72 protein-coding genes (1 of these 72 only partly in view) are annotated in these 86,762 nt (G+C 49.8%); 35 read left to right on the forward strand and 37 right to left on the reverse strand.

Features of this window, described 5'->3' with window-relative positions; translation table 11 throughout:
• A protein-coding gene (locus H6G00_RS16175; protein WP_199318529.1) for a PhnD/SsuA/transferrin family substrate-binding protein crosses the window boundary here: on the reverse strand, positions 1 to 699 show its 5' portion. The gene continues 117 nt to the left of window position 1, outside the view; 699 of the gene's 816 nt are visible here — the first part of the coding sequence; the start codon lies at positions 697 to 699; its stop codon lies off the left edge, out of view.
• Between the two features lie 116 nt (positions 700 to 815).
• On the opposite strand from H6G00_RS16175, the gene H6G00_RS16180 reads away from it, so the two are divergent.
• Positions 816 to 3,983 carry an AAA family ATPase gene (locus H6G00_RS16180; protein ID WP_190797537.1) on the forward strand — a complete coding sequence of 1,056 codons (3,168 nt, stop codon included), beginning with the start codon at positions 816 to 818 and terminating at the stop codon, positions 3,981 to 3,983.
• A gap of 69 nt (positions 3,984 to 4,052) precedes the next feature.
• On the opposite strand, the gene H6G00_RS16185 is transcribed toward H6G00_RS16180, so the two are convergent.
• Entirely contained in the window at positions 4,053 to 4,484 is a 432-nt protein-coding gene (locus H6G00_RS16185; protein ID WP_190797538.1) for a hypothetical protein, read from the reverse strand.
• 155 nt (positions 4,485 to 4,639) lie between these two features.
• Between H6G00_RS16185 and H6G00_RS16190 the strand changes: the two genes are divergently transcribed.
• On the forward strand, positions 4,640 to 4,936 hold the full coding sequence (locus tag H6G00_RS16190) for a nucleotidyltransferase domain-containing protein (protein ID WP_190797539.1): 297 nt from the start codon (positions 4,640 to 4,642) through the stop codon (positions 4,934 to 4,936).
• Positions 4,937 to 5,123: 187 nt separating this feature from the next.
• On the opposite strand, the gene H6G00_RS16195 is transcribed toward H6G00_RS16190, so the two are convergent.
• Together H6G00_RS16195 and H6G00_RS16200 are read right to left on the reverse strand one after the other, a co-directional pair.
• Complete coding sequence (locus H6G00_RS16195) at positions 5,124 to 6,881, reverse strand: LeoA/HP0731 family dynamin-like GTPase (RefSeq protein WP_190797540.1); 1,758 nt, start codon at positions 6,879 to 6,881, stop codon at positions 5,124 to 5,126.
• 9 nt (positions 6,882 to 6,890) lie between these two features.
• Positions 6,891 to 9,410, reverse strand: coding sequence for a GTPase (locus tag H6G00_RS16200; RefSeq protein ID WP_190797541.1), 2,520 nt, complete (start codon positions 9,408 to 9,410; stop codon positions 6,891 to 6,893).
• A gap of 929 nt (positions 9,411 to 10,339) precedes the next feature.
• On the opposite strand from H6G00_RS16200, the gene H6G00_RS16205 reads away from it, so the two are divergent.
• Together H6G00_RS16205 and H6G00_RS16210 are read left to right on the forward strand one after the other, a co-directional pair.
• Positions 10,340 to 10,582 (forward strand): hypothetical protein, encoded by a 243-nt coding sequence (locus H6G00_RS16205; RefSeq protein ID WP_190797542.1) that lies wholly within the window; start codon positions 10,340 to 10,342, stop codon positions 10,580 to 10,582.
• 262 nt (positions 10,583 to 10,844) lie between these two features.
• On the forward strand, positions 10,845 to 11,303 hold the full coding sequence (locus H6G00_RS16210; protein WP_190797543.1) for a hypothetical protein: 459 nt from the start codon (positions 10,845 to 10,847) through the stop codon (positions 11,301 to 11,303).
• Here the strand turns inward: H6G00_RS16210 and H6G00_RS16215 are convergent.
• On the reverse strand, positions 11,281 to 11,862 hold the full coding sequence (locus tag H6G00_RS16215; RefSeq protein WP_190643582.1) for a TIGR04376 family protein: 582 nt from the start codon (positions 11,860 to 11,862) through the stop codon (positions 11,281 to 11,283). The genes H6G00_RS16210 and H6G00_RS16215 overlap by 23 nt on opposite strands.
• Positions 11,863 to 12,202: 340 nt before the next feature.
• Here H6G00_RS16215 and H6G00_RS16220 point away from each other — a divergent pair, with 340 nt between their 5' ends.
• Together H6G00_RS16220 and H6G00_RS16225 are read left to right on the forward strand one after the other, a co-directional pair.
• A complete protein-coding gene (locus H6G00_RS16220) occupies positions 12,203 to 13,657 on the forward strand; it encodes an ammonium transporter (RefSeq protein ID WP_190797544.1) in 1,455 nt (484 codons plus the stop codon).
• A 12-nt stretch (positions 13,658 to 13,669) separates the two neighbouring features.
• Positions 13,670 to 14,086, forward strand: a complete 417-nt coding sequence (locus tag H6G00_RS16225) for a hypothetical protein (RefSeq protein ID WP_190797545.1) — start codon at positions 13,670 to 13,672, stop codon at positions 14,084 to 14,086.
• A 186-nt stretch (positions 14,087 to 14,272) separates the two neighbouring features.
• Here the strand turns inward: H6G00_RS16225 and H6G00_RS16230 are convergent, their stop codons facing one another.
• Both H6G00_RS16230 and H6G00_RS16235 read right to left on the reverse strand, forming a co-directional pair.
• Positions 14,273 to 17,158, reverse strand: coding sequence for a family 10 glycosylhydrolase (locus H6G00_RS16230; RefSeq protein ID WP_199318530.1), 2,886 nt, complete (start codon positions 17,156 to 17,158; stop codon positions 14,273 to 14,275).
• A 750-nt stretch (positions 17,159 to 17,908) separates the two neighbouring features.
• Positions 17,909 to 20,557: a DEAD/DEAH box helicase gene (locus H6G00_RS16235; RefSeq protein WP_190797546.1), complete on the reverse strand. Its 2,649-nt coding sequence runs from the start codon at positions 20,555 to 20,557 to the stop codon at positions 17,909 to 17,911.
• A 233-nt stretch (positions 20,558 to 20,790) separates the two neighbouring features.
• On the opposite strand from H6G00_RS16235, the gene H6G00_RS16240 reads away from it, so the two are divergent.
• A complete protein-coding gene (locus tag H6G00_RS16240) occupies positions 20,791 to 21,591 on the forward strand; it encodes an Rpn family recombination-promoting nuclease/putative transposase (protein WP_190797547.1) in 801 nt (266 codons plus the stop codon).
• Positions 21,592 to 21,632: 41 nt separating this feature from the next.
• Here the strand turns inward: H6G00_RS16240 and H6G00_RS34775 are convergent, their stop codons facing one another.
• From H6G00_RS34775 to H6G00_RS16255, 3 genes are all read right to left on the reverse strand, one after another.
• Positions 21,633 to 22,292, reverse strand: coding sequence for a hypothetical protein (locus H6G00_RS34775; RefSeq protein WP_199318531.1), 660 nt, complete (start codon positions 22,290 to 22,292; stop codon positions 21,633 to 21,635).
• A gap of 118 nt (positions 22,293 to 22,410) precedes the next feature.
• The gene (gene ppc, locus H6G00_RS16250; protein ID WP_190797548.1) at positions 22,411 to 25,521 is read right to left on the reverse strand and encodes a phosphoenolpyruvate carboxylase; all 3,111 of its coding nucleotides are present in this window, start codon (positions 25,519 to 25,521) and stop codon (positions 22,411 to 22,413) included.
• Positions 25,522 to 25,743: 222 nt separating this feature from the next.
• The gene (locus H6G00_RS16255) at positions 25,744 to 25,950 is read right to left on the reverse strand and encodes a hypothetical protein (RefSeq protein ID WP_190643587.1); all 207 of its coding nucleotides are present in this window, start codon (positions 25,948 to 25,950) and stop codon (positions 25,744 to 25,746) included.
• Positions 25,951 to 26,477: 527 nt separating this feature from the next.
• Between H6G00_RS16255 and H6G00_RS16260 the strand changes: the two genes are divergently transcribed.
• Together H6G00_RS16260 and H6G00_RS16265 are read left to right on the forward strand one after the other, a co-directional pair.
• Positions 26,478 to 29,861, forward strand: a complete 3,384-nt coding sequence (locus H6G00_RS16260) for a DUF1574 domain-containing protein (RefSeq protein WP_190797549.1) — start codon at positions 26,478 to 26,480, stop codon at positions 29,859 to 29,861.
• Between the two features lie 181 nt (positions 29,862 to 30,042).
• Positions 30,043 to 32,565 (forward strand): PAS domain-containing hybrid sensor histidine kinase/response regulator, encoded by a 2,523-nt coding sequence (locus tag H6G00_RS16265; RefSeq protein WP_190797550.1) that lies wholly within the window; start codon positions 30,043 to 30,045, stop codon positions 32,563 to 32,565.
• A 44-nt stretch (positions 32,566 to 32,609) separates the two neighbouring features.
• On the opposite strand, the gene H6G00_RS16270 is transcribed toward H6G00_RS16265, so the two are convergent.
• Complete coding sequence (locus H6G00_RS16270; protein WP_190797551.1) at positions 32,610 to 33,458, reverse strand: carbohydrate ABC transporter permease; 849 nt, start codon at positions 33,456 to 33,458, stop codon at positions 32,610 to 32,612.
• A gap of 213 nt (positions 33,459 to 33,671) precedes the next feature.
• Between H6G00_RS16270 and H6G00_RS16275 the strand changes: the two genes are divergently transcribed.
• A complete protein-coding gene (locus tag H6G00_RS16275; protein WP_190643591.1) occupies positions 33,672 to 34,367 on the forward strand; it encodes an aldehyde oxygenase (deformylating) in 696 nt (231 codons plus the stop codon).
• 85 nt (positions 34,368 to 34,452) lie between these two features.
• Here H6G00_RS16275 and fetB read toward each other — a convergent pair whose 3' ends face one another.
• Positions 34,453 to 35,232 carry an iron export ABC transporter permease subunit FetB gene (gene fetB, locus H6G00_RS16280; protein ID WP_190797552.1) on the reverse strand — a complete coding sequence of 260 codons (780 nt, stop codon included), beginning with the start codon at positions 35,230 to 35,232 and terminating at the stop codon, positions 34,453 to 34,455.
• 370 nt (positions 35,233 to 35,602) lie between these two features.
• Here fetB and H6G00_RS16285 point away from each other — a divergent pair, with 370 nt between their 5' ends.
• Entirely contained in the window at positions 35,603 to 36,700 is a 1,098-nt protein-coding gene (locus tag H6G00_RS16285) for a DegT/DnrJ/EryC1/StrS family aminotransferase (protein WP_190797598.1), read from the forward strand.
• 164 nt (positions 36,701 to 36,864) lie between these two features.
• On the opposite strand, the gene H6G00_RS16290 is transcribed toward H6G00_RS16285, so the two are convergent.
• The 3 genes from H6G00_RS16290 to H6G00_RS16300 form a co-directional block, all read right to left on the reverse strand.
• Positions 36,865 to 38,490 (reverse strand): hypothetical protein, encoded by a 1,626-nt coding sequence (locus H6G00_RS16290; RefSeq protein WP_190797553.1) that lies wholly within the window; start codon positions 38,488 to 38,490, stop codon positions 36,865 to 36,867.
• A 247-nt stretch (positions 38,491 to 38,737) separates the two neighbouring features.
• Positions 38,738 to 39,028: a hypothetical protein gene (locus tag H6G00_RS16295; RefSeq protein WP_190797554.1), complete on the reverse strand. Its 291-nt coding sequence runs from the start codon at positions 39,026 to 39,028 to the stop codon at positions 38,738 to 38,740.
• A gap of 42 nt (positions 39,029 to 39,070) precedes the next feature.
• On the reverse strand, positions 39,071 to 40,930 hold the full coding sequence (locus tag H6G00_RS16300) for an EamA family transporter (RefSeq protein ID WP_190797555.1): 1,860 nt from the start codon (positions 40,928 to 40,930) through the stop codon (positions 39,071 to 39,073).
• A gap of 409 nt (positions 40,931 to 41,339) precedes the next feature.
• Between H6G00_RS16300 and H6G00_RS16305 the strand changes: the two genes are divergently transcribed.
• Entirely contained in the window at positions 41,340 to 41,579 is a 240-nt protein-coding gene (locus H6G00_RS16305) for a hypothetical protein (RefSeq protein WP_199318532.1), read from the forward strand.
• Positions 41,580 to 41,678: 99 nt separating this feature from the next.
• On the opposite strand, the gene H6G00_RS16310 is transcribed toward H6G00_RS16305, so the two are convergent.
• Genes H6G00_RS16310 through H6G00_RS16325 form a run of 4 tightly spaced genes read right to left on the reverse strand, consistent with a single transcriptional unit; the run spans position 41,679 to position 46,026 of the window.
• Positions 41,679 to 42,473: an ATP-binding cassette domain-containing protein gene (locus H6G00_RS16310; protein ID WP_190797557.1), complete on the reverse strand. Its 795-nt coding sequence runs from the start codon at positions 42,471 to 42,473 to the stop codon at positions 41,679 to 41,681.
• On the reverse strand, positions 42,473 to 43,642 hold the full coding sequence (devC, locus tag H6G00_RS16315) for an ABC transporter permease DevC (protein ID WP_190680292.1): 1,170 nt from the start codon (positions 43,640 to 43,642) through the stop codon (positions 42,473 to 42,475). Before devC (H6G00_RS16315) ends, H6G00_RS16310 begins: the two co-directional genes overlap by 1 nt.
• Positions 43,639 to 44,784 carry an ABC transporter permease DevC gene (devC, locus tag H6G00_RS16320; RefSeq protein WP_190797558.1) on the reverse strand — a complete coding sequence of 382 codons (1,146 nt, stop codon included), beginning with the start codon at positions 44,782 to 44,784 and terminating at the stop codon, positions 43,639 to 43,641. Before devC (H6G00_RS16320) ends, devC (H6G00_RS16315) begins: the two co-directional genes overlap by 4 nt.
• Positions 44,785 to 44,796: 12 nt before the next feature.
• Positions 44,797 to 46,026 carry an HlyD family efflux transporter periplasmic adaptor subunit gene (locus H6G00_RS16325; RefSeq protein WP_190797559.1) on the reverse strand — a complete coding sequence of 410 codons (1,230 nt, stop codon included), beginning with the start codon at positions 46,024 to 46,026 and terminating at the stop codon, positions 44,797 to 44,799.
• A 401-nt stretch (positions 46,027 to 46,427) separates the two neighbouring features.
• Between H6G00_RS16325 and H6G00_RS16330 the strand changes: the two genes are divergently transcribed.
• From H6G00_RS16330 to H6G00_RS16345, 4 genes are all read left to right on the forward strand, one after another.
• Positions 46,428 to 47,051 carry a TetR/AcrR family transcriptional regulator gene (locus tag H6G00_RS16330; protein WP_190797560.1) on the forward strand — a complete coding sequence of 208 codons (624 nt, stop codon included), beginning with the start codon at positions 46,428 to 46,430 and terminating at the stop codon, positions 47,049 to 47,051.
• A 78-nt stretch (positions 47,052 to 47,129) separates the two neighbouring features.
• Positions 47,130 to 47,510 carry a DUF2834 domain-containing protein gene (locus H6G00_RS16335; RefSeq protein WP_190797561.1) on the forward strand — a complete coding sequence of 127 codons (381 nt, stop codon included), beginning with the start codon at positions 47,130 to 47,132 and terminating at the stop codon, positions 47,508 to 47,510.
• 296 nt (positions 47,511 to 47,806) lie between these two features.
• Complete coding sequence (locus tag H6G00_RS16340; protein ID WP_190643603.1) at positions 47,807 to 48,169, forward strand: VOC family protein; 363 nt, start codon at positions 47,807 to 47,809, stop codon at positions 48,167 to 48,169.
• On the forward strand, positions 48,166 to 48,558 hold the full coding sequence (locus tag H6G00_RS16345; RefSeq protein ID WP_190797562.1) for a WxcM-like domain-containing protein: 393 nt from the start codon (positions 48,166 to 48,168) through the stop codon (positions 48,556 to 48,558). Before H6G00_RS16340 ends, H6G00_RS16345 begins: the two co-directional genes overlap by 4 nt.
• Here the strand turns inward: H6G00_RS16345 and H6G00_RS16350 are convergent.
• Positions 48,527 to 49,234, reverse strand: coding sequence for a LuxR C-terminal-related transcriptional regulator (locus H6G00_RS16350; protein ID WP_190797563.1), 708 nt, complete (start codon positions 49,232 to 49,234; stop codon positions 48,527 to 48,529). The two genes, H6G00_RS16345 and H6G00_RS16350, sit on opposite strands and share 32 nt — an antisense overlap.
• Positions 49,235 to 49,328: 94 nt before the next feature.
• Between H6G00_RS16350 and H6G00_RS16355 the strand changes: the two genes are divergently transcribed.
• Complete coding sequence (locus H6G00_RS16355) at positions 49,329 to 49,781, forward strand: MAPEG family protein (RefSeq protein WP_190797564.1); 453 nt, start codon at positions 49,329 to 49,331, stop codon at positions 49,779 to 49,781.
• A gap of 83 nt (positions 49,782 to 49,864) precedes the next feature.
• Here H6G00_RS16355 and H6G00_RS16360 read toward each other — a convergent pair whose 3' ends face one another.
• The gene (locus H6G00_RS16360; protein ID WP_190646495.1) at positions 49,865 to 50,485 is read right to left on the reverse strand and encodes an FMN-dependent NADH-azoreductase; all 621 of its coding nucleotides are present in this window, start codon (positions 50,483 to 50,485) and stop codon (positions 49,865 to 49,867) included.
• A gap of 161 nt (positions 50,486 to 50,646) precedes the next feature.
• Between H6G00_RS16360 and H6G00_RS16365 the strand changes: the two genes are divergently transcribed.
• On the forward strand, positions 50,647 to 50,862 hold the full coding sequence (locus H6G00_RS16365) for a hypothetical protein (protein ID WP_190646494.1): 216 nt from the start codon (positions 50,647 to 50,649) through the stop codon (positions 50,860 to 50,862).
• 112 nt (positions 50,863 to 50,974) lie between these two features.
• A complete protein-coding gene (ppk1, locus tag H6G00_RS16370) occupies positions 50,975 to 53,131 on the forward strand; it encodes a polyphosphate kinase 1 (protein ID WP_190646493.1) in 2,157 nt (718 codons plus the stop codon).
• Between the two features lie 280 nt (positions 53,132 to 53,411).
• On the opposite strand, the gene H6G00_RS16375 is transcribed toward ppk1, so the two are convergent.
• The 3 genes from H6G00_RS16375 to H6G00_RS16385 all read right to left on the reverse strand — a co-directional run bounded on the left by H6G00_RS16375 (position 53,412) and on the right by H6G00_RS16385 (position 56,683).
• Complete coding sequence (locus H6G00_RS16375) at positions 53,412 to 54,593, reverse strand: citrate synthase (protein WP_190646492.1); 1,182 nt, start codon at positions 54,591 to 54,593, stop codon at positions 53,412 to 53,414.
• Between the two features lie 315 nt (positions 54,594 to 54,908).
• Positions 54,909 to 55,484 (reverse strand): hypothetical protein, encoded by a 576-nt coding sequence (locus tag H6G00_RS16380; RefSeq protein WP_190797565.1) that lies wholly within the window; start codon positions 55,482 to 55,484, stop codon positions 54,909 to 54,911.
• Positions 55,485 to 55,702: 218 nt separating this feature from the next.
• Entirely contained in the window at positions 55,703 to 56,683 is a 981-nt protein-coding gene (locus H6G00_RS16385) for an alpha/beta fold hydrolase (RefSeq protein ID WP_190797566.1), read from the reverse strand.
• An 85-nt stretch (positions 56,684 to 56,768) separates the two neighbouring features.
• Between H6G00_RS16385 and H6G00_RS16390 the strand changes: the two genes are divergently transcribed.
• Positions 56,769 to 58,298, forward strand: coding sequence for a hypothetical protein (locus H6G00_RS16390; RefSeq protein WP_190797567.1), 1,530 nt, complete (start codon positions 56,769 to 56,771; stop codon positions 58,296 to 58,298).
• Between the two features lie 216 nt (positions 58,299 to 58,514).
• Here the strand turns inward: H6G00_RS16390 and H6G00_RS16395 are convergent, their stop codons facing one another.
• From H6G00_RS16395 to H6G00_RS16415, 5 genes are all read right to left on the reverse strand, one after another.
• Positions 58,515 to 59,183, reverse strand: a complete 669-nt coding sequence (locus H6G00_RS16395) for a GvpL/GvpF family gas vesicle protein (protein WP_190797568.1) — start codon at positions 59,181 to 59,183, stop codon at positions 58,515 to 58,517.
• A 79-nt stretch (positions 59,184 to 59,262) separates the two neighbouring features.
• A complete protein-coding gene (locus H6G00_RS16400; RefSeq protein WP_190797569.1) occupies positions 59,263 to 60,129 on the reverse strand; it encodes a glycosyl hydrolase 108 family protein in 867 nt (288 codons plus the stop codon).
• A 215-nt stretch (positions 60,130 to 60,344) separates the two neighbouring features.
• Positions 60,345 to 61,586: a bifunctional ornithine acetyltransferase/N-acetylglutamate synthase gene (gene argJ / locus H6G00_RS16405; protein ID WP_190797570.1), complete on the reverse strand. Its 1,242-nt coding sequence runs from the start codon at positions 61,584 to 61,586 to the stop codon at positions 60,345 to 60,347.
• Positions 61,587 to 61,679: 93 nt separating this feature from the next.
• Complete coding sequence (locus H6G00_RS16410; RefSeq protein ID WP_190797571.1) at positions 61,680 to 62,099, reverse strand: peptidylprolyl isomerase; 420 nt, start codon at positions 62,097 to 62,099, stop codon at positions 61,680 to 61,682.
• A gap of 250 nt (positions 62,100 to 62,349) precedes the next feature.
• Positions 62,350 to 62,550, reverse strand: coding sequence for a hypothetical protein (locus tag H6G00_RS16415; RefSeq protein WP_190797572.1), 201 nt, complete (start codon positions 62,548 to 62,550; stop codon positions 62,350 to 62,352).
• Between the two features lie 260 nt (positions 62,551 to 62,810).
• On the opposite strand from H6G00_RS16415, the gene H6G00_RS16420 reads away from it, so the two are divergent.
• The 4 genes from H6G00_RS16420 to H6G00_RS16435 all read left to right on the forward strand — a co-directional run bounded on the left by H6G00_RS16420 (position 62,811) and on the right by H6G00_RS16435 (position 66,222).
• On the forward strand, positions 62,811 to 63,662 hold the full coding sequence (locus tag H6G00_RS16420) for an alpha/beta fold hydrolase (protein ID WP_190797573.1): 852 nt from the start codon (positions 62,811 to 62,813) through the stop codon (positions 63,660 to 63,662).
• A 250-nt stretch (positions 63,663 to 63,912) separates the two neighbouring features.
• The gene (gene psbQ, locus H6G00_RS16425) at positions 63,913 to 64,407 is read left to right on the forward strand and encodes a photosystem II protein PsbQ (protein WP_190797574.1); all 495 of its coding nucleotides are present in this window, start codon (positions 63,913 to 63,915) and stop codon (positions 64,405 to 64,407) included.
• Positions 64,404 to 65,492 carry an FAD-dependent oxidoreductase gene (locus H6G00_RS16430; RefSeq protein WP_190797575.1) on the forward strand — a complete coding sequence of 363 codons (1,089 nt, stop codon included), beginning with the start codon at positions 64,404 to 64,406 and terminating at the stop codon, positions 65,490 to 65,492. Before psbQ ends, H6G00_RS16430 begins: the two co-directional genes overlap by 4 nt.
• A 16-nt stretch (positions 65,493 to 65,508) precedes the next feature.
• Positions 65,509 to 66,222, forward strand: coding sequence for a sulfite exporter TauE/SafE family protein (locus tag H6G00_RS16435; RefSeq protein ID WP_190797576.1), 714 nt, complete (start codon positions 65,509 to 65,511; stop codon positions 66,220 to 66,222).
• A gap of 26 nt (positions 66,223 to 66,248) precedes the next feature.
• Here the strand turns inward: H6G00_RS16435 and H6G00_RS16440 are convergent, their stop codons facing one another.
• The 5 genes from H6G00_RS16440 to H6G00_RS16460 all read right to left on the reverse strand — a co-directional run bounded on the left by H6G00_RS16440 (position 66,249) and on the right by H6G00_RS16460 (position 69,276).
• Entirely contained in the window at positions 66,249 to 66,458 is a 210-nt protein-coding gene (locus tag H6G00_RS16440) for a hypothetical protein (protein ID WP_190797577.1), read from the reverse strand.
• 213 nt (positions 66,459 to 66,671) lie between these two features.
• A complete protein-coding gene (locus H6G00_RS16445) occupies positions 66,672 to 67,520 on the reverse strand; it encodes a DUF4388 domain-containing protein (RefSeq protein ID WP_190797578.1) in 849 nt (282 codons plus the stop codon).
• A gap of 153 nt (positions 67,521 to 67,673) precedes the next feature.
• Positions 67,674 to 68,213: an ATP/GTP-binding protein gene (locus tag H6G00_RS16450; RefSeq protein WP_190797579.1), complete on the reverse strand. Its 540-nt coding sequence runs from the start codon at positions 68,211 to 68,213 to the stop codon at positions 67,674 to 67,676.
• 50 nt (positions 68,214 to 68,263) lie between these two features.
• Positions 68,264 to 68,635 (reverse strand): roadblock/LC7 domain-containing protein, encoded by a 372-nt coding sequence (locus tag H6G00_RS16455; RefSeq protein ID WP_190797580.1) that lies wholly within the window; start codon positions 68,633 to 68,635, stop codon positions 68,264 to 68,266.
• Between the two features lie 86 nt (positions 68,636 to 68,721).
• Complete coding sequence (locus H6G00_RS16460; protein WP_190679529.1) at positions 68,722 to 69,276, reverse strand: protoglobin domain-containing protein; 555 nt, start codon at positions 69,274 to 69,276, stop codon at positions 68,722 to 68,724.
• A gap of 282 nt (positions 69,277 to 69,558) precedes the next feature.
• On the opposite strand from H6G00_RS16460, the gene H6G00_RS36150 reads away from it, so the two are divergent.
• The 6 genes from H6G00_RS36150 (at position 69,559) to H6G00_RS16485 (ending at position 76,530) form a co-directional block, all read left to right on the forward strand.
• Entirely contained in the window at positions 69,559 to 69,690 is a 132-nt protein-coding gene (locus H6G00_RS36150; RefSeq protein ID WP_277881898.1) for a hypothetical protein, read from the forward strand.
• 556 nt (positions 69,691 to 70,246) lie between these two features.
• Positions 70,247 to 71,578 (forward strand): cytochrome P450, encoded by a 1,332-nt coding sequence (locus H6G00_RS16465; RefSeq protein ID WP_190797581.1) that lies wholly within the window; start codon positions 70,247 to 70,249, stop codon positions 71,576 to 71,578.
• Positions 71,579 to 71,651: 73 nt separating this feature from the next.
• Positions 71,652 to 71,912, forward strand: coding sequence for a hypothetical protein (locus H6G00_RS16470; RefSeq protein ID WP_190797582.1), 261 nt, complete (start codon positions 71,652 to 71,654; stop codon positions 71,910 to 71,912).
• A 30-nt stretch (positions 71,913 to 71,942) separates the two neighbouring features.
• Positions 71,943 to 74,426, forward strand: a complete 2,484-nt coding sequence (locus tag H6G00_RS16475) for an ATP-dependent Clp protease ATP-binding subunit (protein ID WP_190797583.1) — start codon at positions 71,943 to 71,945, stop codon at positions 74,424 to 74,426.
• Between the two features lie 360 nt (positions 74,427 to 74,786).
• On the forward strand, positions 74,787 to 75,827 hold the full coding sequence (locus tag H6G00_RS16480; protein ID WP_190679550.1) for an aspartate carbamoyltransferase catalytic subunit: 1,041 nt from the start codon (positions 74,787 to 74,789) through the stop codon (positions 75,825 to 75,827).
• A gap of 187 nt (positions 75,828 to 76,014) precedes the next feature.
• Positions 76,015 to 76,530, forward strand: coding sequence for a hypothetical protein (locus H6G00_RS16485; RefSeq protein WP_190679524.1), 516 nt, complete (start codon positions 76,015 to 76,017; stop codon positions 76,528 to 76,530).
• 30 nt (positions 76,531 to 76,560) lie between these two features.
• Here H6G00_RS16485 and H6G00_RS16490 read toward each other — a convergent pair whose 3' ends face one another.
• A complete protein-coding gene (locus tag H6G00_RS16490; RefSeq protein ID WP_190797584.1) occupies positions 76,561 to 78,579 on the reverse strand; it encodes a hypothetical protein in 2,019 nt (672 codons plus the stop codon).
• A 128-nt stretch (positions 78,580 to 78,707) separates the two neighbouring features.
• Entirely contained in the window at positions 78,708 to 79,352 is a 645-nt protein-coding gene (locus H6G00_RS16495; protein ID WP_190797585.1) for a cytochrome b N-terminal domain-containing protein, read from the reverse strand.
• A gap of 231 nt (positions 79,353 to 79,583) precedes the next feature.
• On the opposite strand from H6G00_RS16495, the gene H6G00_RS16500 reads away from it, so the two are divergent.
• From H6G00_RS16500 to glyS, 3 genes are all read left to right on the forward strand, one after another.
• The gene (locus tag H6G00_RS16500) at positions 79,584 to 80,510 is read left to right on the forward strand and encodes a glycine betaine ABC transporter substrate-binding protein (RefSeq protein WP_190797586.1); all 927 of its coding nucleotides are present in this window, start codon (positions 79,584 to 79,586) and stop codon (positions 80,508 to 80,510) included.
• Positions 80,511 to 80,588: 78 nt separating this feature from the next.
• A complete protein-coding gene (locus tag H6G00_RS16505; protein ID WP_190797587.1) occupies positions 80,589 to 81,554 on the forward strand; it encodes an ATP-binding cassette domain-containing protein in 966 nt (321 codons plus the stop codon).
• A gap of 199 nt (positions 81,555 to 81,753) precedes the next feature.
• Positions 81,754 to 83,895, forward strand: a complete 2,142-nt coding sequence (gene glyS, locus H6G00_RS16510) for a glycine--tRNA ligase subunit beta (RefSeq protein ID WP_190797588.1) — start codon at positions 81,754 to 81,756, stop codon at positions 83,893 to 83,895.
• A gap of 140 nt (positions 83,896 to 84,035) precedes the next feature.
• Here the strand turns inward: glyS and H6G00_RS16515 are convergent, their stop codons facing one another.
• Entirely contained in the window at positions 84,036 to 84,497 is a 462-nt protein-coding gene (locus tag H6G00_RS16515; protein WP_190797589.1) for a DUF29 domain-containing protein, read from the reverse strand.
• 78 nt (positions 84,498 to 84,575) lie between these two features.
• Between H6G00_RS16515 and murD the strand changes: the two genes are divergently transcribed.
• Both murD and H6G00_RS16525 read left to right on the forward strand, forming a co-directional pair.
• Positions 84,576 to 85,958 carry a UDP-N-acetylmuramoyl-L-alanine--D-glutamate ligase gene (murD, locus tag H6G00_RS16520; RefSeq protein ID WP_190797590.1) on the forward strand — a complete coding sequence of 461 codons (1,383 nt, stop codon included), beginning with the start codon at positions 84,576 to 84,578 and terminating at the stop codon, positions 85,956 to 85,958.
• Positions 85,959 to 86,153: 195 nt separating this feature from the next.
• Entirely contained in the window at positions 86,154 to 86,369 is a 216-nt protein-coding gene (locus tag H6G00_RS16525; RefSeq protein ID WP_190797591.1) for a hypothetical protein, read from the forward strand.
• Positions 86,370 to 86,762 lie beyond the last annotated feature (393 nt).

Below are 86,762 nucleotides of genomic sequence, written 5' to 3' on the forward strand. Positions count from 1 at the left end.
CATGTGAGATTGTAACTCCGCATCAGGATTTAATAGAACAGATTGGAGTTGGTCAAGAAAAGTGTTACCAAGTCGTTGGGCGGCAACAAGGGGTGGCATTGGGCATGGGCCAATCGACTCGATAATGCGTAGTTGGAGCGATCGCTCCGGTGAATTCCGAAATTCTTGCTCCAACACGGTGCTATCGATCGCGGCACAATCCACTTTCCCTTCGGCAACCCAGGCAATCGAGTGTTGATGAGAACCGGACTGAATTACTTTGCCGAAAAAGTGAGAAGGATATCCCGATTGCATCAGGCGATCGCGCAACAAGTTATAACCACTATTAGAGCCAGGATCGTTATAGCAGAAGATTTTTCCCGCCAATTGATCAAGCAAAGTGAGTTCACTAGTAGCACTCACAATCACATCAGAGAAATAAACAGGACGATTTTGATAACGCTCTGCTTGCATCACTGGAGCAGCGATCGCCACAAATTGATCAGGCATCACTTGAGTGTGTCTGGCAAACGGCAAGCCACAAACGAAAGCTAAATCGATCTGGTCGTGCAGTAATTTTGGGTCTTCGAGGGGGTCAAACTCACTTTGCCAAATCTGTGTCTTCACCTTCAATGCCCGTTCCAGATATTGCCCTACCGCTGCATAAAGACTCATCAAATTGGGAGCCAGATAGGAAGCAATTTGCAGTGAATGGGGCATCGAGTTTGACATGATTTGCAGAAAACGATGGGAAAAAGTGCGAATGTACTGAAGTTCAGAGGTACTAAAGTGCGAGCGTACTGTTAATTTAAGATCAAGCAACGCACTTGACCGGCATGATTCCGCAACAACTGACGCTGAGAAACTTTTTGAGCTATCGGGAGGCGACCCTGGATTTTCGGGGTCTGCATGTTGCCTGTATCTGTGGCGCGAATGGAGCCGGAAAGTCTTCGCTGCTGGAGGCGATCGCTTGGGCAATTTGGGGGCAAAGCCGCGCCATTGCTGAGGATGACATGATTCACTTGGGCACTCAAGAGGCGCAGGTGGATTTTGTGTTTCACTGTCAGCAGCAGATCTATCGCATCATTCGCACGCGCTATCGGGGGCAAACGACAGCCCTAGAGTTTCAGGTGCAGACTCCAGAAGGCTTTCGAGCGCTGACCTGCAAGGGGGTTCGGGCAACGCAGCAGTTGATTTTGCAGCATGTGAAGCTGGACTACGAAACCTTCGTCAATTCTGCCTATTTGCGGCAGGGGCGAGCCGATGAATTTATGTTAAAACGTCCAGGAGAGCGCAAGCAAATTTTGGCAGACTTGCTCAAGCTAGACCAGTATGATGACCTGGCAGAGCAGGCAAAGGAGCGATCGCGCCAAATCAAAGCCGAGTTAGGGCTATTAGAACAAAGCCTGGAGAGAATTGAAACGCAGCTTCAAACTGGAGAATGGCTGGCGGTCGAGCAAGCCAACCTCGAAGCGACCTTGTCTCAAATGCAGCAGCAGCAGGAAGTCGATGCAAACAGTTTGCAGCATTACACAAACCAGCAGCAGCAGCGCCAAACCTGGCAACAGCAACTCACCTTGCAGCAGCAGCAGCAGCGCCATCTAACCCAAGACTGCCAGCGATTGCAGAAGGATTTGACGACCTTACAGCAGCAGCAACAGCAGCTTGAACTGGTGCTAACAGAAGGAGAGGCGATCGCCGCCGGATACACTCAATTTCAGGCACTTCAGGCAGAAGAAGAGCGACAAACCGCCAAATTTCAAGCGCACCAGGCAGCCCAATCCCAGCGGCAGAAGCTTCAGCAGCAGCAAGCCGAGGCTTTAAATGTACTTAAAGATCAGTTGCGTCAGGTGCAGGCAAAATTGGAAGCCCTGCAACAGCAGGAGCAGGAAATTCAGCACACCTTGAGCAAAGCCGATGATGTCAAAGCCGCTGTAGAGCAGCTAAACCAGGCACGGTTAAGGTTAAGCGAACTCGACCAGCTTCAGGTCAAAGTTGCCCCCTTGTTACAGCGGCGGCAGCAGGTTCAGAGCCAGCTTGACCGCATCCAAACCCGCCTAAGTGCCCGACTGGAAGAACTGCACTCTCTCTCACGCCAACTCGAAACCCAACAGCAGCGACAGCCCCAACTTCAGCAGTCTGTTATCGCCGTTGCCGAAAGAATCGAGCATCTAGAAAGACGGCGCACCTACCAGCAGCGCGTGCGCGAAAAAGGACTGGAGCGACGCAGCTTCCTGGAACGCCTCCAGGAACGCCAGCGCGACTGCGAACTACAGCTAGCAGAACTGGATCACAAGATTCAAATGCTGAGGCGAGAAGGAGTAGGACAGTTAAGAGGTGAGGGAGTAGCAGAGATAGAAGAACTCAGCTTCCTGGAAGAATTAGACCGGAGAAATGGTCATACGACTCCCACCGCTCCTTCCCTTCTCCTCTCCCAATCCCCACCCAATCCCCAATCTCCCTTCCCCCCCTGCCCCCTTTGCGATCGCCCTCTGGATGAACACCACCTTCAACTCGTTCTGGAGCGACATCTGGCAGAGCAAAAGGAAGTGCGCGACCAGCTTTGGGTGGTGCGGGAGCAGTTGGCAGTTTCCGAGCGGGAAATTCAGGTATTGCGGCAGGAATATCGCGATTTAGATCAGGAGTTAGCAGGCTATGGGACGGCGCTAGAGCGGCGAGGGCAGTTGCAGGAACAGCTCAGCATTAGTGCCGATAGCCAAATTCGGCTACAGCAGGTGATGGAAGAAAAGCAAAAGATCGAGCGATCGCTCCACACCGACGATTACGCTACTGAATTGCAAGAAGAACTGCGGCTGCTCGACCAGAGCGTGCAGCAGCTTCACTATGACGACAAAGATCATGCTCTGGCACGGGGGCAGGTCGATCGCTGGCGTTGGGCAGAAATCAAACAGGCAGAAATCAAGCAGGCACAACGACGACAGCTACAGCTTGCTCAACGAAAACCAGAACTCGAAGCCAAAATTGCCGCGCTGGAGGGTGAAATTCAAGCAATTCCCAAATCGCCCCTTCAGCAGCAAATTAATCGTCTCGATCGCCACATTGCAGAAATTGCTTACGATTTAGAACAACACACCGCCCTGCGAAAGGCTCTGCGACAGGCGCAAACCTGGCAACTGCGCTATCAGGAATGGGGGCAGGCACAACAGCACTATCCCCAGGTGCAACAGCGTATTGGTGAACTGATAGCGACATTGCAGAGCAGAATGCAGGCGTTAGAAGCGATCGCCACTCAAACCAACACCCTGAACTCACACCTCACCCAAATTCCTGATTGCACCGCCGCAATGCAGTCTCTCGAAGCTCAAATGCAGCATCGACGAGCCCAGTTAGATTCACACCTGGCGCACCTGGGACGCTTAGAACAGCAACAGCAGCAGCTCACCCTACTGAAACAGCAGCAGCAGGAACAGCAACAGCAGTGCAAAACCCTTCAGCGGCAATATCGCGTTTACCAGGAACTTGCTCAAGCCTTTGGCAAAAACGGCATTCAGGCACTCATGATCGAAAACGTGCTGCCTCAGCTTGAAGCCGAAGCCAACCGCATCTTAGGAAGACTCAGCGCCAATCAGCTTCACGTCCAGTTTGTCACGCAGCGGGCAGGACGACGTAAAAGTACCAGCCGCAACCCATCGAAGCTGATCGATACGCTAGATATTCTGATTGGTGACGTGCAGGGCACTCGCCCCTACGAAACCTATTCTGGCGGGGAAGCCTTTCGCGTCAATTTTGCAATTCGGCTAGCGCTGGCGCGACTGTTGGCTCAACGCTCTGGCACTGCCCTGCAAATGCTCATCATCGACGAGGGATTTGGCACTCAGGATGAGGCAGGATGCGATCGCCTCATTAGTTCTATCCAAGCGATCGCCCCTGACTTTGCCTGCATTCTCACCGTTACCCACATGCCCCACTTTAAAGAGGCATTCCAAACCCGCATTGAGGTTTGCAAAACGCAACAGGGGTCACAGGTAAGCCTGTTGGCTTAGTGAGAAGGTTGATTTTTCGTGCGCTTCGGGCACGAAAAATCAACCTTGAGAGAAGCGCTTAGCCTTTCCCTAAAACCTACTGCTAGTCGTGCGAATAAAGTACTCAGACGTATTCTCACTTGGGGTACGAAATAGAACAAGTTCGTAGCCATTGTCTAGCGAATAAACTCGATAAACTGCCTCTGAGGGAGTTAACTGCTGGTTGCGGGGAATTCCAGCATTCTCAGGGAAATATCCGCCACGATTCACAATCGTGTAGCCGTCGAGAATAGCGGCAGCAGTATTCACCATAGACTGAAAGTCACCCGTAAAGTTTGGGTCAACCTGAAGGTCAGCCAGGGTACCGTATGACAAAGTGTTTGTGCCTTGTTGAGCAAATTCTCTGAGCTGCACAAGCTGCACAACACCACTCCGCAATTCTGTTTGGGCGATCGCCGTTTGCCCCAAAATCGTTAGAGAAGCGACTGCACCTACTAACCCAACTATCATCCGATTTATCATGCCTAGCTCCTAGTCATCTATAAAACCAAATTACCTTGAAGCACCACTTAAACCAGAGGTGAACTACAACATCGATAACTCTTATAGATGTAAATTTGACTCAATTAGTTTCCGTAATACTGAGAAAATGGGCTTAGGCGTTAAAGAACTACTGGATGAGCAGCGATTACCCAAAGGGGAACTGCTTCGCACCGCAAATTCTCGCGATCGCCGAGAAACATGGAGCTTACAACGTGCGGGTATTTGGCTCAGTTGCACGGGGAGAAGCAACAGAAAATAGCGATATTGATTTCCTGCTTGACTATGACCTGGAGAAGATTACTCCCTGGTTTCCAGGTGGGCTGTTGCTTGATTTAGAACAACTCCTTAATCGCAAAGTTGATATTGCGACCGTAGATATGTTGAAAGAACGTAATTGCGATCGCATTTTGCGTGAGGCTGTATCGCTGTGAGGCGTGAGGCAGAACGCTTGTAATACGGAATCCGTTGCATAGAGGAGTTTGGTGCACGGGCGAAGCATTCAGCAAAAGAATTGTGCTTCAGTGGCAAGGATTGTAACCGAACGCTTCGCCCCTACCGATACCGCTACTCTACAGACAGATTTGGTATAAGATGTCTCATGCGAAATGCAATGATGATTTAGAGTATTGCTGGTGTCGCTGCTCTTTGAACTTCTAGAATTATTGCTTCCAATTCTCTCCGAATAGCTGCAAGTTGCCCCAATTCTGAATGAGAAGCAGCCATTGCTGTTTCAGTGTTTTGTCGAGCTTCAGCAATGTTCTTCTCAATCTGTCCGTAAACTTGAGATTCAAACTCACGCAATTGCGCTTCTATTTGCTGCTCAAGGTCAACAGCGATCGCCTTGAACTGACTAACAATATCACGACGAATATCTGCCATCTGCCGCTCCTGCTCCCGCTCTCGATGCATCGCGTGTAAATCCATTCCTACGGAGACAACGGCTAGAGCTGGGCCTAAAAACATGGCAGCATTACCAATATTTTTGGCAATTCCTACTGCTTGCCAGGGCTTGAACTTAAAGCCAATTAACTCCCCAACCTTAAGAACGCCCTGATGTAGACTACTTCTTGCAACATCCGCCGACCGTAAAAACGTTTGCCCTGTTTGTGCTGTTTTTAGGGTTTCTCTGGTTGCTGTTTTTACTATTTTTGCGCCTACCCCTTGTCCAATCTTTTGCAGCCATTCAACTTGTCCTTGCACCTGCTGCTGTTTCAATTTGATAGTGGCATTTTTAGCTGATACGTCGCCATTGAAGTTGAGTTGAGCAACAAAAGCTTGAGTTAAGTTGCTTTGCAGTTCTGCTTCAACCTCGTGCTGAATGGATTGGATTGCTCTCTCAATCTCATTCTCAAAGGCTTTTCCTGTTTTCTCGTAATGATTGCGAATGTTAATTTCTGATTGTTTGTTCAAGTCCTCAAACGTTGCTTCACCAACTGCTGAGGCAAGATGGCTTCCTTCATTGGCGATCGCCGCTAACATATCCAAGGTAATGCTCTTGATCCGGGTGCGAAGTCGTTCTCGTTCCTGATTGATACGCCGAGAAATCCGAGAGAGAACTTCTAGAAACGCGGTATCCTCATTGGAGTTTCGGGCAAAACCAATTTGAGCGTCATCAATGCAGCCTAAGACAATTCGCACAGGGGTATCAAAACTGGCAAGGGATGCTCGACGTTCAACAAAGTGATTGAGTTCAGTAATAAAGCTGTGAAAACGGCTAACTTCTACCAAGAAATCATCGTTCTCATCGACTCCATCACAATAATCCTTAGCATCAATGAAACTAGTGGGAAATTCATTCAGGGCATAGGGTTTCAAAGCCTGTGCAAGACTATGACGATAGCTGGCAACTTTCTGATCTTCGTCGCCTGCTGCTGCTGACATCTTATTGATGACCAGCATCATTTTCCAGCGATAGCCTTTGTCATAGGCAAGCTTCTTAAAGTTTTCGACGGTGAGTGTATCAAACAGCATATAGGTCAGGCAAAACACCAGCAAATCGGCTTTGGCGATCGCTTCATAAGTGATGTCATCGTGATCGTGGCGATCGGTGAAAAGCCCCGGTGTATCAATGACCCTAATGCCGTTCCAATCGTAAGGAGCTGTTTTATCGGTTGCGATATCCGTGTCAATGTGAATGTCGCGTCGCCCTGTGAGTGCCGAGATGACTGTCGATTTACCTGCACTGTATTGCCCGATAAAAGCAACCGTCAACGCGCCCTGCTGCTTGTATTCCTTCATTCCATCACGTAACTTGTGCCGAATCTTGGTTAGCTCCGGAGAGTTTGTGGATGCCAGCAGATTGTCAAACTGGATGCAAGCCGCTTTGAACCGCTGACCAATATCAGCCGCTTTAAACGTCTGGTTGCTGTGAGACATAAATATTCCCTAGAGTTTTGTGCTTGTCGGTTGGATGGATACACGCTCTTGAAGAATCCTGCAAATCTCTTCCTGAGACTTAGCGAGCGGTAGAGCAGTAGTAGTCTGAATTTGAAAACTGCGTCCAAAGACACGATTCACTTTACGAATTCTCTTGCTAATCGAAATATCTGTTAGTGGCTCGTACTGATCAGTTGCCCAATCCAGAATTCGCTTAGCGTAGGCTCGGTTGAGATAGTTGGAAGAATCTAACAATTTCGCTTGAGCAAATTGGAGCTGATTGGCGATCGCCTCAACTCCTTGAATCAATTCCTCGAAATAAGCATCAGCGGCAGTAACAACCGATCGGCAATATGGATCAAAATTCTCCTTTACCTGCTTAAGCACCTGCTCTCGCTGTGTTTCAAGTTGTTTGTTCAAAGCTGCTGAGATATTCTCAACTGCCTCATGACGTTTCTGATCTCGTGATTTGAATTGTCCTGAGAGCCAACTTGCAATTCCACCTGCAATTCCAAGCAAGCCCAGTGGCGGAAAAACGAAGGCTAGGATTGCACCTGCGGCAACCAGCACCATACCGCTAATCCGAACAAAATCTTTGTCGAAGAAATTAGAGTCTTGCTCTGTAAAGGTAAAGCTATTGCTTTGCAGTTGGCTAATGAGTTTTAGCTCATTCCCAATTTCTTCAATGGCTTCCTGAACGCTGCGCTGAAAATGTTGACTTGCCTGTTCAGGAGCAATTTTTAATCGTGCTTCAAATTTTAGTGACTTTAGCCTTTCCTTCCAGCCGCTGTTCATCTGGTTTTCATTAGATTCCCAATGGCTTTCTGCGAAAGGTCTTACTTGGTTAAAAGCGGACTGGAATATCTCCTTGATGTTCTGCTGCAACTGCTCCAAGCTATCTCGCTTGGCAGCGCGAATTTGCCGCTTGAGATCTTGTTGCTTTCCTTGAAGTTGCTTTGCTAGATCGTTGTAAGCGATCGCTTGCTGAGCAATCCATTGGTAGGGAGCGTCAATAGAGCCAACCGTTGAACCCAGTAAAGTTTGCGATCGCCGAATTGCTCCATAATCGATCAGCGATGCTCGAATCGAGTTGAGAAAGTTTTGGATTCGACTTGCCTGAAACAGCTTCTTGGATTGTTTTTCATGCTCTGGCTCCCGCGAAAGTTGTGCTGCTAGCAGCATTGCCGGAATCACGTCTAGATAATCGTTGGCATAATGTTGCTTTGCATATCGATGAATTCGATTCAGGTGTCCACCAATGCCGCTTTTCCCTTCTAAGGCAAACCATCGGTCTGGGTCTTTTAAGAAGTGTTCCAATCGGCGAGAGTCGCGCAGATTGTAATGGATGTTTAGTAGAACAATCAGAGGTTTGGTCTTCTCCTTAAGAACTTCGAGAAACGCAAACTCAGATTCTTGAATGCTGTCATCAGTGACGACATAACAGATTACATCTGCCTCTTCAATCACGCTGCGGGCAATCTCTTCGTCCGTTTTGCCGCCTGGTGCGCCGATTCCCGGAGTGTCAATAATTCGAATGTTTTTCCACTCATACACTCGGTTATAGCGAGTCGTCCGCTGTTTACCAACGCCAATCGCCTCCCATCCTTCACCCGTGATCACAGCATGGAGCGTACTTTTTCCAGCTTTCGTCCTGCCCATGAAAGCGATACTGAAATGATTGAGCGCTCGCTGCTTCGCCCGAAAAGCTTCACGAACTGCTTCTAAATCGCGCAAAATTTCAATTGAGAGATGCTGACGAGTTTGTTCAAGCTGTTCAGCGACTCCTTTTGCAGTTTGATATTCTCCTGATCCACTCGTCTTCTGTTTAATGCCGTCAATGACTTGCTGAACGCCATTTCCTAGCTCTTTCAGCACAGTGTGCGTTTGCCTCAATGCCTGATCAGAATACTTGAAGTCCTCACGAGCAATTTTGGAACATTGCTGAATTGCATCGTCATACTCTGGCCCAGACAGTAGAACTTCTCGCTGAAGCTGCTCAATGCGTTGTCCAATATTTTCTGGAGCAAGCTCAGCCAATTTAGTGATCAGCGATCGTGACAAGATCGACTCAGCTCCCTTCAGTAGCCGCGCTCCAACTGATAGCTGGTCATCCTCGTTGTCGGTATGCGTTTGCCAATTTTTAAAGCCTTGCGCTTCCTCCAGCATTTTCTCAATTTCACGCTGCGAGATGCCCCAAAGTTGAGCAAGTTGATTAACCACCTCTCGTTCAAGCGGTGAAAAGTAGCCGTCAATGTAGGCGATCGCTAACACCTGACGGAAGGCTTCGCTCTGCTGACCGACCGGAATCTTTTGAACTACTGCCTCAAAAGAAATTTGAGTGTCATCTTGCTCCAAGATTTTCTCCATCTCTTGGAGCGTCGCCTGATTAACCTTTGCCTGATCTGCCAAACTTCTGAGGGCGCGTGATTCGTGACTGTGGATTTGCTGATCAGCACAGATGACATGTGTGAGCAGGAGGAAAGCATAATCTAACGCTACGTGTTGATGAGGAAGTGCAGTAGCTACCATCTATAAGTTCCTGCAAAAATACTTAATTTACTCAGCGGTCTCCTCCAAGAATTCCCGGATTTTGAGGCAACATACCGTCGAGATCTTCATCGATTATTCATCTTCTAACTGTTTATTTACTTAAATATTGCTAGCGATCGCCCCAAATATTCCTACAGGCTCTAACGTCAGTAGAACCCGTAGGACAAGCTAGAGCTTTACACAGAAATAGAAGTGGAGAGAACTCGTGTAATGTGCAATCAGTACGATACAGACACCCGTGAACCCAATCGTATATGAACCGTTTTCTATTTTCTGTCGTAATTGAAGACAGAATAGCGAATGATAAGGGATAAGAGAGCAAGCTTTAAAACCCGTAAATCTAATTTTGAGTTCGTAAATCAGGTTTCAAACTCAAAAACTTGCTTTCAAACTCGTAAACCTTGTTTTGCAGTTTAAAAATCAGGTTTTAAACTTGTAAACCTTGTTTTCAAACTCAAAAACCTGATTTCAAACCCGTAAACCTTGTTTTGCAATTTAAAAAACAGGTTTTAAACTCTTAAACCTGTTTTTGTTTACAATTTCGAGCAAAAATACCTGCGCGAAAGGCAATCGCCACTCTCCTCTCCTCAAAAACTCTGTAACTTTCCACCTTGACGAGATACCGTCTGCTCAGATATGCTGTCACGCTAAGGTTGTCTTTTTATACGCAAACAACCCCACTACGCCCAAAAATCTAGCGCCGCTCAAAGCTGTTAGCGCAGCGATGAGCGACTGACCCCCAAACTGATACCAGCAGTCTGGCGGCTAACGGAGAATTTTAACACTCCCCTAGCCACCCCGACTTGTGATGTCAAAAAAGCGTTGCTAATGAGAATTAGCAGTATTAAAAGTGTGGGGTGGCTAGGTTTTTGGGGTTTCCTTGCAAACCCTAAACGGAGTCACAACTGATGCTTGAATGTTTTCTAGATCTCAACTCACCAACCGTTGAGAATACATCCCCTGCTCAATTTTCTGAACGCGAACGCCTACGGGTTCTCATCATTGGCTCTCGCGATGGTGTAATCGCAACCATTCACGATTTACATGGACGCGGCTTTGCCGAAGCGGGAGCGTGGAGTCCTCTGTTGCCCGCTCCCAGTTCTGGTGAAGTGATGAGTATCTTAACTCGCGATCGCAGACCAGAAAGGTAAAAAAAGGAAGGGCGATCGCCTCACTAAAACAACAGCTTATAGCGGCAGGTTCATCAAAAAGGTAGAACCTTAACTCACTGCACTAGTGAAACTGATTAACCTCCCTTGAGCTTCAGTGATTTATTTGGCGATCGCCAGTCCTAGTTCAAAACTGTTGGACAAAAATTGTCTAGTAGGGTGAGAAACTCTGTCCACCTAGGCGATGTTAAACCAAAGTAAACATTTGTAAACTAAGAATATAATCTCTGCACCTCATACCCTTATGGCAATCTCGTTTGTCAATCACGCCCAAGAGTTGACCTACAATCGCACCTTAGACTACCTCAAGTCCAGCATGTTCAAGGACTCAATGCATGTCCTGGAAGACGAACCTAAGTTTAATCTGCTCTACAAAGAGACGACGCTGATTGAGGTAGAGGTGCTGCCCTGGGAGATTCATCCCTGGGAAGACTCGGAGGTGGCGATCGTCAGAGCCTCTAGCCACATCACCGTTGGCAGCACCGTAGATGCTGATTTGATTCAGTTTTTGCTATCTGAAAATCGCAAAATGCGGTTCGGTGCATTCCAGCTTGACGAAGCAGGACAAATTCTATTTGTCCACAGCATTTTGGGTGGTGAAAACATGGATTTGCTGGAGTTAGAAAGCTGTCTGCTGTCAGTGGCGGCGATCGCCACCCGCTACGACGACATCATCACCACTACATCCCCATATTCCGCTTAAGCTGCTGCAATTCCTCTTCGGTTTCCCACTGTTGAAAACTTTTTTCCAGAGGATCGTACGCCGTAGAAGTACTGCTGAAGCTGTAATCTTGATTCCATCCAGCGGTCTGCCAGCGCTGCTCAGCTTGCTGGGTGGCGCGGGTTGCCTGTGCTTCTGCTACCTTCGTCTGCACTTCCTTGCGCCGCAGCTGAATTTGCCGCTGTAGCTCGATTGTTTGCTTACTGCGATCTTTGAGCACTTCCATTTGTCCCCAAAGCTGGTTTCCTTGACTGAGTAGAGCCGCTTCCCTTTCTTCCGCAGGTTTTACTAAGTCAGTTCTTCCGGCATTTTTCGCCTTTTCAATCCGAATATGCCAGCGCTGCACTTCCTGAGCCGTTTCTAGAATTTGGTCTTGTAAACGTTTTTCGCGCGATCGCAAATCTGCCAGCAGCCGCACCGTTTCTTCTTCCTGCTCCCGCAATTTCTCTTCTAACGCTTGCAGTTCCAAATGCGGATTGTTGCGTAGAAACTCCTCCAGCCGAGTTTCTAAAAACCGACTGAAATCCTCAAATACGCTCATTATCAGGAATCCCTTGCTAGCAAAACTGCCTCTTCATCCTAGCAAGCTCCCCCTACTGAAACATAATTCCAATGGAGCAGAATAAACATCCATTCCTGCATCCGAGAGTGCAATTTTTTCTCTGGGTTCGGTAGTAGCAGCTACAAACTTGTTATAACAATGGCGGCAAACTAATCCTCAAACTTACTCACCGTAACTTTTAAATCCTCTATCTGGAGTTGCAATTTCGCTCACTTCGGAAATGTTTTGGTGTTGGAGTACCGGTTCTCCATCCGCGAAGACATATCCAAATGAGGCAATCCCAGACCAGCCAATATTTCTTGAAGGAGCGAAACCGCTGATGTTTTCTGATGCATTGCTTCTGGCACAAGTTGCCATTGAGGATTTGCCAAAATCAACTCAATTTCTAGAAACGTTTGTTGCAGAATCCTACTACTACTGGGCTTCTGTATTCATGCTGATTATCCATGCAGGTTTCCTTGCCTATGAAGGGGGAGCCTCCAGAACCAAAAACGTTTTGGCAACGATGGTCAAAAACTTGATCACGCTATCAAGCGTAGGTTTAGCGTTTTTCTTCTTCGGCTGGTGGGTTTACAATGCCTTTCCCCTATTTCCAGTCAGTGGCGGAGTCTTAGGTCCGTGGACAAATCCAGAAGCTAGTGAAACCATTGCCGCAGCAATGGTCTACGTGGAAGCTTCCTACCCCTGGTCGCCAGCCCTTGGGCCCAACACAGCCGACCATCTCACAGGAGTATTCTGGTTTGCTTTTGCGTTATTTGCCATGACTACTGCTTCTATCCTGTCGGGTGCCCTAATTGAGCGGGTCAAGATTGGCGCATACGTCATCATGTCAATTGTCTTAGGAGGCTTCACCTGGGTTGTAGGAGCCGCTTGGGGTTGGAATTACTTTGGCTGGTTGTTTAACTCCTTTGGCTATCACGACTTTGGCTGCGCTGCCGTGGTACATGGAATCGCAGGTTTCTTCACGCTAGGCGTGTTGATCAACCTCGGACCAAGAATTGGAAAATATGATGCTCAAGGAAATCCTCGACCCATTCTGCCGCACAACTTACCGCTAACAATGGTGGGGCTGTTACTCATCTTTGTAGGTTTCTATGCATTCCTCGCAGCTTGCTTAATTTTCTTACCCGGCTACTCTGCGGAGACAACCATTTATGGCACACCAATGACACTGGCATCAATTGGTGTGAATACCACTTTGGCACTAGCAGCAGGAATTATAGCTGCCTACATCTCCTCTAAAGCAGATCCGTTTTTCACCATTTCAGGCGGCTTAGCTGGCATCATTTCGGCAGGTGGCGGGATGGATCTCTACCATCCAGCTCTGGTTATTATCATTGCTTTCATCGGTGCCTTCATCATGCCGAAAGTGGCTATTTTCGTTGAGAAGATTGGCATTGATGACGCAGTAGGGGCCGTTGGTGTACACGGTTGGTGTGGACTATTTGGCTCTGTGGTTGTCGGCATTGCAGCGGCAGGCTTCCCCCAAGGAGAGTCAGTTCCAGCAATCAACTTGGGTGGACAAATTCTGGGTGCGTTTATCTGCACAGTTCTGCTAGGTTTCATCCCAGGATACGGCACAAGTTGGATTCTAAAGAAGCTAAATCTACTGCGGGTCTCCCGGCAAGAAGAAATCGAGGGGTTAGATCTGTCGGATCTAGGCGCTGAGGGCTATCCAGAGTACGCCATGATGTCTTATGTGACGCAGCAAATACCTGCTCCAACTGCCGCAGGACGACCAGTTTCCGGTTCTACAGAGCTAGCGCCTGAGTAAGGAGGAATGAAAATGATTAGTCCCTTTGAGACTTTTGAAGAGTTTTCTGCAGCAGAAGGTCCAATTTACACGTTTGCTAATAGTCCGGCTGTCATTGGTGTTTTGCTGGTCATTTGTTTATTAATTTCGCTCTACTTTGTCTATGCTTCTTTTGTGATCAAGAAAGGAGTATTGACTGGACACAATCCCATGTTTTTGGGAATTGTCATTGCAACAGGCGCACTTTCACTGGCGGATCAGGTGTATGCCAATCATATGAGGGAGGGCAACCGCCCAACTGCCAGTATCACCCAGCCTGAAAAACCTCATACAAGCCGCAACTTTCAACCGCTTGCCCTATTGGGGTTAGTGAGTGGCGGAGCAGCAACCCGTCGCCGCAAAAATCGTCCTCACCCTTCTGCTGCTATTCGTAAGCGTAGAATTCGCTAATTCTGTTCTGATTTAAGCGTTGCTGAATGCGGGTATGATTCACGGATTTCAATCCCCTTTGTAGGGTCATGGCAATGCCATGACCCTACGAAATTCATACATCAAATCAACAACACCCTGATTTGTATAGCTGTTACCACAGTTAAAAAGAAGGAGGAAAGCTTTGCTTTCCTCCTTCTTTTTAGGTCAGGGAGTTGAAGTAGCCTGAGTCGTTGAGGAATTTCTTTGCTCAATCACCACCCTTTCCCCATAGTTCAGCAACGTATCTAAAACGGCTAGTCGGTTTTCCCAAGTGCTAATCCGGTAGCTGTGGTTTAGCGATTGCAAATACATCCACCGATTGAAATTAGAACGGAAGCTGTTTAACTGCAACCTAGCCCGTTCTAACTTTTGTCGGGAGGGCTGATCCGCTAGCTCGTTGAGCGCCAGTTCCAGAGCTTCTGCCTCGGTGCGCCATTCCTCAAGCTGCTGGTCGCGCATCCAAAGCTGCCCGTTTTCTAGTAAATAGCTCCACTCTCGCTGCAAGGCGTTATATCGGGTTACTGCTGTGGCAAACGGCTGACGATAGGGAATGGGAGTATCAGTTTCGCCCTGAGTCCGGCTGAAAATGCCTTGCAGATTCTCGTTCAGATTCTCAACCGCAAATAGCGAATAGCCCCCGGCCGGTAGGTCACGCAAGGCCTGAATCTGGTCAAGGGCGGCCGACTCGGGCAGATTAAGCAGGCGAATTGCTGGCAATACCAGGATGGAACCTAGATCTGCGTCTGTATCTAGCCAGGGACCAGCCAGCCTTTGTAGACGGTTGGTGTCCATTGCATAACTCATCGGCACGATCAGATCAACGTCGCCACGCCGCGCCCAAACTTCCCAGTTTTGCTGAATCTTTTGCACCCGCTCATGTTCTGACATGGAAAAGACGGCAGCCGATAAAACCAGGTCAGGGTTGCGTTGCCTCAGTTGGCGGGCAGTATCTGCAACAAATGAGTTAATCTGCTCGGTGCGAAAGTCTGTCCACTGCTGCCAAAGCTGGCGATCGCTGGGTGAAATCTCAACGGGGTCAACCCCTGTCAACCGCTGAAACTGCTGACGAGCAGCCAGTCCATAGCCATAGCTGCGACCAGCGCTAGGGTCTTGAAAGGGATAGCGAATGTAGTCAAGCTGCAAGCCATCCACGTCATAGCGCGTCACGATTTCGTCATACAGGCGCAGCAAATATCGCCGCACCGCAGGGTTAGCAGGATCTAAAAAGGGTTTGCCCTGCCCCGGCGGAAACATACTGCCCCGGTTGTCATAATTTGCCCAATCGGGATGCGCTGAAATTACTGGACCGGGATAGTCTGCGGGTTGGTTGAGTAACGTGTTGTGCGGACGATTGCCTGCTGCAAACGCCCATACCCAAGCGTGTAGCTCAATGTCGCGTTCGTGCGCCAGATCAACCGCTTCTGCCAGGGGATCCCAATGACGGGTAAGTGGGTTTTGCTCAGGCGCAACGTCGCTGGGGTAAATGGGATAGCCCGCATTCACCGTTTCAAAGAAGACAGTATTAATTCCAGCGGCAGCGAGGCGATCAAAAATTTGCTCTAGTCCACGTCGCGAACCCGCTCGTACAATCGTGCCCCGGTCAAGCCACATAGCGCGAATTTCGGGCTGTGCTGAGGGGCGATCGGTGGGGAAGTTTTGCCACAAGATTTCTCTAGCTCGAAGCCACTGCCGTCGTGCAGTTGCATAGTCTCGTGCCGCAACAAGCTGAGGAAACTCTTCTAGAATTTGCTGCGCTTCACGCACCGTTTCATTGACCGATTCACCATTGCTAGACCGTCTCTCCGCAAGAACAGTACCATCAGCGCTGGCGGTCAGCACAGGATTACTTCCAGCGCTATTCGTAGCAGCATCAACGTCTCTCAGACTGACGCTGCTGTTGGCTGAATTTGCTGACAGCAAAGCGCTTTCAAATCGACCAATCAGATTTTCTAGCTCCTGACGCATGGCGATCGCCTCCAGCGTCGTAATCGGCAAAGCGCTCATTTCAACCGGCACGCCTGCTGGGGCAACCTGCTCAGCTGGGTCTAAAGAGTTAGGAGTGACCGGACTGGAGGAAGGCGATCGCCCTGGGCGTGTGGGGTTGGGAGCCATCTCAGCAACAGGGGCAGCTGGAGCCTCTGTGCGAGATGAAAACTCGGCTGGAAAGTTAGCCTGATCAGGTTGATTAACGGCTGATGGAGCAGGAAGCGCTTCATCAGACATTGAGGCGACATCGCCATGACGACCCAGTGCCGCCCGCAACCAGGTGCTATCCAACGCAACTGAGCCGGAGCTATCTCCGCCCCAGTGCCAGCCTAGAAAGGTGGTTCGCTCTGTAATCACCACCGCTGGAACCGTATCTCTGCCGCCCGTTGATTGGGAATGCTCAAACCAACCATTACCCGCAACATTCTTCCAGGTGGCGACCGTCTGACTCGACAACCCATCGGGAATAACGGCTGCTCCCAGGACAGAGCTTGATGTTTCCGCTTCATTCACCCATGCCTGGTTTGCGTCAGAAGTTGGCTCCAGCGCAGCAGGCTGCTCAAGCTGAAAGCCCCAGTAGGCTCCCAGGAGCGATCGCAATGCCTGCTGTACCCCATAAGACGAAGAGCTACCTACCGGACCGCTGACGATCAGCCTGCCGCCCCGATTCATCCAGGACTCTAAGGCCAAAAGCTGCGCCGACGTAATCGTCTGCACGTTTGGCAAGAAAATTACCGTAAAGCCTTCCAGGTCAGCAGCTCGTTGCACCTGCTGCAAATCGATCACCTGATAGGGCAGTTCTGCGGCTTGCAGCCGAGTTGTCACTTGATTCCACTGGAATGCATTGTCTTGACTGCGAACAACGCCCAGCGTGAGGGGCTGCGACCGCCGTGCCTGTGCTACACGAGAACTGGGTGCCGTCCCAGCCTGAACGTTCAACAATAGAGTGGGAGCGTACAACAGAGTTCCAGATAAGGTTCCGGCTAAAACTCTCTTCCATCTGGCAGTACGATGGTTGCGCCGCGCTTGGGTTTGACGGAGCGGCTGACTAAAGCGATGAATCAATGAAACTTACTCCTCACGTCCAAATGCGGTCAACACCTTGCAGAAGCATGGCTAAATTCGCTGGCTTCCTGCGCTCGGAATCCATCTAAAACTCAATTGGGCTTTTGAATGATTGAGTTTTGGGATGGTGATCTGCAGGGCACGAATAGGGTCTTAGGCTTCAGTTAACTGATTGAACCAAATATGAAGTTGCTTAAAGGATGATCTCATATTTAGGCAACCGGTCTATCTGCTAAAAATACTGGATGATGAACTAGTCCATACAAAGCCAGCCACAATCAGTGAAATTTGTGAGTAGCTTGGTGGCAGAGAAGTTATTTCAGGAAAGTGATAGTTGGATATGTCCCTGATACAAAATTTTACTGAGGTAGAAAGTTTAATCAGGAAGCTAAGCGCTTCATTGCAGCAAAGTGAATAATTCTTTTGATTGTTCCCATTGCAGCAGAGTAAATAAGCCTTGAGCTTGTCGTCACTTATCCTATCGTTTCCGCTTTGTGCTGAAAACCCTGCAACCTGTCGTTACATATAATCTTCACTTAGAGTAATCTTCACCTACCGCGCTTTGCGCTTGAGCAGGTTTAGTTTTTTGCTGTGTACCTTGCTAAGCGCAGCACACAGCAAGAAATTTGTAGCTTAGGCAATTAAAAAATCCTATGAAGGAATCAGTTCTGCCTTAAGCAAGAGGAATGGAGTAAAGCTTTGCGACTAGGGGTACAAAGCAAAGCCTGGTCATCCGGCATCACCACAAACTTACTCAATTCCCTCATTCACAGGGAATCGATCGATTAGCTGAATCGCTCGGTTAGCGTTGGCTCTCAGCGCACTGGGAAGGTGGGGAACGTGGGGAATTTGGGAAAGAAAATCGAGGGTACGGCGGAAAATTCGAACGATGTCGCCTTCGTCCAGACTCGTGTTGGTGCAAAGCTCTGCCCACTCTACACCCAATGCCCACTGCTCAACCAAAGCAATCCATTCCAGCTCTAGCCAGACGGGTAGCGCAATCTGATAGCGTCGCTGAAGCTGAAAAAGCTGACGACGAATGCCTCGCAGTCCGCTGAGTGCCTCTTCAACGGTTGGCGAGAGATCATAGCGAATCCAATTGTCAGGACGCGATACCTCTGTGACTAAGGCAGCACAGGCAGTGGCCAGATGGTGAGGGTCCAAGTCGTCGAGTTCGCCGGATGCTAGAGCAAGCCCTAGCCACAGTTCGTTGTCTCCCCGAATAGCAGCGGCGACCTGCCCCATCGGAGTTGGGGTAACTTCTTCGACACAGCCAAAGTGTCGCAAAATTTCTAGCAAGCTGAGAAATTCTTGCCAGTAACGCTGGGATTGTTTGCCGAGCTTGCCTTGGCGATCGCCAATTTCATCCTGTATTCGCTCAATTCGGTGCTGCCGTTTGAGCAGTGCCGTTGGGTTGCCCCATTCCTGTGCCGGATGACTTTGAATCTGAGCCTCAACCATTTGAACTCGCTCTAGCTGTGCCTGGATTTCGGGGGCAACGTCAAGCATAGAGGGGGGTTGGGGAATTTTGGTGGCGATCGCCTCCGTTTCCTCATTGCCACTGCGGCTCTGCCCCGGTTTAGGCGGCATTTCAGCGGGTGGGTTGAGGTGGTCTACGCCTGCCAATCGGGGAAATTCACCGTGCAGCCCGACCACATCAGCAACCGTAACCACATACCAGCGATTGTCTTTACCCAGACAAACCAGGTAGGGAAACTGACCTGCCCCAGGCGCTTTGGTGACTAGCACCGCAGGCAAGGGAGACGACACTGGGACGTGTTTTCCCTTGAGGCTGAGAACCGTTCCGGCGATCGCAAAGGATAGCGCTGTGCCAAGTTCACTTGCCTGCACTTCCTGCGCCTGCTGCTGCAAAATTTTGAGCAAACGGCGTTCTTCTTTTAGCCGTTCCTGAAGTTTTTCGTAGTTGGCAAGCAGAGTGCTATCAAAGGCGGCTAGCTGAGCCTGATGGTGTTCTAGCTCAGCGAAAAGGTCAGCGATCGCCTGCTGCTGGGGCTTCAGGTGTAGCGTTGCCAAATATTGCCCAAAACTGCGCTCGATCAGGTCTTTTGCTTCTCCTAGGGTGTGTGTTTGCAGCAGATTTAGCACCATGCCATAGCTGGGCGTAAATTGGCTAATTAGCGGGTCTGCCCCTGATGTCGCCAGATAAGCCGCTTCAGATGCGCCTTCAAAACGGGTTTGCACCGTCACCACATGACCCAATTCATCCATGCCGCGTCGTCCTGCCCGTCCTGCCATTTGCAGAAACTCGGAAGCGTTGAGCAGACGATGACCACGATCGGTACGTTTTGACAGGCTAGAAATAACCGTGGTGCGGGCAGGCATGTTAATTCCGGCAGCCAATGTCTCGGTGGCAAACACAACCTTGATTAGCCCTTGCTGAAACAGTTCTTCAACTAAACCTTTCCAGGCTGGCAAAATTCCGGCGTGGTGAGCTGCGATTCCGCGATATAGCGGCTCGATCTGCCCGCTACGACCGGCTTCTGGGTTGCGATGCAGGAAGTTATCAATTTGGGTTTTGAGCGCCTGTACCTCTGCCTCATTCACCAGCGACATTTGCTGTAGCTCGTTGACGGCAGCATCGCATCCCTTGCGGCTAAAGATAAAGTAAATAGCAGGCAGCATATCTCGCTGCTGAAGCTGGCTGACAACATACGCCAAACTAGGAGTATCCTGCCGTCCTCGTTGTTTGCCTCTGTGCTTAAGGTTGGGGTTAATGCTCTTCTGGTTGCGATTGAGCAGCGGAAACAGCCCTTTGGGGTTGCAGAAGTGAAACTGCAACGGAACTGGGCGGAAGTCTGAATAAATTAGCTCGGTTGGTCCGTGAACGCGATCGATCCAGTCGGTGAGCTGATCGCTGTTGGCAACGGTGGCAGACAGGGCGACAAGCTGGACTTCGGGCGGACAGTAGATTACAGATTCTTCCCAGACCGTCCCGCGTTGGCGGTCGTTCATGTAGTGGCATTCGTCCAGCACGACTGCTTCTACATGGGTGAGGGAAACGCCGACTTCACCAATTGGCGTACCATAAAGCATGTTGCGGAAGATTTCGGTGGTCATCACCACAATGGGGGCATCCCGGTTGACGGAGACATCTCCAGTCAGCAGCCCGACTTGTTCCGCACCAAAGCGATCGCGAAAGTCTCGCAATTTCTGATTTGACAAGGCTTTGAGTGGCGTAGTGTAAAACACTCGCTTACCCTGCTCTAGCGCCCGATGAATCGCATATTCACCAATTAACGTTTTCCCAGAACCCGTAGGCGCACACACAACAACCGATCGCCCCTCGTTTAGGGCGACGATCGCTTGCTTCTGAAAGTCATCCAGCTCAAACGGAAATAATGTTTCTAGATCAAGTTCAACAGAGTTTTGAAGATTCACTGGCTCAAGTTCCGGCACAGTATGGCAAAGAAATAAGGTGGGGCGATCGCAAAATTGCGTTCTTAACTTATATCAATTCATCTCAATGATGACATTCTCTAGAGCCTTCCTCCAAAAGTGCATACTTAAACATAAGCAATTTTCAGTTGAGCACAGTTTTATTTGGGCTGTTTGTCATTTGTGGAATTACTGGAAACAACCAATGACCAACAACGCATGATCACTCGCTCTTGATGTACGACAACGTTTGCAAATATTTAGCAGAGACTTTCACATCGGATCTAGCAAGCTGGCTGTTGGGTCCATCTTCATCTGATCGGCTTCGACCGCTGAAGACGGAGCTTTCCAATGAGCAAATTCGGACTGATTCGCTAATTCTGCTGGAATCTAGCAATCTGGTTCTGCATATTGAGTTTCAAACTGAACCCGACCCAAAGATTCCCTATCGGATGACGGACTACCGCCTGCGGGTCTACCGCAGTTTCCCGAATCGAGACATGCATCAAGTGGTGATTTATTTGAAGCCCAGCACCTCGCCCTTAGTACAGCAAAATTGCTTTAGCCTGCCTAAAACCCGACATGAGTTTGAGGTAATTCGCCTCTGGGAGCAGCCCACAAATCTATTTCTCAATGCTCCCGGGCTGTTACCCTTTGCACCCCTTAGCTGTACCACCGATCCAGTTTCCGTGCTAGATCAGGTTGCTCAAAAAATTCAGGCTCTTCCCGAACGTCAAACCAAGAGTAACGTAGCAGGATGCACCGCGATTCTATCGGGTTTAGTATTAAATCAAGAGCTAATTCACAGAATTCTGCGGCAAGACAGTATGAAAGAATCTGTAATTTACCAAGAGATCCTGCAGGAAGGCATTCATCAAGGGATTCAGCAGGGCATTCAGCAGGGCATTCAGAGAGGCGTTGCTCAAGTTGCTCTGAATTTACTGAAAACTGGTATGAACGTTGTACAGGTAGCAGAACTAACGGAATTGTCAGTTGAGCAGGTACAGAGACTACAAGATTCGATTCAACAAAACTGAATCGACGGAGACTAATGGATTCAGAGCAATGAGTCTTTGCCCTAACTTCCCACCTGCACAATTCGCCACGCCTGCTCGATCGCCCTCTCTGAGAAGCCCAGTTCGACCAAAAGCTGTTTTGCCTGAGACAGTGTGATGTTTTGAGTTGCTAGGGGATGCGATCGCGCCGTCACTTTAGCCCATTCCTGCAGTTCGGGGGAAAGGATCTGCGCGTGAGCGGAGCTACTAGACGGCAGTTTTGGAAGGTTTTGGTGATCGGAAGTTGCTGCCAGCAGAATCAGAAGGCACTGAAGCACCTCTCTTTGCATTTGAGTCAGCTTCAGATCTGAGGAAAGCGGAACTTCTACACCTGTGTTTCCCAGAGTTGTCGTGTCAGGTTCATTAGCCTGCAAAGCAGATTCATTAGCCTGGACAGAAGGATTTGCAGCATCCACAGGCATTTCTTGTTGCGGCTTGCGAGTTGCCAACCCACCTGCAAAGCCACCTAAAACCATACCCGTCCAGAGTCCGGTAAAGCTGCCTTGCCACGCGGCTCCGGGAGTGACCCAGGCTTCACAGACATTTCGCAAGCCCCAGGGTTGAGTTTGACAGCGCTGGGTCTGAACGTTGACACTCATCTGTCCACCGATCAAAAAGCCAAACGCTCCCGATGCCAAAGCCACAAAGGTACAGATCAAGGTTCGCTGAGTGGGCAGGGGCACCTTCTCTCCTGATGACGCTGGATTGATTTTAGCGGTTCTATCTTAAGCCATCTCATCGCCATATCAGCCGTGCGATGCACGACTGACATAGCACACATCCATTTTGCGTTTATCTGAATCAGCCTGTGTTTCTCATGCCAGCGGCAATCCCGTTGATGGTGAGTAGTGCGCCGCGCAGCAGTTCGCCCCGACTATAGCGAGAGCGAATCACACCGGAAGCTGCATGGGTTTTGTGCTGCCGCAGACGCTTGAGCAGAGAGACTTGCAGGAAGCCTAACGGTACGATGGTGCCATTGCGAAGCTGGACCGATCGCTGAAGCTCAGGGTCGCCATCTAGCAGACGCTTATGTCCGGTGATAGTCAGAACCAAATCGCGGGTGAGGTGAAACTCAGTAGCGATTTGCTCAAACACCTGTTGGAAGCGATCGCGATCTTCAGGATGAGTCAACTCTCGCACATAGTGACTGGCGATTTGCAAATCCACCTTAGAGAGGGTCATCTCACACTTAGAGATCACCATTTTGAAGAAGGGCCACTTGTAGTAGAAGTAGCGCAATAGCTTCAGGTTTTCCTCAGGTTCTTCTGCTAAAAAGGACTGAATTGCCGTGCCTACGCCGTACCAGGAAGGCAGCAAAAAGCGAGTCTGCGTCCAGCTAAATACCCAGGGGATTGCCCGTAGGCTAGACAAATCCTTTTTGCCGCCACGCCTTGCCGGGCGAGAACTGATTTGCAGTTGGCTAATTTCTTCGATCGGGGTGACCTGATGAAAGAAGTCAATAAAATCGGGCTGTTCGTAGATTAAATTGCGGTAGTGAGAACGCGATCGCGCCGCGATTTCTTCCATAATTTCGTGCCAGGGCTGAATATCATCAAAGCCGTTTCGCAGCACGCTAGCCTGAATCACGGCAGTGGCGATCGTTTCCAGGTTATACAGCGCCAGTTCTGGCAGATTGTACTTAGAGGCCAGCACTTCGCCTTGCTCAGTGATCTTGATTCGCCCATCAATACTGCGTCCGGGCTGCGCCAAAATCGCTTCATAGGCTGGACCGCCACCCCGACCTACAGAACCGCCCCGTCCATGAAAGATGCGTAAGGAGATGTCATAACGCTCAGCCACTCGCTGTAATGCTTGCTGCGCCTTGTGAATTTCCCAGTTGCTGCTAAGAAAACCAGAATCCTTGTTGCTGTCAGAGTAGCCCAACATCACTTCTTGGAGCGACAGCGGCTGGGTTGCCAGAGCTGAGCTTTCTTCTCCTTCTTCATTCTGCTTGTAGCCCCCCGACAGATAGGATCGGTAGAGCGGCAACTCAAACAGATGTTGCATTACACCTGGGGCTCGCTGCAAGTCTTCAACTGTCTCAAATAGCGGCACGACCTGAAGACTACCCGATCCGGTTGAGGGATCGTAAAGTCCAGCTTCTTTAGCAAGCAGCAGCACTTCCAGCAGGTCGCTAACGTTGTGGCTCATGCTGATGACGTAAGTTTGGCAAATTTCTGCTCCAAACTCTTGATGCAGCTTTCGCACCATGCGGAAGGTTTTAATCGTTTCGCAAGTCTTTTCAGAAAAGGGCAGTTCCGTTGGAATGAGGGGGCGACGGGTTTGCAGTTCGGTCGCTAGCCAGAGCGATCGCTCCTCCTCCGACAACTCGTTGTAAGCGCGAGGCAAAATCTGTAGATAGTTGCCGATTTCATCCAACGCATCCGAGTGGCGTGAGCTTTCCTGACGAATATCTAGATAAGCCAGGTTAAAACCGTAAATTTCCACCTGACAGATTAAATTTTCCAGATCCTTGCAACTTAGCCCCGTCTCCTCCAGGTTGCGCTGGATCAGCCGCAGTTCTGCCAGAAAATCTGTACCAAAGCGGTAAATTGCAGCCGGGTTGATTTCTGGAATTTCATCCTGGAAACAGTCGCCTTTATAAAGCTGAAGGCTGCGATCGCGCGTATTCTCCAAGCGTTTTTGAATGTAAGCCAGCTTTAGCCGATAGGGTTCCTGCCGATAGCGAATTGCCAGCTCATCGTACACCTCTGGCATCTGCATCTGGTCTTGCTCCAGCGACTCCAGCAGATCTGGCAAAACATCACTCCAATGCAGCGACAGACTCAACAAATTCGTTAGTTGCTTAATCGACTGAACATACTTCTCCAGCACCAGATTACGCTGATAGCAAGCTGTCTTCCAGGTGATTTGTGGGGTAACAGAAGGATTTCCATCTCGGTCAGAGCCAACCCAGGAGCCAAACTTGCAGAAGTTATAGCTAGGCGGCCGTAACCGTGGAAAAGTAGTGTGCAGCGCATGGCGAAACCGCCGATAGAGCTGGGGAATCGCATCAAACAGCACTTCCTGGAAATAGTGCAGCGTGTAGTCTACTTCATCCAGGACCGTTGGCTTAAACTGGTGCAACTCATCTGTGCGCCACCACAGGCGAATTTCCTCGGTCAACTGTTCACGTAGGGTCATCGCTTCCCACGAAGACGCTACCCCAAATGCCTGTAGACCCTCTTCTGCCTGGTCAAGCTGCCGCAAAATTTTAGCAATGCGTCGCTGTTTGTCACGAATGGTGTGACGCACAATTTCGGTCGGGTGAGCCGTGAAAACGAGCCGAATATCCAGATTGTCAATCAGCCGCTGGATCTGCTGGGGCGGCACATTGAGCTGCCGCAATTTTGGGAATAGCCCCTGGAGACTGGCAGATTCTCGCCGTGAGGAAATTTCTTGCAGACTCTTCTCTAACAGGTCTGCCTGGGGTCCACCACTTTTCGTTTCATCGGCTTGTGGCAAAAGAGAGGATTCGGCAGCAAAACCCGGAATCGTCTCTCTAGCGCCATTGGCATTTTCATAAGCGGCTCGATATTGCTGTTGCTGTCCGCGCTGCTCATAGTGTTGCTCAACGATGTTGATTAACTGAAAGTAGAGCGCAAAGGCCCGAGCAGCCCGAATTGCTTCATTCAAATCAAGCTTTTCGACGACCTTTAAAGCTTCAGATTCGACGGACTCGGGAGCTTGTCCTTCGGGGGAGCACATGTCCCGCAGCTGGCGCAGCAGATCGACAAGCTGCTGACCGCATTCTTGCAAGAGAACAGCCTCCCACAAATCTTCTACGACCTTGAGGCGATGACGTAGAAACAGATCTGAAGTAGAGGTCAGCGCAACGGGCTGTTCTGCCTTTGATTCTGTTGCTGTGCCGGAACTAAAAGCATCATCAGATGAGTGGAGTGTTGAACTCATAGTCTGTCCTGGCAAGAATACTCGATAATTCTATGGGTTTTAGCGGGATAAATTCTAGTTTTTCAGCATAAGAAACGGTATACGCCATTTTCCGAAATAAGTTAATCCTGAATTCGGAGGATTGAACTCAACAGCTTGTTGCATCAAAAGCTAATCCAAGCCTGATAGCAGATTCTTCAGGCTTGGCAATCCCAACTGTGTCAATACTGACCGATCGCAGATTTAGACTTCTGTTACATCTACGTCAGATTTATCTGCAGTAGTAGAAAAGTCAAGCACAGGCAATCGATCGCCCCGAAACACCTCTTCGCTTGCCTGTCCTAGATCTTGCATCAACTCAGCCAGTGCTTTACCTGCTAATAGACCGACTAGTAAAGGTGCTGTAGCTAACCCAAGCAAAAGTTCTGAAGAAATTTTAAGGTTCAACATATTATTATCTAAGCCAACTGTTTATCAGAGGAAGAATGGTCAAGGAAAGATTTGTGGGCGATCGCAAGTTAGTCTACGAAATAGTCAACGAAGTTGATCGACTGGAGTTAATCTGCTGAGTTTACAAAAATTGCATTCTCAATTGCATTCTCCAAGATTCTGAAGCGTGATCGATAAGATCAGACTAGATAGCAAAGCAAAACTTCTATTCAAGGCTTGGGAATCGGACTGTAGAAAACTCAAGGAGAGAAGAGTTGGTGCTCAAGCGACTGGAACTACAAGGTGTAGTTAAACCTATGCTAGAACATTGCCAAAAGTTGAGATTACTGAATGGAGCACAGCTTCACAACAATTCTGCAACAGACCAGGCTTCACGGGGGTTTAGCGGTACTAGAGCGGTACAGATTTCGTGGCTCGGTCAGTTGAGAACTGTTGAATTGACCTGCGTGAGAGTATGCTATCCCTGAGAGCAAGATTATTAGAAGTTTTGAATCGGTTAAGACTAGTAAGACTAACGTAACGTTCTGATGGCACATCCAGTAGACGCATCTCGTTCAAAAGGGCGATCGCCCCTGGCTCAGTGGTTTCATCAGACGATTGAGATCCCAGTTCGGACTCAGTTTCGGCTGCGGGGCAACAGTCTCTATATTCTCTGTGAAGGACTGCCTCAGACCGAACGAATAGACACCCTAATTCGCCTGGTCAAATCGCTCAAGCACACCGACCTGAACAAGCTGGTTCCAGCTGATCAGCCGCAAATTTACCAAATCTCACTGGATGGTCGAGTTGCAGGGCAAAATCGCCCTGAATGGACGTTTACGATTCATCTCAACCAGCTTGACCAGCACCTTGAAGCGCTACTGGCAGAAAAGTATCCCCCTACCCCAGAAAGCCCTCCCGAAGAGCAGCATCCCTCTCAACCCGTCCCCCTAGAACCTGCTCCTGTTGTTCCTGAATTTTCGACGCTGCCCAGCAAGCTGGCTGAGCCAGTTCGCAAGTCCTCCGCTGCCAAATCTAGCCCAGACTCAGGCTCAGGAATATCAGGGCGAACTTCGACGGTCTTGAAGCCACCCGTTTCTGCTGCAAAGCGTTCGGCGATCGCCATTTCAAATCGCAGTCTAGCTAAGCAAGGACAACCTGATGCGATCGCCCGCTATTTAAGCGAAACCCTCAGTGCTCAGGGGGTTGCAGTCAAAGTTCACGTTAAAGCTAGCCCTTACTCCAGCCGTGCCGCCACTTCCATTCCTGCTGCAGTGACGGCAATTCCGGCTCACCCTGCCCAGCGACTCTGGATTACCTGTGAAGCGGCTTACAGTCCTTCTCCTTCCCTCATTGCCGAACCAATCGCCAAACTACTGCGAGACTTGCAGCTAGAAGGATATCGAGATGCGCTGACCAGCATTCAGGTGCAGGGAGAAGCAAAGCCAGATTGGGTCTTGCGCGTAGACCTGACTCCGCCCGAAGAAATGCTGCGAGAGTGGGCGCGCTGGGGAGACGTCGAGGCGATAACCCGACTGGTTAATCGGGCGCTGGTAGAGTCAAACATTCACGTTGCGACGGCTTCGCTAAAAGAGGCAACGCTGCATCTGTCTTTCAGCTATTCTGAGAAGTCTCAGGCGGCAGTTGGCGAAACGGCTCCCAGCCAGGAAGCGATTAATGCGACTGTTGGACCCCTGTTAGCGACTCTTGCCCCTCAAGGCATTCACGCTGCGACAGTTTATGGTCAGGTGCCAGGACAGGAGGCTCCTGCCTGGGTCAATTGGCTGAATTTGCCTGCAGCGGAGCATCCTGCCCTGGCTGAATCAACGCTTGATCTGGCTAAGCAAGGCGATCGCCCCGCAATTGCATTTTTGCTCAGCCGCTTGCTCAACCCCGATTTAGACCAACAGCTCGCGACAGGCGGCATTCGGCTCCAGGTTTTGCTCAAGCAAGATCTGCTGCACATCATGAGCGATGCCCCCGTTTGCCCACAGCAGCAACAGGTCGGCTCAGCGATCGCCCGCTTCCTGCGTCCGTTGGAAATTTCCGGCATCACCGGAGTGCGTGTCTATGGACGGCGATCGGGACAAAAGCGCCCGCGCTGGAGCTACGGGGCTGACTTTAACTTGCGCGATCGGCTGGTGCCCGAAGCGGCTCCGGAGTTTGCTGCAACTGATGCGTATGTAGGCGACCTGATTACCCGTTCTGATGAGCTGATTATCCGTCCAGATCTGACCCCGACGGATATTCAAACCGCCTGGACGAAGCTACGTCAGGAAGCTGTTCATGCCGTTCAACAGACGTTTCTGCGCTCTCAGTTTTTTATCCCTCAAGAGGGTGCAGAGTTGCATGATGCCTGCCCAACTCGGCAAGTTGGCATTGCCCTAGTTTGGGGAGCGGTTGGCTTGCTGTTGATGGTGCAGGCAGACTGGATGCTGGGTCGAGTCCTGCAATCGGCTCCTGCCTCTGTCGTAGAAGCGCGATCGCCCGAATTACTTGAAACTCCAACCCTTCCTGTTACCCCACCCGTTGCGCCCTCTCCTGATGCTGTTCCTCCTGTATCTGATCTGCCACCTGTTGCTGTTGACGCACAGGCAGATGCAGCAAAACCTTCACCTGAAGCGGGTCAAGATGCTCAAAATATTTTTGATACGTCCAGCTTTGTCAGTGCAGCAGCCCAAGCTAACCCTGACTCAGCCGAGCCAAACGGTCTACCCAGGAATCAACCAGCTGACCTACCCAGCAGCGATCCAGCCCCATTAATTAGCCCAGACATGGCGCTAACCTTTGCGGATGGCTCACCCTACCCCACCTTTAATAGTCAGCAGTTTGATCAAAAGATTGCGCTTTATCATCAGCGGTTGGTCGAGTCTGGACCACCTGATGTTTTGGTGATTGGCAGCTCCAGGGCATTGCGCGGAGTTGATCCGGAGGCGCTGCGGCGATCGCTTGCAGAACTCGGCTACTCCGACATCGAAATATTTAATTTTGGCGTAAATGGCGCAACTGCTCAGGTGGTCAACCTGATTCTTCAACAAGTGCTGACCCCAGACCAATTGCCCAAACTGCTGTTGTGGGCCGATGGCGCTCGTGCCTTTAATAGCGGTGGCGTTGATGTCACCTACGACGGAATTACTGCCTCAGAAGGCTATCGCCAAATGATCAGTGGCGCTTTGCCCAGCCCGACCTCTAGCAGCTATCGATTTGCAGGTAACGGCATTGGAACCGCACCGCAGGCAGGTGGCATTGCTGCAACCCTGACCGCAAACTATCAGGCATTCGATCGTTGGCTGAGCCAGCGGGTTGGAACCGTCTCAACGGTTTATCAGGAACGCGATCGCCTCAAATCCCTCTTTCAACAGCAGGTCAGCACCCTCCTGCCAGAAACCGAACCCATTACAGCCATTGGGGTGATGACCGAAACAGAACCCTTGGGAGGGGAGCAGCAAAACAGCCCTCAAACCGCAAATGCCGATTCTCAAGGGCTGATGGATTTTGATGGTTTCTTACCCCTTTCCATTCAATTTAATCCAGCCACTTACTACCAGGAATACGCCAGAGTTCCTGGAGACTATGACAACGATTACGAATCCTTTAGAATTGCGGGCAATCAGGCAGAAGCACTGCAATCCCTACTGCAATTCACCCAATCGCGCAGTATTCCGATTGTTTTTGTCAATTTGCCCTTATCTCAGGAGTATCTTGACCCAGTTCGGGCAGGCTACGAGCAAGAATTTAAGCAGTACATGCTAGAGCTATCTGTGTCTCAACCCGGATTCATCTTCAGAGATCTGGGACAACTCTGGCTAGAGCAACATGCTTACTTTTCTGACCCCAGCCACCTCAACCGCTATGGAGCTTACGAAGTCTCTAAGCGACTTGCCCAAGACCCACTCATTCCCTGGGCAAACCCTGCACAAGCCTTAGAGTAAAAAATTGGCGTTGCTTAATCCAGGTATGAATTTTAGTGGAAGTGCCGTGCGGCATTCTCACTAAAAATTCGTACTTCAAAATCAGCAGTACTCGCGAAGCCAACACATTTGCTGGCGCAATTCACTCTACACCGATGCTTTTGGGTCAGTTTGTGGAACCCTAAGCAGTGAGGTAGTCAGCATGAATGGTATGAGTGAAATTCAGCGGACTGAGCAAGCATGGCAACAGCCAGAGGCAAAAACTCAAGAAGAGGGGCGCTACCCCAACACCCTTCATGAAACAGCATTGCGTCAGGAAGCCAGATTTCGATCGCTCATTGCGAATATTCCAGGGGCTGTCTTTCGCTGTTTGCAGAATCCAACTTGGAAGACAGAATTCATCAGCGATGTAATCGAGGAAATTTCTGGTTATCCGGCTTCTGATTTTGTCGATGATCGGGTGCGATCGTTTGCCAGCATCGAACACGCCGAAGACACGCCTCGCATCAGTCAACTGGTGCAGCAGAGCTTGCAGCAACGACAGCCCTACGAAGTGGAATACCGCATCATTCGACCAGACGGTAGCATTCGTTGGGTTTATGAAAAGGGGCAGGGAGCCTGGGATGAAGCGGGCAACCTGATGTGGTTAGACGGAATTATCTTCGACATCACTCAGCGAAAACAGGCAGAAGCAGAACTGATCCTGAAAAATGCAGCGTTAGAACAGGCGCGATGGGAAGCCGAAACCGCAAACCGGGCAAAGAGTGATTTCCTTGCCACGATGAGCCATGAGATCCGTACACCCATGAATGCGGTGATCGGCATGACTGAACTGCTGCTGGATACCAACCCAACCCCTCAGCAACAAGATTTTATCGCCACCATTCGCAACAGTGGTGAAGCGCTATTGGGCATTATTAATGACATTCTCGATTTCTCTAAAATTGAGTCCGCTAAGCTCGACCTGGAGGAAAATCCGTTTGATTTGAGGACTTGCGTTGAGAGTGCGCTAAATCTGCTGGCCCCTAAAGCGAACGAAAAAGGGCTGGAGCTAGCCTACCTGATTGACCCACAGGTGCCTGAAGTAATCGTGAGCGACGTGACGCGACTGCGTCAAATTCTGGTGAACCTATTGGGCAATGCCGTCAAGTTTACGGAAAAGGGAGAGGTGACAGTCTCGGTGGTTGCTCGTCCGCTACCTAACACGTCCTCGTCAGACAGCGATCCATCTCTGACAACCTATGCTCTCCGTTTTGCAGTCAAGGATACGGGCATTGGTATTCCTTCAGATCGGTTGCCTCGCCTGTTTAAGCCCTTCAGCCAAGTTGACTCTTCGATTAGCCGCACGCATGGGGGAACGGGCTTAGGGTTGACGATCAGTCAGCGCTTGAGCGAGATGATGGGCGGCAGAATTTGGGTAGATAGTGTGTTGGGCAGCGGTTCTACATTCTATTGCGCGGTTCGAGTCAAGGCGATCGCCCCCAACCCGGCTCAGTCACCCTCCCCTACGCCTCTCGCTCAAAAGCGGTTGCTAATTGTAGAAGACAATTCAACCAACCGGCAAAACCTGACCCTTCAGGCAAGAGCTTGGGGCATGAGTGTTTGTGCAGTTGCGTCAGGGTTAGAGGCTCTGGCTTTGCTCAATCAGGGAAGGCAGTTTGACGTGGCAATTTTAGACAGTCAGTTGCCAGAGATCGATGGCTGGGCTCTTGCGGGTGTGATGCAACAGCAGTTTCAGAATCAGTTGCCGCTGCTGTTGATGACGACAAGCAAGCCAATGGAGGGATGGGAAACAACGGTCGAGTTCGCCACGACATTGAACAAGCCGATTCAACAGGCTCAGCTTTATCAAGCGTTAGTCAACGTTTTCACTGCGACAGATGAGTCGGCTCGGATCGGCAAAGCGGTTCTATTAGAGCCGATTCAGCGATCGCCTCAACATTCACTCCGAGTCTTGGTGGCAGAGGACAATCTGGTCAACCAAAAAGTGATTTTGCATTTGCTAAAGCGGTTGGGATATCAGGCAGATATTGCCAACAACGGACTCGAAGTCTTAGATGCGCTATCTCGGCAACTCTACGATCTTGTGTTGATGGATGTGCAGATGCCAGAGATGGATGGGCTGATGACCACAGAGCAAATTCGCCAGCGCTGGTCAGCGGCGCAGCAACCTTACATCATTGCGATTACGGCTAATGCTATGCAGGGCGATCGCGAAGCTTGTTTGACCGCAGGCATGAATGATTACATCAGTAAACCTATTCGGAATGAGCAGCTAGTTCAGGCTTTGCAGCAGTGCCATCTCTATTTTGAGGCGATCGCCCCCATTTCCCTTGCCTCTGAGCAATCCACCCACCTTCCGACTTCGCTTAAGCTGTCTACAACAATTGATGAACCTGCTCTAGAAGCTTTGTGTAGCGAAGCAGGCGATCCAGACTTACTGGTAGAGCTAGTGAATTGCTATTTGATAGAAGCTCCTAAACTGTTGGAGAAGATCCAGAAGGCGATCGCCCAAAAAGATGCGATTGTGCTCCGTCATGCCAGTCACACACTTAAGTCTAGTAGTGCGACCCTGGGTGCAATTCGGCTGCCCAAGCTGTGTGCAGAATTAGAGAAACTTGCTCGTCAGGGTACCACAGAAAACACAGAAGCTCAGCTTGTACAGCTCATCTCTGAGTACAGAAGAGTCTCAATTGCGCTCCAGTTAAAGACCCGAGAGGATTGATGCTCAGCTTCTATATGAAGCTGAGCATCAATACAGTACAAGCCCTAATTCTTAATTCCCGTTGCGGCAATGCCACGAATGAATTGACGCTGACCAACTAAGAACAGCACCACAACTGGAACCGTCGCAATCACCACTGCTGCCATCAACAGCGCCCATTCATTAGTGAACTGCTCCTGAAATTCTGCCAGCGCTAACTGCACGGTTCGCAGTTCAGGTCGGGTCGTAAATACAAGTGGCTTAAATAAGTCATTCCACTCGCCGATGAAGGTAAACAAAAATAGCGTCACCAGTGCCGGACGAGCCAGCGGCAAAATTACCTGCCAAAGAATTTGTAGCCGATTTGCCCCATCTAGCGCTGCCGCTTCCTCTAGCTCCACCGGAATAGTTTGAAAATATTGGCGTAGCAAAAAAATCCCAAACCCATTTGCTGCAGTCGGCAAAATCAGCGATCCATAGGTGTTGATTAAATTTCCCCAGCGCAGCACCAAAAAAATTGGTACGACTAAAATCTGGAACGGCAGCACCAGCGTTGCTAGCACAATCAGCAAAACTGCCCTTCGTCCCCAGAATTGGAGCCGCGCCAGCGCATAACCCGCCAGAGCTGATGTGAAAATCTGAAAGGCGGTCACTGCCAATGCTACCAGCGTAGAGTTTGCAAACGCCAGTAAGAAATTGCCGCGTCTCCAGGCTTCCTGGTAATTTGCCCAAGTCCACTCACTTTGAGCCCAATCTACGCCTGCAACGCTGCCTGGTGGCGTTAGCGAGGTGAGAAACACAACCAGCAGCGGAGCCAGTACCACTCCTGCCCCAACGAGCAGCAGCAGCGGATTTAACCAAGACAGCCAATCATTCAAACTGGGTTTAGCTTCCTTTGGGGTTGAATCTAGCATGGGTGATAGAATTAGGCACTGATAACAAGCATCCCCTAAAATTCTGTCCAAAGATGGAATGTTCCTATTCTTGGGGGCGATCGCTTGTAAATTCCTATTTGAAAACAGTAGGGTGTAGATTAGAAGTTACCAAGTCGTGTGTGCCCTCACGACTTGATTGAGGTCGATAAATTATGATCGACTCATCCACAGCAGCGAGGAGATGACCGACTTATGCAGCAGCTTGAAGTCAGCCCAGAACTTGATTTTCGTAGTGAAACCTATAAAGACGCATACAGCCGAATTAATGCAATTGTAATTGAAGGCGAGGAAGAAGCCTACGCTAACTACCAGCGGCTTGCTGAAATGCTGCCTGAGCTAAAAGATCAGCTTTTAAGCTTGGCAAAGATGGAGAACCGCCACAAGAAAGGCTTTCAGGCTTGCGGTCGCAATTTAGCCGTAACTGCTGATATGGAGTTTGGGCAGCAGTTCTTTGCTGAACTGCATGGCAACTTCCAGAAGGCCGCAGCGGCAGGGCGAGTTGTCACCTGTTTGTTGATTCAGTCCTTGATTATTGAGTGCTTTGCAATTTCGGCTTACAACATCTACATTCCGGTTGCAGATGACTTTGCCCGCAAAATCACTGAGGGTGTGGTGAAGGATGAATATCTGCACCTAAACTTCGGAGAAGAGTGGCTTAAGGCAAATTTTGAAACTGCTAGAGCTGAACTGGAAGAAGCGAATCGGCAAAACCTGCCTCTAGTTTGGCGAATGCTGAGCCAGGTTGAAGACGACGCTCATGTACTCGGTATGGAGAAAGAAGCGTTAGTCGAAGACTTCATGATCAGCTATGGCGAAGCCCTAAGCAATATTGGCTTTACTACCCGCGACATTATGAGAATGTCTGCTTATGGTTTGGCAGCAGCTTAGATTGAATTGACTTTCGTTAATCATATTCTTGTGAAGAAGCAGTGCAAATTTGATTTGTACTGCTTCTTTTTTCATCCTGCCGCCATTAATGCAGCACGAGTTGAGCCGCTTGGTTGAAAAACTGTCGGTATATTCCTTGAATGGTTAGCAGCGTTGTGATCAGGGTAGCGATCGCCAACATAAACATGATCAAGATCTGGTAAAGCGCCGCATCAAAAGGACTCACCCCACTCAAAATCTGTCCAGTAATGATGCCCGGTAGCGTCACCACACCGACAACCATCATGGAGTTAATCGTAGGAATTAAGCCTGCTTTGATTGCGTCTCGGCGGTATTGGGCGATCGCCTGCGAGGGTTTTGCACCCAAACTCAGATGCGTTTCGATTTCAAGCTGGCTGTTGTTGAGCGTGCTGACAAACCGTTCTCCGGCAACAGCCGCCGCATTCATTGCGTTGCCCAAAAGAATTCCCGCTAGGGGAATCACGTACTGCGGTTCGTACCAAGTTTCAGGGCGAATCACGACCAGGTTAGTGTAAGCCAGGGTTAGCGCTGCCCCAACGAAAATTGAGCCGCCCACCATTGGCAGCAGATTGGGCACCTTTTTGCTGATGCGGTTACGGGCAACGACAGCAGCAATCGTCAGCATCACCAGCACCACTGCCAGCACCGACCAGGGATCGCGCAGTTCAAAGACAAAAGAGAGAACGTAACCCACCGCTAGAAGCTGAACCACCGTGCGAAAGGTGGCGATCGCCAAACTGCCTTCCAAACCCAGCTTTTGCCATGCTGACAGACCAATTGCGACCGCCATCATTCCTAACGCCCAGCTGAGTTGAACTAAATCCAGTTGAATGAGTGAATTCACAGTTAAAGCTCTATAAAGTGACAACGCACAACTAGCAAGGCTTTGGTAAGAGCAAACTGCCGTTCCCCCTACAAACGTTCAACCTTGCTTGAGAACTCTCCAATATCTAGGAGTCGGATACGTGGGAGGCATTGCCCACCTACCTCTCTTCATCCTCTAGGTCAGATTTTCACCTGAAACAACGACAGGGCTTCATCAATCTTAGGAGTTGAGGGAAGATGATATTCAAGTCTTTTCTAAATAGACTTAGATTTTGTCTAATTTCTGGCTGTAGGGGCAGCTAAACCTCGCCTCTACGTAAAATTCTTGGATTTTCTGGTGTAAGCGAGTGACCCACATTCCCCCTTTTGATTTAACGCAGCAGTACAAAATGCTTCAAGCTGAAGCCAGTACAGCGGTTTCGGACGTGCTGGCTTCTGGGCAGTACATCAATGGCCCGGCGGTCAAAGAATTTGAGCAGCAGTTTGCCAATTACATTGGTGCCGTGGATTGCATAGCCTGCAATTCTGGTACAGATGCACTTTACCTGGCGCTGCGATCGCTCGACATTGGCGCGGGCGATGAAGTCATTACTACGCCATTCACATTCATCGCAACGGCTGAAATGATCAGCGCAGCCGGAGCAAAATCGGTTTTTGTCGATATTGATCCACACACATTCAACCTAGATTTAGATCAGGTTGAGGCAGCAATCACCGATCGCACCAAAGCGATTATGCCGGTTCACTTGTTTGGTCAGCCTGTAGACATGACTCGGCTAATGGCGATCGCCCAGTCCCACAATCTGTTTGTGATTGAAGACTGTGCCCAGTCCACCGGAACCGAATGGCAAGGCGTGAAGACTGGCAGTATTGGGCATATTGGCTGTTTTAGCTTTTACCCCACCAAAAACCTGGGAGCCTGTGGGGATGGTGGAGCCGTGACAACCAATGATGCAGCGATCGCCCAGAAAATTCGTATCCTACGCGATCACGGACAGCGGCAGCGCTATGTCTCCGAGGAGATTGGCGTAAACAGCCGTTTGGATGCGGTGCAAGCAGCCATATTGCTGCTGAAGCTGCGTTATTTAGACGAGTGGAATGAAAAGCGACGGGCGATCGCCAACCGTTACACCGAACTGCTTAAACACCTGCCAGGAATTATTACGCCCCAACCGCTCGCAGGTGGGCAGCACGTCTGGAATCAGTACACGATCCAGCTAACCCAAGATTCAGCTACTAGTTCAGAGTTGCTTTATCGAGATCAGGTGCGTCAAAAGCTTCAGCAGCAGGGCATTGGCTCGATGATTTACTATCCTGTACCGCTGCACCTGCAACCCGTTTTTGCCAGGTTAAACGACCAGGCTGGAAAATTTCCGATTGTAGAGCAGATGGCGCAGCAAGTCCTCTCGCTGCCCATGTTCCCAGAGCTTTCCAGTGAGCAGCAGGATCGCGTTGTCTACGCACTCAAAGACTGCCTGATTGATTAACGCCTGCTCCACAACTGACCAGATCAAGATCCTCAACTTCTTAAAAGACTTCCTGCACGAATCCTGTTTTAAAAGCATGAATCGTTGCGCGGCGGAGCCGCGCAACGATTCATGCAGGAGGTTATAAGAACTCGCAGATCTCGGCAGTCCTCAACGGATCAGAATCAACCCTTAATTACACCTCTAGCAACCAGAGCACCAACTGTCTCCAAACGGAAGCCCCAGCCCTTGGGCATGGTTTCATCGCCATCCCGTTGACCCAAATCAACGTAGATGCGAGGGGGCACGAAGTAGGCGCGATCGCCCGCTCCCACCAACATCTCATCCGCTTTAGCCAACAGCCCGTTGATTTGCTGGTCAAATTCCTCACGGTTAGAGGCTGGCTGGGACAGAGTTTGCACCACGATGTCAAGAAACTGGCGCACTGCGACCAACTCAGGCGCGCTGGGCGGCAGGTTTTCCAGCCCAAGCTGCTGAATAATGGCTGGCTCCATTGATTTAAACAGTTTTGCCCGTGCTTCGGCCAGCTTCCGGTCGTTGTTGACCTCTTCGGGCTTGAGCAATACGCGGAAAGCACGGCGAATCAGTTGCGACACTTTGAAAGGCGGCACGGGAATCGTGTCTGGCTTAACGTTTTGCCCATTTGCTGCCAGCAGTTCATCTAGAGGCAGCAGATCTTCTGGCACAACGGGCATTTGAATGTGGAACTTCTTGAATTCTGGATTGCCCGTTTGACGGCTTAGAACGGTTGACTGTCCTCTATTGTGCTGATCGCGCAGTTCTAAGATCTTGGCTGCTTTTGCTTCGTCTCCATTCAACAGTTTTGCCAAACCGCGTTTGTTGAAGGGATAGACCGGCGTGTTCAGGTTGACAAATATGAACTCAGCGCAATAGGTCAGGTTGGCAGGATTTTTGAAGAAGGCGATCGCCCCTGCATCTCCCAACGCTGCCAGCAGACCATTCTTTAAAATTTCAGTCAGTGCTGCCCGATTAGAAACGCGAGTCGGGTCACCGCCGTTGTAATTGCTAGGAAACTGGGTAAAGGGATTTAACAGCCCCATCCAGCAAACGATCGAATCCGTGTAACCGCGTGCCTGTTTGGGTGTGACAAATTCAGGAAACACTAGCCGCTGAGCCACCGCAACATAGCCATCACTGCCATATAGCCCACCGTGATAGCTGTCCGGCTCATTGTACGTCGCGTAGGACTTGGTCAAGTTGCCGCTCTGGTCTTTGCGCTGAGCAGGTACCACTGCGCCAGAGTGGTGTCCCTCATTCTTGATGAACGCTTCGGTAAAAATGTCTTGGGCTAAGGGCTGACGCAAATCTAGCGGCACACCATACCGTTCTTTATGCCACTGGTAGGTGCAGATGTACAGCCCATCTCGATCTAAGAACTTGGCAATATCTTCATGCCCGGAGACGGTTTGTCCATTGGCATTTTGTACTTGTAAATCATCTGTAATGCCGATGAATCCAGGCACTTTAATCGTTTCAGAGTTGACGGTTGTTTGATCATCCAAGAGGACCTGCTTGGTGAACAGCCGCTTCAAATCATCGACGGGTTTTCCAGCCCAATCGCCAACCAGTTGGTTAAACTTCTGTAGGTCAATCTCTGCTGCAGATCGTAACGGCACTGAAGCAGTGGTGTGGGGGGCAGCCACTTCCGAATCGGGCGATGCTGGCGCTGAGGGGTTGTCGGCAGATGAACCAGTCTGGGGCGGTGGGGCAGGAGTCCCAGGTGTGATAGGCGGTTCAAAAGCAGACAACTTATCATTGAATGAAGTCATGGATGTTCCTCTAACAGTAAGAACGTTCGGACTGAGGACGATTGACATTTGCGGTAGTTTGCACCAATCCCATCAGCCGCATCTTTTTGATCTAACAGAGGCTACGACTTCGCGCTGTAATTCTCCGGATTTGTTTGCTAAATTTAGCACTTCAACTCGGTGAATTTCGGGATGACACCAACTCCCCCTTCGATTATTAGAAATTTGCAAGGCGATCGCAGCACAACTTTACAGAAGCGGTCGAGCGCTAGGCATCCTTGTCTAGTCCATCTTCCCCAACCCTTTCAATTTGAGGGATCTCTTCTTCATCCTCATCTGCTTCGTCCTCACTTTCCTGATCCGCTTGCTGCTCTGCTTCACCTATCTCATCTGCTTCGGTAACATCCTCAAGCTCTTCGTCTTCGTTTTGAAAGAACCGTTCACTCAGCTTTGTAGAAATTTGAGCAACTAGAATACCGCTACCGATAATGAAGCCCCAGAACATGAGCGTATCGGCTGTAGGTAAAGGGGCTGAATTAAAGTCAGGAGAAAAATTCATTGAGGTGCGAATGGGGTCAGGTTTCGCTTAATTTGCAGCAATCTAGCCTTTGACAGGTCTTACAGATTTGGCTTGAGCCGTAGACATTCTCTCAAAACTCAGCGCAATTACCCCAAAGGTCACCACGATAATTCCTAGCCATTGCACAACTTGAAGTTGGGTGAAGGGTCCAGGGGTAAGCAGAAAAGCCAGAAGCGCAGTCAGCACTGGACCTGTCGAGGCAATAATCGAAGTGCGGGCTGCTCCCAAAAACCGCACCCCAAAGTTGTTTGAAAGATAGCCAACCAGAGTTAAAACACCCAGAAAAATGCCGCCAATGGCAAAGCCCAACGGTTGGTCGATGCTCACTTGGGCAGACCAGCGATCGGGCAACGGTAGAGCGGGCAGAAAAATCAGACTGACGGCTGCTAGAAAGCCAATGGTCAAAAATTGGGCCAGGCTGACAGGCACAGGATGCAGCTTTCTAAAGCAAATCTGCATGGAAATCAGGTAGCAGGCAAAGGCAATCCCTGACCCAACGGCGATCGCCACTCCTGCTCCAGACACGCTACTGGTTTGAGTAATTCGGGGTAGCGCAGCCAGAACAATACCGATGGAGATGACCAGCATCACGACCCATCGCAACAGGGTAGGGCGATCGCCAAAGAACAACCAGGCTAGCGGCACCGTGATCAGCGGATACATGAATAGGATTGTCACGGCAACACCAGGACCAATTTCGGCGATTGCAATATAGATCAGCACTTGCGACAAAAACAAACAGCCACCACTGCCAATCACCGTCATCAGCAAGCGGCGATCGTTAGAGGTTAGAAAATTCTTAATGTCCTGCCACACAGACGGATAGAGCCTCTGCGCCATCCAGATCATCAGTGGCACAACGATCATCATCCGCAACAGCAAAATCAGCAGTGCATTGCCCAAGCCTAGCTTTAGAAATCCGCCAAGCTCAAAGCTTCCCAGTACGCTAGTTGGATTGCCGATTACACCAACGACGACATTGTGGAGGGAAAGGGCGATCGTCGAGAGCAAAATCAACGCCAGCCCAACTTGAAACTGAGACAGACCCATCGGACTCGTCAGACGCATCGGGGCAATCGCCGGATCAGGTGCAGTTGATGGCGCAACTGGCAAAACTGACGGTGGGCGCTGCCGAGGAGGCTGCATGACTTCAGAGGGTAGGCGCGAATTAGCGTGAGGATAGCCCGTTGCACTAGTCCCATTTCCTTGAGTCCCATTTCCTTGAGCAAACTGCTCACCGAAAGGCGGTCTATGGTCTCCGTTTGATCCCACTCCTCCAGGAGGCGGTTGAAATCCTCCCGTTTGTTCCCTGATAATTTCTGCCTGAAGCTGCTGACTGAGGCGACTGACCAGCGCTTCTAAAATTGCTTCTCCCTGCTGCTCCAGATTATGCATCCGGCTGATTTGCTGGGATAGGGAGCTTTGGTAGCTCGTCAGGTCTTGCCGCAGTGAGGTCAGGGTGCGGTTTAGCGTTGCGTCTAGAGAAGCCAACAGCCGATAAGCATTTTCATGATGACTATTGGAGGCTGGAGCGGCAGGCAAATTCGTCCCAACGCGCTGGGGTAAGTTGGTTTGCTCCATTCGCTGCACCAGTGCCCCCTGGAGGTGTTGGGCTAGTGCTTGCGCCAGTTGCTTGGCCCAAAGCTGCTGTTGGGCACGTTGCTGCTGCGATAGGGCCACTTGCTGTTGAGATTGCAAGCTGTCGATGTCGCCCTGGAGCCGCGCTTTTTCAGCCTGAAGCCGCTGCACGTCCTGATGCAATTGAGAAACTAACTCCTGCTGAAGCTGACGCAAATCTTGTGTCACCGTGTTCAGGATGTCCTGCGCTGCATTCGGATCAGCCGCGCCAGAATTTTCGGGTAGATTGTCCAGCCGCCCCATCAGTTGCAACCTCTAGCGTATTGACCAAAAACCGCGTTGGGTAAATCTTACAAACCCTGCTATCGCTTTGCCCAGCTATTTTGCCACTTTGCTAAAACCTTTTACACCCATTTTCTTCAAGGTTCCAAAATATGAAGCTTTATATAGAAGCGGGAGCAATTGCTCGATGCAATTCTTGTCTGTAATGGTTTTCATACCAGATTTGAAGTGATGATATCTCTGATTTGTGAATTCTGCTCGTCCAAATTCTAGTTATGGGATTTAGTTAATAGTTTTAAACAGCTACAATCCGCAATCTATCAACTTTTGCAGCAACTCCTAAAGGATTTTAGCCGATTTAGTCCCTTGTACCTGGAGGTTTGGAAAATTGACGGTTCCTCAAGATCATTTTCATCAGCTGGAGGAAATTATGCAGCGGCACGCAGCGGCACTGGAGGCAGAAGTGCGATCGCTTCAGTCCACTGATCGCACGTCCGACTGGTCACCGACTTTAAAGCAGGCTTACAACTGGCACTTTGCCCAGTGTTTTGCTCGCCAAAAAATCTTTCGCAACTGGGCTGCTGATGCCGCCGCTTGGGGACTGCTGCCAGAACGCACCTACCCAACCCGAGGAAATCGTCAAGTTGATCTCACCGATCTGGATGCGTAAGCAACACGGTAGGGGTGGGTTTAGCAGACAAAACCTGAATGAAGCGGAGATTAAACGCCAAAACCCACCCCTACGGCAGCTTATTCCTCTTGCCCATCCTCAAAGCATGAACATGCGAGGATCAAGGTTCTTAGGATCATGGGTACTGACGAACTCAGTCATGCTGGTATCTGACTCAAGCCGACCGTCTACCAGGTTGATGATGCGATCGGCAACATCGAGAATGCGGTTGTCGTGCGTCACCATAAGAATGGTGCATTTCTGTTCGCGGGCTAGCTGTTGCATCAGATTGACGACATCGCGCCCGGACTGTTTATCAAGGGCGGCGGTTGGTTCGTCCGCGAGAATGAGTTGGGGTTGGTTGACCAGGGCACGGGCGATCGCCACCCGCTGTTTTTGCCCACCAGAGAGAGAATTAGGTTTGTAGTCCACTCGTTGCCCTAAACCAAGCTGTTCCAGGACGGCGATCGCCTGTGTTCGTTTGGAGCCACTACCCGTTAGCTCAACGGCCATTTCGACATTCTGGCAGGCGGTAAGTGATTCAAACAGATTGTGTGCCTGAAAGATAAAGCCGATGCCACGCCGCACCCCTACCAGTTGGCTATTGTTCATGCCAACGAGTTCGCGTCCCATAACTTTGAGGCTCCCTTCGTGTAGCGTCCGCAGTGCCCCAATTAGACTCAAGAAAGTTGTTTTACCAGAACCAGAAGGGCCGGTAATGATTGCGATTTGCCCACGCGGAAAATCGAGGCTGATGTCAAACAAAGCCTGTTTGCGAAGTTCGCCCTGGCCAAAGTAGTAGTTGAGATGACGAATTTGTACCGCTAGATCAGGATTATCGGCGATCGCAACACTTCCATTCTGCGTGACTGGTTTTGCGCCATTGGCTTCCATTATCCAAACACCTCCGCTGGGTCAGTAGCTTGAACCTTGCGAACGGCGATCGCCCCTGAGATCAAGCACATGATAAATGTCGCCACCAGGGTTGAAAGAGCGCGATCGGTCGTCATTTGCATCAACAGTCCGGTTGCATCGGCAGTCGCGTTGTAGAGCAACACACTAATGCAAAAGCCTGGAATAAAGCCCAGAATCGAGAGAATTGTAGCTTCCTGCAAAACTACACCGAGTAAAAAGAAGTTTCGGTAGCCCATTGCTTTGAGCGTGGCGTATTCTGCCCAATGGTCAGATACGTCAGTGTAGAGAATCTGGTAGACCAGAATAATTCCAACGATAAATGCCATTGTAGTTAGGAGGCTAAACACAAAGCCAATGTTGGTGTTTTCTTGCCAATAAGTGAGTTCTTGCTGTACAAACCCTTCTTGGGTAATCACTTTTACATCTTTGGGCAAGTTCTCACTGAGGATTGCTGCAATTCTCTCCGGGTCTGCATTTTCGGCAATTTTGACCAGCCCAACATCTACCGTACTGAGATCACGTTCCTCATCTTCTGGGTCAACCTGAGCAAAATATCGGAGATAGTTTTGGTCACTCATGATCAGGTTGCCGTTGCCGGAAGCAAAGTCCGTTCCCAGACTGTAGTTGCCGACTACCCGTACATGGCGATCGCCCAACTCCGTTTCAACACCTGCGGTAATTGGACCTAACTCTGGACGGGACTTCAAATCAATTAATACCGTTTCAGGCGCTTGCAGTTTGGCAAGTTGTGTCTGCACTTCGGGTAAGCGCAACACCGGATCTTGTGGGTTGAAGGCTAAAACTCGAACCGGGCGGGTAGCTTTCGTCTCCGCGTTCTTCCAGTTTGCCGTATTGATATAGAGCGGGTAAGCATCCTCAACCCCTTCAAAAGCTCGTGCTTGATAGAGCCGCCTACGGGCAAACGGCTCTGGTACAAACATGTTGTACTTTTGCGTGTTGGTAATAATGATATCTGCATTCAAAAGCTGTAAAAGCTGTACCTGACTGTCATATAGGGCATTTTTAAAGCCGTTGAACATAAACATGAGTAACACCGCAAAGGCTACTCCACCTAGAGAAGTGAGTAATCGACGGCGATCGTGAGTCAGGTTTAGCCAGGCTAGCGGAGTACGCTTTAAAAGACTCATGAGAACACCTCCGCTGGGTCAGCCGTAATCACTTTACGCACAGAAATCAATCCTGAAACCGCACACATCGTCACCGTCAGGAGTAACACAAACACCAGTCGTCCAAGGTTCATTGCCATTGGCAAACCCCCATTCGTGGCGTTAGTGGTGAGTTCATACAGCCCCAAAGAAAGAATCAAACCGGGAACATAGCCCATCACTGCCAAGATGACTGCTTCTTGCAACACCACTTGAAATAGGTAACGGCTGCGGTAGCCCATTGCCTTGAGGGTGGCGTATTCAGGCATGTGTTCAGAGATGTCGGTGTAAAGGATCTGATAAACGATCACCGTGCCGACAATGAAGGAAACCACTACCCCCATGCTAAAGATGAATCCAGTGGAAGTGGTGCCGATCCAAAAGTCGCGATCGCGCCCAATAATTTCCTCTTGAGTCAACACTTCCACATCTTTCGGCAGCATTCCGCGCAGCGTCTTAGCAACGGCTCCTACATTGGTTCCAGGCTGAAGTTTGATCAAACCGATATCAATTCGGTTTAAAGTACGGGGCGTAAAGAGTCGCAAGAAATTTTGGTCGCCGACAATCAGTGTGCCATCCGAGGCAAAACCGCCTCCCAAGGTAAACTGTCCGCCAATTTCTACGCGCCTGCGATCGGATTCTGTTTCCAGTCCAATCGTTTGCGGCCCAAACTCTGGACGTGAAAGCTGGTCAATCAGGACGGTATTGGGACGCTGAAGGGCCGCGATCGCCTCTGGAGTCTGCAACTCTGGTAGGCGAAACACCGGATCGCGAGGATTGATGCCGTAAACAAACATAGCCCGACTTAACCGCGTTTCAGGGTTGCGCCACTGCTGGTAACCCACATATACCGGCATGACTTGATCAACCCCTTCCACACCCGCCACTTGATACAGTCGCTCGATGGGAAAGGGTTCTGTGGTGCTAATCTCTAGCGTTTGGGGCGATCGCAGAAAAATTTCTGCATTCATCTGGTCATAAATTTGGGTTGCCGTGAGTGAGAGTGCTCCCAAAAAGCCCAGATTCATAAAAATCAGCAGTACCGCAAAGGCGACTCCAGCGATCGCCACCAGCAGACGAGTCCTTTCATGCAGCAGGTTTAACCAGGCGAGAGGCGTTCTCATGGGTAGTGCAAGTTACTCTTCTGTGGGAGAGGGGATTGGGGTTACAGGGGCAACGGTTGGAGCCGAATTACCATCGGATGCATCAACGTCAATTCGCACGTCAACTTGCAGGTTGGTGAGTCGGGCAACGGGTTCGCTCTGATCGAGGCGAATCTTCACCTCAACCACACGAGCATCAGCATTGGCAGCGGGGTCATCATCCAGCACATCATTTTTGAAAATTTGAGTGCCGATTCGCTCAACCGTTCCCGTTAGGGTTTCGTCAAAGGCTCCGTTGCGGCTGGTGATGGTCGCCTTTTGCCCCAGTTCTACCAAACCCACATCGGTTTCATATACCTCAGCAACCACATACATTTGGCGAGTATCGCCCATCTCCAAGATGCCTGTCTCAGCGATCGCTTCCCCTGTCTGGGTAATAATCTGCAAAACTTCTCCGTCACTGGGAGCGCGAATAATCGTGCGATCGAGGCTAGCATTTGCCAGTTCCAGGTTACGCGCGGCTGAATCTACTTCGATTTGAGCTTGCGATCGCGTCGATTCGGCTTGCGTAGACTGTACCTGCGCCTGCGCATTTTCTAAATCGCGACTGCGAGCCGTTTCCAGACGCACCAGGCTAGCTCTGGCGTTGTTCAGTTCTTCTTGCGATCGCCGAACTTCGGTAAATTGCTGGTCTAACTCCTGCTGAGAAATTGCCCCCTCTGCTCGTAAGCTTCGAGACCGTTCCAGGTCAGTTTCTGCCAGGTCTAGCTCTGCTTCTAGCTGGCGCACTGTTGCTTGCTGCGCCTCAATCTCTAGTGATTGCGGGCGATCAATTTGCCCTAAACGGGTGCGGGCTTCTTCGACCTGAGCAGTGCCATATTGGGCTTCGGCAGCCAGACGGGTCTGAGCTTCAGCAAGCTGACTAGCGGCGTAGTTACGCTCTGCCAGCCGTTCTTCATGGCTCTCCAGGTAAGCCAAAATCTCACCCTGACGCACGTAGTCGCCTTCTGCCACCAGCAACTCACTGATGCGATCGCCCTGCGGCCCGCTGACGTTAACGACTTCTCCTTCTGGCTCTAACCGCCCCAAGGCCGCCACTGTCACTTGACGAGGAGCAGGAGCCGTTTCCTCAATCGCGGCTTGTTGGGCAGACTGCTGAAACATCCTGACAGCAAGAAAACCTGTTCCTAGCAAAACTAATGCAGCAATTCCTAACCATAGCCCCCGTCCCTGCCAGGGGCGCTGAGCATTACTTGCACTCATAAATTTATAGATTTTTCCAATCTAATTGCTACGTCAATTAAGGCTTACGTTCTTTGAGGCTAGATGGAGTGACGTATGACGGTGTACAACCTTTGAGCGATTTGCTCTTTGTGAAGGAAATATTGAGAGTCTCTTGCCTGAGAGGACGAGATTCCTAACCTCAGGCGAGTATACTGCACGGTATAGTGTAATTCTTTCCTTCCATTAGACTACACTGTGCAGTCTGGCTCTGTCCATAAAACTTTGTAGATTAACTGGGGGAATTAATCTTCCTGCACTGGTTTTCTTAGAAGAGTTGTTGCGCTGCAAAGCAACTAACAATTGCCGCTGCCAGAATGACGGGCGATCGCCCCTTCTGATGCCCCAAGCCCTCAAGATTTTTACAAATCGCCTTCAAAATCATGCTGAGCAATCAATCAACCAACGAAACCGAGACTAGTTGCAAACCCGAACAGATTTTGCAAGGTGCTTTTCAGGTATTTCTCCAGCACGGCTATGCCGGAACCAGCATGGATCGGGTCGCCACTCAGGCAGGTGTCTCCAAACACACCATCTACAATCACTTTCAGGGAAAAGAAGGACTGTTTATTGCTTTAATCGAGCGGTTAGTGCTGCGTCATTTTCAAGTGGAATTTGGCTGCGGTTTGCCTGAAACTGCGCCACCCGAGAAAGTTTTGCGGCGATTTGCCGAAATCCTCCTAGCTCGGATGGATGACCCGGAATACATTGCCTTTGTGCGGTTGATGATCGCAGAATCGGGGCGCTTTCCTGACCTGGCTCAACTCTACGTACGAGAAGTGATTCAGCATGGTACAGAAGTTTTGAGCGCCTATTTCAAGTCAAGTCCTGAACTAGACGTACCTGACCCAGCTATGACCTGTCAGGTTTTCTTCGGCTCTCTCATTTCCTTTATCCTCAGTCAGGAAGTCCTACACGGCAAACTGATCATACCTGCCTCTAAAGAACGGCTGATTCATTACCTAGTCGGTTTGGTGCTTGACTACCACAAACAACCATCCGTTTAACCTTTATTACCTGGGAGGTAATTGCTCCTATTATCTTCTGTTGGCACGATTGAAGCATCCCAATTGAGGTAAATCACGATGCTGAAATCAACAGAGGTTCCGGTAAAACGTTCATCCAGCCCTTTGAAACCGATCTATTTACTCTTCACAATTGTGGGTTCGATCGGTCCCTGGTTTTGGCTGTTACAAGACCTAGATGCACTCCTGTCTCCCACTCTGTTTCTACAGGCGACCTTTGCAAACAACATTACGACTGCCTTGGCCGATGATTTGATTATTTCGGCGATCGCCTTCTTTTGCTTTACCTGGGTAGAGTTAAAACGATTGAATGTTGCCCGCCTCTGGCTTATCCTGTATGTCGGACTGACCTTTGGAGTAGGGCTCTCTTGTTCTCTACCCTTCTTTCTATACCGCCGAGAGCAAATTCTGGAGCAAAACGCTTTCGGGCAGGAGATCTAGTGTCAAGTGCATAGCGTAGGGGTGGCTCGCGAACCGCCCCTATGCTATGACTTACCCATCTAAAAAGGGCTGTAAGTTTTAATGACTCAGCATTAATCCTTTGCAACTCAGCTTCAAACTTATGTGAGTCAGGTTTAGACTGGCATAAGTTTTATTTAAGACATTAGGACGGAACTTCAAGTCTATTAATTAAAGTAGCAAGCGACCGCGACTGAGTGGTACAAATGAATTAGTTTCATCTAGCACAAGACAACGCGAGTTCACCTGAAAGCTGAATCAACAGTGAGGCAAAGCGAATGCTTTTAGGATTACGAACGGTCATTTATCACGTTGCTGATCTCGACAAAGCCAAAGATTGGTACGTTCAGATTCTGGGCTATCAACCCTACTTTGATCAGCCGTTTTATGTTGGCTTTAACGTAGGTGGCTATGAGCTAGGACTCAATCCTGACTTGTCAAACAGCACTCCAGGCGGCAGCAATTTTGCTTATTGGGGTGTGGAAGATATTCACGGCACACACAGTCGTCTAATAGAACTTGGAGCAAAACCACATACCGATATCCAAGATGTCGGTGATGAAATCTTAGTGGCTACTGTCACTGACCCCTGGGGCAACATTTTTGGAATTATTCAAAACCCACATTTCCAAGTCTCATGAACCCTGAAACTAATCAATTCACTATCAGTTCTACCTATGTTGTGCTTGGGGAAGATGGTGCTACGATTCCAATTGCTGTGAGCGATCGCTTCTTTACAGATTTAGAAAACCAATTTGGTGACTTCAAGGGAAAGCGACTGGTTTCACACTTTACCTTTGACCGCGACTGGGATACTTGGGAAATGCATCCTGCGGGTGAGGAGTTTGTGTGTCTACTTTCAGGTCAAGTCGATCTAATTTTGAAACAAAACGAAGCTGAGAAGACGATACACCTGGATACTCCAGGAGCTTTTGTGCTGGTGCCACGTGGGACGTGGCATACCGCCAAGGTTCATTCGCCCAGTTCGATGTTGTTTATCACCCCAGGCGAGGGGACGCAAAATCGGTAAGCTGTGCGACCATCTCTGCCCGTGACGAAACCTCAAGCTTGCGAAACATCCGCTTTAAAGCCTGCTTGACAGAGTTTTCAGTAATCCAAAGTTCACTGCCAATTTCAGCATTAGTTCGCCCCAAGGCAACCAGTTCGGCAATTTGCAATTCACGAGGGGTTAAACAGTTTTTTGGAGCTTTGCCGCGAGAAAGTGATGCCCGTTCTGGGGAAGTACTTTGCGATCGCACCGCTGTAACCCAGACCGATAAGTGCAAACAGATTGCACTTAGATCGGCTAAATTCTGTGTATCAAAAGCAGACTTTGACTTTTCGCGAGTGCAACCTACAACTCCCACAAGCTGACCTCGATTAATAATGGGTCCTGCCATTACATGCCAGTGATCGGGACGAGGACAGATGATTGACCAAGCCTTTGGCGATGTCACCAGAGCTTCATGGACAGGAGCATGACGTTCCACTAGATAGCGCACAATGGGATTGTGTTTGACTGAGAGTCCGACTTTGAGCACCTCTTGAAGATTACGATCTACTAACGGAAGCTGATCAAAGAAAAACATTCCCCAGCGTGTAGCTGCAAAATACTCACCGATTTTTGGCACGATTTGCGATTGCATGTCCTGCTCACTCTGGGTCTGACTAATCGCTTCAAATAGCAGCTTTAAAGAACTTGTCATGGATCATGTGGACTGAAGTGTACCCGATTGAGGACTAGCAGCAGTGAAAGACTCTGCCTAATACTAGCTTTGATCTCAAAACTGTCCTAACGCAATGACGCAAAATGCAATCTTCGGTCCCTTCTTTGCCACTGTGTTTTTAACACTTATCGTGTGGATGTATATGTACATCCGTCGCATTCATTTTATTGGCCGCATTAAAACCAACTTCAATCAGCTTGCTGTACCGGGCAAATTAGCGCAAATCTCACCAGCAGCCGTATCTAACCCATCGGACAACCTAAAAAACCTGTTTGAAATACCAGTTCTTTTCTATGCGATCGCGCTATACCTTTTCGTCACTAATCAGGTTGATGCTGTGTATGTGAACGCTGCATGGATTTTTGTTATCTTTCGCGCACTACACAGCGTTGTTCATTGCACGTTCAATCGGGTTATGTTGCGATTTTATCTCTACCTATTTGCCACGCTTGCGGTGTGGTTTATCACGATCCGGGCAGCCATTGCTCACTTTGGCTTAACGGATACGCTGATGTCATGTTTTTGAGAGCGATAGATACAGTTCGTGCTCACAAAAACATGACCCTGTATTGCCGTTGGAGATTTTTAGTTTAGAGACTGGCTGTAAAATTACCAGTTAGATACAGCAGCTTTTAGTGCAGATTGAGCGTTAGCGATCGCTTGCTTACGTCCCTCTTCTCCCCCCATCAAATTATCTGCATGAATGAATTGCAAATCGGTGATGCCCATGAATCCCAAAATGAGTTGCAAATATGGGGTTTGCATATCGTAGGAATGAGCAGGGCTACCTTCTGGATAACTCCCTCCCTGAGCTGCAACAACCAGTGCTTTCTTGCCATGAACCAGTCCCTTATAGCCATTCTCATCAACCGCAAAGGTACGACCCACCCGTACGATTTGGTCAATGTAGGCTTTGAAACTAGCTGAAATGCTGAAGTTATACATCGGCAAGGCAAAGACAAAACGATCAGCAGCCAAAAATTCATCTACCAACTCATCTGAGATCCGAATTGCCTCAGCTTGTTCAGGTGTATGTTGTTCAGGAGATGAATAAGCCGCAGCAATCCAGGGTTCCGTCACCAAGGGAACAGGGTTATGTCCCAAATCTCGATAGGTCACCGTATCGTCTGGGTGAGTCGCCTTCCAATCGTTAACGAACTCTTTAGAAAGGGTGCGTGAGATTGAGCGATCGCCACGAGGACTTACATCAATGTGAAGGATATGTGCCATAAACAACCTAACAAATTGGACTTAAACTGCAAAGCAGAAGCAAACTCAGTAAACTAAATAGGTAGTACCCATCTTGCTTATAGTAATTTGTTGATGGCGATCGCTAAGTTTCTCCCGACACATTGCGTCAGTAATAAGAAAACATTCCGAAAAAAGATTGAATGAACAGCGAAGAATTAGCTCGTTACTTGGAAGCAACGGACAGCACATTTAAGCCTTGGCTGCTCGCTCAGCTTCGTCTTAAGAAACTAGAGGAACGACGGGCTGATATTTCGCCTGAAGAATACGCTAGTGAACTAGCCGACATTCATCAGAGCGTCATGAACTTGGGCGAATGGTGGCACGGTAGAGAAGACGAGATGTTTAACCAGCGGTAACAAGCTTTACCAATTTAGGATTAGCTGATTTGTCATTAACGTCTGGCTGACGACTGACTACTCTGATTTAGGTGAATGGTAGGCTGTCATCAATAGACCGATGTGCAACGCTATGCCTAAACTCAAAAAGACCCCATCACCTGTAGATCTGAGTGACCCACAGTACTATTTCAACCGTGAGTTGAGCTGGCTAGAGTTCAACAATCGGGTGCTACACGAAGCCTTTGACCCCAGAACGCCATTGCTAGAACGGCTGAAATTTATGGCGATCTTTGGCAGCAATCTAGACGAGTACTTCATGGTGCGGGTTGCTGCCTTAAAAGAACAGGTCGAAGCGAACGTGAGCAAACTTCCTCCAGACGGACGCACGCCTCAAGAGCAGCTTGACCTGATTAGCCTGCGCCTGCGACCCATGGTGACTCAGCAGCATCGTCACTTTGAGCAGGCGTTGCGTCCTCAGCTTGCAGCAGAAGGCATTTACCTGCTGGACTACATGGAATTAACCCAGGAACAGCGCCTTTACATGCAGCGCTTTTTTGAGGAGCAAATTTTTCCGGTTTTGACTCCATTAGCAGTTGATCCAGGGCATCCCTTTCCCTACATTTCTAATCTCAGCCTCAACTTGGCAGTGGTAGTAAAAGATTCAGAAACGCAGGAAGAACACTTTGCCAGAGTCAAAGTGCCTAATGTGTTGCCTCGATTTGTCTCTTTGCCATCTGATCTACAACTGCACCAAAAGGGGCGACCCGCCTTGTGGACGGGTGTTGCTCTGGAGCAGGTGATTGCTCACAACCTGGAGTTTCTCTTTCCAGGAATGAATATCCAGGAGTACTATCCATTTCGCATCACCCGTAACGCCGACCTGGATGTAGAGGAGGATGAAGCAGATGATTTGCTCCAGGCGATCGAGCAAGAGCTGCGACGGCAGCGATTAGGTGGATCGGTCGTGAGAATGGAGATTCAGGCTTCCACACCCGAATCAGTGAGAGAAACACTGATGCGTGAAATGGGTCTAGTCGAGAACGATGTCTACAATATCGAGGGGTTGCTGGGCATGAAGGACTTGATGTCTTTCATGAAGCTATCTGCTCCTAAACTCAAAGATGACCCTTGGATACCCGTAGTTCCACCTCGGCTGCGCCGAATCAGTGAGACAGATGCCGATGGCAGTTCCGTGGACATCGAAGATGGAGAAGATTTTTTCTCAGTGCTGCGTCGGGGCGATTTACTCGTTCACCATCCTTACTATTCTTTTCCAGCAACGGTGCAGCGGTTCATCACGCAGGCTGCTCACGACCCGAACGTGCTAACTATCAAGATGACGCTTTATCGCACGTCAGGTGACTCGCCAATAGTCAAGGCGCTGATTAGCGCGGCTGAGAATGGTAAGCAGGTCGCTGTGTTGGTTGAGCTAAAGGCGCGTTTTGATGAAGAAAACAATATCAACTGGGCACGGAAGCTAGAAAAAGCAGGCGTTCACGTTGTGTATGGGTTAGTAGGACTCAAAACTCACACCAAGGTCGTTTTGGTCGTGCGGCAGGAGGAAGAGCGGATTCGTCGCTATGTTCACATTGGCACGGGCAATTACAATCCCAAAACGGCTCGCATCTATACAGATATGGGGCTACTCAGCTGTCGAGAGGAATTGGGTGCTGATCTGACCGACTTGTTCAACTATTTAACAGGATATTCGCGGCAGCAGTCTTACCGAAAGCTGCTGGTTGCACCAGTGAATTTGCGCGATCGCTTCCTGACGCTGATCCAGCGTGAAGCTGACCATGCCAAGAATGGACATCAGGGACGCATTGTTGCCAAGACGAACGCCCTGGTTGACTCAAAACTAATTGCCGCTCTGTATGAAGCATCCCGGGCAGGTGTAAAAATTGATCTGATCGTGAGGGGAATTTGCTGTTTGCGTCCCGGTGTAGAAGGCATAAGCGAAAATATTCGCGTGATCAGCATTGTCGGTCGTTTCCTCGAACACTCGCGAATTTTCTACTTTCACAATCAGGGCAACGAAGAAGTTTTTATTGGCAGTGCAGACTGGATGCCGCGAAATCTAGATCGACGAGTAGAGGCAGTTGTCTCCATCGAAGATCCTGACCTCTCTAAAGATTTGCAGGAAATTTTAGGGGTCATGCTAGCAGACAACCGCCACGCCTGGGAATTACAACCTGATGGGCACTACAGTCAACGACGACCACAGTCAGGGGGAGAACAAAGTTCGCAAGATATTTTTATGGAAATGGCGGTTCAGTCCATTAGCTAAACGAGGGAGAGCTTTTACACTGCGCCAATTCTTCCCCAAGGAGGATTTAGGGAAACTGTAATAACTCACTGTTTATACAGAGAGTTAATTGAGGGGTGAAGCCCCTTAGTTGCGCTGGTTCAGGGAAGAAACTGAACGAGATTTAAAATAATAAAAACCCTCAAACTGGGGTGTCCGAGGGCTGGAGTTCCTGAAAATCGTCACTGAAGGCATTCTTGCAACCCTCTGTAAAATCCACAAGAGGGGCGTGACCCACCATACAGGGTGGCAGGGTCAAAAGCTATTCCGCAATCAGGCTGGCTAAGAGTGCGCGATCGTGAGTCGATTGACGTTGCTCGATCGGAACGTAGGACGCATTTCGAGCGCCAGTATAGATTTGAGTGGGGCGGAAGATGCGGTTTTCGGCTAGCTGCTCCTTCCAGTGAGCGAGCCAACCTGAGACACGGGCGATCGCAAACACAGGCGTAAACAAGTCCGTTGGAATGCCTAACTTGCGGTACACCAAGCCCGAATAGAAGTCCACATTCGGGTAAATGCCCTTGTGCCCTAGTCTTTCCTCCACAGCCGTTTCTAGCTCAACTGCGATGTCGTAGTAGTCATCTCGCCCAAATTTCTCAAAAAGCTGCTCTGCCAGGTTTTGCAAAATAATGGCGCGAGGGTCTTTAACCTTGTACACCCGATGCCCGAATCCCATAATTTTGGCTTTGCGCTGCAAACAACCGTCTAGATAAGGGCGCACATTTTCTACTGAGCCAATTTCTTCAAGCATTGTGATCACTTCTTCGTTTGCGCCACCGTGTAGGGGTCCGGCCAGCGTCCCCACTGCCGAGGCAATAACGGCATAGGGGTCAGTCAGCGTTGAAGCGGTCACCATTGCCGAAAAAGTCGAAGCGTTGATGGTGTGTTCGGCGTGCAGGGTCAGACACACATCAAAAATGTGTGCCGCCAACTCGTCAGGTTCTTGCTCGTTGAGCATGTACAAGAAGTTGGCAGAATAATCTAAATCATCGCGGGGCTGAACGGGGTCATTTCCCTTCCGCATTAGTTGGAAGGCTGCCACCATCGTGGGAATTTTAGCCAGCAGTCGCACCACAGCAGCTCGGATATAAGCCGGATCATCCAAAGCGCGACGGGAGTAGAATAGCCCTAACGCCGCTGCACAAGCTTGCAGCGCATCCATTGGATGACCGCTCTCAGGAAAGCACTTCATCATGTCGCGAATGCGATACTTGAGCCGCCGATGGTAGCGGATTTCATGCTCGAATTCTGCTAGCTCATCTTTGGTAGGTAGCCCACCCCAAATCAACAGATAGGAAGTTTCTAAAAAATTGCTTGACTTTGCCAGTTCATCAATGTTGATGCCCCGGTATTCCAGGATGCCTTTCTGCCCATCGACGTAGCTGATACTCGATTGAGTGGCAGGAATTCCCTCCAAGCCGGGTTTATATTCACAAAAAGTCATAACTCACCGTTGCTCAACCTATATGTAATTAGAATACGCAACAGACTGACACACTCCCGCTGTCGGTTCTGTTATTCCAGAGCAATCTGCTGTGGATAGCTTTCGGGCTTCGTTCAGGCTCATGGCTGACTCAATGAAGCCTGTTTGTATCCCGTCGTATCCCGTCTTTATAGATTAGCGGTTGCGTGTGCAAGTGTGGATCTAAATTAGACATCCTGCGATGGTAGCGCGGTTCTGCCAGCTACCATTCACCCTTGAAACAGTGATTGTCACAGGAGTCTTGGTGAGCGGTGAGAGTTGGCGATCGCCCCAACTTCAAAAGGTGGAAGCAGGTGGCACGTACATTCCAGGATTACCTGTAACATTTGGCGCTCCTGGTGCCGCGTTTGGCATTCCTGGTGCTGCACTGGGTATGGACGGAGCCACGTTGGGTACTGCACTGGGCACGGACGGCACCGGAGCAGCAGGAGCCGGAGCCACCGGAGCAGACTGAATCATTGGCGATTGAGGTGTAACCTGAATACCGCTGCTCGGTGGCGGGATCACAGGCTCACCCGTAGAAAATGGAATCGTTGAATTGGGGCTTGAGTTTGGAGCTGGGGTTGCCGGAGTCACCCCAAAAGAACCGTAGGGAGAAGGGTTTGCGTCACTCGTCGTGGGTGCAGTTGGGATCGGGTTGTAAGCATCAGGAGCAGGGGAAGTTACGTCAGCCCCGCTATCGGGCACTGGAGGCGGGTCAACGGGAGGAATCTCTAGCGGTGGCGGTGAGACTGGCTCAAAGTCGGGTTCGTCTGCTTGACTGCAACTGCTCAAACCTGCCGCTACCAAAGAAACTGCCAGCGCTAACAACACAGTGCGAGGGCGGGATTTGTAGGATTTGTTTAACATCATCTTCCGACTTAACCGATATAGGTTGACTGTTGTAGACCTGGAAGACTGCCCCTAAATAGTCGAGTTCGTAGATATGCAAATCTAAGGCGAATACCTCACCTGTCTGGACAAACGAGTTGCCGAACCCTTGCGTTACATTTTATTTAATTTTTTCTACTTAATCTCTTAGTTTTTTAATGATCTGGTAAAGATTTGAAGGATCTTCCCATCTCACACCGTCAATCCGCCTTGAGCGTAACCAGTGTGATTAGCTCAGGTGACACCCTTTGACTCAGACGAAGTTCCGCAACAGCAGCATCGAACGATCGCCCCTGAGTGATGCGATCGCTAATTTCCTTTACCTCACTCCAGGTCAGATCGCTTTCAATGAAAGCTTTGGCAACGGCAATCAGTAGGTCCACACACTCGTTGCCTTCAGCCTCGGTCATCATCGTATGGGGAATGTCAAATTCTTTGTCAAAGCAGTGATACCAGGACTTTGGATGGAGTTTGCGAATAGATTCAAACAATATCCGCAAGTCTTTATTGCTAACTGCTGCATCGCTACCGCTTGACACAATGAGCGAGCGCGCAGTGGGATGCGTTTCAACGCGATCGAAGATTTCCTGCCCCATTTCCAAAAAGACGCGCAGGGCTGGCATTCGAAATCCAGGGTAGCCAAAGTGAGCCGTTCCGGGTTCGCTTTTCCACTCAAAGTAGATGTTGAGAGCGCGAATCACCCAGTCCAGCACAACGTTGCTGTTGCGAAGGTAAGGGGCAAACAGCAAGGTTTGATCGACCCGTTCAGGATGCTCTAGCGCTAGCCAAATCGCCAGGGTTGCCCCACCTGACAGTCCACCCAAAACCACCTCTTGCCCCAAATCTTGAACCCAGTGCAGCCAATCTTGCCCAAACTGCTGATAGATTTGCCGATCTTCCGGCAGGGGTGGCGGAGAGTCACTGTCCCACTTTCCAGCTACGCCATGCCCTGGCAGCAAAGGAATCAAGACGTTGTAGCCTGCCTCAAAAAAAGTTTTGCCAATTGGGACAAACTGAGCAGGTGCAGCCGTAAACCCATGAAAGAATAAAAATACCTTGTCCGTCGGGTTAGGGTGAAGCAAAAATCGAGAACGACAGTTTTCATCCATCAAAGACAAGTCATCCTCGGCTGCTGCAACCGCCTGTACCAATGTCGCTGTTAAAGTGGAGTAATCGGGCATCTTCCTATATTGGTCGGGCGATGATTACAGTAGCGTTTCTAGTTCAACCTAAGCAATTCGCTCAAGTTAAACAATCCTCCTTTAGATGACTGATTCCACGGCTCGTCCTAAGCTTTTACAACCCCTTGACCGAACTGCACTGGTTTTGATGCTGGTGCTGGGTTTGGCGATCGCCCTGTTAATTCTCAAGGGCGATCGCACTGCCCCCCATGTGCGCGACTTTAGCTGGCAAAATGCTCATGTTGGGGCAGAAGACACCGCTTTTCTGTTCACCTTTAGCCGCCCGATGGATCGCACCAGTGTGGAAGAAAATTTGCGCCTGGAGCCGCCGCTCCCTGGGAAATTTAGCTGGTCGGGTCGACGAATGGCCTACACGCTTGAAAAGCCTGCGCCTTACGGCACTCAGTTTGAAGTACGGCTCCAGGGTGCCCGCGATCGCTTTGACAACTCAGACGACGAGCGAACAGCGATTGAGCCATTTCTAGGGAAATTTCAGACCCGCGATCGCGCTTTTGTGTATCTAGGCGTGGAGGGCGAGCAAGAGGGACGATTGGTGATGTACAACCTGACGCATCAGCAAGAGCAGGTGTTAACGCCGGAGAACCTCGTGGTGATGGATTTTGAGCCTTATCCAGACGGCGATCGCATTCTCTTTTCCGCGACCGATCGCACTGCCCAGCAGCAAGGTAGCCTTGATCAGCGTATCTACACTGTCACCACTGGAATTCAGGTGCGATCGCCAGATAGTCTAGGAGGACAAGACCCTGCTTCCACTTCCATTGAGCCGCAGTCCGCTGGTGTAATTCAACAGTTGTTAGACAGCCAGGATTATCAGAACCTCAAATTTGACCTTTCTCCCGACGGTCAAACTGTGATTGTGCAGCGCGTCAGCCGAGAAAATCCTGGAGCCGACTTTGGGCTATGGATTTTGCAGCCCGACGCTGAACCCCGGCCGCTAGAGACTGAGCCAGGAGGCGACTTTTTAATCGCGCCAGACAGCAGTTCTGTGGCGATCGCTCAGGGACAAGGCATGGCCATTCTGCCGCTGGACGACCAGGCAGACCCGCTCGACTTTTTGCCCCAGTTTGGCATGGTGATGAGCTTTAGCCGAGATGGTACTGCTGCTGCGATGGTGCGGTTTAATGTAGAACCCCAAAACCCAACGCGATCGCTTTTTCTAGTGACGAATCAGGGCACTGAGGAAGAGATATTTCGTACAGACGGCTCGATCCTTTCAGCCGAATTTGACCCTGCTAAGCGATTCCTTTACTGTCTGATGACCGAGCTACTGCCCACTGAGGCTTACCTGGAGCAACCCTATTTAATTGCGGTAGACCTAGAAACTAAGCAACGAACTAATCTACTGCTATTGCCCATTCAGCGCGACATTCAAATGAGCCTTGCACCTGATGGGCTAGGCATCTTGTTTGACCAGGTTATCGCTGAAACGGAGGAAGGGGTTGAACCAGGAGTGCTTCGCAGTCAGGAAGGGAAAGCGATCGCCTCCAGCAAACTTTGGTTTCTTCCTGTTGTCCTTGCAGCAGATGGCACTCCTGCACCAGTCGAGGCACAGCCCTTGCCGCTGGCCGGGTTAAGACCACACTGGTTGCCCTAGATCAACTGAAATTTTTGAGTGAAAGCGCGGCGTTGCTGCGCTTTCGTTTTATGCGGAATCCGTTTCTTAAAAAAGCACGATTTGGTGTAGGGGGCGAAGCATTCGGTTACAATCCTTGCAATTGAAGCACAATTCTTTTGCCGAATGCTTCGCCCCTACCGATACCGCTACTCTATAGACAAATTTGGTATTAATTAGTCTTTATTAGTCTTTCAGCTATACGAAATGATAAGGTGGCAGGGCTTCTCCCAGACTCAACTGCCAGTGAGGACACTGAGACTGCCAACTCGGTAAGCTCTGGTGAGGCGTGAAGCTAGCCAAAAAACTTGCCAAAAGATAAATTCGCTCCACTCCATCCTTGGGTTCAGACCGGACTAAATCAGGGTAATGCTGGGCGATCGCCTGCATCAACTGTTCCAATTCGCTTTGCTGCTGCTGCTGTTGCTCTGCCTGACTTTGATAGCGCTGCTTTTTCGCCAGAAAATAATCTTTCCCCTTTAGATCGGATTCAATGGAAGGTTGCGATCGCTCCACAGGCGTTAACTTCAGCACATACTCGGCCTTGCCCTGTAATTTAGCTAGCTTTTGCAAATATTCAGAGTTTCGAGTTGCTAAATGCTCCAACAACCCTTCATGAGAAACAAAATAAGTACCAAACCGCAAAGGCAAAACAACGGTCTGACGAAATAATTCTTGGATTACTCGATCATGTACCAAAACAGCTTGCATCAGCTGTTCATCACTGTTTTGCAGTTGCTCAACCTGAAGCTTAGGCTCTACCACAGCCGACAAATATGCCCCGTTGACTAGAGCAAGGTCGCCCAAAATACCCTCCGGCAGCTCCGGCGGCATCTCAGAACGAGGAAGAAAAGCGTAGGTGTACATCCCCAAAAACCTGTTGCCTTTCTTTCAGTAAAGCAGGAATCGGTGTTGCTGACTGGCAGTTGATTTCGAGATGAAACAATTAAGTCATATTTGAGATATATCTCAAGAGATCATTGTCTCGATTGAGCCAACCCTGCAGAAAAACTCGCTGGCTTGGATCCTGGCTGACTCGGCGGTAACGGTAATCAATTCTTGCCTGACAATAGCGTCTGGCAGTCGTTGCCGTGTTGCCCCGTGACAAAGCGTTTCTGGTGGCTGGACCAAAGGAACCATCCACCCCGATCCCTAAGGTTTCTTGAAGAAACTCCGTTGCGCCACCCACGCCAAAGTTAATTGCCGTATCCAAATGCACGATTGCCAAGGGACGTACCATTAGCTCACACTGAGCAGGTTTCCAGTACATATCCCGATAGATTTCATGGACTTCAGCATCCGTAATGTGTCGAACGCTCTGAGCCCCAAGTCCTTTGCGTCTGCGATAAGACTGATAGGTCGCTGTTGTCACGCCTTTATTCGTTTCTCCCCCATAGTCAGACGGATTATTTACATACCCACCTTCCCAGCGCAGTGAAAAGCGTAGCCCTTCACTAAAGATATTGCCTGTTTGTGGAGCAGGTGTAGGCGTGGGGGCAGGACGGGACGGGGTAGGAGTAGGGGAAGGACGTGGGGGCGCAGGAGTAGGGGTGGGAGTGGATACCTGTACTCCTACGGAACTGACGATGAAATAAGCCGCTTTGGGCGAAAGCTCATCTGCTCGAAACCCATAATAATCGGCAAAAGATCGGTAGGCTGAACCCGTTTGTGATCCCCAGATGCCGTCAGCACTTCCGGCTGAAAAACCCATTTTGTTGAGCGACAGTTGGAGAGACTGAACAAGAGCACGGTCTTGTTGAACGCTGTTGATCGGGTAAGTTGCTTGTCCCCTGGCGATCGCTTGTAGATCCATATTTGAAAAGAAAGTTAGCTAAAAGGCGAGAAATAGCTTTAGTGTACCGAGACAAAACCTGCCTTCTACTTTAAGTAGAGCTTCCGCAATACTTTGTAGAAAATTAACGCATGTTCAGGGCTGTGCCTGTTACTCTTCGCTTATTTTCTACCGAAAGATAGTTGTTGCCCATCGCCCGTTCAGGTCTGTTCCCCATCACCCAACTTGGTTCAAGTTCAGGTTGTATATTCAGCGTTAATTTTGACGTAGTCATAGCTAAGATCGCAGCCCCAAGCTACCCCTGAGCCATGTCCACTTCCTACACTAACTGAAATTAGAACTGTATCTGTCTTTAAGTATTCCCCTGCTGCTGCCTGTTTCAGGTAAGCGCTAGCAGCAGCGCGATCAAATTCGAGCGGTTGACCATGCTCCATAAGTAAGAAGTTACCTAGCCGCACCTTCAGATCATCTTGCTCGAACGGAACACCCGCCCGTCCAGCAGCAGCGGCTATTCTGCCCCAATTGGGATCGCGTCCAAAAATGGCAGATTTGACTAGCGAAGAACCGCAAATCGTTCGAGCAACTTGGCGAGCAGACTGATCATCGCTTGCCCCCTCAACCCGCACTTCAACCAAACAGGTCGCTCCTTCCCCATCACGGGCGATCGCCTTCGCCAAATGCACACACACCTCAGTCAGCATTGCTTCTAGCTTTTCGGCATCCGCCCCCATTTCGGTAATCGCAGGGGTACGAGATTGCCCGTTCGCTAACGCCAGCAGCGTATCGTTGGTGCTGGTATCGCCATCTACGGTGATCTGGTTAAAACTTTTGTCAGCAGCGCGGCTGAGCATGTCTTGCCACAAAGGAGGGGCGATCGCCGCATCACAGGTGACAAACGCCAACAGCGTCGCCATGTTGGGGTGAATCATCCCAGACCCTTTGCAAATGCCGCCAATGCGGACGGGGCGATCGCCCAACATCGTCTCCAAAGCAATGGTTTTTGGCACCAAATCGGTAGTCATGATCGCTTTAGCAGCCTGATCCGATCCATCCTCTGAAGCCGCAGCCACAAGTTTGGGAACGCCTGCCCGTAGCCCATCCATCTTAATTCGCTGACCAATCACCCCCGTTGAAGCAATCAGCACCGCTTCCGGTGCGATCCCCAATGCCTCAGCTAACAGTTGAGCACTTTCCTGAGCATCAGACCAGCCCTGCGCTCCCGTTGCTGCATTTGCCTGACCCGCATTACAGAGAATGGCACGAGCGCTGCCCTTTGTCTGGAGGCGCTGACGGCAATAATCGACACAAGCTGCTCTGACCTGACTGGTGGTGAATACTCCGGCGGCGATCGCCTCCACATCCGACAAGATCAGCGCTAAATCCGCCGCGCCAGACGGCTTCAGCCCAGCCGCAATTCCCGCCGCCCGAAAGCCTTTCGGAGCCGTCACACCCCCCGAAATCTCATGCCAATCAGCCATCGCTAGTCTCCCTGTTAGTTAGGCGTTGCTGGATGGAGAGGGATTTTTGCAGGTGAAAACTAGTTTTCACCTGCAAAAATCCCTCTCCTAAACTTATTGCTCGATCTTGACCGACAAAATCTTGTCGCCTTTACGAATCGCATTCACAACATCCATGTCCTCAGTTTGTCCAAAAGTGGTGTGAACTCCATCCAAGTGAGGCTGAGGCGAGTGGCAAATAAAGAATTGACTGCCGCCCGTATCTCGTCCTGCATGAGCCATCGACAACGTTCCGGCTAAATGCTTATTTTGATTGATTTCGCATTTAATTTTGTATCCGGGGCCGCCTGTCCCGGTTCCCTGAGGGCACCCCCCCTGAACCATAAAGTTGGGAATGACGCGATGGAATGTCAGTCCGTCATAAAACCCTTTTTCTGCCAGGTCAACAAAATTTTGAACTGTGTTGGGCGCATCCTGGTCGAACAGGTTGAGATGGATAGTGCCCTTCTCAGTTTCCATAATTGCGCGAGTCATAGTTTCTCCTGTATCTACTAAGGATGTTCGGGAATCGAAAATTCAACTCACACGATAAACGTGCAGCCTAGTTTACGTCAGTCTGCGGTTTAGGAGCTAGGGAGGTTTGCAGTTTGACACAGCGAGGTCAACTCTGCTCAACCCTTACTCAATAAGTTTGGGCGCAGAAGCAATGCTCCTACGCCCAAACTCACTCATTTTAAATTAATTAAACTGAAACGATACCTAACTGACCCAGCGTCTAACGGCCTTAGCTAAAGGAAGCATGGCTGCGATCGTAGTTAGCTCGGAATGTGGGATGAGGTTGCCCTTGAATGTGGTTCCAATATTCAGCTGATTCAGGCGGTAGTCCTACTTCAGCCGCCGTCCGTCCAAGCATAGACTGTTGACGCTGCTTAACCAGATGATGGTGGCGCATCATTAAGGCACGAGCTCGATCTTGTGTAGTCATATAAAAACCTCTGTAATTTAGTATCTAAAAATTCTGTACACAAGAACTATAACACAATTTTCTGTAACAAAGACTACAAAATGCAGACTATTTCAAAAAATCAATGCTTTCAGGCATTGCTAATCAAAGCTACAAATCTGATAAAGCACTTTGCGTAACGCTCCTCCTGGTTTGCTTGATCAAAGCCCCCCTCAGCAGTAAGCTCAGACAACACCTGAAACGAGATTCTCAGGTTAAATAGTCTGGGTTAGTTAAAGCAAATGGCGGAGACGACAGAGAATCGAATTGAAGCAGGAAACTTGGAGTGGTTTTACCGTGCATCTGACCCTGTAAATTCAACCAAACAGGTTCCTGTTGTGCTGCTGCATGGATTGCCCTCGCAGAGCTATGGTTGGCGACACATTTTACCGGCTCTGGCAGATCATGGGTTTCAGGCGATCGCCCCCGACTGGATTGGCTTTGGCTTGTCTGCCAAGCCTGACAGGCGCAAATTTGCCTACACTTCTGATGCCTACATCGAAGCACTGGAAGAATTCTTCAAGGCATTAGAAATCGAGCGATTTTCCCTCGTCGTTCAGGGATTTTTAGGATCTGTTGGTTTGCAATATGCACTGCGCCATCCTGACCAGATTGAGCGATTGGCGATTTTGAATGCTCCTATCACAACTACCGCCAAACTACCCTGGAAAATTAAGCAACTGGGACTGCCTTTAGCGGGTGAAATGCTGACTCAAGATCCGCTCCTGGTCGATCGAACTCTAGAAGGCGGTGGCGGCTATCGAGTTGAGGATGAAGACCTGGACGTTTATCGCCGTCCGTTCTTGAAAAGCTCTGATGCGGGGCGATCGCTCTTCGCTGTCGTCAAAAACCTCAAACTTCAGCAAGCAACAGCCGAAATTCAGTCCGGTTTCTCCAACTGGAAGCAGCCTACCTTGCTTGCCTGGGGCATCAAAGACCCCTGGTTGCCGTTAGGCATTGCCGAAGCCTTTACAAAAATCGTTCCCTCTGCCGACCTGGTACAACTTGAAGAAGTGGGACACTATCCCCAAGAAGATTGGCATGAAAAAGTGAGTGAAGTATTGCTCCCCTTCCTACGAAGGCAGGTTGTTTAGAGGCACAACTTCTTCTCAATCTGCTGTGATATGGGCGTGTTGTCTATTCAAATCAAGTAGGCATCTTGCTGCTCACAGGGGGTAGTTTGGGGGTTAGTTTAGGCTCGTAAGTTGACAATGATTGCTAACCTCTGACTTCTGAGCTATAAACTATTCAGCATTTTGAGATATATTTCTTCACAAAGGCAGCAAGCTATCGACTTACAAAAGAATGGTGGCTTGGTTGTTTGATGTTAAAAATTAGGAAGCTATGATACGTTACCGATCTATTCTGGCTTTTGTTTTGGCAGGCATTGCCGCTTTCCTCGTCAGTTGCAGCAGTCCCGCAACAATGGCAAAAGCGCCGACCTACACCGAGGCTCAACTTGCTCAGATTGAACGATATTCTGCTGACGTGCAGGAGTTGCGCGATCGCCTCTTGGAAATTCCACCCCTGGTTCAGGCTCAACGCTGGCGAGATGTTGAAACCTTCATCCACGGACCCTTGGGTGAGTTGCGTTTCAGAATGGGTAATTTAGCCCGTAGCTTAGATCCCAAAGTGCAGCAAGAAGCTCGTGCTGCAGCCCAGGAAGTATTTGAACACCTGATCGCGATCGACGAAGCAGCCAAAGCGCGAGATAACCGCAAAGCTTTGAGCAATTACAACGGGGCACTGGCAGATTTTGAAACTTTCCTGAAGCTTGTTCCAGCGTCTGAGCAGCCCGTAGCCTTTGTGCCATCGGCTTTTGTTAACACAGTTCAATGACCCATGTTGTGGTAGTTGGCTGTGGAGTCGTGGGGGCGGCGATCGCCTATGAGCTAAGCCAAATTCCAGATCTGTCTATCACCGTGTTAGATCGTCAGCCCCCGGCTCAAGCCGCTACAGGTGCAGCATTGGGCGTCCTCATGGGTGCGATCAGCCAAAAAGTTAAGGGAAATGCCTGGAGAATGCGTCAGTCCAGCATTCAGCGCTATGAGACGCTGATTCCTGAACTGGAGGCGATCGCCCAACAACCTATTCCTTACAATCGGCAGGGCATTTTGATGCTCTGCTTTGATGTCGAAGCCTTGCCCCGGTGGCAGCAATTAGCTGAAACCCGCCAAACGCAAGGTTGGCAACTAGAAATTTGGGATAGAGAAGAACTCCGTCGCTGTCCCCAAATTAATCCAGAGAAAGTACTAGCAGCGATTTATTCTCCCCAGGATCGGCAGGTTGATCCCACTGCACTAACGTTAGCCTTGGTCAAGGCGGCACAGACGAAGGGCGTTACCTTTCACTTTGACGCTCAAGTGCTGGAATTGAAATCTACGGCAGATGACTCACAAACTTGTCAACAGGTTCAGACAACAGCAGGAAATTTCTCCGCCGACTGGGTTGTGATTGCGGCTGGGTTAGGCTCAACGCTGCTTACCCAAGCTGGGATTCAACCCGTTGATATTCGACCCGTTTTAGGGCAGGCTTTACAGTTGCAGCTAGAGAATCCGCTGGGCGATCGCAACTTTCAACCCGTGATTACAGGCGATGACATTCACCTCGTGCCGCTCGGCAACGAACAGTATTGGGTTGGCGCAACGGTTGAATTTCCTAATGATGCGGGGGAAGTTAGTGCTGATTCTGCCCAACTGGATATGGTGTTAGAGGGGGCGATCGCCCTCTGTCCGGCTTTAGCTCAAGCCAAAATTCTCAAAACCTGGTCGGGGTTACGTCCTCGTCCATACGGTCGTCCTGCACCAATCATCGAACCGCTACCAGAATACACTAACGTTCTACTTGCGACAGGGCATTATCGCAACGGCGTATTGCTTGCTCCCGCAACGGCTCAAGCAGTTTGTGATTTATTAGCAAAGTGAGAGCATTTTAGTAAAAATGCTCTCACTCTTAACTATTGCTAGCATCCTCTTTCTTGCAACATTTACTCGGTCTGCAATTGGTTTTGGCGATGCGCTGATTGCAATGCCTTTTCTGATTCTTCTGGTTGGACTAAAAACTGCAACACCGCTCGTCGCTCTGATGGGTTCAACTATCTCGCTAGTTCTTCTGATCAATGAATGGCGCACATTAGATTTACGCCGACTGTGGCAGCTCATTCTTTCAACATTTCTCGGCATTCCGTTTGGCTTAGTCCTGCTACGTTTTGCTTCAGAGGACTTGGCTAAATTGCTATTAGGAATTCTGTTAATTCTCTATGGGCTCTACCAACTACTGGGATTATCTCTACCTCAGACACGCCATCCAGCATTAGCAGTTATTTTTGGCTTTATTGCAGGAGCATTTGGCAGTGCATACAACACGAGTGGAGCAATCATCGTCATTTACGGAACCTTGCAAAGATGGGAACCCGATTATTTTCGAATCAATCTGCAAGGCTACTTCCTGTTAACGAACTGGGTTATTGTTGCAAGTCATGGATTAGCAGGACTATGGACATCGCAAGTTTTGCAACTTTATGCTTACTCTCTTCCGGCTATTTTGGTAGGTGCTTGGGCAGGTGAAATAATTAGCAAAAAAATTCCGAAAGCAATATTTAGTCAGCTAGTATATGTTTTACTAATTTTGCTTGGAATTCTATTTATCACTTAAGACGACGTGATGTTTAGCAACACTCATTAATACTCTAATCGCTTCAATAAAAAATACAAATCAATCATCGGAATTGCGGGCACCAATACAGCCAGCAGGACATTAAAACTTAAAACTTGCACGAGCACAAAGTAAAAACTGATCCAAAGGCTGACTGTTAAACCAACGGGCGAAGCTAAGAACTCCAGAAATTCCAAAATGCCTAACAGCAATCCCATCATTGTTTCTCCTCTCATGGGCTTATCCAGGGGTGATAAATGCTTAACACGGATCAGTAGACAAGTTTACAGGGCACTACAGATTTTCTTCAGCTTAAGAGGTAAGGAGTGTAACTTACTCACTATCAGCATGAATTAAGTAATACCTATTCTTCAGTCTTCCGCATTACCTTCTTGGGTACTCTTTGGGGTGCTGAAGTTAATTTTGCTAGAAATCAGTCAGTTTCAGCGCTAAACCTTGCCTCTGAGGAATCCGACCAGGTTTTGTAGAAAGGATTGGCTCACAGCAGATGCCTCTGTGGGAGCGACGCTGAGTTCTGCAGGTTCTGTCTCCGGGGTAAGCGAGATAGGTTCTGCGATCAGCGGAATTTCTTCTGCCAGAGCAGACACAACTAATCGGAAGGCAACTTGCTGAATCTTCTCGACCGGCAGCCGGAGCTGATTGGCGATCGCACTTAGCGAAACAGAGCCACTCGTAAATTCCCAAACCTGCCATTCCACCTGATTTAGCCGCAGTTGAGGTTTGCCGTCAATAATGCTGATCAAAGCTGAAGTAGAGTCAGGTAGTTTATCTGCTAATGCTGACCAGTCTTTCAGTGCCCGCAAGCCTGCCAGTGTTACCTCAGTTGCAGGAGCGCTCAGTCCAGTCATCTCTGCTGCGGGCAAAGGAACTTTGGGGTCAAACTGAAACCAACCGTCCCCCAACTCAAACAACGCGCAAACCTGACGCATGACTTGAGAATAAAACAGCAGCTTTAGCTGTTCAGCCGTCAACGCCCCCTGAGCTTTGAGGCAAAGCCCCATTGGGGTGCCAACTGTGCAAGTTTGGGACAACCGAGAGGCGGCGCGATCGCCTAACCATCCCCGCTGTCCAATCATCGTCACTAATCCTTGCTGATTGAGGGAGCTAGCCGCCGCCACAATTCGCCCCTGGTTAAACCAGATGTAGTGATTTTTCTGTCCTTCTGCACCAGAGCCAGTCAAGGCACAAATGTTTAACAAACCTGTCTTACATCCCTGCTCCAAAAATTGAAACATCTCTGCAAGAGAAAACTCTGCCAGGTATCCGGTAATTGCCATACTGCCTGCTTACCTTTGAATAAGCCCTAAAAATTGTCAGAATCGTGAACCAATCTATCTATGCCTAACCGTTAAGCAGTCGGCGAGGGTGGGTCGTACCCACCCTACTCCTGCTGATATGACTGCTGAATTTGACTGCTAAATTTGGTAAGGCTAGACCAAGCAACCTTGCATAGAATGCTGTACTAGCGCGATCACGGCTTCAGCAACCGAGGCAGATTGGTTGGGGTTCACCGCGATAATGGGAGGGCATCTGTTTGCATCTAAATATCCCAAAGCAATGGCAATATTTTCTGCATCCCATGCTCCTGGACAGTCTGTATGGGTAAGACCGATGATCATAGGAACTTGCGATCGCTGCTTCATGAACCCCAGGATGCGGCGGGCTGACCGAAACTCGTGAGGTCGGTGAGCCGCCACCAGCAGGATGTAGGCATGGGCCTTGCGGATTAGAATGTCCCACATGAAATCAAAGCGGGACTGCCCTGGTGTTCCGTAAAGATGCAGCGCCATTTCCGGCCCAAACTGTAATCGTCCAAAGTCAAAGGCAACCGTTGTCCTTTTCTTTAGCATTAAAGTTTCGTCCGTAGCTCGACGGTCAGTGTCAACAACCTCGATCTCGCTGACCGAACGAATGAAGGTAGACTTTCCGGCTCCTACAGGGCCGGTTACTACCAGGCGCATGATTTCCATTAAGCCTCACTCGGTAGAAGGGTGAACGGGAAAATAAACCGAGAAACCTATTACATCAGAACCAGCTTTAGCTCTGCCAGGGCGCGCTTGATTTCAAGCATCAGTAAACCTTGCTTGGCAGACTGATTTGCCAACACCAGGAAAACTGCATCTTCACCGCAGCTCGTTAGAACGCCGTAGCCCTGGTTGCCTTCTACATAAATGCGATCGATTGTGCCTCTAGCCAACTCATTACCAATGCGTTCGCCCAGAGACAACATCGCAGCAGACATTGCCGATACGCGTTCTTCGTCCATTGCTCCGGGCAGGCTGGTTGCTAGGGGCAAACCATCCGGTGTAACCACTGCTGCGCCCTGAACGTCATTGGTAGAAGTGACAAAATTTTGCAGAATGCCGCTGAGTTTTTCAGTACTGATAGCCATGATGAAATCCTTTTCAATTCTTTGGTAGGTGGTCAGATTCAAACAGGTGAAATTAGCTAGGGAAGTCGTTTTTAGAACAAGCAAAACTACATTGCATGAGCACCTGTGGCAATGAGTCGCTTAAACAGCCCTTCAGTCCAGCCTGTTTCTTTGAGAACAGCAGCAGAGGAGACTTCGACGTAAGCCTGTTCGATAAATGCCAGGTCAATCATGCAAATACGACCGAGGGATTCTTGCACTGCATCAGACATTCCGTCTGCTACGCGCCGCTTACCAAATTCCTGAACAACGGTTGCCATTGCCGGAACGACGTGCTGAGGTCCAATGCCGATTTGAACGTGAACTAAACCAATCCGCCAGCGGCGATCGGCATAAGCATTCCCCCACTCATCCATCCCTGTAAACATTTCGTGGAACCACTGCACAAAAGTTTCACGTAAACGATGGATCCTACCCTCAGATGCATTGAGGATTGTACTCATCTCGGCATCACGACCTAAGTAGGCATAGAAATGGTCAGCCATTTCTGGTGCAACTTTTAGACCCCACTCTGCGTTGGCTTGAAGCAGCGCTCTATCCTCAGGGGTGAAACCAATTCGGGTGGCCATTTTGTTCATGAATGCATGTGGCTCTAAAGCCATAACGCTAAGCTCCTTAATCGAGGTGGAAGTGATGTCGTTCATCAGCATCTTTTTAGCAACTAGGACTTAGCAGGGGGACGGGGTGAATACCTACTTTTCGATTAATTCCAAAAAAGCGAAATTTATCAGCTCAATGCCTGATCTCACGTTCAAAAGTTAAGAGATTCTATTCTTTAAACGGTTTTGAGCAGAATCAAACTGTCAAGCTTAGAGCTTAACCAGCTTTGAATTTACTTAAGCAATATAAACAACTATGGCTAAATGTTTACCCCAGGTTTCCGGTTGATTGCAGGAATTGCTGAAACGGTTGAAAGCAGAGGAATAGCAACAAATGCATTGTTTATTTATTTAGCTATCTTTAAGTTTCCAAAGGTTAAGCAGGATAAAGAATTTAATCCAGATGATAGTTTCTGAGATTTAGACGCAGTTTTCTGCCGAGATTCTTAAGGTGTCCCGCTAAATGACTTTGCTCAACTGTCAAAATTTGCCGCCCCGTATGTTCACGGAATTTCTCTACACATAAGTTTAAGTACGAGTGAGAAATTATTTTTTTGCTTAATTGCTATGTAGTCAATGAATTAAAAAATCGCTAAATAGCCGTATATCTACTACTTTGCTAAAGAATTATTCAAGCAAATTAAATGCCTAAGTGGTACTGAAATAAAGCCGGAGCTTGTTAGATAAGCACAACACTGTAATAAGTGGGTTCAGCAAACAAAATTTGGATAAAGCCGAGTTGAAGTGGTGGTTGAAAACTTTGGCGAAAAATTCTTTTGGGAATTTTCCTGATCGCAGGGGACCAACTGGAATAGAGGAATGGTAGATGCACCCTGATTTAACCTCTGGCTTCGCGCCAGAGGTTTTTTATTTTTGCAGCAGAGGTAAGGGGGCAGTAGCTTTTGTCTAATCCATCAGTCAAGCTAAAGAAAGCAGAAATGCCTGCTTGTAGTGCTGATGATGACGAATAACAATGACTAAGGGTTCAACCACTTTGCCTCCGGGGCGCTATGGTTTGCCTGTATTGGGCGAAACGTTGAGTTTTTTGGGCGATCGCAACTTCGCTCAAAAGCGACATCAGCAATACGGGGCAGTCTTCAAAACTCGCCTGTTGGGAAAACCGACCATCTTTATGCGTGGGTCAGAGGCAAATCGGTTTGTTCTGACTCATGAGAATCAGTATTTTGTTGTGACCTGGCCGCCCAGCACAAAGGCGCTTTTAGGTCCGCTTTCTTTGGCACTACAAACGGGCGGTACCCATCAGTCACGGCGCAAACTTTTGGCTCAAGCTTTTCTACCAAGAGCGCTGTCGGGATACATTGTGGCGATGGAAGACATCACTCAGCGCTACCTGCGGAGCTGGGAAAAGCAGCGATCGCTGACCTGGTATCCAGAATTGCGAAACTATACGTTTGATATTGCCTGTAAGCTGCTGATTGGCTTTGATGCAGGTTCTGAAACTCAGTTAGGACATTGGTTTGAGGCATGGAGTGAGGGGCTGTTTTCGCTGCCGCTAAACTTTCCCTGGACGCGGTTTGGTCGGGCAATACGGGCAAGAGATCAGATGCTCAAGGAGATGGAGTCAATTATTCGCGATCGCCAACAATCCGCTAATCCGGGCGATGATGCCCTGGGGCTGCTGATTCAGGCACGAGATGAAGCGGGCGATCGCTTATCCCTAGAAGAACTAAAAGATCAAATTTTGCTGCTTCTGTTTGCAGGACACGAGACACTGACTTCGGCGATCGCCTCCTTTTGCCTGCTGATGGCACAGCATCCTCAAATCTTTGAGCGAGTGCGGCAAGAACAGCAGCAGTTTCCCTGGGATGCACCGATCACGCTGGAGCAGTTAAAGCAAATGAGCTATCTGGAACAAGTCCTCAAAGAGGTTTTGCGCCTGATTTCTCCTGTAGGCGGTGGTTTTCGGGAAGTGCTGCAAACCTGTGAATATAATGGCTTCTGCATTCCCAGTGGGTGGAATGTGCTGTATCAAATTGGCCCAACCCACAAGGACGAAGCAGCTTATCCTGACCCTGATCGATTTGACCCAGAGCGCTTCAACCCAGAGCGCACTGCTTCTCTGGAAGAACAGAAATATGGCTACGTGCCTTTTGGTGGCGGCATTCGAGAGTGCATCGGCAAAGAATTTGCGCGACTGGAGATGAAGCTATTTGCAGTTCACTTAGCGCGGCACTATAGCTGGAAATTGTTGCCCGATCAAGACCTAGACATGGCTACAATTCCTACTCCACGTCCAAAGGACGGTTTGCAGGTTGAGTTTTTGCCTCTGCAAAAAACCTCATAGTACTGAATCTACACCTGTTTTACTTCGGTTTTCCATCCCGGCAAAACCTGCTTGCAGCGATACATTAGTAGACATGAGCTACACAAATGTTTATAGAGTGAGGTGGCTGCGATGTTCTATTTACCGATTCATTGCGGGTTGTGTGGTTGCAGCCCTTCTCAAGACTCAAGCTTATTTTTTGGAACCGTCTAAACCGATTCATTCCCGTAACTGGTTCCCCAAGTTTCATGCACTGGCTTCGCTGATGGGTCAGCAGGTTGAATACGCTGAGCGCGTTTCTAGCTATGACCAAGACCGCTATCTGGCTCGACTGACTCAGCGTGTTTGTGGCTAGTGCAATTATTTTTAGTGAGGCTTTACGCAAATGTTTGAATATTTCAATGACAAGGCGATCGCCGTCATCATGTTGTCCCAAGAAGAAGCGCGACGCATGGGACACAACTTTGTGGGCACCGAGCAAATTTTGCTGGGCGTAATCAAGGAAGCGACCAGCGTAGGGGCAACTGTTTTGAGCGAGATGGGCGTCACCTATGAAGATGCTCATACTGAAGTCGAGAAACTGATTGGTCGTGGTTCTGGCTTTATTCCAGCAGAGTTGCCATTTACGCCTAAGACCAAGCAGATTTTAGAAGGAGCCGTGCAGCAAGCGCGACAGATGGGTAACCCCTCGGTCAGTCCAGCCCATATGCTGTTGAGTCTGGTGCAGGACAAGGACAATGTGGCCGCTAAAGTCCTGCAAAATCTGGGGCTTGACTTGGGCAAGATTCGTACTCAAATCATTCGGGCGTTGGGTGAGGTTTCACCAGTAGCAGCAGGAGTTCAGGGCCGTCCAGGAACTAACCGTTCTAACCGCAAGGGGGGAGCGCTGGAGGAGTTTGGTACGAACCTGACCCAGATGGCGGTTGAGGGCAAGCTTGACCCGATGGTAGGGCGCGAGCGTGAACTGGAGCGGGTGATTCAAATCTTGGGTCGCCGCACGAAGAATAATCCGGTGCTGGTGGGTGAACCGGGCGTGGGCAAGACGGCGATCGCCGAAGGGCTCGCCCAGCGCATTGCTGACCAGAACGTTCCCCCAACGCTGTACGACAAGCAGGTGATTAGCCTGGCTATGGGTTCGCTATTAGCCGGAACTCGTTTTCGCGGTGACTTTGAGGAGCGCATGACGCAAATCATCAGCGAAGTACGCGAGTCTGATGACGTGATTCTCGTGATCGACGAGATTCATACTCTGGTGGGCGCAGGCTCCAATGAAGGCGGCATGGATGCTGCAAATATGCTCAAACCTGCTCTAGCACGGGGTGAGATGCAGTGTATCGGTGCAACTACGTTAGACGAATACCGCAAGCACATTGAGCGAGATGCAGCGCTAGAGCGACGCTTTCAGCCTGTGCTGGTGGGTGAGCCGAGTGTAGATGAGGCGATCGCCATTCTACGTGGACTGCGTCCTCAGTACGAGCAGCACCACCGTTTGACGATTTCGGATGCAGCCGTGGAAGCAGCGGCTAAGCTATCTGACCGCTACATTCCCGATCGCTTCTTGCCTGACAAGGCGATCGACTTGATTGACGAAGCGGGTTCTATGATTCACCTGAGACATTCGCGTCAGTCTCCAGTCAGGGATCTGAAGCGGGAACTGAGCCAGGTGACTGAGGAGAAAAAGATCGCGGTTACCGATCAGGACTTTGACCAGGCTGGGAAACTGCGCGATCGTGAGATGGCACTTGAGGCTCAAATCAAGCAGCTTCGAGATGCAGAGCAGCAAGGCTCAGTTGTTCAACAGAAGCCTTCTGTCACCGAAGAGGATATTGCTCAGATCGTAGCTTCCTGGACAAGCATTCCAGTGAGTAAGCTGACTGAGTCCGAATCTGCTTCACTGATGCATTTAGAAGCAACTTTGCATGAGCGAGTCGTGGGTCAAGAGGAAGCCGTGACGGCAGTAGCTCGTGCGGTGCGGCGATCGCGCGTCAGGCTAAGCAGCCCTGACCGTCCGATTGCCAGCTTAATCTTCTCCGGACCGACCGGCGTTGGTAAAACCGAATTAGCTAAAGCTCTAGCAGCCAGCGTATTTGGCTCTGAAGAGGCAATGATTCGCCTGGATATGTCGGAGTACATGGAATCGCACACCGTCTCCAAGCTGATTGGTTCGCCTCCTGGCTACGTTGGCTACGACGAAGGCGGACAGTTGACTGAAGCAGTGCGTCGCAAGCCTTACACCGTTATTTTGCTTGACGAAATTGAGAAGGCGCACCCCGATGTCTTCAACATGCTGCTGCAACTGTTAGAAGATGGTCGTCTGACCGATGCTAAAGGTCGCACAGTCAGCTTCAAGAATACGCTGCTGATCATGACTTCCAACATTGGCTCTAGAGTGATCGAGAAAGGCGGTGGTGGTCTGGGCTTTGAGTTCTCTGGCGATACAGCGGCTGCATCTCAGTACAACCGGGTGCGATCGCTCGTCAACGAAGAGCTAAAGCAATACTTCCGCCCTGAATTGCTCAACCGCTTGGATGAAATCATCGTCTTCCGTCAGCTTAACCGCGAGGAAGTGAAGCAGATTTCAGACATTATGCTGCGCGAAGTTTCGACTCGTCTGGGCGAACAGGGAATCGCTCTAGAAGTGACAGAAGCTTTCAAGGAGCGCTTAGTGGCTGAAGGCTACAGCCCTGCATATGGGGCACGTCCACTGCGGCGAGCGATCGCCCGTCTGCTTGAAGACAACCTAGCAGAAGCGATGTTGGCAGGACGGATTGGAGATGGAGATGTGGCGATCGCCGATATCGACGATGACGGTCAAATCCAAATTCAACCTCAGCACCAAGCAATTCAGAACCCAATCGGAGTTCTGTAACCTTGCAAGTAACCTCGTTCCCAGGCTCCGTCTGGGAATGCCCCCAGCGAGGCTCTGCCTCGTGACAGCCACAAGAGGCAGAGCCTCTGACCTGGCGTTACAAGGCTCCGCCTTGTAACGAGGAGCAGCCCTGTAATGAGGAACCAAGAACCAAGAACCTTCATACTTTCCTTGGGAAGTGTGAAGGTTCTTTGGGTTTTAGAAACTCTTAACAGCAAGTATGCGGATTTTTGAGAATCTGTACCGAAGACCGTTATTTGAGGCACCATAACATTTGGCAGCCCAGCAGTCCTTTCGATGAGCTTTTCTGCTGTGACTTCCCTACTTCAGACCCTCTCCACTTCAGACGAAGTGCCCCTCATGTCTACCACCACCTGGACTCGTCGCCACATTATCTCCCTGGCTGACTTCACCACCGAGGAATACGACACTGTCTTGCGGACTGCTGCTAGCTTTCGGGAGGTGCTATCGCGCCGCACCAAGAAAGTACCCACTCTACAAGGACAGGTCGTAGCCAATCTATTTTTTGAGCCTTCAACCCGCACCCGCAGCAGCTTTGAGCTTGCCGCCAAAAGGCTTTCAGCCGATACCCTCAACTTCACCCCTGGTAGCTCTTCATTAACGAAAGGGGAAACGATCCTGGACACTGCCAAAACCTATTTGGCAATGGGCACCGACCTGATGGTGATCCGGCATCGCGAAGCAGGTGTACCCCAGGCGATCGCCACCGAAATGGATCGGCTCAACTCCAACGTCGGCGTTCTCAATGCCGGAGATGGTCAACACGAACATCCTTCCCAAGCGCTGCTTGACCTGTTTACCATCTGCTCTGCCCTCGACCCGGACTATCCCAGTTTTTCGCTGCTGGAAGGGAAAAAAGTGGCGATCGTGGGCGACATTTTGCACTCCCGCGTAGCTCGTTCTAACATCTGGAGCCTCACTGCCAGCGGAGCTGAAGTTCACCTGGCTGGCCCACCCACCCTGCTACCTAAGTTATTTGAACAGTACACCGCATCCCGCGATCGCCAACCTCCCACTTCTCATTCCCCATCCCTCATTCCTCATCCTTCCCCCGGCAAACTCTTCCTCCACTGGGATCTCGACCCCGCCTTGGAAGATGCAGATTTCGTCATGACCCTACGGCTGCAAAAAGAGCGCATGACCCAACATCTGTTGCCTAGCCTGCGAGAATATCATCAGCAGTTTGGGGTTACCAGCGATCGCCTCAAACTCTGCAAACCCAACGTCAAAGTGCTACACCCCGGACCGACTAACCGGGGCGTAGAAATCAGCTCTGAGCTAATGGATGACCCCAAAATCAGCCTGATTCCCCAACAGGTCACAAGTGGCGTCGCCGTTCGGATGGCATTGCTGTATCTCATGGGAAGCGGCAAAGCTTAATTTATTTCGCTCACCGGTCTTGTCCGTAAACCCCGGACAAACGACAAAAATTTGGGAATTGCGCTTTGAGCGGTTGAGAACTGCTATATTAAGCAACCGTTAGGGTCTGGACAAAAAAGTTCGCTATTTTGCTGCTTTTTCAACGCGCCAGGGATTAGAATCAGTACAAAAGTACTATCTCAAAATTATGGTTCAATACACGTTAGCCCAGAGTCCTGAAGTAATTTTGACCGTTCCTGGTAAAGATTCATCTAAAGCTCGTGATAAAGCGATGGATCAACTGCTGGAATTGATGGAGTCGGGTGAACTGCCAACTGATTTGTCAGATGGATTTAGTCCACAACAGTTTATTGAAGTTAAAGAGCAAAAACCCGTGACGACTGATGATGAAGATGCCGTAACTCAGGCAGTGCAAGTTCTTAGTAACCTCGCAACTCTCAAACTCAAGGTGCAAACCTCTCGTTCTGAGGCAATGAAGGTGCGCGCCCAAATTGACACCTTGTTTACCGATGAGGCGGTTGATGAAGCAGAGCTAGAGAGCCTCAAGGAAGGCTTCAAGGTTCTCAAAACTTTTGCTCAAGCTAATGTGCGCTACCGCGAAGCTCGTACCCAGGCTGAGGAAGCCCGTACAGTGCTAGACAAAGCTTTGTCTTCAGCAGATTCCACCCCTGCATCCAACGGAACCAGTAAGGCGAGTAAATAAGCTCGAGGTCAAAAACTAGAGCCCCCGGAATCAGGTTGCTTCTGGGAAATAGTGAGCCAGGATAGCGGCGTAGGCCTCGTTTACCCGCTGGGCTTGCTCTTTGCTGCCGCCAGCATCCGGATGGGCAACTTTCATTGCCTGTTTGTAAGCTCTCTTGATTGACTCAAAGGTAATGGGTGTAAATGGGCCGAGATTCAGCAGGGTTAGGTAGTCGCTTAGCGTATCCCTAGTTTTCTTTTGGGAAGCCCAGGGGTCATAAGCCTGCCGTTCCTGGTAGGTGCGATCGCTAATACTCTCCAAGGCTGCGATCGCCTCTTGCTCCCAACCAAACAGCCGGAAAATTTCGTGTTGGCGATCGCCCAATCCTTGCCACAACCGTTTTAATTCTGGCAGCCAGGAATATTGCGGGTTGTTGACAAACTGCCACAGCGCTTCAGAAGCATTAAAACCGCCTTGATGGTAGATGTAATAATGTTCACCCGTTTGAGGATCGACGTGACAGCCAAACTGCTGCAAAATATCTGCCACTTCATAACCGATACCGTTTTCACCGTAGATCAAAGTTTGCAGACGAGCCAAGGTTGGGTTGAGCTGACGGGCCCACTCTAGTTCACATAGTGCAATCCAGTCAGGAATATAGTAGAGCGGCGTTTCTGCATTGGCTTCACGATGGCTAGAGCTATATTGCTCGTAGTCACCCACCGTTCCCCAAGTTTCCTTAAAGCGCTTTAGCCATTCGGCTTCGGTCTGGGGCGGAGGAGGTAGTTCAGCCTGCCCCGATGTCCTTAATTCCGCAACTTGAGCCGCCAATTCAGTTAATTGGTTTTGCAAGCTGTCTACCCGTTCGCTAAAGTGCAGAGCCGTTGAGCTCAGTTGGCTAGAGAGAATTTTGACAAAATAGGCTGCCTGCGCGTCTAGAGCTACCTGAAGCTGCTGCTTAAACTGATCGGTTTGGGCTTTGAGCGATTGAGCGATCGCCTCCTCAAGCTGCTGTTTAGACCGATCGGTTTGGGTTTTGAGCGATTGAGCGATCGCCTCCCGAATCTCGCCAGCATTTACAGGTTTCAACTGGCTGGTCTGAGCTTTGAGTGCTTGGGCGATCGCCTCCTGAATCTCACCAATGTTTACGGGTTTTGGCTGGTCGGTCTGAGCTTGAAACGCTTGAGCAACCGCTTCCTGAATCTCACCAACCCCGACAGGGTTAAACTGATCAGTCTGAGTTTTGAGTACCTGAGCGATCGCTTCCCGAATTTCGCCAATGTTTACGGGCTTAAACTGATCGGTCTGAGCCTTAAGCGCTTGGGCGATCGCCTTCTGAATCTCAGCCGCATCCAATGGTTTAGGCTGGCTAGTCTGGGCCTTGAGCGCTTGGGCGATCGCCTCCTGAATCTCGCCAATATTTACGGGTTTTAGCTGGTCAGTCTGAGCTTGAAACGCTTGGGCGATCGCCTTCTGAATCTCAGCCGCATCCAATGGTTTAGGCTGCCTAGTCTGAGCCTTGAGCGCTTGGGCGATCGCTTCCCGAATTTCACTAATATCTACAGTAGGAGCAGCCTCAGCAGGAACATTCGCAGCAGATTGATTGTTGGCGACCTGTTCAGACAGGTCTTGCATCCTGCTTTCTACGGAGCGCTGATTTGCTGCCAGTTCAGCCAGGGTCACGCTCACCGTCTGCAAATGCCGACTGAAGGTATTAATAATCTGCGGTTCAACAATTTGCGTTGAGGTCGCAGTAGATGAAGCAATGCGCTTGGAATAGAGAAAGCGATCGCCTTGCTCAGGGGAATAGACCAGCAAATCTGCTTCGGTGTCTAACTCGCCGCCACTAAAAACTAGTGTCACTTCACCCTTGGTGTAAGCAATCTTGGCGCTTTTCCAATCTTCGATCAGCGATTTGCAAAGTTCAGCCAAGCTAAAGTGGGTTGCCTGCTTAACAATCCGGCATCCCGTCTTAGTCGAACGCAGGAAACGCTCACTGAGGACAACGACTGCCTCTTCGACTGTTTCCGCCTCCAGAGCGAATGTAACCTTCAGCGACTTGGGGTGCATTGGAGCCTAGTAGAGCAACGTAAATCTGAAGGTTTCTAACCAATCCTATTGAGTATCGTTCAAGTATATTGGCTGCAAATCAACCGTGTGTATTCACTTTGTTATTTAGCGTTGTCATTTGGCGTCAATTATTCGTTGCCCAGAACTCCTAGATTTTCTAGAGAATCTGAATCAGACGATTCTTCCAAGGATTGACGAGGTTTAGAAGCATACAGCAACGAAACCAGATGAACGATCGCCAGGATAACGGCAGCGATCGCCAAAATGTAGCTATGCAATGTGTAAAGGTGCTGTACCGTCGTCGTGTTCACCGCACCGCCACCCGTCAACACATCTCTAAGACGACCGCCAATGCGGGGAATTGCCTCGATTGCGCCCAGCTCGATCTGAAAGCGCCAGTAGCCAACCTGCGACCAGTCTAGAATCATCGCCGTCCAGCCCAGACCAATTCCTGTGAGAATCAGTACAATACCGCTGACCCAGGCAGTGAACCAGCTCGGCTGCGATCGCCGACCCAAAAACAGCACGATCAACTCAATCAGCGCTACCCCAATTAGCCCATTGCCGCCAATATCGTGCAGGCTGCGGATCAGGGTGCCATTGGGAATTTCGGTGGCGATCGCATCCAAAGAGTTGTAAGCGCCGCCCGCAGTGGGAGTGTAGTAAAACGCTAAAAGTACGCCAGTTACAGCAGCCAGCAGCGTTAGGGTGAGGGTAATAACCGCAAGAATTGTAGCCAGTCGCCGCAAGATTAGAGAGGAGGAGGTATTCATGGCGATCGCAAATGTTTACTTTTGTAATTCAATCCTAACGAGATATTGAATTTTGTTTCCAAAAATTCTCAATTTTCACCTTAAGACGTATGTACTAAAGACATTTGAATAAGTGACAAATGTATTGTGCTTTTCACGACTTATTAACTTTAGGTGGAGTTCGGTATGATGTCGGGGTGAGATTATGTTGCGGTTAACTGTCTATCGCCCTACCTCGGTGAGGGATCTGCTATGAAATTCACTCGTCGTCTGCTGGTACTTCCCCTGCTGGCACTGTTCACAGCATTCGTCATCGTCTCCTGTACAGGTAGAGGAGGGGGTGATGCAGAAGGTGGCGATGCCGCAACGATTAGAGTGGGTTCCAAGGACTTTACCGAGCAGTTCATCATCGGTGAAATGTATGCTCTGGTGCTAGAAAATGCTGGACTTCAAGTCGAACGTAAGTTAAATCTGGGCGGAACACCCGTCGCCCAAGCCGCCCTTGAGAGCAATCAGATTGACCTCTACCCAGAATACACAGGCACAGGTTTATTAACAGTCCTAAAATTGCCCGTCAACAGCGACCAGGAAGCCGTTTATCAGTCCGTTTCCGAGGGCTACAAAGAACAGTTCGACCTGGTCTGGCTAGAGCCTTCCCCCATGAATAACACTCAGGCACTCGCTATGACCCAGGAAGCCTCCGACTCTTTAGGGGTCAAGACAATTTCTGACATGGCAGCTAAGGCAGGCGAACTGGTCATGATTGGCCCACCAGAATTTGAGGCGCGCGAAGACGGTTTGCCAGGAATCAAGGAAGCATACGGTGATTTTGAGCTTGCTGAATACAAGGCTGTCGATCCAGGACTGAGATATCAAGCTTTGGTGGATGGCGAAGCCGATGTCGCAGTTGCATTCGGCACTGATGGCGAAATTGCCGCTTTTGACCTGGTGTTGCTCGAAGATGACAAACAGCTATTTCCGCCCTATCAAGTTGCACCCGTCGTTCGTCAGGAAGTTCTAGACGCAAATCCTGGCATCGCCGATGCGCTGAATGCGCTTGCCCCCTTACTAACGGATGAGGTAATGCAGCAACTCAACTATGAAGTCAGCGGCAACCAGCGCGAACCTGCGGAAGTTGCCAAAGAGTTCTTAACTCAAGAAGGGTTAATTGAAGGATGAAGAATGCGAAAACGCCTTCTTTCCCCAACCCCTAGCCCCTAGCCCCTGAAACCCACGCCCTCTAAGCGGGAGATGCCTGTGAGCGCTATTCGTTTTGATCAAGTAACCCTGCGATTTCCGGGTGCGGCTCGGCCCGCTGTAGATCATTGTGACTGCGAAATTGAGTCAGGCAAGCTGGTTGTGATTCTCGGGCCGTCGGGCTGTGGCAAGACAACACTGTTGAAGATGGTAAATCGGCTGTATGAGCCAACGTCAGGCAGAATTTACCTGGATGATGCAGATGTGCGGCAGCTAAAGGTGACAAAGCTGCGTCAGCAGATTGGCTATGTGATTCAGCAGTCGGGACTGTTTCCGCACATGACGGTGGCGCAAAACATTGCAGTGGTACCAAAGCTGCTGGGCTGGTCGAGATCAAAAACTCAACTGCGAATTGATGAACTGTTGACGTTGATCGAGTTGCCTCCCCAGGAATATCGCGATCGCTATCCCGCCCAACTCTCGGGGGGACAGCAGCAACGAGTTGGACTAGCCAGAGCGCTAGCTGGCGACCCGAATGTAATGCTGATGGATGAGCCGTTTGGGGCGATCGATGCGATTACTCGCGCCAGTCTTCAGGATGAAATTTTGCGGCTTCAGCGGCAGCTTAAGAAGACCATTCTGTTTGTCTCCCATGACGTGGAGGAAGCGTTGAGGCTGGCTGACAAAATTCTGATCATGCAAGCAGGGCACATTATTCAGTACGATACGCCGTTCAATATTCTCACCAAGCCCGTCAACGACTTTGTGTATAACCTGATGGGAGCCGATGACATGGTGCGTCAGCTTAGCCTGCTGAGAGTCGAAACAGCGATGATGAATACGCCAGAAGGGTTCAGTCAAAATGGTGAACCAACGATCGCCCGTGATGAAAGCTTGCGCCATGCACTTTCCTTGATTCTACGAACCGGGGCACAAAAGCTGACTGTTCTGGATAATGGCTCAGCCGTTGGGGTTTTAACCTTAGAACATATCCGAGATTCTGCCAGCCTGGGTGCAGGCACCTAATTGTTTAAGTAAGGAATGCGTGAGTAGATGTCGGTTGGGTGGAACACCGTGAAACCTGACGTTTGCATAAATCCTGTTGGGTTCCGCTTTGCTTCACCCAACCTACGGGATTGCTGTATCAAGCAAGAGTATATTGCTTGATACACTGCACGTTAAACTGTTGGAACTGGCTAGTGTGAATTGCTGAATCATTGCAAATATGGCGACGTTTTTGTTGGAAGTTGGGGCTGAAGAATTACCAGCGAGCTTTGTGGATGAAGCGCTGGCACAGTGGCGATCGCGCATTCCGGCTAGCCTGACCGAGCATTTCTTGACCTCAGAAGCGATCGAGCTATACGGCACGCCGCGACGTTTGGCAGTGCTAATTAAAGGTTTGCCTGCTCAGCAACCCGACCGAGAAGAAGAGGTAAAAGGGCCACCTGCCCAAGCTGCCTTTAAGAATGGACAACCCACCAAAGCGGCAGAAGGGTTTGCTCGTTCGCGTAACGTCGAATTGAGCGATTTGCAGGTTCGCGCCACCGACAAAGGCGAGTTTGTGTTCGTTCAGCAGAAAATTCCCGGTCGTCCCACTGCCGAAATTCTCACAGAACTAATTCCTAACTGGATCTTTAGCCTGGAAGGACGACGGTTTATGCGCTGGGGTGACGGAGATCTCAGATTTCCTCGCCCGATTCGCTGGCTGGTGACGCTGCTAGACGACACAGTTTTACCAATCACGCTGGTAAACGGTTCGGAAAGCTGTACGAGCGATCGCACCTCTCAGGTTCATCGAGTCTTGCATCCACAGCCAATCAAAATTTCTGCTGCGTCAGATTATCTTGCCAGTTTGCGTTCTGGCTTCGTCGAAGCCGACCCAGAGCAGCGCAAAACTAAAATTCAGAGTCAGGTGCAGGTAGCAGCAAAAGAATTAGGCGGTTCTGCATCAGTTTCGCCCGACTTATTGCAAGAAGTCACCAACTTAGTGGAATGGCCCACTGCGGTCGTCGGCAAATTTGATCCTGATTTCTTGGAATTGCCTGCCGAAGTGATCACCACCGAGATGGAAAGCCACCAGCGCTATTTTCCCGTTCTCAAGCAGGAAGATTCCACAGAACTTTTACCCTATTTCATCACCATCTCGAATGGCGATCCAACAAAGTCAGACCTGATCGCCGCTGGAAACGAACGAGTAATTCGTGCTCGCCTTTCTGACGGTAAGTTCTTCTTCGATGCAGACCGCACCATTCCCCTAGAGGATTATCTGCCGCGATTAGAGAAAGTCACCTTCCAGGAAGACCTGGGATCGGTGCGCGATAAGGTCGATCGCTTCAGCAAAATTGCCAATCGGGTTGCCGGTCAGCTTCAGGTCAATGACGCAGAGCGGGAATTGATTCAACGAGCAGCGCTGCTTTGTAAAGCCGACCTGGTGACACAAATGGTCGGCGAATTCCCTGAACTTCAGGGAATCATGGGACAAAAATATGCGCTGACCAGTGGAGAACCGGAGGCGATCGCCACTGCCATTTTTGAGCATTACCTACCGCGTGGAGCCGGAGATCAGCTTCCTCAAACGCTACCTGGACAGGCGGTGGGCATTGCTGATCGATTAGATACCCTGGTCGGCATCTTTAGCCTGGGAATGCTGCCCTCTGGCTCTTCTGACCCCTTTGCGCTGCGACGGGCCGCCAATGCGATTATCAACATTACTTGGTCAGCCAAACTGCCCTTAAACCTGGATCGTTTGCTGGAACAGGTCGTTGCAGATTTCTCTGAGAATCGCTCTACTCCCGCTGAATTGCTTACTCAACTTCAAGACTTCTTTCTGCAAAGGATTCGGAGTCTGTTGCAGGAAGACCAGATTGACTATGACCTGGTGAATGCTGTCCTGGGTGAGAACGACCCCGAATACACAGAACGGGCGTTGAAGGATTTGCTGGATGTACGCGATCGCGCCCAATTCCTCCAAACCATTCGCCAAAACAAGGATCTCGATACAATCTATGAAACGGTCAACCGAGCCTCTCGACTGGCGCAACAGGGCGACTTAGACACTGTTCAGCTTAATCCTGAGGTGGTCGTTCAACCCAAACTGTTTCAGCAGCCCTCAGAGCAAGCATTTTACGATGCGCTGGTGCAGCTTGTGCCCCAAACTGAAGCAGCCCAGGCAGAGCGAGATTATCAAAAGCTGGTCAATGGGCTGAAGCAAATTGCTCCTATTGTCAGCAACTTCTTTGACGGCCCGCAGAGCGTTCTGGTGATGGATTCCAATCCCGACATCAAGCGCAATCGACTGAATTTACTGGGACTTCTGCGTAACCATGCGCGAGTTTTAGCAGACTTTGGGGCGATCGTGAAAGGTTAGCAGAACATCCTCAAACCAGTGTATTTCATCGGGTAGGGGCATAGCATTCGGCAGTTATCTCATCGTCTCAAACGCAGCTTTTGCCCGAATGCTATACCCTACAGGGTGTGCTTCATCTGAGGGAGTTAGGAGCGATCGCCCTAAAACTCTTCTTCTGTCAAGGAACTGGACTCACCGGGGTAGAAGCGATCGCTCAAAATCTGTTCCAGCGAATAGTCGCACTCTGATAAAAGAGTTTTGTAGGGTAAATTCGTTTCGCTGACTGCTAGATCCTTGCCAGTCTCAAAAGCTTGTTGTAAAACCTCTTGCAAGTAGGGTTTGAGGCTAGGGTTTTCCTGCAATAGCTGCAAAACTTCACGCCGCTGAACTCGAACTATGGCCAACCAGCTTCGGCTACGCTGTTCTGGTTGATATTGCCATTTCAACAAGTGCCCGATCAAAACACTCAGACGATTGCGAAGTTCCCGACGCTGCTGCTTGCCCAACGATTCGATCTCCTCAATCAGATTGGGCAAATCCAAACTGCTCCATTGCTGCATCTGCAATAGCTCAGCTTGTTTTTGAGTCCAAGCGTAGAAATCTGTATCGTAGAGGCTACGCATCGTTTCGCTGTCAATTTATTCATCCGGTGTCCCTCAAACGGTAACATGGGGGATGCCAAATTAGGGTCGCTCCTTGTTATGCCTCACGTCTACGTCATCGGAATCGGAAGGTCGGGAATCGCTGCTGCAAAGCTAGCAAAACGTCAAGGTTGGCAAGTCACCGTCAGCGATTCTAAAATTTCTGAGGCATTACACCAGACGCAGCAAGACCTGGAGGCAGAAGGAATTACGGTCAGACTGGGAGATTCCTTTCAGCCCAACCCGACCGAGATGCAGCAAATTGTCGTTAGCCCAGGTGTACCCTGGGACTTGCCTGCTCTAGTTGAAGCCAGAAAACTCGGAATTGAAGCCATCGGTGAGATGGAACTGGCTTGGCGATCGCTCCACTCCATTCCCTGGGTCGGCATCACCGGCACCAACGGCAAAACCACTACAACAGCCCTAATCTCTGCCATCTTTCAATCTGCCGGACTCAACGCCCCCGCCTGTGGCAATATCGGCTATGCCGCCTGCGACCTTGCCCTCACCACCTTTCCCCTCAACCCCCAATCTCCAATCCCTAATCCCCCTGACTGGGTGATCGCCGAACTCAGCAGCTACCAAATCGAATCTTCCGCCTCAGTTGCACCTCGAATTGGCGTTTGGACGACCTTCACGCCCGATCACCTGAGCCGTCACTATACCTTAGAGAATTACTTCAACATCAAAGCGCGTTTGTTAAACCAGTCTCACTATCAAGTGTTAAATGGCGACGACCCCTACCTGCGGAAAACGGGAGGCGATCGCTGGCAAAATGCCTACTGGACGAGCGTGACCGGCAAAGCTGATCTGGTTGCCAATCCTGAGCAGGGCACTTACATCGAGAATGGCTGGGCGATCGCTCAAGGAGAACCCATTGTTGAAGTTTCTGCCCTGCGAATGGCCGGGGATCACAATCGCCAAAATTTGCTGATGGCAATCACGGCAGCGAAGTTGGCAGGAATTGGGAAAGAGGCGATCGCCCATGCTGTCCGGAGTTTTCCGGGAGTCGCCCATCGCCTCGAACACATCTGTACCTGGCAAGGCATCGACTTTATCAATGACAGCAAAGCCACCAACTACGACGCAGCCCAAGTTGGGCTTGCTTCAGTCAAAAGTCCTGCGATCCTGATTGCGGGTGGTGAGGCAAAAGCCGGAGACGATCACGCTTGGCTTGCCACAATTCAATCCAAAGCTGCTGCCGTATTGCTAATTGGCAATGCTGCCCCCGCCTTTGCTCAACGCCTTAACCAAATTAGCTACTCGTCGCATGAAACGGTTGAGACAATGGATCGCGCCGTAAAACGCGGTGCAGAACTTGCTAAACAGTACAGTGCTGAAGTCATTCTCCTCTCTCCAGCTTGCGCCAGCTTTGACCAGTACGAGAACTTTGAACAGCGTGGCGATCACTTTCGCCAGCTATGCCACGCGATGTGCAACTAAAAGTCGTTGCAACCTTTCTCCAAAACAAGTCCCAAAAATGCTGAATTGGCACGATGGGTTAATAGGGGCGACAATCAATCGCGTCTGTACAAACCCTAAAATTGCCTGGAAGGATTAATTTTCAAACGGTGCGACAGGAGAAAAACGGTGAAAATTTTGACTGTTTTTGGGACGTGTTTTATCGTGCTCTTAGCTTTGTTGTGGGCCCGCACGGAGAGCTATTTCCCACTCTATCCATTTATTGATACAACACTGCCAGAAGGCTTTTCACAACAAAAATTCGAGCAGATCACGCAAGGCATGACCAGAACAGAGGTTGCAGCCATTTTGCCCGGTTCACCCGAAGCAGGAAGCTCCTACTGGCAAAACTCGTACTGGAATTACGGGTGCGATGGTGGATGTAATGGCTAGTGTGGTCTGGCGTGGATTGGCTTTGGAATTTACTTCAATGAAGCAGGAGAGGTTATCAAAACTGAGCGTGTAGTGTACATGGATTAGCTCTGCTAAAGCTTACTCCCCTTCTAATTGAAGATTAGGTTCTAAAAGATCAGGGACGTATCTCCGCTTCGCAGGGGTACTCCCTGATCTTTCAGTGGAAAAGGAGTAACTAAGCGTCAAAAACTTCTCCAGCAGCTCAACTAGGGCAAGCAACCAGCAAAGGATTATGGGCAGCAACCTAATCCAGATTCTTATACCAATTCTCTAAAGTCCGGCTACAGATAGAGCATCTAAAATAGACTGCCGCCCCACAATTGAGGCAACCACTTCTGGTGTTAGTGCGCCGAGTTGTTCTTTCACCTGCTG

This window comes from Leptolyngbya sp. FACHB-541 (genome assembly GCF_014695875.1).
Classification (GTDB): Bacteria; Cyanobacteriota; Cyanobacteriia; order Elainellales; family Elainellaceae; genus JAAUTN01.

Bases quoted from the DNA above. Each gene is read 5' to 3' on its own strand.
- ppk1 (WP_190646493.1), top strand. From the start codon at position 50,975: ATGCCTAAACTCAAAAAGACCCCATCACCTGTAGATCTGAGTGACCCA.
- psbQ (WP_190797574.1), top strand. From the start codon at position 63,913: ATGATACGTTACCGATCTATTCTGGCTTTTGTTTTGGCAGGCATTGCC.
- H6G00_RS16450 (WP_190797579.1), bottom strand. From the start codon at position 68,213: ATGGAAATCATGCGCCTGGTAGTAACCGGCCCTGTAGGAGCCGGAAAG.
- H6G00_RS16465 (WP_190797581.1), top strand. From the start codon at position 70,247: ATGACTAAGGGTTCAACCACTTTGCCTCCGGGGCGCTATGGTTTGCCT.
- H6G00_RS16440 (WP_190797577.1), bottom strand. From the start codon at position 66,458: ATGAGAGGAGAAACAATGATGGGATTGCTGTTAGGCATTTTGGAATTT.
- H6G00_RS16290 (WP_190797553.1), bottom strand. From the start codon at position 38,490: ATGACTTCATTCAATGATAAGTTGTCTGCTTTTGAACCGCCTATCACA.
- H6G00_RS16255 (WP_190643587.1), bottom strand. From the start codon at position 25,950: ATGTTGAACCTTAAAATTTCTTCAGAACTTTTGCTTGGGTTAGCTACA.
- H6G00_RS16350 (WP_190797563.1), bottom strand. From the start codon at position 49,234: ATGACAAGTTCTTTAAAGCTGCTATTTGAAGCGATTAGTCAGACCCAG.
- murD (WP_190797590.1), top strand. From the start codon at position 84,576: ATGCCTCACGTCTACGTCATCGGAATCGGAAGGTCGGGAATCGCTGCT.
- H6G00_RS16305 (WP_199318532.1), top strand. From the start codon at position 41,340: ATGCAGCGGCACGCAGCGGCACTGGAGGCAGAAGTGCGATCGCTTCAG.
- H6G00_RS16310 (WP_190797557.1), bottom strand. From the start codon at position 42,473: ATGGAAGCCAATGGCGCAAAACCAGTCACGCAGAATGGAAGTGTTGCG.
- H6G00_RS16460 (WP_190679529.1), bottom strand. From the start codon at position 69,276: ATGGCTTTAGAGCCACATGCATTCATGAACAAAATGGCCACCCGAATT.
- H6G00_RS16215 (WP_190643582.1), bottom strand. From the start codon at position 11,862: ATGAGCGTATTTGAGGATTTCAGTCGGTTTTTAGAAACTCGGCTGGAG.
- H6G00_RS16325 (WP_190797559.1), bottom strand. From the start codon at position 46,026: ATGAGTGCAAGTAATGCTCAGCGCCCCTGGCAGGGACGGGGGCTATGG.
- H6G00_RS16470 (WP_190797582.1), top strand. From the start codon at position 71,652: ATGAGCTACACAAATGTTTATAGAGTGAGGTGGCTGCGATGTTCTATT.
- H6G00_RS16205 (WP_190797542.1), top strand. From the start codon at position 10,340: ATGCTTGAATGTTTTCTAGATCTCAACTCACCAACCGTTGAGAATACA.
- H6G00_RS16485 (WP_190679524.1), top strand. From the start codon at position 76,015: ATGGTTCAATACACGTTAGCCCAGAGTCCTGAAGTAATTTTGACCGTT.
- devC (WP_190680292.1), bottom strand. From the start codon at position 43,642: ATGAGTCTTTTAAAGCGTACTCCGCTAGCCTGGCTAAACCTGACTCAC.
- H6G00_RS16360 (WP_190646495.1), bottom strand. From the start codon at position 50,485: ATGGCACATATCCTTCACATTGATGTAAGTCCTCGTGGCGATCGCTCA.
- H6G00_RS16420 (WP_190797573.1), top strand. From the start codon at position 62,811: ATGGCGGAGACGACAGAGAATCGAATTGAAGCAGGAAACTTGGAGTGG.
- H6G00_RS16210 (WP_190797543.1), top strand. From the start codon at position 10,845: ATGGCAATCTCGTTTGTCAATCACGCCCAAGAGTTGACCTACAATCGC.
- H6G00_RS16190 (WP_190797539.1), top strand. From the start codon at position 4,640: ATGAGCAGCGATTACCCAAAGGGGAACTGCTTCGCACCGCAAATTCTC.
- H6G00_RS16490 (WP_190797584.1), bottom strand. From the start codon at position 78,579: ATGCACCCCAAGTCGCTGAAGGTTACATTCGCTCTGGAGGCGGAAACA.
- H6G00_RS16185 (WP_190797538.1), bottom strand. From the start codon at position 4,484: ATGATAAATCGGATGATAGTTGGGTTAGTAGGTGCAGTCGCTTCTCTA.
- H6G00_RS16340 (WP_190643603.1), top strand. From the start codon at position 47,807: ATGCTTTTAGGATTACGAACGGTCATTTATCACGTTGCTGATCTCGAC.
- H6G00_RS16345 (WP_190797562.1), top strand. From the start codon at position 48,166: ATGAACCCTGAAACTAATCAATTCACTATCAGTTCTACCTATGTTGTG.
- H6G00_RS16430 (WP_190797575.1), top strand. From the start codon at position 64,404: ATGACCCATGTTGTGGTAGTTGGCTGTGGAGTCGTGGGGGCGGCGATC.
- H6G00_RS16355 (WP_190797564.1), top strand. From the start codon at position 49,329: ATGACGCAAAATGCAATCTTCGGTCCCTTCTTTGCCACTGTGTTTTTA.
- H6G00_RS16455 (WP_190797580.1), bottom strand. From the start codon at position 68,635: ATGGCTATCAGTACTGAAAAACTCAGCGGCATTCTGCAAAATTTTGTC.
- H6G00_RS16330 (WP_190797560.1), top strand. From the start codon at position 46,428: ATGCTGAGCAATCAATCAACCAACGAAACCGAGACTAGTTGCAAACCC.
- H6G00_RS16380 (WP_190797565.1), bottom strand. From the start codon at position 55,484: ATGATGTTAAACAAATCCTACAAATCCCGCCCTCGCACTGTGTTGTTA.
- argJ (WP_190797570.1), bottom strand. From the start codon at position 61,586: ATGGCTGATTGGCATGAGATTTCGGGGGGTGTGACGGCTCCGAAAGGC.
- H6G00_RS16435 (WP_190797576.1), top strand. From the start codon at position 65,509: ATGCTCTCACTCTTAACTATTGCTAGCATCCTCTTTCTTGCAACATTT.
- H6G00_RS16195 (WP_190797540.1), bottom strand. From the start codon at position 6,881: ATGTCTCACAGCAACCAGACGTTTAAAGCGGCTGATATTGGTCAGCGG.
- H6G00_RS16270 (WP_190797551.1), bottom strand. From the start codon at position 33,458: ATGCTAGATTCAACCCCAAAGGAAGCTAAACCCAGTTTGAATGATTGG.
- H6G00_RS16300 (WP_190797555.1), bottom strand. From the start codon at position 40,930: ATGGGGCGGCTGGACAATCTACCCGAAAATTCTGGCGCGGCTGATCCG.
- H6G00_RS16445 (WP_190797578.1), bottom strand. From the start codon at position 67,520: ATGGCAATTACCGGATACCTGGCAGAGTTTTCTCTTGCAGAGATGTTT.
- H6G00_RS16265 (WP_190797550.1), top strand. From the start codon at position 30,043: ATGAATGGTATGAGTGAAATTCAGCGGACTGAGCAAGCATGGCAACAG.
- H6G00_RS16395 (WP_190797568.1), bottom strand. From the start codon at position 59,183: ATGTACACCTACGCTTTTCTTCCTCGTTCTGAGATGCCGCCGGAGCTG.
- H6G00_RS16385 (WP_190797566.1), bottom strand. From the start codon at position 56,683: ATGCCCGATTACTCCACTTTAACAGCGACATTGGTACAGGCGGTTGCA.
- H6G00_RS16335 (WP_190797561.1), top strand. From the start codon at position 47,130: ATGCTGAAATCAACAGAGGTTCCGGTAAAACGTTCATCCAGCCCTTTG.
- H6G00_RS16495 (WP_190797585.1), bottom strand. From the start codon at position 79,352: ATGAATACCTCCTCCTCTCTAATCTTGCGGCGACTGGCTACAATTCTT.
- H6G00_RS16390 (WP_190797567.1), top strand. From the start codon at position 56,769: ATGACTGATTCCACGGCTCGTCCTAAGCTTTTACAACCCCTTGACCGA.
- H6G00_RS16200 (WP_190797541.1), bottom strand. From the start codon at position 9,410: ATGGTAGCTACTGCACTTCCTCATCAACACGTAGCGTTAGATTATGCT.
- H6G00_RS16375 (WP_190646492.1), bottom strand. From the start codon at position 54,593: ATGACTTTTTGTGAATATAAACCCGGCTTGGAGGGAATTCCTGCCACT.
- H6G00_RS16240 (WP_190797547.1), top strand. From the start codon at position 20,791: ATGTACGACAACGTTTGCAAATATTTAGCAGAGACTTTCACATCGGAT.
- H6G00_RS16515 (WP_190797589.1), bottom strand. From the start codon at position 84,497: ATGCGTAGCCTCTACGATACAGATTTCTACGCTTGGACTCAAAAACAA.
- H6G00_RS16180 (WP_190797537.1), top strand. From the start codon at position 816: ATGATTCCGCAACAACTGACGCTGAGAAACTTTTTGAGCTATCGGGAG.
- devC (WP_190797558.1), bottom strand. From the start codon at position 44,784: ATGAGAACGCCTCTCGCCTGGTTAAACCTGCTGCATGAAAGGACTCGT.
- H6G00_RS16475 (WP_190797583.1), top strand. From the start codon at position 71,943: ATGTTTGAATATTTCAATGACAAGGCGATCGCCGTCATCATGTTGTCC.
- H6G00_RS16410 (WP_190797571.1), bottom strand. From the start codon at position 62,099: ATGACTCGCGCAATTATGGAAACTGAGAAGGGCACTATCCATCTCAAC.
- H6G00_RS16365 (WP_190646494.1), top strand. From the start codon at position 50,647: ATGAACAGCGAAGAATTAGCTCGTTACTTGGAAGCAACGGACAGCACA.
- H6G00_RS16500 (WP_190797586.1), top strand. From the start codon at position 79,584: ATGAAATTCACTCGTCGTCTGCTGGTACTTCCCCTGCTGGCACTGTTC.
- H6G00_RS16225 (WP_190797545.1), top strand. From the start codon at position 13,670: ATGATTAGTCCCTTTGAGACTTTTGAAGAGTTTTCTGCAGCAGAAGGT.
- H6G00_RS16220 (WP_190797544.1), top strand. From the start codon at position 12,203: ATGTTTTCTGATGCATTGCTTCTGGCACAAGTTGCCATTGAGGATTTG.
- H6G00_RS16400 (WP_190797569.1), bottom strand. From the start codon at position 60,129: ATGGATCTACAAGCGATCGCCAGGGGACAAGCAACTTACCCGATCAAC.
- ppc (WP_190797548.1), bottom strand. From the start codon at position 25,521: ATGAGTTCAACACTCCACTCATCTGATGATGCTTTTAGTTCCGGCACA.
- H6G00_RS16275 (WP_190643591.1), top strand. From the start codon at position 33,672: ATGCAGCAGCTTGAAGTCAGCCCAGAACTTGATTTTCGTAGTGAAACC.
- H6G00_RS16285 (WP_190797598.1), top strand. From the start codon at position 35,603: ATGCTTCAAGCTGAAGCCAGTACAGCGGTTTCGGACGTGCTGGCTTCT.
- glyS (WP_190797588.1), top strand. From the start codon at position 81,754: ATGGCGACGTTTTTGTTGGAAGTTGGGGCTGAAGAATTACCAGCGAGC.
- H6G00_RS16480 (WP_190679550.1), top strand. From the start codon at position 74,787: ATGTCTACCACCACCTGGACTCGTCGCCACATTATCTCCCTGGCTGAC.
- H6G00_RS16260 (WP_190797549.1), top strand. From the start codon at position 26,478: ATGGCACATCCAGTAGACGCATCTCGTTCAAAAGGGCGATCGCCCCTG.
- H6G00_RS16295 (WP_190797554.1), bottom strand. From the start codon at position 39,028: ATGAATTTTTCTCCTGACTTTAATTCAGCCCCTTTACCTACAGCCGAT.
- H6G00_RS16415 (WP_190797572.1), bottom strand. From the start codon at position 62,550: ATGACTACACAAGATCGAGCTCGTGCCTTAATGATGCGCCACCATCAT.